This is a genomic window from Stenotrophomonas sp. PvP093 (assembly GCF_017876915.1).
GTDB lineage: Bacteria > Pseudomonadota > Gammaproteobacteria > Xanthomonadales > Xanthomonadaceae > Stenotrophomonas > Stenotrophomonas muris.
Genome location: NZ_JAGIOX010000004.1, coordinates 3223347 through 3338689 on the forward strand (window position 1 = coordinate 3223347; position 115343 = coordinate 3338689).

Here is a 115343-nt window from a genome sequence, read left to right on the forward strand (position 1 = left end):
CTACCGTTCAACGTTCAGGCCCTGCGCCGTTCGATCAGGTTCAGCAGCGGCCCGGTCATCGCCGTGGTCACCAGCGCCATGATCACCAGCACCGCGAACAGGCGGTCACCGAGCAGGCCCAGCTCATACCCCAGGTTGAGCACGATCAGCTCCATCAGGCCGCGGGTGTTCATCAGCGCGCCCAGCCGCCACGCTTCGCGCGTGGGCATGCCGGCACTGCGCGCGGCACTGAAGGTGCCCAGCAGCTTGCCCGTCGTGGCCACCGCGATCACCACCACGCACAGCACGATGTCGCTGGCCTGCAGCGCATCGGCGCGCATGCGCAGCCCGGTCATGGCGAAGAACAACGGCAGCAGCAGCGTGACCGCGAACGGCTCGACACGGGCCATCAGCAGGTCACGCAGCTGCGCGTTGGACGATACCGCGACACCCGCAGCGAACGCGCCGAACAGCGCGTGGATGCCCAGCATCTCGGTGACCAGCGCACTGCCCAGCGACAGCAGCAGGATGCCGAGCAGCCAGCGCCCCTCACGGCCCGGCGCAATCTGCCGGCGCGCGAACCACGGCTTCACCAGCCCCAGCATCAGCGCCACGAACGCGACCACGCACACCAGGTTGAGGCTGGCCGGCAACCAGCCGCTGGCCTGGGCGGCAGCCACGATCAGCGCCAGCAGGCACCACGCGGTGGCATCGCCCAAGGCAGCGCAGGCGATGGCGGTCTGACCCAGCGGCGTCTGCGTGATGCCGCGATCGGCAAGGATGCGCAGCAACACGGGGAAGGCGGTGATGCTCATCGAAATGCCGACGAACAGTGCGAATGCCGTGAAGCCCACCCCCTGTGGGCCATGCTGCGGATACAGCCAGATGGCCAGGGCGACGCCGAGCACGAACGGCACCGCGATGCCGGCATGGCTGACGGTAAAGGCGAAACGCCGGCGTCCACGCAGTGCTGCCAGGTCCAGCTCGGCACCGGCCACCAGCAGGAACATCAGCACGCCCAGCTGGCTGAGCATGCCCAGCGGGCCCAGCGAACTGGCCGGGAACAGCGCACCATGCAGCTGCGGCAGCAGGCTGCCAAGCACCAGCGGCCCCATCATCAGGCCAGCGGCCATTTCGCCGATCACCGCCGGCTGTCCCATGCGCTTGAGCAGCGCCCCCGCGCCCTTGGCCACCAGCAGCAGTACCAGCAGCTGCAGCAGGAACAGGCCCAGCGGAGACGCCAGATGCTGCACCCAGCCGCCTTCGGCGGCGACGGAGGCACGGGCAACCGCCTCGGGCGCCGCCGGCCCGGCATACCGCGCCAGCAGCACGCCAGCCAGCAACGGAACCCCGGCCCACGCCAGGTAGCGCCATCCCCATTTCGTGGGCGGCGCGTTGCCGCCTGCCTGTACGTCCATGAACATTCCCCAATGTGCAGGGGGCGATCATACAAAAAGGGGACGGAGGGGATTAAGGCGTTAATGGCACAAACGACTTAATCCCCTCCGTCCCCTTTTTGGGGTGCTTAGGCCAGTGCCTGCTCGTGCACGCCGGCGATCGCGCGACCGGAGGGATCTGCCGCCGCGGCGAAGCTGGCGTCCCAGGCGATGGCCGCGGGCGACGAACAGGCGATCGACTTGCCTCCCGGCACGGTCTCGGCCGCTGCCCGGCTCGGGAAGAACTGCTCGAACAGGTGGCGGTAGTAGTACGCCTCCTTGGTCTGCGGCGGGTTGTGCGGGAAGCGCTTGTCGGCGGCCGCCAGTACACGGTCGCTCACCTGCGCCTCGGCATGTGCCTTCAGCCCATCGATCCAGCCATAGCCCACGCCATCGCTGAACTGTTCCTTCTGCCGCCACAGGATGCTGTCCGGCAGGTAGCCGTCGAACGCCTCGCGCAACACGGCCTTCTCGATACGGCGGCCGCCAAAACCGGCACCGACCATCTTGTGTGCGGCATCGAAGCGCATCGCCACATCGAGGAACTCACGGTCGAGGAACGGCACGCGCGGCTCCACGCCCCAGGCCATCATCGACTTGTTGGCGCGCAGGCAGTCGTAGTTGTGCAGGGCGTCGAGCTTGCGTACCAGCTCGTCGTGGAATTCACGCGCATCCGGTGCCTTGTGGAAGTACAGGTAGCCACCGAAGATCTCGTCGCTGCCCTCGCCGGAGAGCACCATTTTCACGCCCATCGCCTTGATCCGCCGCGCCAGCAGGAACATCGGCGTCGATGCGCGGATGGTGGTGACGTCGTAGGTCTCGATGTGGCGGATCACCTCCGGCAGCGCATCGAGGCCTTCCTCGAACGTGTACTCGAAACCGTGATGCACGGTGCCCAGCGCTTCGGCGGCGATCGCTGCGGCGGCCAGATCGGGCGAGCCCTTCAAGCCGATCGCGAACGAGTGCAGGCGCGGCCACCAGGCTTCGGTCTGTCCCCCATCCTCGATGCGACGACGTGCATAGCGCGCGGCCACCGCCGCCACCAGCGACGAGTCCAGGCCACCGGACAGCAGCACGCCATAAGGCACATCGCTCATCAGCTGGCGCTCCACCGCATGCTCGAACGCCTGGCGCAGTTCAGCCAGATCGGCCTGGCGGCCCTGCACGTCGGCGTAGTCGCGCCACGGTTGCTGGTAGTAGCGCACCAGCTCACCGCTGGCACTGTCGAAATAGTGGCCCGGCGGGAACTGCGCGACATCGGCACAGGTATCGACCAGCGCCTTCATTTCCGAGGCCACGCGCAAGCGCCCCTGGGCATCGTGGCCCCAGTACAGCGGCACCACGCCCACCGGGTCGCGCGCCACCAGCACGCGTCCACTGTCACGGTCCCACAGCGCGAAGGCGAAGATGCCGTTGAGCTGTTCCAGCCACTGCGCCGGCGCGCCGCCCTGGCGGTAGAGCGCGTTGATCACCTCGCAGTCCGAGCCGGTCTGGAAGTCGTAGGTGGTGGTCAGCGCCGCCTTCAACGCCTGGTGGTTGTAGATCTCGCCGTTCACCGCCAGCGCCAGCTGGCCATCGGCCGACAGCAGCGGCTGCGAACCACCGGCCGGATCGACGATGGCCAGCCGTTCATGGACCAGCAGCGCACCTTCGTCGAGGTACACGCCGCTCCAGTCCGGGCCACGGTGGCGCTGGCGTTGCGACAGTTCCAGCGCGTGCCGGCGCAGGGCGGGAAGATCGTCACCGGCCTGCAGGCCGAAGATTCCGAAGATCGAACACATGGGGGAGCTCCTGTTGGGGATTTCACGGGTGGGAGGGTGTTCGACCGGCCATCCAGGCCCGGGTGGGACTACGCCCGGGCACAAAAAAACCCGCATCGACCGATGCGGGTTTTCTGGTGTCCGGGCGTGTGTTGCTGTCTATCTACCCAGGGCGCAGTCCCGCATCGGCCGCGCACGATTATTCGCGCGCAGATTATTGCGGTTGTTGTTATTGACGGCGGTGGCCAGGCGGATCGACATGGCATTGACCCTACCCCGGTTTCCGGCATGGTGCAACCGTTGCGTTGGCAACCACTCCCCGGCGCGCATAATGGCCGGCCGTGAAACGTGTAATGGAAATGCAACACCGCACTGGACGCAACGCGGCGCTGGCCGCCCTGTTCTGCCTGGGCCTGGCCGCCTGCCAGACCCTGGCCCCACCCTCGCCCCTGCCGCCGGCCCAGCTGCAGGGCCTGGAACAACGCGGCACCGACGGCAGCTTCAAGGGTGCCTTCGATACCGCGGAAACCTTCGAACGCTTCAACGATCCGCGCGCCATCGCCTACTACGAGCGCGCCGCCGCGGTCACACCCTGGACCTTCCACAACACCAAGGCGGAAGAAGCACTGGGCAGGATCTGGATCTCCGGCACGCTGCGGCATGCCGACAGCCCCCACATCAATCCGGCGCCGGTGCTGCGTGCGTCCTGGCGACGCGGAGAACGCGCCTACCTGGCGGCGGCCTACCACGGCAATCCCTATGCGTTCTACGAACTCGCCAAGGCCTATCGTCAGCGAGGCGACGCGCAACAGGCGCTGCGCTGGGACCTGCGCGGAATGATCTACGAGCGCTACCCGAGTTCATCGTCACGGCTACCGGATGCGGTGGCCGCACAGGATGGCACCGTGCATCCACTGGTTGCGCAGATCCAGCGCCGCGCCGAGCGTGGCGATGCCGAAGCGCAGGTAGACCTGGGCGCGCTGCTGGAAAAGGGCATGGGACTGCCGCGCGATCCCGCACGTGCACTGCAGCTGTACCAACGTGCCGGCGAGAAGGGCAATGTGTTCGGCCAGTACTTCGCCGGACTGCTGCTGGGCCGCGGTGCACCGGGCGTGGAGAAGGACACCGACGCAGCCGCACGCTGGTTCGCCCGGGCCGAGGCGCAGCGCTTCTACATGGCAGCGCCGAGCTACTGGGAAAAAGCGGTCGAGCCGCCGTTCTTCATTTTTTCTGAGTAGAGCCGAGCCACGCTCGGCTGGGCATTCCCTGCAGAAGCAGCCGAGCATGGCTCGGCCCTACAGGAAAGCAATGCCGGCGAAAGGCGTGCCGACCAACGGTCGGCACCCAGCGTCGCAGGTTCACGCCAGCAGCCGCTCCACCAGCCGCTGGTACAGCCCCGGCAATGCCTCCAGATCGGCCACGCGCACGTTCTCGTCCACCTGGTGGATGCTGGCGTTGACCGGCCCCACTTCGATGCACTGCGCGCCCAAGGGCGCGATGAAGCGGGCATCGGAGGTGCCGCCGCCGGTGCTTTCTTCCGGTGCACGGCCGATGTGCTCGGCCAGCACCGCACGCGCGGTGGCGCGCAGCGTGCCCTCCGGGGTGTAGAACGGCTCGCCGCTGCGGTGCCACTTCAGCGTGTACTGCAGGCCATGCCGTTCCAGCAGCGCGGTGATCTCCGCTTCCAGCTTCGGTGCGTCCCAGTGCGGGTTGTAGCGGATGTTGAAATCCACCTCGAGCTCGCCGGGAATCACGTTGTTGGCACCGGTACCGGCATGGATGTTGGAGACCTGCAGGCTGGTCGGCGGGAAACTTTCGTAGCCGTCATCCCAGCGCCGCGCACTCAGCTCGGCCAGGGCCGGCGCCGCCTGGTGGATCGGGTTGCGTGCCTTCTCCGGATACGCCACGTGGCCCTGCACGCCCTGCACGCGCAGCTTGGCCGACAGGCTGCCGCGACGCCCCACGCGCAGCAGGTCACCCAGCGTCGCAGTCGAGGACGGCTCGCCGGTGATGCACCAGTCGATGCGCTGGCCGCGTTCGGCGAACAGGCGTGCGACGTGGCGCACGCCATCGATGGCGTCGCCTTCCTCGTCGCTGGTCAGCAGCACCGCCAGCGTGCCGGGATGATCAGGATGCGCGGCAACGAACTGCTCGGCGGCCACCACGAACGCCGCCACGCTGCCCTTCATGTCGGCGGCGCCACGGCCATACAGCACGCCATCGCGGATCTGCGGGCTGAACGGATCGCTGGCCCAGGCCTCGCGAGGGCCCGTCGGCACCACGTCGGTATGGCCCAGCAGCACCAGTACCGGCGCGCCCTGGCCGTGGGTCGCCCACAGGTTGTCGACCTCACCCAGCCGCAGGTGATCGCACTGGAACCCGGCCTGCTTCAGGCGTGCCGCCAGCAGCGCCTGGCAACCGGCATCATCGGGCGTCACCGAGGGCCGCGCGATCAGCTCGCAGGTCAGGTCGAGCACCGCGCTCATGCGTCACCCACGCCGAAGCGGGCCTTGAAGCCGTTGTCGCTGAAGCCCTGGCTGACCGTGCCATCGGCCGTGACCACCAGCGGGCGCTTGATCAGCTGCGGGTACTCGCGCAGCAGCAGCTTCCATTCGGCCTCGGAATCGGCGGCCTTGCGGTTGTCCGGCAGCTGCCGCCAGGTGGTGGAGGACCTGTTGACCATCGCGGCCAGGCCACCCAGCTGCGCGGCCCACGCCAACAGCATTTCCGGGCTGGGTTTGTTGTCGCGGTAGTCGACGAAGGTGTACGGCACGCCGAAGCGGTCCAGCCACCTGGTCGCCTTCTTGCAGGTATCGCAGTTCTTCAAACCGTAGACAGTGGTGCTCATGGCCATCTGTGATGCTGGAAAACAGAGGGCCAGAATCTCACAACAGGCGCTCGGACACGACCCGGAAAGGTACCCTTGGCAGCTGGAAGGCCAGCCCCTCGTGCAGCGCCACGCCCATCGCCTGCAGACGCGGGCACTGCTGTTCGCCTTCCAGCTGCAGCGGTTGCAGCTGCGCGATGTCCACCGGCAGGGCAATGCGGGTGCTGGCCCAGCGCTGGTCGCAGGTGCGGGCGATGGCCTCGTCCTGGCAGGTCAGCAAGCGCAGCAGGGCCTGGTGGCCGCCGAAGGCCGCCGCCCACCCGGCATCGTCCCAGCCCGCAGCGCCCTGCCACTGCAGGTGCAGCGCCGGCGCACTGCCCTGCCCGCCCTCGATCAGGGTGTACCCACCGCCATCGGCGCGCACCACGTGCGCGAAGCGCACCGACAGATGCGGCTGCATGGCATCGCTGAAAGCGCGCGCGCCGGCGACGAAGGCCAGCTGGTCCATCACGTTGCGATCAAACAGCACCACTGGCGTCCCATCCCGATCGTCGTCACGACGCAGGTACCAGCGCCAGTTGCTCTGCCGGGGAGACGGCATCAGCGAGCGCAGCGGCCCGGCCAGCGCGGGCCCGAAGTGGCCGTGCCGGTAGCTGAGGATGGTGTAGGGCGTGCGTCCGGCATGGACCACGTAGTGATGGCCTGGTGGTGGCATCGGCGCTTGGCGTACGTCGACCCACCAGCTCACGTAGACCACGTCGCGCACATCGCTTAGCAGCGCCGGCATCGGCCAGCGCCGCGACAGCGCGCGGCGCAGCCTGGTCCAGCGTGGAGCGTGCAGCAGGCGCGGCAGCATCCGCCCGAACAGGGTGTCGGACGGATGCTGGTAGATCGCGGACTGCGCCAGATCCTCCGGCGCCGTCATCTTCAGTCAGCCAGGCCGCGCAGCAGGTCGTTGACGCTGGTCTTGCTGCGGGTCTTGGCATCAACCTGCTTGACGATCACCGCGCAATACAGCGAATGGGTACCGTCCTTGCTCGGCAGCGAGCCGGACACCACCACGCTGTACGGCGGAATGTAGCCGTAGGTGACCTCGCCGGTGGCACGGTTGTAGATGCGGGTGCTCTGGCTGAGGAACACGCCCATGCCGATCACGCTGTGGTGGCCGACCACCACGCCTTCCACCACTTCCGAACGCGCACCGATGAAGCAGTGGTCCTCGATGATGGTCGGGCTGGCCTGCAGCGGCTCCAGCACGCCACCGATGCCGGCGCCGCCGGACAGATGGCAGTGCTGGCCGATCTGCGCGCAGGAACCGACGGTGGCCCAGGTGTCGACCATGGTGCCTTCGCCGACATGGGCGCCGATGTTGGTGAAGCTCGGCATCAGCACCACGTCCTTGCCGAAGTAGGTACCGCGGCGGGCGATCGCGCCCGGCACCACGCGCACGCCACCACGGCGGAACTTCGCTTCGTCATAGCCGGCGAAGCGCGATTCGACCTTGTCCCAGAACGGCGCCGGGCGTGCATCGACCACCGCCATGTCGTTGACGCGGAAATACAGCAGCACGGCTTTCTTCAGCCACTCATTGACCTTCCAGCCGCCCTGGCCGTCCGGCTCGGCGACGCGGAACTCACCGCTCTCCAGGCCGTCGATCACGCGGTTGACCAGCGGCTTGGTCGACCCTTCCAGCTCGTGCAGGGTCAAGGTGGCGCGGCGCTCGAAGGCGCTCTCGATGCCGAACTTGAGTTCTTCCACGCCTGGTGCCGACGGCTTGCGCAGCGACTTGCGGGCGATGGTTTCGGCGCGGACGGCTTCGGCGCTCCTGGCCGGGGCCGGCTTCTTCACAGCACGCTTCACTGCAGCCGTTTTCTTCGCCGGGGCCTTCACCGCAGCGGCCTTCTTCGGCGCAGGGGTCTTCTTCGCGGCCGGTGCGGCAGCAGCGGGTTTCCGGGCCGCTGCGCTCTTGGGGGTCGCGGCGGTCTTCTTGGCGGGCTTGGTGGCCATCAGGCGGGGTCTCCGGCGTTTCGATCAGGGTCCAGGCAGGCCAGCATCGCGTCATGCAGCTGCTGCCGGGCAGGTTCAGTCAGGGGGAGGTCGTGTTCGTCACTGATCACGAAGGTGTCTTCGGCGCGTTCGCCGAACGTGGCAATGCGCGCATCATGCACGCGCAGGCCCTGGTTGCGCAGCACGAACGCCACATCGGCCAGCAGGCCGGGACGGTCGGGTGCGACCAGGGCAAATCGGGTTGCGCCCGGTTCATCGCGGAACTCGATGCGCGGGGCGAAGCGGAAGTGCCGCAGCTGCCGCGGTACCACCCGGCGCGACGGCCGCAGGCGCGACAGGTCACCGCTGAGTGCCTCGCGCAGCGCCGCTTCCAGGTTGGCACTGCTGCCATCGGCAAAGGTGTCGGCCGGGTTCACTTCGAAGGTATCGAAGATGGTGTCGGCCGGACCGTCCAGCACGCGCGCGCGATGGATGCCGTAGCCCTTGCGGTCCAGGGTCATCACGATCGCGGCAAACAGGCCATCACGGTCGGGCGAGTGCACGAACACTTCCAGCGCCGGGTCGTCGACGCTGATCCGCCGCACCTTCACCAGCGCCTGGCCCTGCTTCACCGGCACCAGTGCGGCGGCCTGCCAGGCCAGCTGCTCGGGGCGCAGGCGGATGAAGCCCTCATCCGGCATCACCGCGAACTGGCGGTCGATGGTGGCATCGTCGTAACCCTGCTCGCGCACCAGTGCGCGCACGCTGTCACGTGCCTCGGCCACGCGCTCGGCGGCCGGTACCGGGTGCTCCAGCCCCTCGCGCAGCGCGCGCCGGGTGGCAAAGTACAGATCGGCCAGCAGGCGGTCCTTCCAGGCATTCCACAGTTTCGGGCTGGTGCCGGCGATGTCGGCACAGGTCAGCAGGTACAGGTAATCCAGGCGGTCGCGGCTGCCGACCAGGGTGGCGAAGCGATGGATCACCACCGGATCGGCGATGTCCTGCTTCTGCGCGGTCACCGACATGCGCAGGTGCTGTTCGACCAGCCATGCCACCAGCTCGGTATCGGTGCCACTGAGCGCATGCGCCTGGCAGAACGCGCGCGCGTCCACCGCACCCAGCTCCGAGTGGTCGCCGCCGCGCCCCTTGGCGATGTCATGGAACAGGCCGGCCAGCAGCAGCAGTTCCGGCTTGCGCAGGCGCGGCCACACTTCGTGCGCGATCGAGAAGCGCTCGTCGGCGCGGCTGCTGGCGAACTGGCCGATGTTGCGCAGGACCATCAGCGTGTGCTGGTCGACCGTATAGACATGGAACAGGTCGAACTGCATGCGCCCGCTGACCTGGGCAAACGCGGGAATCCACTGGCCAAGCACGCCCAGCCGCGCCATGCGCGAAAGCGTATCGACCGGACGCTGGCCGCGCAGCAGGGTCAGGAACTGCTCGCGTGCATCGGCATCGGCCTGGTCATAGGCCGGCAGCAGCGGCAGCGACTCGGCCAGTGCACGCGCAGTGAGCGAATGCAGGCCGCGTACCTGCGGGTTGTTGGCCCAGCTGGAAAACAGGGCGAACACCTGGCCGATGTCGCCGCGCGGCCAGTCGGCCTCGTTGGCGGCCAGGTAACCACGGCGCAGGGAAAAACCCACGGTCAGCGGCTCCGGCTGGGCCTCGCCGTCGAACTGTTCCTCGAAGCGCTGCAGCAGCCGGTCGCTGATCCGGCGCACCACCAGCGCGGCGCGGTAGAAGCCCTGCATCATCTTCTCGACGCCGAGGTTCTCGGCATCGTCTTCGAAGCCCAGCCGCGCGGCCAGGGTCTTCTGGTAATCGAAACGCAGGCGCTCTTCCGGACGGCGCGCGACCAGGTGCAGGCCGAAGCGCAACCGCGCCAGCACTGCACGTTCGCGCTTCAACGCCGCGGCTTCGTCGGCGCCCAGGTGGCCGAGCCCGACCAGGGCCTCCAGGTCGCGCACGCCGAAGGCACGCAACGCCATCCAGCCCAGCGTATTGAGATCACGCAGGCCACCGGGGCCATCCTTCAGGTCCGGCTCCAGGTTGTCGGCGGTATCGCCGAAGCGCTGGTGGCGGTTGCGCAGCTCTTCCAGCTTGGCCAGGAAGAAGGCGCGTGCCGGCCACAGTTCGCGGTCGTCGATCGCCTCGCGCAGCGCGCGGCGCGCAGCATCATCGGCCAGGATCGGGCGCGCCTCGATCAGCGCGGTCAGCACGGTCTGGTCAGCCGCCGCCTCCCGGCACTGCAATGCAGAACGCACCGCATGGCTGACAGCCAATCCGCAGTCCCACAGTAGCGCGAACAGGCGCGCCAATGCCGCCTCGTGCGCCAGTTGTGCCGGCGGATCGCCGAACACCAGCAGGTCGATGTCCGAACGCGGGAACAGTTCACCGCGGCCATAGCCGCCGACCGCGAACAGCGACAGGCCGCTGTCGGCCGGCAGGCAGCGCTGCCAGGCCAGGCGGATCAGATGGTCGGCAGCGCGCGCGCGCAACGCCAGCAGGCGCTCGATGTTGTCGCCCTGGTCGAAGCGGCGGTACAGGCGCGCGTCGGCCTGCTGCAGCGCCTGGCGCGCGGCAGCAGCCCAATCCGGGTCGTTGAGCGACGCGGCCGGCGTGTCCAGCAGCGAACTCGCCGGCAGCATCTTCAGGAAACCTGCGACTCGCCTGGCGACAGGGTCAGCACGTCCACGCCGGTCTCGGTGACCGCGATCATGTGCTCCCACTGCGCCGACAGCTTGCGGTCCTTGGTCACCACGGTCCAGCCATCCGGCAGCACCTTGTTGTAGCGGGTGCCCTCGTTGATCATCGGCTCGATGGTGAAGGTCATGCCGGGCTGCAGCACCAGGCCCTGGCCCGGGCGGCCGTAATGCACCACCTGCGGCTCGTCGTGGTAGACCTTGCCGATGCCGTGGCCGCAGTACTCGCGCACCACGCTGAAACGCTCGCCTTCGGCGTAGCTCTGGATGGCATGGCCGATGTCGCCCAGGGTGGCGCCCGGACGCACCGCACGGATGCCGCGCCACATCGCTTCGTAAGTGGTTTCCACCAGGCGGCGGGCCATCACCGACGGGGTGCCGACGAAGTACATGCGGCTGGTGTCGCCGTGCCAGCCGTCCTTGATGACGGTGACGTCGATATTGATGATGTCGCCATCCTTGAGCACCTTCCCTTCACTGGGGATGCCGTGGCAGATGACATTGTTGACCGAGGTGCACACGGTCTTCGGGAAGCCGCGGTAGCCGACATTGGCCGGAATGGCACCCTGCACGTTCACGATGTGGTCGTGGCAGATGCGGTCCAGTTCCTCGGTGGTGACACCGGGCTTGACGTGGGGGGTGACGATGTCGAGCACTTCGCTGGCCAGGCGGCCGGCGATGCGCATCATCTCGATTTCCTGCGGGGTTTTCAGATTCACGCTCATGGCACCCATTATCGCCGATCCGGCCGCAATCTGAACGAACGCCGCCCAACTGGCGATCCGGGCCATGCACGATTCCGGCAAGGAAAGTGAAAGCGTGATGGCCTCCACTCTTGCGCCTGCCTATTTATCACGGATTACAGACACTTACGCCTCCTAAGCTGGACCCACTGTCGTCAAAGCGGCGCCGAACGTGCCGTCTTCGCCTTGTTCAACGGACCTTCGGGTCAGGGAGGTTGTCCATGCGATCCCCAGTTCGATCCCCGCTGACATGGGTCATGGCCGGGCTGCTGCTTTCCAGCCCGGCGTTGGCCGCCGACACCACCACCTTCAACGTCACCCTGGTGGTCACCAAGGCCTGCACCATCACGGCGGCGGCCGCCACCAACGTCGACTTCGGCACGGCGGCCTCGACCACCGCCACGCCCACCCTGGGCCAGGGTACGGTGACCGCGCAGTGCTCGGCACTGACGCCCTACACGATTGCGCTGAACGCGGGCGCCAACGCCGGCACCGCCAACGACGTCACCACCCGGCGCATGAAGAACACCAATGCCGCGGTGACCGCCAACAACTATGTCGGCTACCAGCTCTACCAGGATGCCGCACATACCCTGGTCTGGGGCGCCACAACCGGCACCAATACCCAGGCCGGCATCGGCACTGGCCTGGCCGTGCCCTACATCGTCTATGGCCAGATCCTGAACCTGAGCACCAACAACCCGGCCACCGGTAACTACCTGGATACGGTTACCGCCACGATCACCTATTGATGGAGCACGCCCGCATGGCCGGACCCCGCCCGTGGCGCGCCACCGGCGTGGCGCTGCTCGCCCTGTACCTGCTGGCCCCCGCCGGTGCCGGCGCCACCAGCCTGCAGGTCGCCCCGACCAGCCTGCAGCTGGAAGCCCGCCAGCGTGCCGGCGAGCTGTGGCTGACCAACAGCGGCACCTCACCGGTGACGCTGCAGGTGCGCGTGTTCCGCTGGGTGCAGCAGGACGGCCAGGAACAGCTGCTGCCCACCGATGAAGTGATGGCACGCCGCCGATGCAGGAACTGGCCGCCGGCCAGCAGCAGCTGGTGCGGGTGATGCGTCCGGACAGCGAGCCACCGCCTGCACAGCGGCACTACCGGCTGATCGTGGACGAGGTACCCGACCTGGCCACCCGTGCCGAGGGCATGCAGTTCGTGCTGCGCTATTCGATCCCGGTGTTCGTGCAGCCTTCGGCCGGCCGCCTGGCCCCACGGCTGCAGGCGCACCTGGTGAAACTGGCGGACGGCCGCAATGGCGTGGAAGTCGCCAATACGGGCGACAGCTACGCACAGATCGCCGATCTTGCGCTGGGCAGCGCCGCGCGCCCGCGCATTGTCCATCCCGGGCTGCTGGGCTACGTGCTGCCGGGCCAAGTGATGCGCTGGCCGATCGAACGCACGGCGATCGACCGCGACAACGACCAGATCACGGCCAAGCTCAATGGCGAGTCGGAACAGACGCCACTGTCGCCCCCACCGGCTCGCTGAGGCGTTGATGGGCGCGCTGTTGGCGGCCCTGGCTCCCGCGGCGACCGAGGCCGCCGATGTGTCCGGCGTGGCGGCCGTTGATGTATCCGGCGTGTCGGCCGATGCCATCCTGCCTCCCCCGACCCCGCTGACCGCCAGCCAGGCGCTGTACCTGGATGTGTCGCTCAACAGCACCCCGCGCGGCCTGCTGCCATTCACCGAGAACCGCGGCCGGCTGCAGGCCAGCCCCGAAGTGCTGCGCCAGCTTGGCTTCAACGCCAGCGGCGATGCGCCGGTCTACCTGGACCAGATCAGCGGTGCGGTGGTGCGCTATGACGCGCACATGCAGACCCTGGCGCTGGATGTACCACTGGACCAGCTGACCCTGCCGACCACGGTGCTCAGCCGGCCGCAGGCGCGTGCGCCGACCGGCAGTGCCTCGCCCGGCGTGCTGCTCAACTACGACGTCTACGGCAGCCGGGTGGACACACTGGGCAATCTCAGCCTGAGCTCGGAGCTGCGCGTGTTCGGCATCGGCAACGGGACTTTTGAGAACACCGCCATCAGCCGTCGCTACCAGCAACCCGGCGATCGCCGTTGGCGCGGCGAAAGCGTGCGGCTGGACACACGCTGGAGCCTGGATTTCCCGGACAGTGCAACCACGCTGGAGGTCGGTGACTTCTACAGCGGCTTCGTCGACTGGACCCGCCCGGTTCGCCTGGGCGGCCTGCAGATCGGCCGCAACTACGGCCTGCAGCCCTACCGCGTGCTCACGCCCACGCCGAGCTTCCTCGGCCAGGCGGTGGTGCCCTCCACGGTCGAGCTGTATGTCGATGGCCTGCGCCAGTACAGCGGCCAGGTGCCGGTCGGGCCCTTCCAGCTGGCGGCGCAGCCCGGCATCAGCGGCACCGGTAACGCGCAGGTGGTGGTGACCGATGCGTTCGGCCGCATGCAGACGCTGGATTTCAGTTTCTATGGCACCCAGCAGCTGCTGGCCAGGGGCCTTTCGGACTGGTCGGCCGGCGTCGGCCACCTGCGCGAGGACTTTGGCCAGCGCTCCTTCGCCTATGACGATCGCACGGTGGCCAGTGCCAGCTGGCGCGGCGGTGTCACCGACACGTTCACCGGCGAGGCGCATGCCGAAGGCGGCGGCGGCCTGGCCCAGGCCGGTGTCGGTGGCTGGTGGCTGCTCGGCGCCGCTGGCGTGTTCAATGCCGCCTATGCGCACAGCGGCTACCACGGCCTGCAGGGTGGGCAATGGGCGCTGGGCTACAGCTGGAACAACCGTCGCTTCAACGTCAATCTGCGCAGCGTACGCAGCCACGGCGACTACCGCGACCTCGGCGCGCTGCAGGGCAACCTGCCGCCGAGCATCAGCGAGCAGGCCACGCTCGGCCTGGACCTGCTGCGGCTGGGCACGCTCAGCGCCAGCTATCTGCGCCTGCGCTACCCGGATGGAGACGACAACCGCTATGCCAGCCTGTTCTGGTCACGTACCTGGAGCCAGCGCTGGTCGGCCTATCTTTCGGTAAACCAGAACCTGGACCGCAGCGACGACCGCAGCATCTACCTGTCGGTGACTGCCAGCCTGGGCAACAACCGCCAGGCCAGCCTTTCGAGCCAGCGCAACGGCGACAGCCAGAGCTGGGTGGCGGACGTGACCCAGCCAGTGCCGGGCGATGGCAGCGCCGGCGGCGTCGGCTGGCGCGCGCAGCTGCGCCACGGCGAGGACGGCAACGGCGGCCTGGCCGAGGTCGGCATCCTCAACGATGTCGGTCGCTACTCGTTCGGCGCCTCGCGCCAGGGTGGACTCAACTATGCCTACGCCAGCGCCAGCGGCAGCCTGGTGTGGATGGGCGGGCACACCTTCGCCACGCGCGAGGTGTCCGATGCGTTCGCGGTGATCAGCACCAATGGGGTGGGCGGCGTCCCGGTGCGGCTGGAGAACCGCCTGATCGGCGTCACCGATGATCGCGGCCTGCTGCTGGTCAGTCCGTTGCTGTCCTGGCAGCGCAACCGGGTCTCGATCGACACCCTGGACCTGCCCGAAGACATGCGCGCCGACCGCATCGAGGACTGGGTGACCCCGCGCCAGCGCGCCGGCACCCGCGTGACCTTCCAGCTGCGCTCGCGGCCGTCACTGAGCCTGACCCTGCTGGCAATGGACGGCCAGCCTCTGGAGGTCGGCAGCGAGGTGCGGTTGCCCGATGGCCGCCAGGCCACGGTCGGCTACGACGGCCTGCTCTATCTGGAAGACGTTGCCGCCGGCAGCGTGCTGTACGTCACCACCAGCCGCGGCCCCTGCCGCGTGAAAGTGCCGGACTTGCCCAAGGTGGTGGCGTCCGGCGCACGGCCGAAGCCGGCGCCGCAGCAGTGCATCCCGGAGGTGGCGCCATGAGGGTGCTGCTGCTCGTCCTGCTGCTCTGGGCCGGCCTGCTGGCAGCGGCGCCCGCCGGTGCCACCGCGGTCTGCACGGCGGTCGCCAATCCGACCCTGCCGTTCGGCAACATCAACAGCAATGCACCCGGCCCGAGTACGGCCAACCTCAACATCACGGTGACCTGCACCACCGCCGCGCTGAGCCTGCTGGCCACCACCGGCGTGCGCGTCTGCGTGGGCATCGGCGCAGGCAGTGGCGGCGGCAGCAGTTCCACCTTCCGCACGATGGTCACCTCCAGCAGTGACACCCTGAATTTCCAGCTGTACAACAACGCCAGCTTCGGCCAGGTCACCGGACTGGTGCCGCGCGGCACGCCACCTGCGCAGGAACTGACCATGACCTACAACGTGCCGCTGGTGACGGGCGGCAGCGGTGCGCAGTCCATACAGCTGTTCGGGCAGATCCCGGCCAACCAGATCCTGGCCTCCGGCGCGTACAGCAGCACCTTCAGCGGGGCCAACGTGGTCCTGACCTGGGCCTGGAACGAAGTCCTGCTCGGTACCGCCACCGTGCCCGCCACCTGCAATGGCGGCGCCACCGGCACCAACAGCGCCAGTGCAGCCTTCAGCTTCACCGCCACCGCCAACGTGCTGCCGCAATGTGGCAGCTACGTCACCACCACCATGGACTTCGGCAACGTCACCGGCGGCATTCCGGCCAACATCGACCGGACCGCCACCCTCACCCTGACCTGCCTGAAGAACACTGCCTTCCAGGTCGGCCTCAACAACGGCCAGAACAATCCCACCGCCACCACCACCCGGCGCATGGCCACCACCCTCGGCGGAAGCACCTATTACCTCGCCTACGAGCTCTACCGGGACTCGGCGCGGAGCCTGCGCTGGGGCAATACCCTGACCGTCGACACGGCCAGCGGCACCGGTACCGGCAGCGCGCAGCAGCTGACCATCCATGGCCGGGTGCCACCGGTCAGCGGCCAGCCGCCGGCCGGCACCTACAACGACCTAGTGACGGTGACGATCACCTACTGACCGGCGTGCCGACCAACGGTCGGCACCCACCGGACGAAGGCCGTGCCGAGCGCCGGCTCGGCGCTACAGTTCCGGCACATCCCGCCGATACCGCGCAGCAAGTCTTTCAGCATGGTGGATGGCAGGTGGTTCGCACATTCCTGATCGGGGCAATGCTGGTCGCCAGCCTGCCGGCGTGGGCCGAACCCAGCAGCCCCCTGCAGATCCGGCTGACCGTGGTTGAATCCTGCAGCGACGATGGCGGCGGCATCCGCTGCCCGGCACCGCACCAGCGCAGTGACGCACCCCAGGCCCCGCGCCAGGTCCGCGAGCTCGCACCACCGGCGACGGACGAGAACGCAACACCCTCCGTGACCCTCATCTACTGATGCGCGCGTTGCTGATCCTGCTGGCACTGCTGCTGGCACTGCCTGCCGCAGCGCTGGAGCTGTTGCCGACCACCCTGCAGCTGCCGGCCCAGGGCGGCAGCGCCGAACTGTGGTTGCACAACCCCGGGCCCGGCCGCTGGCAGGGCCAGGTGCAGGTGCTGGCGTGGGATCAGCAGCTGGACGCCGAACGACTGCACCCCAGCGACCAGATCCGGGTCAGCCCGGCGCGGCTGGACCTGGCCCCCGGCAGCACCCAGCGCGTCTGGCTGTTGCCAGGCGATCCGCCAGCGGCGGCCGCTGAACAGGCCTATCGGGTCGTACTGGCACCGACGTTGCCGGGGTTGCCGCGCTATTCGCTGCCGCTGTTCCGCGGCCCAGCGGGGCCAGCACTGCAGGCCCGGCTGCTGGGCCGCGTCGAGGCCCACGGGTCTCTGGCCGTACTGCGACTCAGCAATGCCGGTACCCTGCACGGCCGCCTGCACGATCTGCGCTTCATCACGGCGGACGGCCAGGCAACGCTGCTGACGGCTGGCCTGGCCGGCTACATTCTGGCGGGCCATGAACGCCGCTGGCCCCTGCCTGCCCGCGCCGATGGCTATGCAGGCGGCCGCTTCCAGGCACGCCTGCAGGACGGCCGCGAGGTCGATCTGGCCGCAACTGACCCTGCAATTGCAGCAAGCGCCCCCAGCGGGCTATAATCGACCGGATTCCTGCCGCCAGCGTGCGCGCGAACCCGTCCACACCGGACGTCACCGGTGAATCCACACCTGCTGCCCCCATCCGTGCCGGGGTGCTCCGCAAGGAGTTCGGCCACGGAGGCAACAGGGAAGCCCAACCCCGGAACCGATCGCGCTTCCACGCGTCCCGCATACCTATCCCCGCGGGCGGAATCGCTGGTTCCATATCAGGAGTATTGCAATGCCCCAGGTCACCATGCGTCAGATGCTGGAAGCCGGCGTCCACTTCGGCCACCAGACCCGCTACTGGAACCCGAAGATGGCTCCGTACATCTTCGGCGCCCGCGGCAAGATCCACATCATCAACCTGGAAAAGACCGTCCCGCTGTTCAACGACGCGATGAACTTCATCTCGTCGGTTGCCCAGAAGCGCGGCACCGTCCTGTTCCTGGGCACCAAGCGCAGCGCCCGCGAAACCATCAAGGAAGAAGCCGAGCGTTGCGGCATGCCGTTCATGAACCAGCGTTGGCTGGGCGGCACCCTGACCAACTTCCGTACCGTCAAGCAGTCGGTTGCCCGCCTGAAGGAACTGGAAGCCGGTGAAACCGACGGCACCTTCGAGAAGCTGGTCAAGCACGAAGTGCTGGGCCTGCGTCGCGAGCGCGACAAGCTGGAAGCCTCGCTGGGCGGCATCAAGGACATGAACCGCCTGCCGGACGCCATCTTCGTGATCGACATCGGCCACGAAGACATCGCGATCAAGGAAGCCAAGAAGCTGGGCATCCCGGTCATCGCCGTGGTCGACACCAACTACAACCCGGAACTGGTTGATTACGCCATCCCGGGCAACGACGACGCCATCCGCGCTGTGCAGCTGTACGCCCGCGCCGCTGCCGACGCCGTGCTGGAAGGCAAGGCGGCTGCCCCGCACGCCGCTTCGGTGCGCGAGGAAGAATTCGCTGAAGCCGCTGCTGAAGGCGAAGAGAAGCCGGCCCGCCGCGCTCCGGCCAAGAAGGCTGCCAAGAAGGGCGACGACGCCCAGGCCTGATCCAGGCCCCGGGTGGACGCCCGGCGTCCACCCTCCCTGCACGCAGCCATCGGCGCGTGACAGGACCGTGTCACACGGGCCGGCCACCATGCCGGCCCAACCCCTTTCTTTCGTGAGGTAATCCCGTGGAAATCACTGCTTCCCTGGTCAAGGAACTGCGCGAGCGCACCGGCGCCGGCATGATGGAATGCAAGAAGGCGCTTACCGAAGCCAACGGCGACATCAACGCCGCTGCTGAAGCCATGCGCAAGTCCGGCGCCGCCAAGGCCGACAAGAAGGCTGACCGCGTGGCCGCCGAAGGCCGCCTGGGCCTGGCCCAGGACGGCGGCAAGGCCGTGCTGGTCGAAGTCAACTCGGAAACCGACTTCGTCGCCAACGATGACAACTTCAAGTCCTTCGTCAACGCCGTCGCCGCTGCTGCCCTGGCATCGGGCGCCAACGACGTCGAAGCCGTGAAGGCCGCCACGCTGGCCGACGGCCGCACCGTCGAGGAAGCCCGCGCCACCGCCGTGCAGACCCTGGGTGAGAACATCCAGATCCGCCGCATGGTCAAGGTCGACACCACCGGCAACATCGGCGCCTACGTCCACACCAACGGCAAGGTCGGCGTGCTGGTCGACCTGATCGGCGGCGACGTCGAGCTGGCCCGTGGCCTGGCCATGCACGTGGCCGCGCTGAAGCCGCCGCACAACAAGGCTGCGGACGTCCCGGCCGAGTTCGTCGAGAAGGAAAAGGAAATCGAGCTGGCCAAGATGACCGATAAGGACAAGGCCAAGCCGGCCGACATCCTGGAAAAGATCATCAGCGGCAAGATCAACAAGATCGTCAGCGACGTGACCCTGTACGGCCAGACCTACGTGCTGGGCGACACCACCGTCGAGCAGGTGGTCAAGGCCGCCGGCGCCGACGTGGCAGGCTTCAAGCTGCTGATCGTCGGCGAAGGCATCGAGAAGGTGGTGGAAGACTACGCCGCCGAAGTTGCCAAGGCGATGCAGGTCTGATTCCAGCCTTCCGGCTGTGAAGCGACCAGAAGGAGCCGCGGGAAACCGCGGCTCTTTTTTTATGCATGGACCCAGGGATCAACCCATGGCCCACCGGTGGGTGCGCACCGTTGGTGCGCACAACCGGCACCTTTGCGTTGCGCGCGAATCAAGCCGATACTCGGCGCAGGGAATCCACAGTCATTTAGCAGGAACGAAAATCGCGGACTGTGATGCATTCCTAGGTATTCTTGTCCTAATGGAATTGAACGACCCGACATGCCTCCCGAGCTGACAGCTGCCCTGGCGCTCTGCCGCAACCTGCCTTCGCCACCCGGTATTGCCCTGCGCATCATCGAACTGGCCCAGGACCCGGAAGCGGACATCGCCACCGCTGCCGACATCATCGCCATCGACATGGCGCTGAGCGCTCGCATGCTGCGCATCGCCAATTCGCCGCTTTACGCCAGCCGCCGCCGGATCGAGAACCTCGGCCAGGCGCTGACCATGCTGGGCCTGAACGCCACGATCAGCCTCGCCCTCGGCTTCACCGTCACCCAGGGCCTGACCGGCGGCCCCGGCGCCGACCACGACCTGCGCCAGCGCGCGTGGAAGCGCAGCATCCTCAGCGCCCTGGCTGCCAGCCAGCTGGGCCAGGCGCGCGGCCTGCGCCGGCTGGAAGAACTGATGCTGGCCGGCCTGCTGCAGGACCTGGGCGTACTGTGCCTGGCCCAGGCCGAGTCGGAGCGCTACCTGCCGCTGCTGCGCGAGGCACGCGACAACATCGACCTGGTCGCCCGCGAACGCGAGGAACTGGGCTGCAGCCATGCCGAAGTCGGCGCGTGGGTGGCCGAGCAATGGGGCCTGCCCCGCTACCTGGTGGAGAGCATCAGCCACAGCGAGGACGAGGACGCCGCCGAATCGCCGTTCCAGGCCTGCGTGCAGCTGTCCGGCGCGGTGGCCGACATCTGGCTGGACAGCGACGCCGACGCCGCGCGTGAGCGCGCCCTGCAGCAGGTGCACGACCGCCTGGAGCTGGACAGCGCGCGCTTCGACCAGGTCCTCGCCCGCATCAGTGAAGCCCTGCCCGACATCGCCAGCCTGTTTGATGCCGGCCTCAATTCCCCGGCGCGGGTGCGCGAGCTGATCGATCACGCGCAGGAGCTGGCCACGCTGCGCAACCTGCGCGAACTGCAGGACGCCGACCAGGCACGACGCCGCGCCGACGAGTTCGAGGCGCGCGCCAAGCGCCTCGCCGACCAGGCCCATCGTGACGCGTTGACCGGCGTGCTCAACCGCCGCCAGCTGGAAGCGGTGCTGGAGCAGGAATTCCTGCGCGCCGGCCGCCAGGGCTGGCCATTGTCGGTGGCCTTCATCGACCTGGACGACTTCAAGAAGATCAACGACGCCCACGGCCACCTGACCGGCGACGAGGTACTGCGCGCCTTCGCCGGCAAGCTGCAGGGCCAGCTGCGCAACAGTGACACCGTCGCCCGCTTCGGCGGCGAGGAATTCGTCGCGCTGCTGCCAAACACCAGCGAAAGCGTGGCCCTGGACGTGATCCGCCGGGTGCTGGCCAACATCGTCGCCACGCCGATGGCCGAGCTGGAGGGCGGGCCGCTGTTCGTCACCTTCTCCGCCGGCGTGGCCACCCAGGGTGGGTACGAGCGCTTCGCCGACGTGCAGGACCTGCTGCGCGCAGCCGACGACGTGCTGTACCGCTCCAAGAACCTGGGCCGCAACCGGGTGATCGCCCGCTCGCCAGGTGCCCTCGGCCACGACGAGCTGTCGGCCACCGCTGGCGCCGAGCTGGGCTGAACGGGAAGCCCCGTTTGACCGGGGCGAACGACCGGATTCTGCGCCGCAGTGCACAAAACACTTTGGCACGACGCCGCATGCGCGTAGAATCGCCCGCGATTTCCACGCACCCGAGGTCCTCATGTCCAAGCTCGCCTATCGCCGCATCCTTCTGAAACTGTCCGGGGAGGCGCTGATGGGAGACGAGGACTACGGCATCGACCCGAAGGTCATCAATCGCCTGGCCCGCGAGGTCATCGAAGCCCAGCAGGCCGGTGCCGAAGTGGCGCTGGTGATCGGCGGCGGCAACATCTTCCGCGGCGCCGGCCTGGCCGCCGGCGGCATGGATCGGGTCACCGGCGACCAGATGGGCATGCTGGCCACGGTCATCAACGCCCTGGCCATGCAGGATGCCCTCGAGAAGCTGGGCGCCAAGGCCCGCGTGATGAGCGCGATCAAGATCAACGACGTGTGCGAGGACTACATCCGCCGCCGCGCCATCCGCCACCTGGAAAAGGGCCGCCTGGTGATCTTCGCCGCCGGCGTCGGCAGCCCGTTCTTCACCACCGATTCCGGCGCCGCCCTGCGCGCGATCGAGATCGGCGCCGATCTGCTGCTGAAGGCCACCAAGGTCGATGGCGTGTACGACAAGGACCCGAACAAGCACAACGATGCGGTCCGCTTCGACAGCCTGAGCTACGACGAAGTGATCCGCCGCGGCCTGGAAGTGATGGACACGGCGGCCTTCGCATTGGCCCGCGACAGCGACCTGCCGATGCGCGTGTTCGACATGGGCCAGCCGGGCGAGCTGCTGAAGATCCTCAACGGCGCGAACATCGGCACCCTGGTCCAGGGCCGCGACCCGGCCTGAGCCTGAGCGCGAGGCGGCGATCGGGCCGATTCAGGCCCGGCAGCGTCCCGTATTCGCCTATAATCGCCCGATTCCAGATACATCCAGGACCGGGCGATGCTCAACGACATCAAGAACAACGCGCAGACGCGCATGGCCAAGAGCATCGACGCTCTGAAGCACACCCTCACCTCCATCCGGACCGGGCGTGCCACGCCTGCCCTGCTGGACCGCGTGACGGTCAGTGCCTATGGCAACGCCAGCACCCCGCTGAACCAGGTTGCCTCGATCTCCAACGCCGACGCGCACTCGCTGCTGGTCACGCCGTTCGACAAGGGCATGATCAAGGAGATCGAAAAGGGGCTCTACAACGCCGAGTTCACCCCGAACACCCTCGGCACCGCGATCCGCATCAACATGCCGCCGCCGACCGAAGAGCGCCGCAAGGAGCTGGCCAAGCAGGTGCAGAAGGAAGGTGAAGGCGCCAAGATCGCGATCCGCAACATCCGTCAGGACGCGAACAAGGAAATCGCCAAGCTGGTCAAGGACAAGGCGATCAGCGAAGACGAGAAGAAGCGCGGCGAAGACGACATCCAGAAGCTGACCGACGCCAACATCAAGGACGTCGACAAGGTCGTCGCCGACAAGGAAAAAGAACTGCTGTCGGTCTGAAGTCGATGCCTTCAGCCCCGCCTCCGTTACCGGCCGCCCTGCCCCGCCACATTGCCATCATCATGGATGGCAATGGGCGCTGGGCACAGCAGCGCCGTCGCCCCCGCGTGATCGGCCACCGTGCCGGCGCGCGCGCGGTCAACCGCACCATCGAGCGCTGCCTTGAACTGGGCATTCCGGCGCTGACCCTGTTCGCCTTCTCCAGCGAGAACTGGGGCCGGCCGCAGGAGGAAGTGGATGCGTTGATGAAGCTGTTCCTCGGCGCGCTCGACCGCGAGGTGGACGAGCTGCACCGGCGCGGCGTGCGCGTACGCTTCATCGGCGAACGCGAGCGCTTCGGTGCCGGGCTGGTCAGCCGCATGCAGCTGGCCGAACAGCGCACCGCCGACAACACCACCCTGACCCTGTCGATCGCGGCCAGCTATGGCGGCCGCCAGGACATCGCCCGCGCCGCGCGCGCCCTGGCCGTCGAAGTGGCGGCCGGTCGCCTGTTGCCCGAGCAGATCGACGAATCGCTGCTGGACAGCCAGGTCGCCCTTGCCGACCTGCCGCCGCCGGACCTGTTCATCCGCACCGGCGGCGACACCCGCATCAGCAACTTCCTGCTGTGGCAGCTGGCCTACACCGAGCTGTGGTTCACCGAGGCCCTGTGGCCGGACTTCGATGCCGGGCAGCTGCAGCAGGCGCTGGACGCCTATGCCGGCCGCGAGCGTCGTTTCGGCCTGACCAGCGCCCAGATTGCCGCACTGGCCACCGAGACTTCCAGCCCATGACCAAGACCCGAGTCCTCGCCGCGCTGATCATGGCGCCGGTTGCCATTGCGGCGATCCTGCTGCTGCCCACGCAATGGCTGGCCGCCGCCGCCGCTGCGGTGCTGCTGATCGGCCTGTGGGAATGGCTGAAGCTGGCCGGTATCGAAGACACCCTGGCACGCACCGTACTTCTGGTGCTGAACCTGCTGCTGATGGTGCTGCTGGTCTGGGCCGATGGCAGTACGCTGGTGCTGTTCCAGATAACCACGCTGGCCGGCGTTGCCTGGTGGCTGGCCGCGCTGGTCTGGCTGCGCTTCTTCAATTTCGGTGCACAGCCGTCGGCGCCCTCGCGCATCCTGAAGATGCTGGCCGGCACGCTTGCCATCGTGCCCGCCTGGGCCGCGCTGGTGCTGATCCATGCCGGTGGCGATCCGCCGGGCAAGCAGGGCCACCTGTGGCTGCTGGCTGCACTGGCACTGGTGTGGGCGGCCGACTCGGGCGCCTACTTCGCCGGCCGCCATTTCGGCAAGCACAAGCTGGCCCCGCGGATCAGCCCCAACAAGACCTGGGAAGGCCTGTTCGGCGGCCTGTTGGCCGGTGTCGCCGTGGCCGTCGGCCTGGGCTGGCTGGCCGGGATCGATACCGCACACCTGCCGGGCCTGCTGATCACCGCGGTCGTGGCCGTGTTCGCCTCGGTGCTGGGTGACCTGTTCGAGAGCCTCATCAAGCGCCACGCGGGCGCCAAGGATTCGGGCCACCTGATCCCGGGCCATGGCGGCGTGCTCGACCGGGTCGACGGCGTCCTCGCCGCCGTCCCGGTGTTCGCGCTGGGCAAGGAAATCTTCGGGTTCTGACCATGAATGCTGCTGCAGACCTGCGCCGGGTCGCCGTATTCGGCGCCACCGGCTCGATCGGTGCCTCCACGCTGGACGTGATCGCCCGCCACCCGCAGCGCTACCAGGCGACCGTGCTCGCCGCCGGACGCCAGGTGCAGGGGCTGCTGGCGTTGTGCCGCCAGCACAAGCCCGCGCACGCGGTGATCGCCGACGAATCGCTGTTCGCCGAACTGCGTGACGGCCTGCGCGACGCCGGACTGGCCACCGAAGCCCATGCCGGCCATGCCGCGCTGGACCAGCTGGCCGCCAGCGACGCCTGCGATACCGTGGTCGCGGCCATCGTCGGCGCTGCCGGCCTGTCCTCGACCCTGGCCGCGGCCGCCGCCGGCAAGCGCATCCTGCTGGCCAACAAGGAATCGCTGGTGCTGGCCGGCGAACTGCTGACCCGTACCGCCGAACGTGCCGGCGCCGAAATCATCCCGATCGACAGCGAACACAGCGCGATCTTCCAGTGCCTGCGCTCGCGCGACGCCAGCGTCGACGGCGCCGGCGTGCGCCGGATCCTGCTGACCGCCTCCGGCGGCCCGTTCCGTGGCCGCAGCCGCGCCGAACTGGCCCAGGTCACCCCGGCCCAGGCCGTTGCCCACCCGAAGTGGTCGATGGGACCGAAGATCTCGGTCGATTCGGCGACGTTGATGAACAAGGGCCTGGAAGTCATCGAGGCCCACCACCTGTTCGGCGTGCCCGGTGAACGCATCGAAGTGCTGGTGCACCCGCAGAGCCTGGTCCATTCGCTGGTCGAGTTCGTCGACGGCTCGACCCTGGCGCAGATGGGCCTGCCGGACATGCGCACCACCCTCGCCGTTGGCCTGGGCTGGCCACAGCGCATCGAATCGGGCGTGGCCGGGCTGGACCTGCTGGCCCAGGGCCGTCTGGATTTCGAGGCCCCGGACACCGACGCCTTCCCCTGCCTGGCCCTGGCCTGGCAGGCCATGCAGGCCGGCGGCACCGCACCGGCGGTGCTGAATGCTGCCAACGAGGAGGCGGTTTCAGCGTTTCTTCAGGGCCGGATCGGTTTCCTGACGATCCCGGCGCTGGTTGCTAACGCTCTTTCAACACTGCCGACGCAAGCAGCCGATACACTGGAGGTCCTGTTGTCCGCCGACCAGCGGGCACGCCAGCTCACCCTGAACGCCATCGACGCCGCCTGAACGACCGCCTCGCCCAGCATGACGCCGCCGCCCCTGCCCGCCACTGTGAGCCTGCATGACTGACTTCATCGGATCGGTCTGGTGGATGATTGTCAGCCTCGGGCTGCTGGTCACGTTCCACGAGTTCGGGCATTACTGGGTCGGGCGCCTGTGCGGGGTCAAGATCCTGCGTTTCTCGGTCGGCTTCGGCCGGCCGCTGTGGTCGCGCCGCGACCGGCATGGTACCGAGTTCGCCATCGCCGCCATTCCGCTGGGTGGCTACGTGAAGTTCCTCGACGAACGCGAGGTCGAAGTCCACCCGCACGAGCGCGGCCAGGCCTTCAACCACAAGACCGTCTGGCAGCGCATCGCGATCGTTGCCGCCGGCCCGATCGCCAACCTGCTGCTGTGCATCCTCCTGCTGTGGGCGATGTTCGTGATCGGCAAGCAGGATTACTCGCCCACCGTCGGCCGCGTCAGCGGCATCGCCGCCAGTGCCGGCCTGGCCAGCGGCGACCGCGTGCTGCGCGTGGACGACCGCCAGGTGGTCACCCTCGGCGAGGCCAGCATGGCACTGACCGCGGCCGCGATGGACCGCCGCGACGTGAAGCTGGAAGTGCTGGATACGGCCGACCAGGTGCGCACGCGCACCCTGCCGCTGTCGCAGCTGCCGGCGGGTTTCGATGAGCGGCGGGTGCCGATCCTGGCTGGCATGTACTGGCAGTCGTGGCTGCAGCCCGCGCTGGTCGAGTCGCTCACCGCGGACTCCGTGGTGGCCGGGCAACTGCAGCCGGGCGACCTGATCGTGGCCATTGACGGCCAGCGCATCGACGGCGCCGACCAGGTGATCGGCGAGATCCAGGCGCTGGGCCGTGCCGGTGGCCCGGGCATGATCGAGGTCCTGCGTGGCGGCGAGCGCCTGGCGCTGGAAGTGACGCCACGCAAGGGCCAGGACGCCAAGGGCGGCCCCACGTGGCAGATCGGCGTTCAGTTCCCGACCAAGTTCAGCCCCCCCTACGACACCCTCCTGCGCTACGGCCCCCTGGACTCGGTCACCGTCGCGGTACGCGAAACCGGCCGCCTGGCGGCCGACTCGCTGGGCATGATGGGCCGCATCGTCACCGGCAAGGCCTCGCTGCAGAACGTTTCCGGGCCGGTCACCATCGCCCGCGTGGCCAATGTCTCGGCCAAGCGCGGCCTCGACTGGTTCCTGCAGTTCCTTGCCCTGCTGTCCCTCAGCCTGTGCATCATCAACCTGCTGCCGATCCCGATCTTGGACGGCGGCCACCTGCTGTATTACCTTATCGAGTTGGTCAAGGGCAGCCCGCTGAGCGAGCGTGCCATCGCCGCCGGCCAATACATCGGCCTGGCGTTGCTGGCCGGGCTGATGGGGTTGGCGTTCTACAACGACATCCTCGGCCTGGTCCCGCGATGAACTTTTCCATGTTGTTGCCGTCTACAGCGTCGGCATCCCGCACCAATGAAATCGACCTTCCTACCGGACGTGACATGACGCGACTCCCCAATCGCCGCCTGCTGGCCCTCGCCCTCGCCGCCGTCACCGGCGCTCCCGCCCTGGCCCAGGCAGCCGAGCCCTTCACTGTCAGCGACATCCGCGTCGATGGCCTGCAGCGCATCAGCTCGGGCACGGTATTCACCTACCTGCCGGTGGAACGTGGCGAGACGGTCACCGACAACAAGGTCGGCGAGACGATCCGCGCCCTGTACAAGACCGGCTTCTTCGAAGACGTGCAGCTGGACCGCCAGGGCACGATCCTGGTGGTGACCGTCAAGGAACGTCCGGCGATCAACAAGCTGACCGTGACCGGCAACAAGGACATCAAGTCCGACCAGCTGCTCAAGGGCCTGTCCGACATCGGCCTGACCGAGGGCGGCACCTTCGATCGCCTGAGCCTGGACCGCGTGACCCAGGAACTGCGCCGCCAGTACAACGACCGTGGCAAATACAACGTCGACATCACCCCGACGGTGAGCCCGCTGGACCGCAACCGCGTGGACATCGCCATCGCCATCAAGGAAGGCAAGGCGGCCAAGATCCGCCACGTCAACCTGGTAGGCACCGAAAAGTTCGAGAGCAAGGACATCCTGGAGACCTGGGAGTCCAAGGAGCACAACTGGGCGTCGTGGTACCGCCGTGACGACCAGTACTCCAAGGAAAAGCTGTCCGGTGACCTGGAAAAGCTCAACTCCTGGTACCTGGACCGCGGCTACGTCGATTTCAGCATCGATTCCACCCAGGTCTCGATCAGCCCCGACAAGCGCGACATGTTCCTGACTGCGGGCGTGACCGAGGGTGCGCAGTACAAGATCTCCGAGATCAAGGTCAGCGGCGACACCATCCTCCCGCAGGAGGACGTCGAGCGCATGGTGATCCAGAAGTCCGGCGACACGTTCTCGCGTGCCCTGCTGGAATTCAGCTCGGACACCATCACCAATTCGCTGTCCAACATCGGCTACGCGTTCGCCAAGGTGAACCCGATCCCGACCACCAACCGCGCCGAGCAGACCGTCGCCATCAACATGCAGGTCGTGCCCGGCCCGCGCGTTTCGGTGCGCCGCATCCTGTTCCGTGGCAATACCCGCACCTCCGATGAGGTGATGCGCCGCGAAATGCGCCAGTTCGAGAACAGCTGGTACTCGCAGGCCGCGATCGACCGCTCCAAGATCCGCCTGCAGCGCCTGGGCTACTTCGAATCGGTGGAAGTGGAGACCCCGGCCGTCAGCGGCAGCAACGACCAGGTCGACGTCGTCTACAACGTCAAGGAAACCACCTCGGGCAGCTTCGTGTTCGGCCTGGGCTACTCGCAGTCCTACGGCATGACCACCTCGGTGCAGCTGTCGCAGAACAACTTCCTTGGCGGCGGCAACCGCGTGTCGGTCGAAGCCTCGCGCAGCAGCTACCTGCAGCGCTACGGCTTCAGCTACACCAACCCGTACTTCACCGATGACGGCGTGTCGCTGGGCTATAACCTGTCCTGGCGCGAACTGGACTACTCCGACTTCAATACCGCGCAGTACAACAGCACCAATGGTTCGGCGCAGGTGGTGTTCGGCGTGCCGCTGACCGAGACCGATACCGTCTCGCTGATGTTCGGCATCGACAGCAACCAGATCACCACCTACCAGGGCTCGACCCCGCAGTCGATCATCGACTACATCAACGCGGTCGGTAAGCGCACCTTCCACGCCTGGCGCACCGAGCTGGGCTGGGCGCGCGACTCGCGCAACGACTACTTCATGCCGACCCGCGGCACCTACCAGCGCATCGGCCTGGAAACCACGCTGCCGGGTTCGACCATCGAGTACTACAAGCTGAACTACCAGATCAGCAAGTACTGGCCGATCATGCCGTCGCTGGTGATCAACACCCGCGCGGAAATCGGCTACGGCGATGCCTACGGCAACGACTACACCCGTACGCTGACCAATCCGGATGGCACCACCCGCACCGTCACCGCCAGCGGCCTGCCGTTCTTCGAGAACTTCTACGCCGGTGGCACCAACTCGGTGCGCGGCTTCGAGGACAACACCCTCGGCCCGCGCGAAGTCACCACCGGTTATCCGGAAGGCCAGCCGCTGGGTGGTTCGCTGAAGACCGTCGGTTCGGTCGAAGCCTACTTCCCGCGCCTGTTCGACAGCCCGTCGGCACGCGTGTCGGCCTTCGTCGACTTCGGCAACGTCTACAACGGCACCCAGAACTTCAAGGCCAACGAGCTGCGCGTGTCCACCGGCGTGGCCCTGCTGTGGCGCGCCCCGGTCGGCCCGATCTCGATCAGCTACGCCTTCCCGCTGAAGAAGGAAGACGATGACAAGATCGAGCGTCTGCAATTCACGTTCGGTGGCCAGTTCTGAGGAACGTTGTTCCCCAGAACTGATCCACCTCCGGTGAATTGCCCGCGCATTTCACCTATCCCCCGCGCCGCTGGCGCGCCCCCCTTAACAAAGGGGGGCTCTCCACCAGACGGGGTGCGAAGCGCCGGGCTCTGCCCGGCGTTTTCGTTTTGCAGATGACACTGCACGGCACGGGCTTTTGGCCGCGCTCGCGGGAAATTGTCCAGAGGCGGCGGGTGGCCCTGGACAGGACCGTTGGCGCCATGGATGGCGCCATCGAGCACCATGGAGGGGGTTTTGCGTGTCCTGGCCAGGGCCACCCGCCGCCTCCCGCCCGTACCAGGCAGGCGCCAAGCCTTGCCCCCGCATGACCGAAATGGCGCCACACGTTAAACTCCCGCCGTGAATACTCCCACCTACACCGCCCAGCAACTCGCCGAGCAGTTCGGCCTGCAGGTCCATGGCGACCCCGCCACCGCCATCCATGGCGTGGCCACCCTCGCCCATGCCGGCCCTGGCCAGCTGACCTTCCTTGCCAACCCGCGCTACCGCGCCCAGCTGGCCGACAGCCAGGCCTCGCTGGTGGTCCTGCGTGCCGACGACGCCGAGGCCGCCCCGGGCACTGCGCTCGTCGCCAAGGACCCGTACACCGCGTTCGCCAAGATCGCCGCGCTGTTCGACATCGCGCCGACCCGCCCGCCGGGCATCCACCCCAGCGCCGTCATCGACCCCAGCGCCCAGGTGGCCGCCAGCGCCCATATCGGCCCGTTCGTTTCGGTCGGTGCGCGCAGCGTGGTCGGCGAGAACTGCATCATCGGCACCGGCAGCGTGATCGGCGAGGACTGCAGCCTGGATGCCGGCTGTGAACTGATCGCCCGCGTGACCCTGGTCACCCGGGTCACGCTGGGCAAGCGCGTGCGCGTGCATCCCGGTGCCGTGCTCGGCGCCGACGGTTTCGGCCTGGCGATGGACGCTGGCAAGTGGATCAAGGTGCCGCAGCTCGGCGGCGTCCGCATCGGCGACGATTGCGAGATCGGCGCCAATACCTGCGTCGACCGCGGCGCGCTGGAAGACACCGTGCTGGACGAGGATGTGCGCCTGGACAACCTGGTGCAGATCGCCCACAACGTGCAGATCGGCGCGCATTCGGCCATCGCCGGCTGCACCGGCATCGCCGGCAGCGCCAAGATCGGCCGCTACTGCCTGCTTGGCGGCCACGTTGGCGTGGTCGGCCACCTCGAAATCTGTGACAAGGTCGTGATCACCGGCAAGTCGGTGGTCCGCAACTCCATCCATGAGCCAGGCGAGTACTCGTCCGGCACCCCGTTGACCGACAACCGCACGTGGCGCAAGAACGCCGCGCGCTTCAAGCAGCTGGACGCATTGGCTCGCCGCGTCCTGGCTGCTGGCAAGGAGAAAGAATGAACGATTCGCTGCAGCTTCCGATCGATGTCTGCCAGATCCAGGAACTGCTTCCGCACCGCTACCCGTTCCTGCTGGTGGACCGGGTGCTTGAACTCGACGTCGAGGCCAAGCGCATCCTGGCGCAGAAGAACGTCAGCATCAACGAGCCGTTCTTCCAGGGCCACTTCCCGGGCCGCCCGATCATGCCCGGCGTGCTGATCATCGAAGCGCTGGCGCAGGCCGGCGGCGTCATGACCCAGCTCACGCTCGGCCGCGATGCGCAGTCCAAGCTGTTCTACATGGTCAAGGTGGAAAACGCCCGCTTCAACAAGCAGGTCGTGCCCGGCGACGTGCTGATGCTGGACGTGCAGATGAAGCGCCTGATCCGCAACATGGGCTGGTACTACGGCGAAGCCAAGGTCAACGGCGAAGTCGTCGCGTCGGCCGAGGTCATGTGCGCCGGCGCCAAGGGCTGATCCACTGGAGGCAGCAATGACTGACAACGCACCGCGGATCCACCCCACCGCCGTCATCGATCCGGCCGCGCGCCTGGCCGACGATGTGCAGGTGGGCGCCTTCACCCTGATCGGCCCCGATGTTGAAATCGGCGCCGGCACGGTGGTGGGCCCCCATTGCAGCATCCACGGCCCGACCCGGATCGGCCGCGACAACCGCTTCGTCGGTCATGCCGCGATCGGTGGCGAGCCGCAGGACAAGAAGTTCGCCGGTGAGCGCACCGAACTGGTGATCGGCGACCGCAACGTGTTCCGCGAGTTCGTCACGCTCAACCGTGGCACCGGCGGCGGCGGCGGCATCACCACCATCGGCAACGACAACTGGATGCTGGCCTACACGCACGTGGCGCACGACTGCCATGTCGGCAATTTCTGCGTGTTCTCCAACAACACCACCCTGGCCGGCCACGTGACCGTGGGCGACTACGTGATCATCAGCGGCTTCGCCGGTGCCCACCAGTTCTGCCGCATCGGTGCGCATGCCTTCCTCGGCATGGGCGCGCTGACCAATGGCGATGTACCGCCGTTCACCATGGTCGGTACCGATTCGCTGGGCCGCCCGCGCGGCATCAACAGCGAAGGCCTGAAGCGCCGCGGCTTCGACGCCGACCGCATCTCGGCCATCAAGCGTGCCTACCGCACGCTGTACGTGGCCGGCCTGCCGTTGGCCGAAGCCAAGCAGCAGCTGACCGAACAGGCGCGTGACAGCAATGACGTGAAGGCCATGCTGGACTTCATCGAGCACGCCGAGAGGCCCTTGCTGCGATGAGCAGCACGACCGGCCAGGCGGCGGCCGGCGCCGCGGTGATTCCGTTGGCCTCGATGGCCGGCAGCGTTCCCGCACAGCGGGTGCTCAGCGAGCGCCCGTTGCGGATCGCGCTGGTTGCCGGCGAAGCGTCCGGCGACCTGCTCGGTGCGGGCCTGGTGCGTGAACTGAAGGCGCGCTTCCCGAATGCCGAGTTCGCCGGCATTGGCGGCGATGCCATGCGCAGCGCCGGCTGCCAGACCTGGCACGATGCCAGCGAGCTGGCGGTGATGGGCCTGACCGAAGTGCTGCGCCACCTGCCGCGGCTGCTCAAGCTGCGCTCGGCGTTCCGCCAGCGCGCCCTGGAATGGCAGCCGGACGTGTTCATCGGCATCGACGCACCCGACTTCAACCTGGGCATCGAGCGCTGGCTGAAGCAACGCGGCGTGCGCACCGTGCATTACGTCAGTCCCTCGGTCTGGGCCTGGCGCGAGAAGCGCGCCGAGAAGATCGGCAGCAGCGCGGACCTGGTGCTGTGCCTGTTCCCGATGGAACCGCCGATCTATGCAAGGCACGGCATCGACGCACGCTTCGTCGGCCACCCGATGGCCGATGACATTCCGCTGCAGGGCAACCGCGAGGAAGCCCGTGCCGCGCTCGGGCTGCCGACCTCGGCCAAGGTGCTGGCGGTGTTGCCGGGCAGCCGCCTGGGCGAGATCTCACGCCTGGGCGAACCCTTCTTCGAAGCCGCCTGGCAGGTCTCTGAACGCATTCCGGGCCTGCATGTGGTGGTGCCTGCCGCCAACCCGGCCTGCCGGCAGCTGATCGAAGAACAGCTGTCGCGCTCGGCGTTGCCGGTGGCCTACTCGCACGTGCTGGATGGCCAGGCGCGCAACGCGATGATCGCCGCCGACGTGGTGGTGCTGGCCTCCGGCACCGCGACCCTGGAAGCCATGCTGGTGAAGCGGCCGATGGTCGTCGGTTACCGCGTCAACGAACTGACCTATCGCCTGGTCAAGGCGCTGGGCCTGATCAAGGTCGACCGCTTCGCCCTGCCCAACATCCTGGCCGGCCAGGACCTGGCGCCGGAGCTGATGCAGCACGACTGCACGCCGGACAGGCTGGCCGCGGCCATCCAGCAATGGTTCGACCACCCGCAGCGGGTGATCGACCTGCAGGACACGTACGTGCGGCTGCACGAGCGCCTGCGCCGCAATGCTTCGGCGCGTGCCGCCGATGCCGTCGGCGAACTGCTGATGCGCGACCAGGCGCAGGCATGAGCCGCCGTCACGCCGCAGCGGCCAGCCTGGCCCTGTTCGACGGCGCGACGGTGGTCGAGCCGGAACGCCTGGTCGCTGGCGTCGACGAGGCCGGACGTGGCCCGCTGGCCGGGCCGGTGGCGGTGGCGGCGGTGGTATTCGATCCGTCACGGCCACGCATCAACGGCCTGGACGATTCCAAGCAGTTGACGGCGGCCCGCCGCGAACAGCTGCATGACCGCATCATCGAGCGTGCCCTGGCCTGGCACGTGGTGCTGGTGGACGTGGACACCATCGACCGCCTGAACATCTACCAGGCCACCCTGCAGGGCATGCGTGACGTCGTTGCAGCGGTTGCCCATGTGGCCGGCTTCGCCCGCATCGATGGCAACGTGGTGCCCAAGGGCCTGGTGCTGCCGGCGCAGGCGCTGGTCGGCGGCGATGGCATCGACCGCGCGATCATGGCCGCCTCGATCCTGGCCAAGGTCTCGCGCGACCGTTACATGCAGGACGTGCATACCCGCCACCCGCAGTACGGCTTCGAACAGCACAAGGGCTATGGCACCCCGGCCCACCTGGCCGCCCTGCGCGAGCACGGCCCCTGCATGGAACACCGGCGCAGCTTCGCCCCGGTGCGTGAGTGCCTGGGCCTGACGCAGGCGGCGGCCATCGCCTGAGCCTGCTGGAGTTGTAGAGCCGAGCCCATGCTCGGCTGCTGTGGACAGCCGAGCATGGGCTCGGCTCTACAGAAGGCGGCCTCCCGCACGCCTGAATCCGGCGCCACGCCGTGCCCCTGTCAAGCCTTGTGGCAACCCCCTGCCCTCGCTACCCTGACCGGGCATTCCAGCGCTTCCCGACCCCGGCGACGATCGTCCGTCAGCACCCGGGGCCCGCGCGCTCCAACCTGGTCCGGCATGTCCAACTCCCGCTTCGTACATCTCCACGTCCACACCGAGTTCTCGCTGGCGGACTCCACCATCCGTGTGCCGGCCAAACCGGACCAGGCGGACCCGAAGAAGGCCAAGCAGGCCAACCTGCTGTCGCGCTCGGTCGAACTCGGCCTGCCCGCGCTGGCGGTGACCGACCTCAACAACCTGTTCGCCCTGGTCAAGTTCTACAAGGCCGCCGAAGGCGTGGGCATCAAGCCGATCGCCGGTGCCGACGTGCTGATCGCCGAGGAAGGCCAGGACCCGTGGCGGATGACCCTGCTGTGCCGCGACCGCGAGGGTTACCTGAGCCTGTCGCGGCTGCTGACCCGCGCCTGGATGGAAGGCCATCGCCCCGAGGGCGGCGTGGCCGTGCACCCGGACTGGCTGAAGGCCGGCAACGCCAACCTGTTCGCATTGGCCGGGCGGCAGAGCCTGGCCGGGCGCCTGGCGCTGGACGGCAAGCATGAACTGGCCGAGCAGCAGCTGGCCGACTGGCAGCGCGTGTTCGGCGATGGCCTGCACCTGGAGCTGACCCGCACCGGCCGCGAGGGCGAGGAAACCTTCAACCAGTTCGCGCTGATGGCCGCCGGCCAGCGTGGCCTGCCGGTGGTGGCCAGCAACGACGTGCGCTTCCTGTCGCCCTCGGACTTCAGCGCGCACGAAGCGCGCGTGTGCATTTCCACCGGCCGCGTGCTGGACGACCCCAAGCGCCCGCGCGAATACAGCGACCAGCAGTACCTGAAGTCGGCCGAGGAGATGTGCGCGCTGTTCGCCGACATCCCCGATGCGATCGACAACACGCTGGCGCTGGCCGAGCGCTGCAACATCGAGATGCGGCTGGGCACCTACTTCCTGCCCAACTACCCGGTGCCGGACGACGAGACGCTGGACACCTGGATCCAGAAGATGTCGCGCGATGGCCTGGAAGAGCGCCTGGAGAAGAATCCGCTGGCGCCGGGCAAGACCCGCGAAGAGTATTTCGAGCGCCTGGAATTCGAGCTCAACACCATCATCAAGATGGGCTTCCCGGGCTACTTCCTGATCGTGGCCGACTTCATCCAGTGGGGCAAGAACCAGGGTATTCCGATCGGCCCCGGCCGTGGTTCGGGTGCCGGTTCGCTGGTGGCGTGGGCGCTGAAGATCACCGATCTGGACCCGCTGCCGTACAACCTGCTGTTCGAGCGCTTCCTGAACCCGGAACGCGTGTCGATGCCCGACTTCGACATCGACTTCTGCATGGACCGCCGCGACGAGGTGATCGACTACGTCGCCCGCAAGTACGGGCGCGAGCGCGTCAGCCAGATCATCACCTACGGCACCATGGCCGCCAAGGCGGTGGTGCGCGACTCCGGCCGCGTGCTCGGCTTCCCGTACGGCCTGGTCGACGGCGTCTCCAAGCTGATCCCGAACATTCTGGGCATCCACCTGAAAGATGCGCTGGGCAAGGGCAAGGAAGGCCCGAGCTCTGAGATGGCGTCGGCCGAACTGATCCAGCGCTACGAGACCGAGGACGATGTCCGCGACCTGATCGACCTGGCGCTGCAGCTGGAAGACCTGACCCGCAACGCCGGCAAGCACGCCGGTGGCGTGGTGATCGGGCCCGAGCCGCTGAGCGAGTTCTGCCCGCTGTACGCCGAACACGACGAGAACGGCCTCGGCAAGAACCCGGTCACCCAGTTCGACAAGAACGACGTGGAAGAAGTGGGCCTGGTGAAGTTCGACTTCCTGGGCCTGCGCACGCTGACCATCATCGACTGGGCGGTGAAGGCGATCAACAAGCGCCATGAGCGCGCCGGCATCCCGCCGGTGGACATCGCCGCGATCCCGCTGGACGACACGCCCACCTACAGGGACATCTTCGCCAACGGCAACACCGGCGCGGTGTTCCAGTTCGAATCCTCCGGCATGCGCCGCCTGCTGAAGGATGCGCGCCCCGACCGTTTCGAAGACCTGATCGCGCTGGTGTCGCTGTATCGCCCCGGCCCGATGGACCTGATTCCCTCCTTCAATGCGCGCAAGCACGGGCAGGAAGAGATCATCTATCCCGATCCGCGCACCGAAGCCATCCTGAAGGACACCTACGGCATCATGGTGTACCAGGAGCAGGTCATGCAGATGGCGCAGATCGTCGGCGGCTACTCGCTGGGCGGCGCCGACCTGCTGCGCCGCGCGATGGGCAAGAAGGTGCCGGCCGAAATGGCCAAGCACCGCGAGATCTTCCGCGAAGGTGCAGCCAAGGGCGGCGTCGATGGCCCCAAGGCCGACGAAATCTTCGACCTGATGGAGAAGTTCGCCGGCTACGGCTTCAACAAGTCGCACGCCGCTGCCTACGCGCTGGTCAGTTACCAGACCGCCTGGCTGAAACGCCATTACCCGGCTGAGTTCATGGCGGCCACGCTGTCGTCCGATCTGGACAACACCGACAAAGTGGTCGGCTTCCTCGACGAGGTGCGCAACCTCGGCCTGACCGTGCTGCCGCCCAAGGTGAACCAGTCGGCCTTCATGTTCGAAGCGGTGACGCCGGACACCATCCAGTACGGCCTCGGGGCGATCAAGGGCGTCGGCCAGGGTGCCTGCGAGGCGGTGGTCGAGGAGCGGCTGAAGGGCGGCCCGTTCAAGGACCTGCTCGACTTCTGCACGCGCGTTGGTTCGGCCAAGCTCAACAGGCGCACGCTGGAAGCGATGATCAACTGTGGTGCGTTGGACGAGCTCGGCCGCAACCGTGCCTCGCTGATGCTGCAGCTGCCGGAGGTGATCAAGGCTACCGACCAGATGGCCCGCGAGCGGGCTTCGGGACAGAACTCGCTGTTCGGTGGCCCGGACCCGAGCGCGACCACGATCCAGCTGGACCTGCCCGAAGCCGAGGAGTGGCCGCTGCTGCAGCGCCTGAACGGCGAGCGCGACACGCTGGGCTTCTATCTCAGTGGCCACCCGTTCGATCCCTGGCGCGACGATGTGCGCGACCTGGTCGGCAATGACCTGGGTTCGGTGGAGAAGATCTGGAGCGCCAACAGCGGTGGTGGCGGCGGCGGCGAGAAACGCTGGCGCCCGGAAGTGCAGACGGTGCTGGCCGGCCAGGTGGTCGGCGTGCGCCGCAAGGGCGAAAGCCAGATCTTCATCCAGCTTGAGGACGGACGTGGCCGCGTCGAGTGCAGCGCGTTCTCCGACGCGATGGCCGAGTTCGGCCACCTGATGACCAAGGACCGCATCCTGGTGGTCAAGGGCGGCCTGCGCGAGGACGAGTTCAACGGCGGCTTCGCGCTGCGCATCCGCCAGTGCTGGGACTTCGATGAGGTCTGCGCCAACTACGCCACGCGGCTGTCGCTGCGCCTGGACCTGCGCCAGCAGCGCCCGGTCTGGGAGCGCATCGATGCGCTGCTCGACCGCCATCGCCCGGGACGGACGCCACTGCGCCTGGACCTGCTGCTGAAGGGGCCGCACGGCGGCGTCGCCGGCATGCTCGATGTGTCCGGGCAGAGCGCGGTACGCATCGATTCCAAGCTGATGGAGGCGCTGCGCGCCGACCCGGCCGTGCGCACGCTGAAGGTGCGCTACAGCCCGCCATGGGCCAGCTGAGGCTGGCTCCCTCGCTGTCCTGTCTCCCCTGTTTCCCCGTTCCAAGTATCAAGGACGATTGCCGATGAAGACCCTGCTGTTCCCGTTCGCTGCCGCACTGGCCCTGGCCGCCTGCTCCCCGTCGAAGATCGAGTTCCAGATCGACAACCCGACCGACACGCCGCTGGCGTTGAGCATCGACGGCCAGGACCTGCCGGTGGCCGCACAGGGCTCGCGCCCGGTCTCGCTCGCTGTCGGCGAGCATCGCCTGCATACCGACAAGTTCGGTGATGTGCGCTTCATCGTCTACGTCGACGGTCGTGGCGGGCTGATCAATCCGACCCTCAGCGAGTACGTGATCGCCCGCGAGATCTACGTCACCGACGAGAGCAAGGTGAAGAACTTCGGCGTCGGCAACAGCGGTATCCAGCTCGGCGGCGTCGACTTCGAAGGCCCGTTCGAGAAGCGCCACGACCTGTTCATCGACAAGACCTGGACCTACGGCGTGCGCGAACCCTTCCCCAAGGAAAAGGTGGTGGCCCACGTTGATTCCAGCGGCGGCCAGATCGTGGCCAAGGTGTTCACCGCTCCCGACTTCATCGCTTACGTGGAAGAAGGCATGGGCGAGCCCGGCGCGTTCAAGCGCGAACAGCCAGGTGGCTACGTGGCCCCGGCCTACAGCCTGGAACCGGCCCCGGCCAGCCTGCCGGCGCTGGTGCCGGCCTTCGAGGCCCACGCCGCGCCCCTGCGCGAGGTCTATGCGCGCTGGCTGAAGGCCACCACCGCCGATGAACAGAAGGCCCTGCGCAAGCAGGATTTCGCCGCGCAGATGGCCTTCACCTCGGCCACTGCCACCCTGGGCAGCGGCCTTGGCCGGGAAGCCAACGAGGCCTACAACGACTTCGTCTCCCAGCGCAGCCAGTTGATGGGCCGCAGCGCCCTGGTGGTGCCCTGAGCTGACTGGCGCCCCCTGCCCGGCTGCGCTACCGTCGCCTTCCAGACGAAGGCGTACGGGTGGTTTGCACGCATTCGGCTAGAATTCCCCCCTTCTTTACACGACGGCTTCCGATGAATCCGAACTACCTCGACTTCGAGCAACCCATCGCCGACCTGGAAGCCAAGATCCAGGAGCTGCGCAACGCCAGTGCCGGGCCGGCGGTCAATGTCGAGGCGGAAGTGCACGCGCTGCAGGACAAGCTGCGCATGCGCACCGCGCAGATCTTCCGCAACCTGACCTCGTGGCAGGTGCTGCAGCTGGCCCGCCACCCGTCGCGCCCGTACACCGCCGACTACCTCCGCGTCATGTTCGATGAGTTCCAGGAGCTGGCCGGTGACCGCGCCTTCGCCGACGACAAGGCGATCATGGGCGGCCTGGCCCGCATCAATGGCCGCGCGGTAATGGTGATCGGCCACCAGAAGGGCCGCGACACCAAGGAAAAGATCAAGCGCAACTTCGGCATGCCCAAGCCGGAGGGTTACCGCAAGGCACTGCGCCTGATGAAGATGGCCGAGCGCTTCGGCCTGCCGGTGCTGACCCTGATCGACACCGCCGGCGCCTGGCCGGGCATCGACGCCGAGTCGCGCGGCCAGTCCGAAGCGATCGCGCGCAACCTGATCGAGATGGCCGAGCTGAAGGTGCCGATCATCTGCACCGTGATCGGTGAAGGCGGCTCCGGCGGTGCGTTGGCACTGGGTGTGGGCGACCGCACCGTGATGCTGGAATACGCGGTGTACTCGACCATCACCCCGGAAGGCTGCGCCTCGATCCTGTGGAAGGACGCGGGCAAGGCCAAGGAAGCGGCCGAACAGCTGGGCCTGACCGCGCCGCGCCTGAAGAGCCTGGGCCTGGTCGACAAGGTCGTGCGCGAGCCGACCGGTGGCGCCCACCGCAACCCGACGCAGATGGCCAAGCGCCTGAAGGCCGTGCTGCTGAACGAACTGGACGCGCTGGACAAGCTGTCCACCGAACAGCTGCTGGAACAGCGCTACACGCGCCTGCGCAGTTACGGCACGTACGAAGCAGCCTAAGCCCGGTAGTGCCGGCCGCTGGCCGGCAACACGAGGTGATTGCAGAAATGAAAGAGCCGGGCATTTGCCCGGCTCCTTCGTTTGCGCCCTGACAGCATCCACGCATGGCGTGGATCTACCGGACGCAGGTGACCCCGCCTCAGAACGGCTTGGCCAGCACCAGCCACACGATCGGAATGAACGCCAGCAGCGGGATCTCGTTGATCCAGCGCAGCGCGCGCGACGACGGCAGCGCCCGGCCCTTGGCCACGCCCTTGAGCAGGCGGCCGGTCCAGCCGAAGTACACCAGCAGCACCACCACCAGCCCCAGCTTGGCGTGCAGCCAGCCGGCAGCTCCCGGCGCCACCATGGTCGGGAAATCGGGGATGACCTTGTAGCCCAGCCACAGCACCAGGCCGAGCAGGAACGCCAGGCCGAACATCGAGTGGCCGAAGCGGTACAGGCGCAGGCCCATCAGCTGCAGGCGCTCGGTCACCGCCGGCTGGCCCGCGGTCTCGGCCAGGTTCACCAGGATGCGCGGCAGGTAGAACACCGTGGCCATCCACGCCACCACGAACACGATGTGGAAGGTCTTGACCCAGTAGTAGCTCTGCATGCGCTCGCTCCGGCGGCTGGCGTAGGTTGGCGGCCATTCTCGCATGCCGTGGCGAAGCCGCCGCAGGCACGCCCGCCGCGACACATCGACGCATGGCGCGCCGCAACACCGTACGATAGGCGCCGTTTTAGCCGATCGCGCACTGCCCCATGGACAAGACCTACGACGCCGCCTACTTCCAACGCTGGTACCGCCGTGCCGACATCGGCGGCAGCGCCCGCCTGGCGCGCAAGGTGGCGTTGGCCGTGGCCAGCGCCGAGTACTACCTGGAGCGGCCGATCCGCAGCGTGCTGGATATCGGCTGCGGTGAAGGCGCCTGGCGCGCGCCGCTGCTGAAGCTGCGTCCGAAGGTCGAATATCTCGGCTTCGACAGCAGCGAGTACGCTGTGCGCCGCTACGGCAGGACCCGCAACCTGCACCTGGCCCGCTTCGGCGACTTCGCCTGGCTGCGGCCCTGTGCCCCGGTTGACCTGCTGGTGTGTTCGGACGTGATGCACTACGTGCCCGACCGCGAGCTGCGTGCAGGACTGGCCGGCGTGGCCGAGCTGACCGGCGGCGTGGCCTTCCTGGAGACCTTCGCCGCCGAGGACGCGTTCGAAGGCGACCACGACGGCTTCCAGGCCCGACCGGCGCGCTGGTACCGCCGCACGCTGGCCCGCCAGGGCCTGCAGCCGGTAGGGTCGCACTGCTGGCTCGGCCCCGCCCTGGCGGGCGATGCGGCCGCGCTGGAACGGATGTGAATCCGGATTCATTATTTTCAGCCGACTTAACCTGCGGGACACCCGGATGGGATATGCTGCGCGGCAACATATGACCATACATATTCGGTCGTCATGCTCTATCAACTGCACGAACTGACCCGCAACCTGCTCGCCCCCTGGGTGCACCAGGCCCAGGCCAACGCCAGGTTCTTCGCCAACCAGGGCCACTGGTGGTCGCAGATGCCCGGCGCTGATCGCCTGGCGGCGGTCAATGAACTCTTCCACCGCATCGGCAAGGATTACGAGAAGCCCGAGTGGGGCATCAACGAAATCGACGTCGATGGCGAGCGCGTGCCGATCGTCGTGCACGAGGAAGTGAGCAAGCCGTTCTGCAAGCTGCTGCGCTTCAAGCGCCACAGCAATGAAGCCGACCAGCTGCACACCATGCTCAACCAGCCGTTCGTGCTGGTGGTGGCGCCGCTGTCCGGCCACCACGCCACGCTGCTGCGCGACACCGTGCGCACGCTGCTGCGCGACCACCGCGTGTACGTCACCGACTGGGTCGACGCGCGCATGGTGCCGGCCAGCGAAGGCGAGTTCGGGCTGGATGACTACATCGCCTACATCCAGGAGTTCATCCGCCACCTCGGCGTCGAACGCCTGCACGTGGTGAGCGTGTGCCAGCCGACCGTACCGGTGCTGGCCGCGGTTTCACTGATGGCCAGCCGTGGTGAACCGACGCCGCGCACGCTGGTGATGATGGGGGGCCCGATCGATGCGCGCTGCAGCCCGACCGCAGTGAACAACCTGGCCACGCAGAACCCGCTGTCGTGGTTCGAGAACAACGTGATCCACACCGTGCCGGCCAGCTATCCGGGTGCCGGCCGTCGCGTGTACCCGGGCTTCCTGCAGCACGCCGGCTTCCTGTCGATGAACCCGAGCCGCCACTTCAGCTCGCACTGGGATTTCTACACCGACCTGGTCAAGGGCGACCTGGAAGACGCCGACGCGCACCGTCGTTTCTACGACGAGTACAACGCGGTGCTGGACATGCCGGCCAAGTACTACCTCGATACCATCCGCGTGGTGTTCCAGGACTTCCTGCTGCCCCGTGGCGAGTGGGTGGTCAACGGCGAGAAGGTCGATCCGTCGGCGATCCGCGATACCGCGCTGCTGAGCATCGAAGGCGAGCTGGACGACATCGCCGGCCTTGGTCAGACCGAAGCCGCGCAGGCGCTGTGCACCGGCATCACTGCGGACCGCCGTGAGCATTTCATCGTCGAAGGTGCCGGCCACTACGGCATCTTCAGCGGCCGTCGCTGGCGCGAGGTGGTGTACCCGAAGGTGCGCGACTTCTTCGCCGCGCATGCCCAAGCCCCGGCGGCGAAGGCCGCGAAGAAGAAGAGCAACGTCACCCCGTTGCGGCGCAAGGCGGGGTAATGCCCCGCCCGGGGTCGGATCCCTTTCCAACGGAAAGGGCTCTGACCCCAGCATGATGGGATCCGGGGTCAGAGCCCTGTTCTGCGAACAGGGATCCGACCCCTGGCCTGTTACAGCCGCACCAGCAGGTTCTTGGCAATCAGCCCATGCAGCTTGCCGATGCCGCGTGCCAGGTGCATCGTCAGCACCAGCAGCAGTGCGCCCGCCGCAGCAACCGCGATCGCCACCAGCGGCGAGGCCGCCATCGGCAGCACATTCACGTCGTTGATGTACACGCCGGGGATGTCACCACTGAAGATCGCCGCGACCGGCGCCCAGATCAGGCTCAGCGACAGCGACAGCAGCGTCACCGCGATGGTGAAGTAGATCACGCCCAGCGGCAGCATCAGCACGAAGTACAACAGCGTCAGCCAGGTACGGCCATCGGTGAACATGTCGCCGATGCGCTGCAGCCAGGTGCGGCTGCGGTCGGTGTAACGCGGGCGGCGCGGCATGCGCTCGCCCAGCAGCGCTTCCACCAGCCGTCCTTCCAGCAGCGCCAGCCCGCGCACCGAGCCGAAGAACAGCACGGTCAGCGGAATGCCGATGATCAGGATCAGCAGGCCCAGCGACAATGACAGGCCGGTCACCACCCAGGTGAAGAAGAAGATGCCGGTGGCCAGCGACAGCAGCATGTAGAACAGCGCACCGTAGGTGTGCGGATCGGTCACCACGCCGAAGAAGCGCGCCAGCAGCGAACGCTGCACCGGCGCCTGCGGCGGTGAGGCCGGCTCGACGCCACTGGCTTCCGCCGCTGCACGCAGCACCGGCGCGGTATCCGCACGCGGCGTACGCAGCGCGCGGTTCACCGTCACTTCGGTCTCGCGGTAGATCTCGGCCACTTCATCCGGCGCGCCATAGCTGCCGGCAACGTCGGCGATCACCTCGGCCTCGCTGCGGCCGGGCTGCGCCGCCAGCTCCGAGCGCAGGTATTCCTCGGCGTCGTACAGCGCGTCCTGCACCATCGCCGGATCGGCACCTTCCAGCGCCGCGCGCAGCTGCGCCAGGTACTGCGGGATGGTCGTAGGCAGGGCGCGGCCTGCCAGGCTCGGGTCGTTCATTGCGGTACCCCCTCCAACACGGAATCGACGGAATCGCGGGTGGCCTGCCAGGCCTGGCGCCACTGCGCCAGCACCTCGCGGCCACGTTCGTTGATGCGGTAGTAGCGCCGCGGCGGCCCGCTGCTGGAAGGTTCCACATGGCTTTCCAGCAGGCCGGCGCCCTCCAGGTTGCGCAGTACCGGGTACAGCGCACTCTGCTTGCCGCTCAGCACGCCCTCGCCCACCCGCTCCAGCTCCTTGGCAATGAGGTAGCCGTACAGCGGCGCCCCGGCCCGGGCCAGCACCGCCAGCAGGGCCAGCGACACCGTTCCGGCGCTGAGCTCCTTCTGGAACTTCTTCAGGTGGACATCGTCCTCGGACATGACCGGCCCTCCACTACGTTGAAGTCCACAGTAGTGCGAAGTTCGGTATAGCGAATGTGTCGTTAGTCACTCTCCCGGTTGGCACCGCTGCGCGGCATGCGCAGAATCGAAGCCTCGTTCATGTTCCGGGGTTCCCATGCCGCACCGCCGTTGCCTTGCCCTGACCGCCCTCGCCCTGGCCTGCCTGCTGCCCGCCCTGGCCAGCGCGGCCACGCCCTACCGCAGCCCTCAGCAGATCCTCGACGCCTCGGCGGCCAGCGACTGGCGCACCCCGGACCCGGCCAACCTGCTGTACATGGACCTGCCGGCCGGTCGGGTCATCATCGAGCTGGCACCGCAGTTCGCCCCGCGCCATGTCGCCAACATCCAGACCTTCGCCCACGAGCATTTCTGGGACGGCACCAGCATCTACCGCTCGCAGGACAACTTCGTGGTGCAGTTCGGCGATGCCGACGCCGATGACGCAGCCAAGGCCAAGCCGTTCGGCAGCGCCGCGCGCAAGTTGCCGGCCGAGTTCGAGCGCGCCAGCGCCGGCCTGAAGGTCACCGTGCTGCCGGACCGCGATGGCTGGGCCGCGCAGACCGGTTTTGTCGACGGCTTCCCGGTCGGCCAGGACCCGCAGGCCGGCAAGGCCTGGCTGGCACATTGCTACGGCATGCTGGGCGCGGGCCGCAGCAACGAGGAAGACAGCAGCATCGGTGCCGAACTGTACGTGGTGACCGGACAGTCGCCGCGCCAACTGGACCGCAACATCACCCTGGTCGGTCGCGTGCTGAAGGGCATGGAGCTGCTCAGCGCGACGCCGCGCGGGCCGGCGCCGATGGGCTTCTACACCGACCCGACACTGCGCACGCCGATCGTGTCGATCCGCCGCGCCAGCGACGTGCCGGCAGCCGAGCGCACGCCGATCCAGGTACTGCGTACCGACTCGAAGACCTTCGCCGATACGGTGGAGGCGCGGCGCAACCGCGTGGATGATTTCTACAAGCGTCCGGCCGGGCATATCGATCTGTGCAATATTCCGGTGCCGGTGCGCTGATGGTTTCCTGCGCGTGACGCGTGCTGAAGGTGCTTCACTGTTCATGGGCGTTACTTTTCTTTGTACGCAAAGAAAAGTAACCAAAAGAAACGCGCCGCCAGGTCGCGAGCCGCCGTGTTTCGCACGTCGGTCCCCTGCGCTTCTCGGTGAATCAGGGGATGGTGTGCACAAGGCTGCCGACTAGCAGTCGGCTCTACAGGACATCGGCACCTCTTCGCCCCTGATTCCCCTGCGATGCTCGGGTCGCTCAAGGCGGACCCAGTTCAAAGGCCACAGCTGCACCCAGAAGATCCACGCAATGCGTGGATGCTTTTGCTGTTGATCTTGACCTTCCAGTCCGCCTTGAGCGAGCCGAGCACCGCAGGTCTGGCGAGGGCGAAGAGGCGCGGGTGTCTGAGCGCAGCGAGTTCCCGCGCCGTCCCTCGACGGGCCGAGGAGCGCAGGGCACCGGTGCGCAACACCGGCTCGCGGCCTGGCGGCGTGTTTCTTTGGTTACTTTCTTTGCACGAGCAAAGAAAGTGACACCTCTCCGCAGGCGCGGAAAAGAGCTGCCGGGCAGCGCCCGGCACTACCAGTGCGTCGGCGCGCTCAGCCCTTCTGACTCACCGCCACGCTCCCCAGAATCAACACACCGGCAATCAACATCTGCAACGTCACCGGCTCACCCAGGAACAACCACGCAAACGCCGCACCGAACAGCGGAATCAGGTAGGTCACCGTCGACGCCCGCGACGGGCCGATACGACCGATCAGGCGGTAGAACATCAGGAACGCCAGCCCGGTGCAGGCCACGCCCAAGGCAATCGCCGCGCCCCACGCCTTCAGTGGAATCGCCGCCTGCGGCCAGTGGGTCACCGCCATCGGCAGCATCCACAGCGAGGCACACGACAGCGTTGCAGCAGCGGCCGCCGCCGAGGGCAGGCCGGTCATGTGCCGCTTCACCAGGTTCACGCCCAGACCGTACAGCAGCGAGGCCGCCGCACCAGCCAGCACTGCAGTGCCGATGCTCAGGCCCGAGACTTTGGCCGTGGCCAGTACCACCACGCCGGCGAAGCCGACCAGCAACGCGCCCGCGCGGCGCATGCCGATCTTCTCGCCGAAGAACAGGAAGGCGATCAGCGCGGCAAACAGCACGGTCATCGCATTGCAGATGGCGCCGATCGCCGCAGGGGCTCGCTCGGCCGCGTAGGCAAACAGCACGAACGGCAGCGCCGAGTTGATCAGCCCGATCGGTGCCAGCCACAGCCAGCGCCGCGGTGGGAACTGCGCGCGGGCACGCCACAGGAACGGCAGCAGCACCAGCGCGCCCAGCACCAGCCGCACCTCGACCAGCGCGAACGGACCGAACGACGGCACCGCCACCCGCATGAACAGGAACGAGCAGCCCCAGATGGCGCCCAGCAGGGTCAACTCCAGCGGTGTGCGCCAGTCGCGCTCGGCTGCCTGTGGGACCGCATTCATGCCTCGCCTCCGTCCATCGTCAATTCCTCGTCAAGGCAGACAGGATCGGGCGCAGACGCCTGCCGCACAAGCGCGTAGTATCGCTGCCAGCCACAAATATGGTTTGAGGCTCGACATGCAGCTACGCCCTTCCCTGCTCCCCGCACTGGCCGTGTTCGCGGTCGCCGCGCGCCACCAGAACTTCGCCCAGGCCGCGCAGGAGCTGCACCTGACCGCCAGCGCGGTCAGCCACCATGTGCGCCGGCTGGAAGAAGTGCTGGAAGTACGCCTGTTCCTGCGCCACGCCCGCGGCGTGCGCCTGACCGCCGAGGGCCGGCAACTGGCCGACGCCGCCAGCGCCGCCTTCACCGATGTCGCGGCCGTCGCCCATCACCTGCAGCCGGATGCCGACAGCGTGCCGTTGCGGATCACCACGCTGCGCTCGCTCTCCTACTGCTGGCTGCTGCCACGGCTGCCGCGCTTCACCCAGGCCCATCCGCACATCCGCATCGAGCTGCACACCGGCAGCGGCCTGGATCGCTACGACGACAATGGGCCGGAAGTCGGCATCCGCTACGGTCTGGGCCAGTGGCCGGGCCTGCGTGCGCAGCACCTGATGGACGACTACCTGTTCCCGGTGGCCTCGCCGGCGCTGGCCGGGGTCGAAGCACTGGTCGATCCGGCGCGCATCGCCGACCTGCCGCTGCTGACCGACCTGTCGCCGCAGGGCTGGCGCGACTGGTTCCGTCATGCCGGCGTGCGCCCGCCCTCGCCGCTGCCGCCGATGCACACCTTCGCCGACAGCACCGATGCGATGCGTGCAGCGGTGTACGGCATGGGCGCGGTGCTGGCACGTACCCACATCGCGCAGCCCTACCTGCAGCGCTACGAGGTGGTACGCCTGCCCGGCCCGGCGCTGAAGGCGCGCTATGCGTATCACGTGGTGCACGCCGAAGGACAACCGCCGAGCCCGGCCGCACGCCTGTTCATCGACTGGTTGCTGGAGCAGGCGCAGGACGAACGCACGCCGATTCCCGCATTGCCGGACAGCCTGCTCGGACGCCCGGCCACACGCGCCTGACTGCGCCCTCACCCGTTCTTTGCCCGGCGCTGGCTAGGCTGCAGGCAACTCCACAACGTACCTACGCCATGGCCATGCTGCGACTGCGCATCACCGGAACCGAAGACGACGCCCGCGCCATCAGCGACCTGCTGCTCGGCCTGGAGGGCATCGAACATGTCGAGGAAACCGACGACCTGATGCCGCACATGGACGACGACGATTCCAGTTCGGCGGGGCTGTCCGATGACATCGGCCCGGGCATCCACGAGCTGGAAGTGGAAGTCGGCAATGAAAGCACCGCGCAGAAGGTGCGCGACGCGGTGCAGGAACTTGCGCTGGAGCTGGATGTGTTCGTCGAGTACGAGACCGACGAGGGCTGACGCCGGCTCCCTGCCGGCATCAGCCGTCACCTCAGCGGGTGGGCGGCAGCGTGCGACGGCGGCGACGCCACCACGCCCGCACACCCCAGGCCACGACCAGGGCCAGCACACCCACCGGCAGCAACGCGGCGACGGCGCGGATCAGGAACGCAATGCTGCCGCTGAGGATGCTGCCCGACTCGCTCAGCGCCTCGCCGATCTCGCTGCGGCTGCGCTGGCCCGAGGTGGTGTCGAAGTGGATCGTCACCAGCTGGGTATCGATGCGCCGACGCTGCTGTGCGGCATCCTTGTTGGCCTGCTCGACGCCTGCTTCGATCTCCGACAGCCGCGTGGTGATCGCCATCAGGTCCTCGATCTTCAGGTCCTTGCGGTCCTGGTAGGACAACAGCCGCGCGTGTTCCTTCTCCAGCCGGGACTTGGTCAGCGCGGTGTCCGCTACTTCCTGCGCGAGGTCCTCCGCGCGCGTGTTACGCGACTGCAGCGTGCCGCCCTCACCGGCCATCGCGATCAGCGGCTCGGTGCCCTTCGGCGCGATGCGCACCTTCACTTCACCGCTGGGCTGCTCGCCGCCGCGCTGGTCGACCTGCAACACTGCACAGTCGCCGAACTTCGCGCTCTGGCAGGCCTGGGCGATCTGCTGGATGCGCGGTGCGATCTGCGCCGCCTCCAGCTGCACCTGCACGTCATGTTCGTAGGCCAGGAATGCGCCTTCCGGCGAAGCAACAGCGGCATCGGCCGCGGTCGCGCCCGCCTCTGCAGCGCGCTCACCGTTCTTGGCGCAGGCTGCCAGTGCCAACAGCAGCACCGGCACTGCCAGCGTGCGCGTCCACGCGCACAGCGGCCTCACAGCGCGGCTCCGTTGTAGGAGGTCACCGAAAGACCGGCCAGATCCACCTGCGGCACGCAGCGAACGTTCACCGCCACCATCGGTGTGCCGGTACGCGGATCGATCGCTTCGCTGTAGGGGGCGATACCGCATTGGCGGCAGTGGTGGTGGTCGATATGCGCCTTGTTGAAGTGGTAGGTGGCAACGTCAGCCGGATCGGTGGCCAGCTGGAACGCCTCGCGCGGGGCGAACCACAGCAGGCTGCCGCGACGGCGGCACATCGAGCAGTTGCAGTCGATGACGTCGCTGATCGGCGCCTCGGCCTGTACGGTGAATGCGATCCTGCCGCAATGGCAGCTTCCCTGGTATTCCATGTCCTGCGCTCCTTTGGAGGGTCCTTGAAACCGCCCATGGTAATCCTATGGCACGGGGACAAAGCAGCGACGGGGCCCTATGCTCAGGGTTTGACCCCGTACAGGAATGCCGATGCGCCCGCATCTTCTTGCCCTCGCCCTGGTCGCTGCGCTGGCCGGTTGCCAGCCTGCCGACGCCCCGACCAACGCTTCCACCCCGGCCACCAGCCAGCAGGCCGGTGACGCGGCGGTCGATGCCGCCTTCGCCGATCTGTCCAAGCGCGCCCTGGACACCTGGATGCAGCTGTCGCCGGTCAGCGCCACCCAGATCGGTGACCACCGCTACGACAGCGAACTGGACGACCTGAGCGCCGCCGGCCAGCAGAAGACCGTGGCCGCCTACAAGGCGCTGCTGGGCGAGCTGGACAAGATCGAGGTGGCCAAGCTGGGCCGCGAGAACCAGGTGGACGCGGCGATCCTGCGCAACCAGCTGCAGTCGGAAATCTGGAACGCCGAAGTGCTCCAGTCCGGCAAGTGGGACCCGCAGCTGTACAACGGCATCGCCGGCAGCGCGATCTATGGCCTGATGGCCCGGGAGTTCGCACCGCTGCCGGAACGCCTGAAGTCGGCGACCGCGCGCATGGAAAAGCTGCCGGCGATCTTCGCCCAGGCACGCGAGAACCTGGATCCGGCCCGCGTTCCGAAGATCCATGCCGAGACGGTGGCCAAGCAGAACAAGGGCATCCTCAGCATCGTCGATACCTTCATCACCCCGCACATCGGCGAACTGCCGCAGGCCGACCAGCAGCGCCTGCAGGCCGCCATCGACGGCCTGAAGAAGGCCGTGGACGAGCAGCAGACCTGGCTGGACAAGACCCTGGTGCCGAACGCCAAGGGCGACTTCCGCATTGGTGCGGAAAAGTACGACCAGAAGCTGAAGTTCGCGCTGAGCTCCTCGCTGTCGCGCCAGGAGATCGGTGAGCGTGCACGCGCCGAACTCAAGCGCGTGCGCGAGGACATGTACGGCATCGCGCAGACCGTACTGAAGGACAAGCCGGGTGCGCCGGAGATGCCGGCCCAGCCGACCGACGAGCAGCAGCAGAAGGCGATCGAGGCCGCACTGGAACTGGCCTACGCCGACAAGCCGGCGCGCGACAAGGTGGTCGATGATGCCAAGGCCGCGCTGGAGCAGTCCACCGCGTTCGTGCGCGAGCACGACCTGGTGACCCTGCCCGATGCGCCGGTGGACATCATCCTGATGCCGGAATTCCAGCGTGGCGTGGCCGTGGCCTACTGCGATTCTCCGGGCCCGCTGGACAAGAACCTGAAGACCTTCTACGCCGTGTCGCCGATTCCGGACGACTGGAACGAGAAGCAGGTCGACTCGTTCCTGCGTGAATACAACTCGCGCATGATCCACCTGCTGAGCATCCACGAAGGCACCCCGGGCCATTACCTGGAGGGCTGGCATTCGGCCAAGTTCCCCTCCACCCTGCGTGCGGTGCTGCGTTCGGGCCTGTTCGCCGAAGGCTGGGCGGTCTACACCGAGCGCATGATGCAGGAGCAGGGCTACCTCGACAACGACCCGCTGTTCCACCTGGTGCAGCTGAAGTTCTACCTGCGCACGATCTCCAACGCGATCCTCGACCAGGGCGTGCACGTGGACAACTGGGATCGCGAGAAGGCGATGCACCTGATGACCCACGACGCGTTCCAGCAGGAAAGCGAAGCGGCCGGCAAGTGGGTGCGCGCGCAGCTGACCTCGGCGCAGCTGCCGACCTACTTCGTGGGTGCGCAGGAACACTTCGACACCCGCAAGGCGGTGCAGGAAAAGCTGGGCGACAAGTTCAACCTGAAGGCGTACCACGACCAGGTACTGTCCTACGGCGCACCGCCGGTGCGTTTCGCCCGCCAGCTGATGCTGGACCAGCCGATCGAGTGATGGATCGGGTGTGAGTTGGAAACGAAACGGCCCGGGACAACCCGGGCCGTTTGCTTAGACGAGAAACGGAAGCGGCACATGACTGAAGCTTGTCCGCATCGCTTTCTCTTCTCCCGTCAGACTGATCATCTTCAGTCCAGGAATCGAGTCTTTATTGATTCCAAAGCGGACAGCAACGCAACTACCAGAAGCGACCGACATCGTGCCACCGATCTCGAAATGGACAGAGAAGGAGCCTGCCTTCGCTTCCTCAACCCCGATCACATTTGCGCTGAACTCTATTTTAAAGCGTACACATCGAGCAACCTTCGCCTCATGTTCATTTTCAACAAGAACGCGATCAATGAGATGGACTAGAAATCGATTCAGTAGATACGCCTTATCAAAAAAATTCTCCCGAACCAACAGAGTTACTGAGGCATCTTTTTCGCCACTACTCTTTCTCAGCGAATTCAAGACAACCTGACGAATATGCGATTGCTCGGCCAGCCTTCCAGCAATTTCCTTACATCTCCCGTCCAATGCAGCCCATACCTTTCCATCCAAGGTCCAGCTTGCCTGCAGTCTCGCTTGTGCCTCGATGGTGCGCAATGCTTCCATCTCCTGCTCCAGACTATCTTTTTCTTGCTGTTCTGCGAATAGTCTTTGCACGAGTGCTAACGGATGGTCATCTGCCGTGAGGGCTCGCAACGCATCCTGCAGAGCTCCATCACCTCCACCGACAATCACGACATCTTCACCGCGCCCAGCGAGCTCCTGAAGATCATCATCCTCCCAAAAGCGCTTACCAGAAAAGTCAGGGGCAGCAATCGGATTCTTGCCATCGTGCCGGGGCAAGCTTACGTTCTCGTCCCCCATTCCAGCGGCAAGAACAATGTAATCCGGAACCACTTCTTTGCAACTAGGCTCATTCTTCCACCAACTAATTCCCTCAAGATTGAGCTTTGGTTTTTCAGAAGAATTGCCATCACTGAATACGGAGGCGGATTCCGCAAATGAAACAATATAATCCTTCAACCCCTCAGAAATCCCCTTGACACTCGTTGCAACGTGAAGGCTGCCTTCTTCACTTACTGCATGATCATTCAGCCACCGCACCATCGCTCTCGCGAATTCGGATGCTTTTAGGGGATGCTTCGCCTCGAATAGCGGGCAATCACCAAAGTTATCGAACGCACCACAAACATTCCCATCCGTTGGCGGGTAGGTCTGATCTCCACTAAATCGCCAAGGCCATTCATACATAAACGGGCCGACGTACCGCTTGTTCACCTTGGACTGTAAAAACATTGGAGCATCCTCCGCCTCCAAGAGGATTACTCTGGCACCGCGGTGGGTGGCTGCGACTGCCGCCGCGATTCCCGCCGCCCCTGCGCCTATGATGAGCAGCGACTTCCCCTTGGAGCCGGCGGGCAATAGTTCTTGGACCAAGAGCCGAGCTCGGACGATCTGGTCACGCAGACTCACGTGAAACTGCCCGCTAGATAGATCGAAAACATGAGGGGCAACCTTACTAGCCAATAGTGAGAGGCAGTTAACTACCGTTGCAGGTACTTTCATTGCGCGGCTCCAACTGCGGCGGCCACCAATTGCTGAAATTCTGACTTGGGCAAGCAGAACAACGTGGGGTGAGCAAGCACTTCGGCAATCCCCCCTTCCAAAAGGGCACCATCATTCATACGCGGCCCTGCTTCATCTCGCCTTAGATCTTCAACGAGCGGTGATAAACCTCGCACCGGAAGCTTCCATCGCCCTTCATCCGATTCAACCAGGCCCAAGCGGCTCAGTATCTCCAACTGCTCGCCAACATGAGCCCTGAAGCCTCCTTCATCAAATCGCTTTTGCCCCAAATGATTTGGACGATAGAGTATCGATCCTCGCATCTGTTGATCGCTTTCCATCAGGCGTTGAAGCCGCTCAGCCAATGTCTGAAGTTCGGCTCCCTCACTTGCGTACTCAGAATTCAACACTGCCATAAGTACCGTGCTGGTACTGCGAACAATTGATCTGGTCACAATTCACCTCATCCTTGATTCACCGTCTTGACCAAGTGCAGCGCTACTAAGCCCCTTCCATTTGGAAGGTCGACCGGTTGCACTTCTATCTCTAAATTGCCGACTAGACTGCTCAATGGAAGGATCCGTCGGCAGCCACAAATCCACCGGTCTGTCGCGCCCACAACCGTGCGTACAGACCACCGGCGGCGATCAGTTCGGCGTGGCTGCCGGTCTCGACGATGCGGCCCTGGTCCATCACCACCAGCCGGTCCATGCGTGCGATGGTCGACAGCCGGTGCGCGATCGCGATCACCGTCTTGCCGCCCATCAGCTCATCCAGGCTGTCCTGGATCGCCGCTTCCACTTCCGAGTCCAGCGCCGAGGTCGCTTCGTCCAGCACCAGGATCGGTGCGTCCTTCAGCAGCACGCGGGCAATGGCGATGCGCTGGCGCTGGCCACCTGACAGCTTCACGCCACGCTCGCCGACATGTGCGTCGTAACCACGACGCCCCTGCCCATCCACCAGCGTGTCGATGAAGGCTTCGGCACGCGCCTTGGCCACCGCAGCGCGCAACTGCTCATCGGTCGCGTCCGGACGGCCGTACAGCAGGTTGTCGCGGATCGAGCGATGCAGCAGTGAGGTGTCCTGGGTGACCACGCCGATCTGCTGGCGCAGGCTTTCCTGAGTGACGTAGGCAATGTCCTGGTCGTCGATCAGGATGCGGCCGCTTTCCAGGTCGTACAGGCGCAGCAGCACGTTGACCAGGGTCGACTTGCCGGCACCGGAAGGACCCACCAGGCCGATCTTCTCGCCCGGCTTCACCACCAGGTCCAGGCCTGCGATCACGCCGCCCTTCTTGCCATAGTGGAAGTGGATGTCCTGGAAGTGCACGCCACCGCGGGTCACCTGCAACGGCACCGCGTCCTCGCGGTCCTGCACGGTCAGCGGCTGGGCGATGGTGGTGATGCCGTCCTGCACCGTACCGATGTCCTCGAAGATGCCATTGATGGTCCACATGATCCAGCCGGACATGTTGTGGATGCGGATCACCAGGCCGGTCGCCAGCGTGATCGCACCGACGGTGATGTGGCCGCCATTCCACAACCACAGCGCGAGCCCGCAGGTACCGGCAATCAGGAAACCGTTGACGATGGCGATGGTCAGGTCCATGCCGGTGGTCACCCGGGTCTGCGCGCGGTGCTTGACCGCCAGTTCCTGGATCGATTCGGCCACATAGGCCTGCTCGCGCCCGCCATGGGCGAACAGCTTCAACGTGGGAATGTTGGTGTAGCCATCGACGATGCGGCCCATCGCCTTGGAACGCGCTTCGGACGCAATCCAGGCCCGTTCCTTCGCGCGCGGCACGAAGTAGACCATGATCACCGCATAGGCCAGCAGCCACAGGATCAGCGGCACCATCAGCCGCCAGTCCGCCTGCGCGAACAGGTACAGCGCGGTGCCGGTGTAGACCACGATGTACCAGAGCGAGTCGACCATCTGCACCGCCGACTCGCGCAGCGAGGTACCGGTCTGCATCACCCGGTTGGCGACGCTGCCGGCGAAGTCATTCTGGAAGAAGCTCAGGCTCTGCCGCACCACGTAGTTGTGCATCAGCCAGCGCGAGCGGTTGCTCAGGCCGGGCACGATCGCCTGGTTGACCAGCAGGTTGTGCAGGCCGACCAGGATCGGCCGCGCGATGACCGTGATGAACAGCATCCAGCCCAGTTCATTGGCATGGCGCTTGAAGAAATCGGCCCCCGGTTGCTCGGCGACCATGTCGACGATGCGGCCCAGGTAATCGAACATCGCCACTTCCACCAGCGCCAGCAGCAGGCCGGCGATCAGGGTCGCCAGCAGCACCGGCCACACCGGGCGCAGGTAGTGCAGGTAGAACGGCAGCACCTTGCGCGGTGGCATGCGCCCATCCACGGGCGGGAACACCGGGATCAGGGATTCAAACCAACGGAACATCGCACTCCCTCGCCTCTTGCAAGCGGCGAAGTATCCCACGCCGGATGTGTACGCCAGCCGATGATCGCCGCCGCTCCGGTAGTGCCGGCCGCTGGCCGGCACCCTTGCGGCATTTCGGAAGATCATGAGGTTGCCGGCCAGCGGCCGGCACTACCTTCATTCGTTGACCGGGGTGAACAGCAGGTCCTGGAAATCGAAGCTGAAATCGGTCAGGTCGGAGATCGACTGCATGCGAACCTCGCGCACCTTGCCGTCCGGGTCCAGGCTGAAGTTCACGAACGCATCGGCGTTGAGCGAGCGGTCATCCCAGCGCACGATGAAGGTGTCGTGCTGCCAGTGCTCCAGGCGGCCGCTCAGCTGCGCGGTCTTCATGAAGCGCAGGCGCAGGCCCTTGCCTGCGGCACTGACCTGCATGTCGCCATACCAGCGGTCGCGGAACGTGCCGGTGTAGCCGGCCAGCGGCAGCGACGGCCTGCTGCCCTTGTCGCGCGCGCTCTGATGCTTGGCCCAGGCCTCGTCGGCCTTGTCCTGGCCCTTGGCCACGGCCTTGGCATAGGCGTCCACCCAGTCGTGCTTGTCGCCGCCCAGATAGGCATCAAGCACGCTCAGGGTGATCGCGTTGAACGCCGCGCCCACTTCCTGGTTGGTCAGCACCACCACGCCCAGCTTCTCGCCCGGCACCAGGGTCAAGCGCGAGACCATGCCCGGCCAGCCACCGGTGTGCCAGACCAGTTTCCGGCCGCGATAGTCACTCAGGCTCCAGCCTTCGCCATAGCCGGCAAAGTTGGCCCGTGCCGGTGCCAGCTCCGGCACGCTCGGCGCCGGGATCGACTGCGGGGTGATCATCCGCCACATCTGCTGCTGGCTCTTTTCGCTGAACAGCGCAGTGCCGTCGGCCAGCTTGCCTTCGGCCAGCTGCACCTGCATCCAGCGCGCCATGTCGTGCGCACTGGAATAAATGCCACCGGCGCCGGCATTGTTCGACCAGGTCAGCGGTGCGACGGTGCGCAGGTCCTTGAAATCGTACTTGGCGTGGCCGACCGCCGCCGTGTCACCCGGCTTCAGGTGGTCGGCGTTGTAGCGCGTGCCGGCCATGCCCACCTTGTCGAAGATGCGGGTCTGCAGGAACTGCTGGTAGCTCACGCCCGAGACGTGCTCGATCACCTGCTGGGCGACCGCGTACAGGATGTTGTCGTAGGCATAGCTTTCGCGGAAGCCGCCCTTCAGCGGCACCTTGCCCAGCCGCTGCACCACTTCGGCGTTGCTGTAGGACGTGGTTGGCCAGAACAGCAGGTCACCGGCGCCCAGGCTCAGGCCGCTGCGATGCGACAGCAGGTCGCGGATCGTCATCTGCCCGGTCACGAACGGGTCGGACATGCGGAACGACGGCAGGTGGTCGATCACCTTGTCGTCCATCTTCAACTTGCCCTCTTCCGCCAGCAGGTTCAGCGAGGTGGCCGTGAACGCCTTGGTGTTGGACGCAATGGCAAACAGCGTATCGGCCTGCACCGGTTCCGGCTTGCCCTGCTCGCGCACGCCCCAGCCGCGCTCCAGCACCACCTCGCCATCCTTGACCACCGCTACGGCAATGCCGGGCACGTCGAACTGCGCGCGCACGCGCTCGACGGTCGCATCCAGGTCCTGCAGCGGCGGCGGGGTCGCCGCGCTCGCCATGGTCGTGCACGCCAGCAGCACGGCTCCTCCGATCCAGGGTTTCATCCAGCACGATCTCCGAACAGGGGTGGCGGCCATGTGCAGGCCGTCACCGGGGTTTCGCGGGATGGTAACGTCCGGCGGCGCATCCTGCCCTGTGCCATAGGAGGGGTGTCATGGGCGAGAACGGCCAACCCAGCAGCGGCTCCACGATCATTCCGTGCCTGCGCTATCGCGACGCGCAGGCCGCCATCGACTGGCTGCAGCGCGCCTTCGGCTTCCATGCCCAGGCCGTCTACGCCGATGGCGATACGGTCTTCCATGCGCAGCTCACCTTCGGCAGCGGCATGATCATGCTGGGCTCGGCCAGCAACCAGAGTGCGTGGAGCAAACACGCTGCCCTGCCTGACGAGGTCGGCGGACGCCAGACCCAGAGCGCCTGCGTGATCGTCACCGATGCCGATGCGCACTACGCGCGGGCCAAGGCCGCCGGTGCCCGCATCGTCATCGACATCGCCGACCAGGACTATGGCGGACGCGGCTACGCCTGCGCCGACCCGGAAGGCTACCTGTGGTGGTTCGGCAGCTACGACCCGTGGCGCACGGACCACGGCCAGTGACCACGGCCGGCCGGCAGGCAGAGATCCGCTGCGGCATCGGCGGCTGGGTGTTTCCCGAATGGCGCGGCGGTGTGTTCTATCCAGCAGGCCTGCCGCAGCGGGAGGAACTGGCCCACGCCAGCCGCACCCTGCGCTGCATCGAGATCAACGGCACGTTCTACCGCACGCCAACTGCGGCCCAGTGCGCGCAATGGGCTGCGCAGACACCCGACGGTTTCCGCTTCTCGATGAAGGCGCCGCGCTACCTGGTGCAGCGACGCGACCTGTCCAGCACCGTGGAAGCGGCCACACCGTTCCTGCAGGCGGCACTGGCGCTCGGTGACCGGCTCGGCCCATTGCTGTGGCAGTTCGATCCGCGCCACCCGGCCGACGCCGATGCACTGGAGGCGCTGATGGCACAGCTGCCTAAGCAGCTGGACGGGGTGCCGCTGCAGCATGCGCTGGAGGTCCGCAACGCCGAGGCACATGGCCCGGCACTGGTCGACGCCGCCCGCCGCCATGGCGTGGCGCTGGTGATCGAGGACAGCGACGAGGCGCCATTGCACGGTGATGTCAGTGCCGGCTTCGTCTATGCGCGGATCAAGCGCAGCCAGGCCCGCTTGAACGAGGGCCTGCCGGCGCCCGTGCAGCAACGCTGGGCCGAACGCGCACGCCGCTGGTCACGCGGTGAACCCGTGGATGACCTGCCCTGCCTGGCCGGGCCCGCTGCGGAGGCCCCGCGCGAGGTCTACCTGCTGTGCATCGGCGCAGGCAAAGCGCGCAACCCGGCGGCAGCGATGGCCCTGCAGCGCCTCATCGACAGCGCCAGCGGTCCAGCCCCCACAGCAGGGTCCACCCCACCACGAACACGCTCGCAACGCGCAGCACGTTGAGCAGGAACGCCGCCAGCCCCAGGCGTTGCAGTTCGAGGAACGGATACGGCGCCTGTCCTGTCACTTCGGCCACCAGCATCGCCCAGCCCAGGTACACCAGCGGTACCAGCAGCACCCCGCCCAGTGCGCGCCAGCGCAGCGCGCCATGCGGCAGCAGCCACCACCACCCCAGCAGGTACAGCGCCGGCACAGCGTAGTGCAGGCCGGCATCGACCCACCATTGCAGCCCGGTGGGTTGCCACAGTCCCTGCAACGCCAGCACGTAGATGCACGCGGTCACCCCGATGCACAACGCGATCACCGCGGCGACAGTCGCGTTCAGCACACCCGCACGGATCAGCCGGACGCATCCCAGGCACACCGCCAGGTTGCTGAGAATCGTGAAGTAACCAACGAAGCGCAGCGTCGCCATGCCGACCCCGGCAGCCGCCCCGGGGCCATGCAGCAGCAACAGGTATTGCAGCAGCAACGAGGTGGCCGCCATCAGTGCAGTCAGCGCTGCCCATGCACGCTGGGCGGAACGGTTGGCAGCCATTGCGGGGTTCCCCTGGGGAGTTTCCGCGAGCATGCCACAGGCATCGCCGGCGGCCGTGCGATTGCCGCACAATAGGCGGATGAGCACACCCGACACCCGCAAAGCGTTGTGGCAGATTCACTTCTGTGTCCTGCTGTGGGGCGTCACCGCCATCCTCGGCAAGCTGATCACCCTGCCCGCACTGCCGCTGGTGTGGTGGCGCATGCTGCTGGTGACGGCGATGCTGGCGCTGCTGCCGCGGGTCTGGCGTGGACTGCGTACGCTGCCAGTGCGGCTGGTGGCCGGTTATGCCGGCATCGGCGCCCTGGTCGCCCTGCACTGGCTGACGTTCTACGGCGCGGTAAAGCTGGCCAATGCGTCGGTGGCCGCCACCTGCATCGCGCTGGCGCCGGTGTTCACCTCGATCATCGAACCGTGGGTGGCCAAGCGGCCATTCCAGCTGCGTGAACTGGCGTTCGGCCTGGCGGTGCTGCCGGGTGTCGCGCTGGTGGTCGGTGGCGTGCCCGACGGCATGCGCCTGGGTGTGCTGATCGGCGCGATCTCGGCGCTGCTGGTGGCAGTGTTCGGCTCGCTCAACAAGCGCATGGTCAGCCACGCCGATCCGCTCACGGTCACCGCGCTGGAGCTGGGTGCGGGCACCCTCACCCTGACCCTGCTGGCGCCGCTGATGCCCTACCTGCTGCCTGCGCTGGCCAGCCCGTTGTGGGTGGTCCCGGACCTGCACGACGGCATCCTGCTGCTGGTGCTGGCCGGGTTCTGCACGCTGCTGCCGTTTGCCCTGGCCCTGGTCGCACTGCGCCACCTGAGCGCCTACACGGTGCAGCTGGTGACCAACCTGGAGCCGGTCTATGCGGTGGTGCTGGCGGTGGTGCTGCTGCGCGAGCAGCACGAAGTCACCCCGTGGTTCTACCTCGGCGTGGCGATCATCGTAGGCGCCGTGTTCCTGCATCCGCTGCTGAACCGCCGCAAGCCGGTGCAGCATCCGGAGATTCTTGGCACGGCCGAGGCGCGCAACATCGCCGATTGAGTGCATCCACGCATGGCGTGGATGCCCGTATCAACGCTGCGGCCAGTGCCATGCAGGTGCATCCAGCAGGCCCTGCCCGCTCAACAGCGTGCGGCCCTGTTCCTTGTACAGATGCAGCGAATGGCACCCTGGCGCCTGTTCCAGCGCCGCGATCAGCCGGCTGGCGTGCGACACCACCCATACCTGGCTGCGCGCACTGGCTGCGATGATCAGCCGCGCCAGCGCCGGCAGCAGGTCCGGATGCAGGCTGGTCTCCGGCTCGTTGAGCACCAGCAGCGGCGGTGGACGCGGCGTGTGCAGCGCAGCGGCCAGCAGCAGGAAGCGCAGCGTGCCGTCGGACAGTTCGGCCATCGACAAGGGCCGCAGCAGCCCAGGCTGGTGGAAACGCAGCGCCAAGCGTCCATCCAGCTCCTCGAAGCCGACCGTGGCGCCCGGGAACGCATCGTCGACGCTGCGTGCCAACGCCACCGGGTCACCGATCTCGAGGACGGTGACCCAGGCCGCCGCCAGATCCCGGCCGTCGTGATGCAGCACCGGCGTGCGCGTGGCCATCGCCGGTTGCCGCGCCGGGGCATCGGCATCACTGCGGAAATGATCGTAGAAGCGCCAACGCCGGATGTACTCGCGCAGGGCGATGGTTTCCGGCAGGCGCTGCGGATCGCCGACCTGGGTGAACAGGCTGTCGAACAGCGACAACCGGTCATCCACGAGATCCCAGCCGCGCGCATGGCGCTGCCGCACCATCGCCCCGCGACGATCGACCAGCAGGTTGGCGCTGCGCAGGAACGGGCCGGCCCAGATCGCCTCGGCCTTGATCTGCGGGTCCAGTGCGAAGGCCGATCGACTGGGCGGCGGGTAGCCCAGATCGATGGCGTAGCCGAATTCGTCAGTGGCGAAGCCCAGCTTCAATCCCACCGATTCCTGGCGTGGGCCGCCCTGCAGGGGGATTTCGCCGGCAGCAACCCGACGGTCCATCTTTTCCGGACCCGCCCACAGCGCCGAGCCCAGCCCGCCTTCGCGGGCCAGCACCGCCGCGACGCCGCCCTGCGCGGTCTCGGCCAGCAGGCGCAGGGCACGGTACAGGCTGGACTTGCCACTGCCGTTGTCACCGGTCACCACATTCAACTGCTGCAACGGCAGTACGAGCCCGTGCAGCGAACGATAGTGGGCGATGGCCAGGGTCTGCAGCATGGTCGGCGTCCGGGGAACCAGGGGGTCATGCTGCCCGGTTCTGATCGCAGGAGCTGCGACGCGATGTGAATCGGTGACAGCATCCACGCGTCGCGTTGATCTACTGGAGCGGCATCCGTTTACCGCGCGGGCGGCAGATGCTTCAGCCGGCCACTTCCACCCGGTTGCGGCCATTGCCCTTGGCCCGGTACAGCGCCTTGTCGGCACGTGCCAGCGTGTCATCCACGCTTTCACCGGGCTGGTGCTGGGCCACTCCAATACTGATCGTGACCGGGAATCCCAGCGGCAGTTCAGCCACGGCCAGGCGCAGGAACTCGCACTGCAGTTCGGCGGTGCGCAGGTCGGTAGCCGGCATCACCGCCACGAATTCCTCGCCGCCATAGCGCGCGGCCATGCCGCGACCGGCGAAATGCGAACGCAGCAGCACGCCCAGTTCGGCCAGCACGCGGTCACCGGTGGCGTGGCCCTGGAAATCATTGATGTGCTTGAAATGGTCGATGTCCAGCAGCGCGACGCAGGCCGCCCCGGGCTGGTCTCCGTTCACCGCCACCGCCTCTTCCAGCGCTGCCGCCATCGCACGGCGGTTCGGCAGGCCGGTCAACGCGTCGGTGCGGCTCTGTTCGGCCAGGTCGGCATTCTGCGCGAGCAGTACGTCCTGGTACTCAGACAGCAGTCGCTCGTAGTCATCGCGCTCCAGCATGTGTTTCTGGATGTCGAGCGCGAAGCGGCGCAGTTCCATCACCAGCATCACCTGCCGCGACAGCGCCGCCAGCGCTTCAGCCTTGTCGCTGGCCAGGTGCTGTGGCTGCGCATCGAATACGCACAGCGTGCCCAGCGGCAGGCCATCGGAGCTGATCAGCGGCGCGCCCGCATAGAAGCGGATGTGCGGATCGCCCACCACCACCGGATTGTCGTGGAAGCGGATGTCCTGCAGCGCGTCCTCGACCACCATGATCTGCTGCGGTTGCAGGATCGCGTGGCCGCACATCGATTCGCTGCGCAGGTTTTCTGCCGCATCGATGCCCTGGATCGACTTGAACCATTGCCGCTCGACGTCGATCAGGGTCACCGCCGCCATCGAGGTGCCGCAGACCGCCTTGGCGATCACCACCAGGTCGTCGAAGGATTTTTCACGCTCCGAATCGAGGATACGGTAGCGGTACAGCGCCTCAAGCCGAAGGGCTTCATTGGCAGGCTTGTCGGGCTTGATCATGCAGCGTCACGTTCCGGCAGGTCACCGCGAAGTCTAGCTGATGTAGAGCCGAGCCCATGCTCGGCTGCACCCGGACAAAAGAGCAGCCGAGCATGGGCTCGGCTCTACAGAAGCCGTTTACCAGTCCAGCTGCCTCGGCAGCAGGCCCTGCAGCTCCTGCTCGGTCAGGTTGCGCCACTGGCCCGGCTTCAGCGCACCGATCTTGATGTTGTCGATGCGCACGCGACGCAACTGGGTCACCCGATAGCCGAACTCGGCCGCCATCAGGCGGATCTGTCGGTTCAGGCCCTGCTGCAGGGTGATGCGGAAACCGAACTTGGCGATGCGCGAGGTCTTGCACGGCAGCGTCATCTGGTCGTGGATGCGAACGCCACGGGCCATGCCACGCAGGAACTCGTCGGTGACCGGCTTGTTCACCGCCACCAGGTACTCCTTCTGGTGGCCATTCTCGGCGCGCAGGATCTGATTGACGATGTCGCCGTTGCTGGTCATCAGGATCAGGCCTTCGGACTCCTTGTCCAGGCGGCCGATCGGGAAGATGCGCTGTTCATGGCCGACGAAGTCGACGATGTTGCCCTTGACCGAGGTCTCGGTCGTGCAGGTGACGCCGACCGGCTTGTTCAGCGCGATGTAGACATGGCGGCGGGCACCGGGCTTGCGGGCCACGCGCGCGCGCAGCGGCTGGCCGTCGACCAGCACCTGGTCTTCCTCGCCCACCACCGCGCCGGTGCCGGCCGGATGGCCGTTGACGGTGACCCGGCGGGCGGCGATCAGGCGATCGGCCTCGCGGCGGGAGCAGAAGCCGGTGTCGGCGATATGTTTGTTGAGTCGGGTGGTCATCGCCCTATTATCCGGCATCCCCGCCCGCTGCGCTTCATGCCGGGGGCGGCGGATCGAGTTCTTCGCCGTCGAATACCCGGTTGCGGCCGGCACGCTTGGCCACGTACATGGCGTGGTCGGCCCGGCGCAGCAGCGCGGCGAGATCGTCCTCGCCCGGCCGCCACTGCGCCAGGCCGATGCTGGCGGTGACCTCCAGACCGGGCACCTGCAGCGCCCGGGCCGCCTCGGTGAGGTGCTGGCGCAGGCGATCCAGGCGCGCCGATGCCGCCTCGCGCGGCATGCCCGGCATCAGCAGTAGGAACTCTTCGCCACCCATCCGCACCACCTGGTCCTGGCTGCGGACCGCGGCACGCAATGCACGTGCCACCGCCACCAGTACCTGGTCACCCACGGCGTGGCCATGGCGGTCATTGATGTCCTTGAACAGGTCGATATCGAGGAAACCGATCACCAGCGGGCCGCGCTCGCGATCGACCCGTTCCAGGTGCCGTGCCAGCTGCTGCAGCCCGGCACGGCGGTTGGGCAGCCCGGTCAGGCCATCGGTCTCGGCCAGCTGGCGAAGTTCATCGCGCTGCTGGCGCAGGCGGCCCAGCCGCTGGTTCAGCGCATAGGCAGCCATCATCAGCAGCCAGGTCACCGACAGTTGCAGTGCCTCCACGCGGTACTCCAGCAACCACGCAGCGCGGCAGGCGTCGGCCAGGATCAACACCAGCATCGGTGCCAGCGCCGCCAACCCCGCCTGCGCCCAGCGGTCGCCGCGCAGCCATGCCCACACCCCGGCCATCAATGCCAGGCCGCAGCCCAGCAGGTAGGACACCTGCAGGCCCTGCGCCACCCAGGCCAGGCTGTCCCGCTGCAGCCAGGGCACCCACGCGGCCAGCGCCAGCAATCCCCACAGCGCCAGCAGCTGCATCGGGCGCGATCGCGGCAGCAGGCGGTCGCCGCCGTTCAGTCGCCACAACGCGGGCAGCACCAGCGCCTGGGATGCAGCGGTCAACGACAGCAGCCACCACGCGCTGCGCTCACCCACCGGCAGCCATGGCTCGGGGTAGCCGCTCAGCCCTCCGAGAATGGCCTGCCACAGCACCAGCACGGTGGTACCGGCGATGTAGACCAGGAAACTGCGGTCGCGGGTGGTAAGGAAGGCCATCAGGGCCGACAACGCCAGTGCGATTGCCACGGCAATGCAGGCCGCGCGCACCAGCAGGCGGGCGGTATCGTTCTGCTGCACGGGACTGGGCGCGCCCAGCCGCAGGGTCGGTACCCAGCGCGCCTTCAGCGGCGTCTGCCATGACACCAGGAACGGTTCATGGCTGCCCGCCGGCGGCACCGCGACCAGGCCGATGCCTGCGCGGAACCGGGAATCACGGGTACGGGCATCGTGCATGTTGCCGCAGATTTCGCGATCCCCATGCTGCACGCGGACTTCGCCCGCGAACACATTGAACACGTCCAGTGCCTGCGGCTGGCCCGACCAGCCGCCCGCTGGCGCGGACACCTGCACCTGTTGCCGTGGCCCCGCCAGCATCTCCGGCGTGCATGCGCGATGCGGGGTGGGTTCATCGGTCGCCGCACCGACCAGCAGGTAGTCACGCCCGGCTTCGGCTACGGCCGCCGACAGCGGCCACGGCATTGCCAACCACACCAGCAGCACGACCAGCACCGCTCCCGTTCCGTACTGCCCCTGCCTGCCGCCCACGCCACGTCCTGTTCCTGCTTACGCCCGCGCCCACTGCGCGTCGCCCCTGCCGGGCATTATCGCAGCCGCGGCTGCAGCCCACGTGTAGACCAAAGTCGCCGACGGGCGTTCAGCCAGCGGCGGGCGGACTTTTCACCGCCACCAGGCGCACCGGCCGCAGGTCGGCCAGGGTCATCCGCTCCAGCGGTTGCGGCCGCTCGACCGCATAACCCTGCAGGCCCTGCACCCCAAGCCGGGTCAGCGCGGCGGCGACGTCGGCAGTCTCCACCCATTCGGCCACCACCTCCATCTGCAGCTCGCGCCCCAGTTCACTGATCACGCGCACGGTGGCATGGCTGACCGGATCGGTATCCATGTCGCGCACGAAGGCCCCGTCGATTTTCAGGATGTCGGCCGGCAGCTGGCGCAGGTAGCCGAACGAGGACAGCCCGGAACCGAAATCGTCCAGCGCCATCCGGCAGCCACGCGCCTTCACTGCATCGATGAAGGCACGCGCCTGGCTGAGGTTGCTGATCGCAGCGGTTTCGGTGATCTCGAAGCACAGCTTGGAGGCCAGCGCGCGGTTGCGCTCCAGCAGGTCGCAGACGAAGGCGAGGAAGCCGGGCTCGGCGATCGACTGCGCCGAGACGTTGACATTGCACAGGCCCAGCTGCCGCACGTGTGCCGGGCACACCTGCAGGTGCCTGAACAGCAGGCCAAGCACGTGCCGGTCCAGCGCCACGGCCATGCCATAGCGCTCCACCGCCGGCATGAACTGGCCCGGCAGGTGCAGGCTGCCATCGCTGCCACGCATGCGCACCAGTACCTCGTAGTGCAGGTAGGAGGGATCGCCGACGCGGGCGATGCGCTGCGCATACAACACCATGCGGTTTTCGGCCATGGCCAGGCTGACGCCCTGCAGCCGCTCGGCTTCCTGGCGCCGTTCCTCCAGCGCCATGCGGTTCTCGTTGAAGCAGTGCACGCGGTTGCGGCCGGCCTGCTTGGCCGCATAGCACGCGCTGTCGGCGGCGCTCATCAGCCAGTTCACATCCGGCGCATCGGCGCTGACCTCGACCACGCCGATGCTGCAGCTCAGCTGCGGGCTGCCTTCGCTGACCGGGAACGTCGCCTGCCCCAGGTCGCGGATTACCCGCTGCAGCACGCGCTTGGCCTCGTCCTGCCCGGCATGGGCCAGGAACACGGCGAACTCGTCCGCGCCCAGCCGGCCCACCCAGTCACCATCGCGCACCGCCGCCACCAGGTAGTCGGCGAAGCTGCGCAGCATCTGGTCGCCAGCGGCGTGACCGAAGCTGTCGTTGACCAGCTTGAAATGGTCCAGGTTGATGTAGCACAGCGCGTGCGTGCCACCTTCGCTGCGCACCTGCAGCAGCGCGCGTTCCAGCAGCCGTTCGATCTCGCGGCGATTGATCAGGCCGGTCAGCGGGTCGTGGCTGGCGTGGTGCTCGATCTCGCGCGCCAGTGCATGGTTCTGGCTGACGTCTTCGATGATGGCGAACACCGACAGGCCACCGCCGGTGCTGCGCACGCCGGTGCCGCTCCAGCGGCCCCAGACAAGGCTGCCATCGCGACGGCGGAAGCGCAGTTCGCTCGGGCGCAGCTGGCGGTCCCAATCGATGCGGCCCACCCCATCGATGACCAGCTCGCCGTCCATCAGCAGGTCGCCCAGCGACAGCTGCAGCAGCATGTCACGACGATGGTCGAGGATATCGGCCATCGCCTGGTTGGCCTCGATCACCTTGCCTTCGGCATCGAGCTTGAGCATGCCGACGTTGGCCTGGTAGAACGCCGCGCGGAAACGGCTCTCGTGTTCGGTCAGGTCCTTGCCGACGCGGCGCGCCAGGGCGACCGCCATCAGGCTGATCGCCAGCACCGAGAGGCCCGCCACCATCAACGTGGCCAGCCTCACCAGCGTCGCCATCCGCAGCAGCGCCTGCGAGAACGCCTGGCTCTGCACCTTCATCCGCTGGTCCAGGTCACGCAGCTGCTGCAGGTAGCGGTCGCGTGCGGCAACGGGCACCAGGTTGCCGTCGTGCCGCAGCTGCAGTTCATCGATCAGTTGCTGCAGCGCCATCAGGTCGCCATCGGTCTGCCGCCACAACGCGCTCGCTTCGCGGAATGCACCGATGTCGCGCGCGTAGCGGAACGAGAACACCAGGCGTGGGATGTCGGCACGCGCATTGCCGCCCTGCAGGAAGCCCTGCCTGGCCTTCTCCTCGTCCGGTTCGGCCTGTTCCAGCGCCAGTCGCGCCTGCAGATCGCCCAACGGCACCTGCAGGGCCTGGCGTGCGTCGTCCAGGTCCTCGGCATCGCCACGCGCCAGGTAGCGACTGAGTGCGGCGGTGGCATCCTGCTGGCCACGCGACCAGTAGCCCTGGCCGGCGATCCAGGCAGTAGAGGCCGCCTGCAGTTCCTGGATCAGGGCGGACAGTGCGACCAGTCCGATCGCCATGCCGGTCAACAGCGCAAATCGCAGTCCCAGCCCCCGGGTCATCGGCACCCGCCGGCTGTGTTGGTCCGTGCCACTCCTACCCATCCCGGATCCCCCTGAATGTGCTGCGGTGACAACCTCCTTAGGAACCGGCCCAGCCTAGGACCGGCAATGTGTGGGCCATGCGAAAAAGGGGACGGAGGGGATTAAGTCGTTCTTGGCACAGGCGCATGGCCAGCCAGATACGACTTAATCCCCTCCGTCCCCTTTTTCTGTCCGCCAGCCCGGGGGCTGGCGGTGGTGTGGACGGCTGCGGGTGCGGCTTAGAGGCTGCGCGGGCCGCGCGGCTTGAAGCCGTCACGACGCGGCGGGCGACTGTCGCGGTCACCGCCGCGGTCGCCGCCATGGCCGCCCGGGCCGCCACGACGCGGGCCACCCGGACCGCCCGGGCCACGCTTGTCGAAGCGCGGCTTGAACGGGCGCGGGGCCGGGTTGGTGTCTTCACCCGGAGCCAGCGCACGCATCTGCAGCTGCTGGCCGGACACCCAGACCTTCTGCAGGTGCGACAGCACGTCCGGCGGCATCTGTGCCGGCAGGTCCAGCAGCGAGAAGTCGTCGTGGATGTCGATGCGGCCGATGAAGCGGCTTTCCAGGCCGGCTTCGTTGGCAATGGCGCCGACGATGTTGGCCGGCTTCACGCCATGCTGGTGACCGACCGAAATACGGTAGGTCTCCATGCCCTGCTCCGGTGCACCACGCGGCGGAACCTCACGGCGCGGACGCTGTTCAAAACCACCTTCGGCGTCGTCACGGCGCGGGCCACGCTCGAAGCGCGGACCCCGTTCGTTGCGGTCGAAGCGATCACCACGTTCCGGGCGGTCACCACGGTCGAAGCGCTCGCGCGGTGCGCGCTCTTCGCGCGGGGCACGCACCGGCGGCTGCAGCAGGAACGGGGTATCGCCCTGCAGCAGCTTGGCCAGCGCGGCAGCGATCTCGATGGCCGGCACGTTCTGCTCGTTCTCGAAGCGCTCCAGCAGCTGGCGGTAGAAGTCCAGGCCACCGGCGCCGAGGGTTTCGCTGATGCGCGAGGTGAACTTGTTGATGCGGGTGTCGTTGACCGCTTCCACGCTCGGCAGCTGCATCTCTTCGATCGGCTGGCGGGTGGCGCGCTCGATCTGGCGCAGCATGCCCTTCTCGCGCGGGGTGGCGAACAGGATCGCCTCGCCGCTGCGGCCGGCACGACCGGTACGGCCGATGCGGTGCACGTAGCTTTCGGTGTCGTACGGGATGTCGTAGTTCAGCACGTGGCTGATGCGCTCCACGTCCAGGCCGCGCGCGGCCACGTCGGTGGCGACCAGGATGTCCAGCTTGCCTTCCTTCAGCATGGCGATGGTCCGCTCACGCTGGGCCTGCTGCATGTCACCGTTGATGGCGGCAGCGGCCAGGCCACGCGCCTGCAGCTTGCTGGCCAGTTCTTCGGTGCCGGCCTTGGTCCGCGCGAAGATGATCATCGCGTCGAACGGCTCGACTTCCAGGATGCGGGTCAGCGCGTCCAGCTTGTGCATGCCGCTCACCCACCAGTAACGCTGGCGGATGTTGGCCGAAGTAGTGGTCTTGGCCGCGATGGTCACTTCCACCGGGTCCTGCAGGTAGGTCTGCGCGATGCGGCGGATCTGCGGCGGCATGGTGGCCGAGAACAGGGCCACCTGGCGCTGCTCCGGCAGCTTCTTCAGCACCGCTTCGACGTCGTCGATGAAGCCCATGCGCAGCATTTCATCGGCTTCGTCCAGCACCAGCGTCTTCAGCTCGGACAGGTCCAGGGTGCTGCGGTCCAGGTGATCGATCACGCGGCCGGGGGTACCGACCACGATATGCACGCCGCGGCGCAGGGCCGACAGCTGCTGGCCGTAGGGCTGGCCGCCGTACACCGGCAGCACGCGGAAGCCGGGGATCTTCGACGAATAGGACTGGAACGCCTCGGCAACCTGGATGGCCAGTTCGCGGGTCGGCGCCAGGATCAGGGCCTGGGGCTTGATCTGCTGCAGGTCGATGTTGGACAGTACCGGCAGTGCAAAGGCAGCGGTCTTGCCGGTACCGGTCTGGGCCTGGCCCAGCACGTCGCGGCCTTCCAGCATCGCCGGGATGGTGGCGGCCTGGATCGGCGACGGGGTTTCGTAGCCGATGGCGGTGACGGCCTGCATCACGGGCTCGGACAGGCCGAGCTGCGCAAACTGCAGCGGCGCTTGGGAATCTTGGGACATGGGGAACTCCGAAGGCACTGCCGTCTTCCTGGCAGTGCGATAAAAAAGGTGATGGTCCGCGCTTTGGGCGCCCTTCTTATCGCGTGCCCTGGCGCTGCTCGGTCGGAGGAGATTTCACTCGCTCAGAGCGGAATGATACCGCATTGATGCTGAACGAGGCATACAGCTTTCCTCACAGATGCCGTCGGGCCCGTGCTGGCGCACAATACGCGCCCTCTTCCCGGCCCGGCCGCTGGCCTGCGCCCTCTTCCCAGGAACCCCGCTCCATGCAGATTCTCGAATTCGACCTCGACGGTGACTACGTCGAACTCAAGCAGCTGCTCAAGCTGGCCGATCTGGTCACCAGTGGCGGCGAGGCCAAGATGGTCATCAGCGAGGGCCAGGTACGGGTCGACGGCGAAGTGGAACTGCGCAAGGCCTGCAAGATCCGCGCAGGCCAGGTGGTCGAATTCGCCGACAGCCAGATCCGGGTGCTGGCTGCAGGCTGATCTGAAGCTGTTCAGGCCACGCGCTGGGTCAGGTGCGAGGCAATCAGCTGCCTGAACGGTGCCACGCCCTGCGCCAGGCGCAGGCCGGCCGCACGCAGCAGGCGCGCCGGGCGACGGTCGTCGGTGTACAGGCTGGCGATCGCATTGGTGGCCTCGTACAGCGGCCGCGACGCCAGCCGATGACCACGCTGGTAACTGGCCAGCATGCCGGCGGCGGCAATGTCGGCACCACGGCGCTGCTGCGCGACGATGCCCTGCGCCAACCGCTGTGCGCTGGCCAGGCCCAGGTTGAAGCCATGCGCGGTGACCGGATGCATGCCCACCGCGGCATCACCGATCAGCGCAGAACGCTCGCCGACGAAGCGATCCGCGTACACACCCACCAGCGGATACGCCTGCGGCGTGGCCACCGGCTGCATCCGGCCCAGGCGGTGTTCGAAGCAGGCACTGATGGCCTCACCGAAGGCTACCTCGTCCATCGCCAGCAGCGCCTCGATCTGCCGCGGCGGCAGCGTGATCACCGCCGATGCCTGGCCCTCGTTGAGCGGCAGCAGCGCCATCGTGCGGCCGTAGCCGAACCACTCCCAGGCGGTGTGGTGATGGTCGCGCTCGACCTGCATGCGGCACACCAGCATCGACTTGCCGAAGTCGCGCATCTGCGCACCGATGCCGAGCATGCGGCGGGTGGCGGAGAAGCGGCTGTCAGCGGCCACCAGCAGCCGCGCATGCAGTTGGCTGCCGTCATCGAGTTTGACCACGTGGCCCTGCGCATCGGCCTGCACGCCCAGCACCTTGCGCCCGTCGAACAGCTCCAGGCCGTCCCGGCCCTGCACGGCATCCCACGCGGCGCGACGGATCAGATGGTTGGGTACCAGCCAGCCCAGCGGCTGGCCGTCGACCTGGCTGCTGGCGAAGGTCAGCGCGAACGGCGAGCCGCCGTTCATCACCCTGGCATCGCGCAGATCAGCAATTTCAGCGTGCGGCAGGCGCTGCCACAGCCCCAGCTGCTCCATGCTCTGCCGCGAGGCATGGGTCAACGCGATCTCACGGCCATCAAAGGCGGCCTCGGCCAGCGCCTGGCGCGGCTGCACTTCGACCAGCCCGACCTGCAGCCCGCTGCCGGCCAGCGCGCGCGCGAAGCACAGACCTGCCGGTCCGGCGCCGACCACCACCACGTCCATCCTGCGCATGCGCGCCTCCTGCCGTTGATCCAGTCCGCGCCAGCATAGCGCCGGGCGCCTGAGCGGCCTTGATCTGGATCAGGCCGACTTATAGAAGTGCGAACACCAGCGCCAGGATCGATAGCAGCGACACCAGCCACACCAGGCTGCGCACGTAGGGCACGCCTGCGGCGTACAGGGGCAGATAGACCACACGCGCCCAGAAGTAGGCCTGCGCCGCCAGTGCAGTGGTGTCGTTGCCGCGACCGGCCACGACCACTGCGATGGCGGCGGCGGCGAAGAACGGGAACGTCTCCAGGAAATTGGCCTGCGCGCGCTGCAGGCGGCCGGCCAGCGGGCTGAGCGGCTTTGCATCGCCATCGCGTGCCGAAGCATTCCACTTCATCCCGCGCTCGCGGGTGACCACCGTGGAGGTGGCGAAGATGTACACGAAGCCCAGCAGTACCGACCAGGCCAGCATCGTCAGTTCAGTTGCCATCATTCACCTCCTCAGGGTGCCGACGCGCGCAGGCTGTAACCGGCCAGGCGCCACACCTGGTCCTCGTCGAAACGGAACGAGACCAGCTCGCGCACCGGCTGTGCGCTGTTGGCGAAACGGGTCGGGAAGCTGACGTTGATGTACAGCCCTTCCGGCACTGCTGCACCGGCGCTGTACTTGACGCGGGTGATGGTCGGCTGGCCACGCCCGGCCAGCGCACCCAGGCGCGTGCGCTCGGCGGCCAACTGGCTGACGAAGGCGGCCTTCGGCACCGCACGACGCGCGACGGCCGAAGCGCCATCCCACAATTCGCCGGCGCGGTTGGCGTCGACCAGCTGCGCTGCCTTCACTGCGGCGGCGCCCATTTCCGCGTCCTGTTTCTGCACCTGCGTCTGTTGAGCAGCGGTCAACGCAGGGGAACCGGCGGTAGCGGGCTTCGCAGCTGCCGGCGAGGCTGGTGCCGGGCGTGCCGGGGCCGGTGCAGGCGTGGCCGGCGCAGGGGCCTGCGCCAACACGGTCAGGGGCAGCAGGGACAGCAGCAGGAACGCGCGCTTCATGGACACCGCCGGTTTTCTGGAGAGAACCGCAGTCTACGCCAGCGCGGTGACTACGCCGTCAGCGTGCCGGAGCGTTGCCCTCCACCGCTGCCGCATCAGCTTGCGCGGCGGGCGCGGCGGTGTTCGCTGGCGGCTGCTCGGCCACCGGCGGCGGCTCCGACGGTGCCGGTGGGAGCGTCGCCACATCGATCTCCGACAGCGGGCTTTCGTCCGGGCATACCGCATCCGGGAAACCGAAGCGCTGCTTCAGGGCCTGGCCGCAGCTGTTGATCGATTCCATGTCGGCGCCGTCGCGCTTGCACTGCTGGTCGAAGGCGATCAGGAACGCGTCCTTGCGCTGCACGAAGTCATCGCCGCAGGCGCGCATCTGCTTGATCCGTTCCAGATCGTCCTGCACCGCGTTGGTGCCATCCAGGCCGTACTGGCGCAGCTCATCCGGCGTCAGCAGGCGAAGGCTGCGATTGGGCACGGTCATCATCAGATCGGCCACGCCCACCGCCACGCCATTGCGCTGCAGGTAATCCTTCACGTTGTCGTAGACCTCGTGCAGCTCGCGGTTGAGCTCGGCGCGCGAGGTGGCCTTGGAGCTGATCCGCATCATGCGGTGGATGCCGACCTTGCCCGACAGCAGGCGGTTGTCACCGGCAGCCAGCACGAACACGCAGGCGCTGTGGCAGATGGAGCCTTCGCGCACCCAGATGGTCCAGCCCGATTCACCGATGCTGTCACCGGCCACGATCGCCGACTCCACCTGGCCACCACTGGAGTCCAGGTCGAGGATGCGCTTGTGGATCTTCAGTTCGTCAGCGACCACCGCCAACCGCCACATCATTTCGGCGAAGCCCGGATTGATCTTGCCGGCGTAACGCACGCGCATCAGCCCACGCTCGGCACACGGCGCCAGGGCCTGGGTGATCTGCTCGCGCTGAAGCCCTTCCAGTTCGGCACCGTCGCCGGCATCGCCCGCATATTCCGTGCTGCAACTGACCCACGCACGCCCATTTTCCAGCTGCGCCTGCGGCCACGGCCGACCCGCCTGGCTGCGCGGTGGTGCCGGTGCCGGTGGCGCGTCGGCGGCATTGATCGAAACCATGTTCTCGCCATCACTGGCCGGCGCCCGCGCTGCCTTGTCGGCAGCGGTCACGTTGCCCGGATTCTCCAGCTGACTGCAGCCCGCCAGGGCCAGGCACAACAGGGGCAACCAGTGGAATTTGGCGGACATCGGGCAACCGGGATTCATGGGACCAAGAGCCACAGTCTACCCGTCCAGGCCGCGCATTCAGCGCGTGGCACTGAACCCCTTCTGACCCTTGGGAAAGCGTGTCGACCAAGGTAGACACCTACCAACGGCCTCAGGAACCTGTCGAAGGCGTGGCGGGTCCGGTGGCAGGGGTGCGAGCGGCATGGATGCCGCGACCAAGTCCCCAGGGGTGAGGGCGCTTTGCTTGCGAAGCACTGCTTCGCAAGCGCCCGAACGCACAGCCGCCAGCGGCTGGGCCGGTCTGGGGGTTCACGGCGTCCCCTGCCACCGGACCCACCACGCCATCCCACAGGAATCCCGCTTCTGCTGTTGCTGTTGCTGTTGCCGGCCAGCGGCCGGCACTACCGCGGGTCCGGGCGCAGCCCGGCGTGACCCCCTTCAGCATCCATGTCCGAATGTGGCGAGTATCCCCGCCCGCACCCGCCTAGACTGCCGCCATGGACACCGCCCTCGCCCTCGACACCGCCGCCTGCGATCGCGCCCGCCTGGCCCGCGACGCACGTTTCGACGGCGTGTTCTTCACCGCCGTGCGCAGCACCGGCATCTATTGCCGCCCGGTCTGCCCCGCACCGCCCCCGAAGCCGCGCAACATCACCTACTACCCGACCGCCGCTGCTGCCGCCGCCGCCGGCTATCGCCCGTGCCTGCGCTGCCGCCCGGAGCTGGCACCACAGGCCCAGCACGCACTGGCCGGGCAGACCGTACAGCGCGCCCTGGCCCTGATCCACGGCGGCTTCCTGCAGGAGCAGCCGGTGGCCGATCTTGCTACGAAGCTCGGCCTCAGCGCGCGCCAGCTGCAGCGCCTGTTCGTCGAACGCCTGGGCGCGACGCCCGGGCAGATCCACGCCACCCATCGCCTGCTGCTGGCCAAGCAACTGCTGACCGAGACCACGCTGGCGGTGACCGACGTCGCACTGGCCGCCGGATACAACAGCCTGCGCCGCTTCAATACCGCATTCCTGCAGGGCTGCGGCATGGCCCCCACCGCACTGCGCCGCCAGCATCAACCGCTGGCCGCCGACGATGGCGGCCTGGTGCTGCGCCTGGGCTACCGTCCGCCGCTGGACTTCCCGCGCATGCTGGCGTTCCTGCGCAAGCGCAGCCTGCCCGGCATCGAACTGATTGGCGAGGACAGCTACCAGCGCGTGCTGGGCACGCCGGAGCGCCCCACCCTGCTGCGCGTCACTGCCGACCCGAAGCGCCCGGAGCTGCGCCTGCAGCTGGGTGCGGTGGATCCGCGCCTGATCCCGGACATCGTGCGCCGCGTGCGTCGCGTGTTTGATCTGGATGCCGACCTGCAGCAGGTGCACGCCGCATTGGGTGAGGAACCCTTGCTGGCGCGCGGCATCGCCGAGCGCCCGGGGCTGCGCGTGCCCGGCGGCTGGGATGGCTTCGAAGTGGGCGTGCGCGCCGTGCTCGGCCAGCAGGTTACTGTTGCCGCCGCCACCACCTTCGCGCGGCGGCTGGTCGATGCCTATGGCGCGCACCTGCCGGGCATGTCGTCCGACTTTGATCGCCAGTTCCCTGCGCCCGAGGTATTGGCCGAGGCGCCTCTGGAATCAATCGGCCTGCCGCGCAGCCGCGCCGCGACCGTGCGTGCACTGGCCACCGCCTGCGCCAGCGGCCAGCTCGACTTCGGGCCCGGCCAGGCGCTGGAAGAGTTTGTTGCCCGCTGCGTGGCACTGCCCGGCATCGGCCCATGGACCGCGCAGTACATCGCTTTGCGTGGCCTCGGCCAGCCCGATGCCTTCCCGGCCGGCGATCTTGTACTGCAGCAGGTCCTCGGCCACGCGCAGGGCCAGCGCCTGAGCGAACGCGCAACCGAAGCGCGCTCGCAACCGTGGCGTCCCTGGCGCGCCTACGCCGTGCTGCACCTGTGGCACCTGTCCGGCACCTTCGTTGGAGAACCGACATGACACTGTTGTTCGATCGTTTCGACAGCCCGATCGGCGTGTTGACCATCGCCGGCGACAAGCGTGGCCTGTCACACGTGCTGTTCCCGGAGAACCGCCACCCCGCGCGCGGGCGTGATGACTGGCATTACGCACCGGATGCCTTGCCGGAAGCACGCGAGCAGCTGCTGCAGTTCCTGCACGGCGAGCGCAACAGCTTCGACCTTGTGCTGGCGCCGCGTGGTACGCCGTTCCAGCTGCGCGTGTGGCAGGCGCTGGCGCTGATTCCGTTCGGCCAGACCTGGAGCTACCTGCAACTGGCGCAACACCTGGGAAAGCCCAGCGCGACCCGCGCGGTGGGCGCGGCCAACGGGCGCAACCCGTTGCCGATCATCCTGCCCTGCCACCGCGTGATCGGCAGCAACGGTGCACTGACCGGTTTCGGCGGTGGCCTGGAAACCAAGGCCGCGCTGCTGCGGCTGGAACAACGCCAGGCCCCGCTGTTCGCCTGAACATCGGGGTCAGATCCCTTTTCCCGTGGAAAAGGGATCTGACCCCGGGCGATCCTGGCGCGCCGTGTCTTGGGCCGGTAATTGCACCGGCTTATCATGCACGGATGACTTCCGTACGCCTGACCTGTTCGCTGGCGCTGCTGCTGCCATTGGCTGCCTGCACCACTGCGCCTGCCCCTACCGCCTCCGTTCCCACGTCCGTCGCATCGGCCGCACCGCCGAAGCTGCTGCTGATCTCCATCGACGGCCTGCGCGCCGATGCGCTGGACCGCGGGCTGACCCCGAACCTGCAGCGGATGATCGACGGCGGCGTGCGCGCCCGCTGGATGACACCGTCCTATCCTTCCCTGACGTTTCCCAACCACTACACCATCGTCACCGGCCTGCGCCCGGACCACCATGGCATCGTCAACAACAGCATGGACGATGAAGCGCTGGGCCGTTTCGAGCTGAGCAACCGCGAGGCCGTCACCACCAGTGCCTGGTGGGGCGGTGAACCGATCTGGGTCGGCGCCGAAAACGCCGGCGTGCGCACCGCCACGACGTCGTGGCCGGGCAGTGAATCGGAAATCCGTGGTGTGCGCCCCAGCCAGTGGCGCATCTACGACGGCAAGGAACTGCTGGAGCAGCGTGCCGGTATCGTGCTCGACTGGCTGGCACAGACCGACGCCGATGCCCCGCGACTGACCACGCTGTACATGGAGCACGTGGACAAGGCCGGGCACAACTACGGCCCCGGGTCGAAGCAGTACGCCGACGCCATCGCACGCGCCGACCTGATCGTCGGGCAGGTGCTCGACGGCCTGCAGCAGCGCGGCCTGGCCGCCACCACCAATGTGATCGTGGTGTCCGACCACGGCATGGCCAGCGTCGCCGACGGCCACGTGATCGCCACCGAATCGATGGCCGACCCGTCCATCGCGCGCAACGTCAGCCAGGGCCAGTCGGTGGGCTTCGCGCCAGTGGCCGGTCGTGAGGCTGAGGCCGAACGCGCCCTGCTCGGCCGCCATGCGCACTACGAGTGCTGGAAGAAGGAGAACCTGCCGGCGCGCTGGCACTACGGCACGCATCCGCGGGTTCCGGCCATCGTCTGTGCGATGGATGAAGGCTGGGATGCGCTGCACCGCGAGAAGATCGCCAAGCGCGCGAAGCAGGACCGTGGCTCGCACGGCTACGACAACGCCCTGCCCTCCATGCGCGCAGTGTTCGTGGCCAGCGGCCCCTCGTTCCGCCAGGGCCTGGTGATCGACGGCTTCGACAATGTCGACGTCTACCCGCTGCTGGCCCACCTGCTGCAGGTGCCGGCCGCGCCGAACGATGGCAATCCGGAAACGCTGAAGCAGACCCTGCGCTGAATTCCCTGTAGAGCGAGCCCATGCTCGACTGCATTACGCCAGCCGCACATGGGCTCGGCCCTGCAGGAACGTGCATAAAAAAACGCGGCGCCAGGCGCCGCGTCTTCCTTGGACCGGTCGGTCGGCCTGATCAGGCCTTGGCGACGGCCTTCTTCGCCACGGCCTTCTTCGCCGGAGCCTTGGCCACGGTCTTCTTGGCAACCGGGGCGGCGGCGCCTACGGCGACCTTGCTCGCGGTGTGCGAACGGGCGTTGCCGTAGCTGGCGTTGTAGCGCTTGCCCTTGGCGGTCTTGCGGTCACCCTTACCCATGTCTTCAACTCCTCAAGTGTGAAATCTGGTTACCCCGTACTGACACGGGTTCGGCGGGGCCGCCTTGCTGGGCGCCCCCGCGCACGATCGGAAATCCTATCACGGCGTGCCTAGTGCGCGCAGCTTGCGTCGTGCACGTGGCCGTGGTTGAGGCGCAGGTTGACCAGGTGGGCAACGCCCACCAGCAGGCCGCCGATGGTCATCACCACCGCATGCGGCACCGCATTGTGGTGCAGCGGGTCGTACAGCACGCCGGCCCACAGCGCGACCAGGCCGGGGATCAGGAAGCCGAGCGCACGCAGGGCACCGTGGCGGCGATAGCCCCAGACCAGGCTGAACAGCCCGAGCAGGGTCACGAACACCACCAGCGCCTGTTCCACGCCATCGCTCAGCCAGAACGACAGGCCCAGCGACGGCGCCGCCGCCAGCAGCACGGGGATCACCGCGCAATGCACTGCGCACAGCATCGAACCAGTGGCACCGAAACGGTCGAGCAGGTGGCGCAGGCGTGAGGACAGGGACATGACTTCCAGCAGGGTCGGCGAATCGTTATGGAATAATATAACATCCCTCTCCGAACCGCACGGTTTCCCCTCCCCCTGTCCCCTCGACGGGATTCGTGCGCCCTGCGATTGATACATTGTAACAAAGGACCTGCCCATGCCCGCCCACACCCCTCGGCTCAAGCCGCATTCCCTGGCCCTGGCCCTCGCCGCCCTGTTGCCGTCCGTCGCCTTTGCAGCCGGCCAGGACACCTCCCACCGTGACCGCCACCTGACCGAACTCTCCTCGGTACAGGTCACCGCGTCGCCGCTGCAGGGCGATGCCGAATCCCTGGCGCGCCCGGTGGACGTGCTGGCCGGCGAGCGCCTGGACGAGCAGAAGGCCGGCACCCTGGGCGATACCGTGGCCAAGCTGCCCGGCGTACAGAGCACCTTCTTCGGCCCCGGCGTCGGCCGCCCGATCATCCGCGGCCAGGAAGGCCCGCGCGTGGCCGTGCTGTCCAATGGCATGGGCAACATGGACGCCTCCACGGTCAGCGCCGACCATGCCACCAGCATCGAGCCGTTCCTGGCCGACCAGATCGAAGTGCTGAAGGGTCCGGCCACGCTGCTGTTCGGCAGCGGCGCCATCGGTGGCGCGGTCAATGTGGTGGATGGCCGCATCGCGCGCGAACTGCCGGAGCGCCCGCTCAGCGGCCGCGCCGAGCTGCGCGGCAACTCGGTGAACAATGAGCGCAGCGGCATGTTCCGCCTCGATGGTGTCAGCGGCAACGTCGTGCTGCACGTGGATGGCCTGGTACGCAATGGCGACGACTACCGCATTCCCGGCTACGCGGTGATCGACAGCCTTGAAGACCACCATGACCACGATCACGACCATGATCACGACGCAGCCGAGGGCGAAGAACCGCGCCGCGGCCGCCTGGACAACAGTTCGATCCGCACCCGCGCCGGCGGCGTCGGCGCAACGTGGCTGGGCGACGGTGGTTACTTCGGTGTGTCGGCCAGCACCTATCGCACCAACTACGGCATTCCCAATGGCGCGCACGTGCATGCCGATGGTGATGACCACGGCCATGACCACGGTCACGACCACGGCGATGAAGAGGAAGGCGGCGACGAGCATGACGTGCGCATCGACATGGTGCAGAACCGCTTCGAGACCAAGGCCGGCATCTACAACCCGGTCTCGTTCCTGAAGAACATCAACGCACGCGTGGCTTACACCGACTACGAGCACGTGGAGCTGGAGGCCGGCACGCCGTCGACGCGCTTCACCAACCGTGGTATCGAAGCGCGCCTGGAAGCCGTGCAGCAGCAGATCGGCGGCTGGGACGGCGCGTTCGGCCTGCAGTTCGGCAACAGCGATTTCGGCGCCAAGGGCGAAGAGGCGTTCGTACCGGATACCGGCACCAGGAACATCGGCCTGTTCGTGCTGCAGGAAAAGCAGTTCGGCCCGTTCAAGCTGGAACTGGGTGGCCGCCACGACCAGGTCAAGCTGGACCCGACCGGTGACTACCGTCGCCGCACGTTCGGTGCCACCAACCTGTCTGCCGCCGGTATCTGGAAGCTCAACGATGCCGTTGACCTGCGCATCGGCGTGGACAGCTCAGAGCGTGCACCCACCAACGAAGAGCTGTACGCCGCCGGCGCGCACATCGCCACCCGCTCGCTGGAGATCGGCGACGCCAACCTGAAAACCGAGCGCGGCCAGCGCGTCGAACTGGGCATCCATACCCACAGCGATCGCCTGGACTTCTCCGCGTCGGTCTACCAGACGAAGTTCAAGGACTTCATCTACCTCGCCGACACCGGTGTTACCGAAGGCCTGCCGGTCCGCGCCTGGACGCAGCAGGACGCGGTGTTCCGCGGCGCCGAGGCCGAAGCGCTGGTGCACCTGTTCGAGGGTGGCGCCGGTGACTGGGATCTGCGCCTGTTCGGTGACTATGTGAAGGCCAAGCTGGATGGCAACGGCAGCCGCAACCTCGACATCGCCGTACCGCACGGCGACCACAACCACAATTACAACGTGGAGCTGGCCAACACCGGCTACCTGCCGCGCATCGCCCCGGCCCGCGTCGGTGCCGACCTGCGCTGGTCGAAGGACGGCTGGCGCGCCTCGGTCGGTGCAGTGCGTTACAGCCGCCAGAAGGACGTCGCCCAGAACGAAGCACCAAGCGACGGCTACACCCTGGTCGACGCGCACCTGGCCTACCGCTGGGATCGCAACGCGGGCAACAGCTACGAGGTGTTCCTGGATGGCAGCAACCTGACCAACCGCGAAGTGCGCCCGCATACCTCGCTGCTGCGCGACTACTCGCCGCTGCCAGGCCGTGGAGTCGCATTCGGGATCCGCGCGTTCTTCTGATCGCGCACGGCGGGGTCGGATCCCTTTCCGAAGGAAAGGGCTCTGGCACCACCGCATTGAACGGGGGCCTTCGGGCCCCCGTTTTCATTCCGTCCCACGCCATCACGCATCCGTCACAAAGGTGTGCGTACGACAACAACCGGACAATCCCGTCACTCAAAGTCTCGCCAATCGGACACTTTTGTCCGAAAATAATTCCATGACCGCTCAACGTGCCGATGCTGCTGCCCGCCGTGCCCTCATCCTCGACGCCGCCGATCATGTCTTCGGCCAACATGGCGTCACCGCCCCGCTGGATCTGGTGGTCGAACGCGCCCAGGTGGGCCGCGCCACCCTGTACCGCAACTTCCCCGACCGCACCGCGCTGATCCAGGCGCTGCTGCAGCGCACGGTCGACCGCATCCGGCGCCAGGTCGAACAGCTCGGTGACCGCGATGACGCCCTGTTCGAGGTGTTCGAGGGCATGGCCCAGCGCATCATCGATTCGCCGGCACTGGCCGATTACTGGCGTGCGGTCGACTCGGACGTGCCGTCCATGCGCGCCGCGCGCGAGACCGTGCGCGACCTGCTGGAGGAACCGATCGCGCGCGCCAAGGCCGCCGGACTGTGCCGTGACGACCTGGAAAAGACGGATATTTCACTGATCTCGGGCATGCTGGGTGCGGCCCTGCGCGGCAAGACCCGCGACGAGCGCGCCCAATTGGCCGGGCGTGCCCTGCAGCTGCTGCGTGGGGGTCTCCAGGGAGCTGCCAGCGAGGCCCGTTGATGGTCCAGCCGTATCTGAAGCCGGTTCCGGATTGGGAGGAGCATGAGAAGCCGACCATGCCCGGCTCGGCGTCGATGCCCTGGCACCCGCCGTACCGGCGCGCGGCCTATGCGCTGGTATCGTTGCTGGTGGCGATCACCGGCGGCCTCGGCAATGCGCTGGTCACCGCCAACCTGCCGTTCCTGCAGGGCCAGCTGGCGCTGACCCCGACCCAGGGCAGCTGGCTGGTGGCCGCATACGCGATGGTGAATGTCACCGCCAACCTGTTGGCCTTCAAGTTCCGCCAGCAGTACGGCATCCGCCTGTTCGCCGAGATCGGGCTGGGCCTGTACGCAGCGCTGGCGGTACTGCACCTGTTCGTCGGCAGCTTCGAGACCACGATGCTGACCCGAGCCGCCAGCGGCTTCGCGGGTGCGGCCTGTTCCACACTGGGCACGCTGTACATGCTGCAGGCGCTGCCGCGGCGATTCACCGGCAACCTGCTGGTGGTCGGTGTCGGCCTGTCGCAGCTGGCGGTGCCGATCGCCTGGATCGTTTCACCAGGCCTGGTCGATACCGGCCAATGGCACCAGCTGTACTCCTTCGAAGCCGGCCTGGCCCTGTGCGCGTTCGCGGCAGTGGTAGTGCTGAAGCTGCCGCCCGGCATCCAGGTGAAGGCGTTCGAGCCATTGGACTTCCTCACTTTCGCCCTGCTCGCGCCGGCGGTCGCGCTGCTGGTGATCGTGCTGGCGCAGGGCTACACCCGCTGGTGGCTCAACACCCCATGGCTGGGCTGGGCGCTGGTCGCCTCGATCGTGCTGTCCACCAACGCCTTCATCATCGAACACTACCGGCGCAATCCGCTGCTGCAGATCCGCTGGCTGTCGAAGCTGCCGGTGCTGCACTTCATCGTCGGCGCGTTCCTGATCCGCTTCCTGACCACCGAGCAGTCCTACGGCGTGGTCAACCTGATGCGCACGCTGGGCATGGGGCCTGACCAGATGCGGCCGTTGTTCGTAGTGATCCTGGCCGGGGTGATCGTCGGCATCGCCGGCGCCTCGCTCACCTTCGGACCGACGCGGCTGATCGCGCAGCTGCTGATGGCGATCCTGCTGCTGGGCGCCGCCGCGTTCTTCGACCAGCACCGCACCAGCCTGGACCGGCCGCACGACTTCTACGCCAGCCAGTTCCTGGCCTCGGTCGGTGCCGGCATGTTCATGGGACCGCTGATCATGCTCGGCATCTCCGCCGCGTTGAAACAGGGCGTCGACCACATGATCACCTTCCTGGTGACGCTGTCGATCACGCAGACCCTGGGTGGCCTGGCAGGTTCGGCGGTGCTGGGGACCTTCCAGCTGCATCGCGAGCAGCTGTATTCCAGCGCGCTGACCAGCCAGCTCGATCCGGCCGATCCGGTGGTCGCGCAACGGCTGCGCATCCAGCAGCAGCTGTACGCTGCGCAGATCACCGACCCGGTGCTGCGCAGTGCGCAGGGCAGCGCGCAGCTGGCGCAGACCACGCGCCGCGAAGCCAACGTGCGTGGCTTCAATGACGTGTTCACGCTGAGCGGCTGGCTGGCGATCGGCTTCCTGTGCTGGTTGCTGCTGCTGTCGCTGCGCACCGCCGTGCTCAAGCAATGGCGCAAGCGCCACCCCGCCCTTTCCACCGCGTCCACGCCGGCCGCGTCCCGTTGAGTCCTCCCATGCCTCCCGTCCCGCCCCGCCCCGACGACACCGACAACGTCGCCCCACCGCCGCCGACCGACGCGGCGCCCGCGGCCACGCCGGTAGAACCTGCGGTCGCGCCGAAGTACCTCAAGCCCAGCGCCCGCAGCGTGGTGGTGATGGTGGTAGTGGCCTTGCTGGGCATTGCGCTGATCCTGCGCGCCTGGCACCTGTGGCCGTTCACCAGCAGCGTGATGGTGACCGACAACGCCTATGTACGCGGCCAGATCACGGTGATGGCGCCGCAGGTGAACGGCTATGTGACCGAAGTGCTGGTGAAGGATTTCCAGCATGTGAAGCAGGGCGAGCCGCTGCTGCGCATCGATGACCGCATCTATGCGCAGCGCGTGGCCCAGGCGCAGGCGACGCTGGACAGCGCGCGCGCGGCGCTGGCCAACTCGGACCAGTCACAGGCGCAGAACCGCGCACAGATTGCCTCCGCCCGCGCCACGCTGTCGGCCGGCCAGGCCGAACTGCAGCGTTCGCGCAATGAATTGAAACGCTACGAAGAACTGGCGGCGCAGCAGCTGGTGTCCATCAACGACCGCGACAAGTTCCGCACCACCCAGGCGTCGGCACAGGCCAGCGTGCAACAGTCGCAGGCGCAGATCCGCATCGCCGAGGAAACGCTGGTGTCGACCCAGGTCGCGCGCAAGAGCCTGGAAGCGCAGGTGGAAAGCGCGCAGGCGCAGCTGGAACTGGCCCGCATCGACCTGGCCAACACGGTGATCCACGCACCACGCGACGGCCAGATCAGCGAAGCCAGCGTACGCGTGGGCCAGTACGTCGCTGCCGGTTCGCAGCTGCTGTTCCTGGTACCTGACACGCTGTGGGTGGTGGCCAACTACAAGGAAGGCCAGACCTGGGGCATGGCGATCGGCCAACCGGCGACGTTCTCGGTGGACGCGTTCCAGGGCCAGGTGCTGCGGGGCCGCGTGCAGGAGATCGCCCCAGCCACCGGGTCGGAATTCAGCGTGCTGCGCCCGGACAATGCCAGCGGCAACTTCACCAAGGTGGTGCAGCGGCTGCCGGTGCGGATATCGATCAACAGGGATCAGAAGCTGGCAAAGCAGCTGCGGCCCGGCATGTCGGTGATCGTGCGGGTGGATACCCGGTCCAAGCCGATGGACTAGGACGCAGGCCCTGCCGCACCGGTATGAAACGGGGTCAGATCCCTTTGCCAGTGGCAAAGGGATCTGACCCCGTTTCCAAAATGCCGGCCAGCGGCCGGCCCTACCGTTGCATTAGCCGGCGCAGCGCGCGCAGAGGCCATGCACTTCCAGCGTCTGTGCCTGCGGCTGGAAGCCCAGCTCCTTGGCGCGCTTCTCCAGCTGGGTGACGATCTCGCGGTCTTCCAGTTCCACCGCGCTGTGGCAGCTGTTGCAGATCAGGAACGGCACCGAATGCGCGGCACTGCTGGGATGGTGGCAGGCCACGAAGGCATTCACCGATTCCAGCTTGTGCACGAAGCCATTGGCCATCAGGAAGTCCAGCGCGCGGTACACGGTGGGCGGGGCATCGGCGCCCACGCCCTTGCCGTTGCGCACCCATTCCAGCAGCTCGTAGGCCTTGACCGGCTTGCCGGCCTCGGCGATCAGCTTCAGCACGTTGGCGCGGATCGGGGTCAGGCGCAGCCCGCGTTCGCGCGAGACACGCTCGACCACCGCCACGAAATCCGATGCGTCGTGGACGTGGTGGTGCGGGGCGGTACAGGCAGTGGCGGTCTTGGCGGGCATGCGTGTTCTCCGGTTCGGGCCTGGCAAGGATGCCTCAGGCCGTTGCTACCTTGGTGATGGCCACATCAATGCGTTTCAAGGCCTGCTCGCGGCCGGCCAGGTACACGGTATGGGAGATGTCAGGACTGACCTGGGTGCCGGTGATCGCCACGCGCAGCGGCTGGGCGACCTTGCCCATGCCGATTTCCAGCGCTGCGGCCGTGTCGTGCAGGGCGACGCCCACCGACTCGGCGGTCCACTCCGGCAGCGCCGCCAGCAGCTCGCGGGCCTTGCCCAGCGCCACCTCGGCACCGGCCTTGAGGTGCTTGGCCACCGCCGCTTCGTCGTACCCGGTCAGCGGCTGGTACCAGACCACGGCCTTCTCGGCCATTTCCTTCAGGGTCTGCACGCGTTCACGCAGGGCGATCACCACATCCTCCGGGGCCGGGCCGGCGGCCACGTCCAGGCCCAGCTTCTGCAGCTGGTAGACCAGGTGCGGCACGATGGCGGCCACGTCCTCGGTCTTCAGGAAGTGCTGGTTGACCCAACCCAGCTTGGCCATGTCCAGACGCGAGGCCTTGGAATTGCAGTCCTTCACGTCGAACAGGTCGATCAGCTCCTGGCGGCTGAACAGCTCCTGGTCACCGTGGGACCAGCCCAGGCGGGCCAGGTAGCTCAGCAGCGCATCGGGCAGGTAGCCGGCGTCCTTGTACTGCATCACGTCGGCCGCACCGGTGCGCTTGGACAGCTTGGCGCCCTGCTCGTCCAGGATCATCGGCATGTGGCCGAACTTCGGCACCGGCGCACCAATGCCCTCGTACAGGTTGATCTGGCGCGGGGTATTGTTGATGTGGTCGTCGCCGCGGATGACCTCGGTGATGCCCATGTCCCAGTCGTCCACCACCACCGCGAAGTTGTAGGTGGGGTAGCCGTCCGGGCGGAAGATGACCATGTCATCCAGCTCGCTGTTGGCGATCTCGATGCGGCCCTTGATCAGGTCGTCGAACACCACCGTACCTTCCAGCGGGTTCTTGAAGCGGATGACGCGGTTCGGGTCGTCCTTGTACGGCAGGCCCAGTTCGCGTGCAGCGCCGTTGTAACGCGGCTTTTCCTGCCTGGCCATGGCGGCCTCGCGCATCGCGTCCAGCTCTTCGCGGGTTTCGTAGGCGTAGTAGGCCTTGCCGTCGGCGATCAGCTGCTCTGCCACTTCCCGGTAGCGGGCGACGCGGTCGGTCTGATAGATCGGGCCTTCGTCGTAGTCCAGGCCCAGCCACTCCATCGCCTCCAGGATGGCGTCGATCGCGCCCTGGGTGCTGCGTTCACGGTCGGTGTCCTCGATGCGCAGCACGAACTCGCCGCCACGGTGGCGGGCCTCCAGCCAGCAGTACAGCGCGGTGCGGGCACCACCGATGTGCAGGTAGCCGGTGGGACTGGGGGCGAAGCGGGTGCGGCAGGTCATGGACGGCTCGAGGAACGGGAATCCCCCGATTTTACCAGCCCGCCGCCCCCGACGGAAAAAGGGGACGGAGGGGATTAAGTCGCGATTGCCCAGCCCGTGGGTACTGCAACCGGGAAACGGAGGGGAGATGCGACTTAATCCCCTCCGTCCCCTTTTACGGTTCCACCTTGCGCGGGAACGGCTGCTCGCGCATCGCGGCGTTGTAGGCGAACGAGGCGACGATGGCTGCGGCCTGCTTCAGGTCTTCCGGTTCGGCGTGGTCCCAGGTGTCCAGGTGGCTGTGGTGGACATTGGTGAAGTAGTCCAGCCGGTCCTGGATGAACTGGAAGCCCGGCAGGCCGATGCGGTCGAAGCTGATGTGGTCGGTGCTGCCGGTGTTGCGGGTCGCCACGGTGGTGGCGCCGACGTCATGGAACGGCGCCAGCCAGGCTTCGAAGATCGGCATCGCCGCCAGGTTTTCCTGGGCGTAGATGCCCCGGAAGCGGCCGGAGCCGTTGTCCATGTTGAAGTAGACCTGGAACTTGCTGTAATCGCGGGTCTTCTGCAGTGCACCGGTCGGCTCGCGCAGCGACGCCGGCAGCGCCTTCTGCGCCGGGTCGGTGGGCTCCGGGAACCGGCCGAAATGCTTGGCCACATAGGCCTGCGAGCCGATCAGGCCCTGCTCCTCGCCGCTCCACAGCGCCACGCGGATGGTGCGCTTGGGCCTGGCGCCGGTGGCCTTGAGGATGCGCATGGCCTCCATCATCACTGCCACGCCGGCGGCGTTGTCGGCCGCGCCGGTGCCGCTGTGCCAGGAATCCAGGTGCGCGCCGATCATCACCACTTCATCGGGCCTGCTGCTGCCGCGGATCTCGGCCAGCGTGTTGTAGCCGGGCTGGTCGGCGTCATCGGTGAAGCGCGCGGCCACATCCACGCGCAGGCGCACGGTCTGCCCGGCCTTCAGCGCGCGCACCAGCGGGTTGAAGTGCTCGCTGATCATCGCCAGCTCGGGGATGCCGACCGGCTCGCCGGCCTTGCGCGAACCACCACCGGCAACGCGGATGATGCCGTTGTCCCAGCTGCTGATGCTGATCGAGGCCAGCGCCCCTTCTTCGACGAAGAACGCATTGACCCTGGTCGCCAGCTGCTGGCGTTCCTGGTACTCCTTGACCCGCTTGGCACGTTCGGCGGTGGCGTCCTGGTCCTTCGGCAGGGTGAACGCCTGCAGGCCTTCCAGCGAGGTCGCGTCATGCCGATGGGAATCCGGCTCGGTGCCGCGCTTGTACTCGCGCGCCTCGCCCAGCAGCAGGATCTTGCCGCGCAGCTTGCCGCGGTACTTCTCGATGTCTTCGGGCTTCTTGATCTCGACCTGCACCAGCTCGCCTTCAACCGGCCCCTTGGTGCCCGGCGTCCAGGCCTTGGGCAGTGCATGCAGCGGCTGCACACGGTCACCCAGCATTTCCACGCTGGCCGAGGTGAACTCCCAGCCACGGCCAAAGTCATCGAACGCTTCGTCGTGGACGTTGTCCAGCTTCCATTCGTTGAACTTGCCGCGGGTCCACGCGTTGGCGCGGCCCATCGCCGGGGAGTTGGTCAGCCGCGGGCCGATGCGTTCGGTGAGATAGCTGAAGGTGTCCATCACCTGCGAACGGTGGAAGGCCTCCTGGCGGATGCGGCTGACCATGTCCAGGTCCACTGATTCGCGCTGCTGCGCCGCTGCATTGCCACCCATCGCCAGCGCTACGGCCAGCACGCCCCACTTCAACACATCGCACCCCTGCCTTCCGGCCTGCTCATCAACCCATCGAGTCTAGCCAGCAGCGGCGCCGCGATACCGTCCCATCGGTCATGGGCGGCGCGGAAGCGTGCGAACCAGGGTTCGCCCCCACAGAAGAGTGGTTGGGTCGCATCTGCCAAACCACCTCACCCACTCCACCCCAGCCACAGCTGCGCCCGCTCCGGCAGCAGCAGCAACCAGTGCCGCCGGTCGATGCTGCTGCAGCCATACACCGCCGCATGCGCGGGCCAGTCATCGGGCAGGCCACCGATGCCGATTTCCGCAAGTGCTTCCGCCCCGGCCTTCCATGGCCGGTAGCGCGGCACCTTCCCCGCCAGCGCACCGCGTCCCTGCCGCGCGCCCTGCAACCAGGCCAGGCCCTTGCCCTGCAATCCCTCGCAGGTCACCGCGGCCAGCTGGAAGCGGACCAGGCCGGGGGCGATCCGTGCCCCCGGCAGGGCCGCCAGCACGCCATGTGCCTGCAGCAGTGCATCCACTTCCAGCAGGGCCGGAATGCCCTGCCGCGCCCGTTGCCGCAATCCCTGGCGCCAGCTCATGGCGTGCTCCTTACTTCAGGTCCGCGCCAAGCGCGTACCAGTCGACCCGGCGGGTCACCCACATCGCCAGCGCCAGGATCACGAACAGCAGCAGCGATCCCATCAGCAGTGCGTTGTTCTCCGACACCAGCAGGCCATACAGCGCGCCGTACAGCACGGTCAGCAGCGCAGCGAAGCCAAGGCCGCGCTTCCAGTGGCCCAGCACGTTGGCCAGGTACACCGCCTGCAGGCCGATGCAGGCCACGGCCGAGACCAGGTAGGCCTTCCAGAACGCGATGTGCTCGGACAGGCTGATCAGCAGCAGGAAGAAGATCGCCAGCGCCAGGCCGACCATCAGGTACTGCAGCGGATGGATGCGCAGCGACTTGATCAGTTCGAACAGGATGAAGCCGACGAAGGTCAGCACCACGAACAGCACGCCGTACTTCGAGGCACGGTCGGCCTGGGTGTAGGTATCGACCGGATCGACCAGCGACACCGTCACGGCCTGCGAATCGATCGTCCCCTCGCTGCGCAGCTGGCGCTGTGCATCGGAGGCCAGCGAGGACACCGCCCAGCGTGCATCGAAGCCCTGTGCATCGACACGGCGTTCGTTGGGCAGGAAGGCGCCGCTGAACGACGGATGCGGCCAGCTCGAACGCAGCGCGATCCGGGTGTCATCGCCCACCGGCACCACCGACAGCATGCGGCTGCCATCCAGGCGCAGCTCCAGTTCAACGGTGCTGGCGGCCAGCGCGCCGCCCTGATCCGCGGCGAAACCGCTCACCGGCGCATGCAGGCCACGTCCGATTTCGCTGGCCACGCCTACACCGGGCAGCAACCGCAGCTGCTTGCCGTCCACCCGCAGGTTCGGCGTGCCCACCAGGCCGCGCACATCGGAAACCCCCAGCGCCACATAGGGCTGGCCATAGGTGCGGCCGTTCTTCACCGGATAGTCGTCTTCGGCGAAAGTCGCCTTCAACCGGCCATTCCAGCTGTACACCGGCACCTTGAACAGGCCGACCTCGCGCTGGCTCGGCAGCATCTCGCCGCCCACCTCCAGCGACGCCGGCATCTGCAGCCAGTGGCCCTCGGTCACCTGGATCTCGGTCTTCTTGACGCCCAGCGGGTCAACCAGTTCAACCTGCTTGCGTTCCACCCACGGCACCACCCGTACCGGGCCCACCAGCTGCTGCGTGCCGGCACGGCTGTCGGCCACCCGGGCAAAGGCCTCGTCGCGGTACTGGCTGCGCTCGGTGATGACCCCGCGGATCATCATCAGCGGCACCAGCAGCAACAGGATCAGCCCGCCGACAATGGCGAACCTCAGCAGCATCTTCAGGGATTTCATGGTCCATCCTCGTTGGAGAGGGCTGCAGGATGGACCGCTGCGGTGAGCAGGGTTTGTGGCGAAGTTGAAGCGAGTGTGAAGTCAGCGGCGCGGACGCTGGCCCGGCACTGACAACGGCAGCCACAGGCTGGCCACGGTGCCACCGCCGTCGCGCGCGTCGAGGCTGGCGCGACCATCGTGCAGGCGCGCGACCTCCTGCACGAACGGCAGGCCCAGGCCGGAACTGCGCCGGCCGCTGCCCGGGCGGGCAAGCGAATAGAAGCGTTCGAACACCCGTTCGCGCGCGTAGTCGGGAATGCCGGTACCGCGATCCGCTACCTGCAGGCGCACGCCCTGCCCGTCCACCTCGGCCTGCAGTGCGATGTCCGCGCCGGGCGGTGAGAAGGCAATGGCGTTGTCGATCAGGTTGTGCAACGCCTGCCGCAGCAGATAGCCATCGCCCTGCACGCGCAGGTCGGGCGCGCTGCCGATGCTGACCTGCACGCCGGCCGCCTGCGCACGCACCTGCGCCGCCGCTGCCGCATCGGCCAGCAACGTTGGCAGCGCGATCGGATCGCGGGTCTGCAGCCAGCCGTGCTGTTCCACTTCGGCCAGCGCCAGCAGCTTGTCGATGGTCTCGGTCAGCCGCTCCTGCTGGTCGACGATGCTGCGCGCGAAATGCACGCGGTCGGCCTCGGGCAGCGGCTCCTGCAGCAGCTCGGCGGCACCGCGGATCGCCGCCAGCGGGCTCTTCATTTCATGCGTCAGTGACTGCACGTACTGTTCGACATAGGCCTTGCCCTCCAGCTTGCGGCGCATGGTTTCCAGCGCCTGGCCCAGGTCGCCGATCTCGTCGCGGCGGCGCCGTGGCGGTGGCACCGGTTCGCCGGCGCTGACCGCGCGTGCATAGCGGCTGAGCTGGCCGAGGCCGGTGGTGAGCCACATCGTCACCAGCACGCCGACCAGCGCCGACAGCCCGATCAACCAGGCGCCGCGCTCGATGATGGCGCGCTGGCTGGCGGCGATGAACGGATCGATGCTGCGGTTGGGCTGGGCCAGGCTGAGCACGCCGATCAGGGTGCGCCCATCGGCCGGGTCGTATACCGGCGCCGCCACGTGCATCACCGTATCGCCTTCTTCGCCTGGTATTTCCGGGCTGGAGCGGGCGCCGTACTCGCCACGCAGGGTGCGGTAGACATCGTTCCAGCGCGAATTGTCACGCCCGAGGTCGCGGCCCAGCGAGTCGTAGATGACGATGCCCCTGGCATCGGTGATGGTCACCCGGTAATCCAGCGATCGCTTGGGAAAACGCCAGACCATCGCCTTCAGGTCGCGCTGCCGCGCCTTGGCCAGGTTGCGGGTGAAGCTGCCGCTGCGGATGGTGCCGTCCTTGACGTCGGCGGCGGCCATCTCGGCCAGCACGTTGGCCGCATCGACCAGGGTCGATTCCATCGCCTGACGCACACCGGGCTTCACCTCGTTGACGAATACGCGCATCACGAAGAACGCGGCGATGCCGGTGATCAGGAAGAAGCCGAGGAACAGCTTCAGTACCAGGCGCATCGGCTAGACCTCCAGCGCGTAGCCAAGGCCACGGTGGGTGCGGATCGGGTCGTCGCTGGCACCAGCCGCACGCAGCTTGGCGCGCAACGTCTTTACATGGGTGTCGACGGTGCGGTCGGCACTGTCGGCGCTGCTGTCCCAGCCCCGGTCCATCAGCTGCGCGCGGCTGAGGATGGCACCGGGGCGCTGCAGCAGCGCTTCCAGCAACGCGTACTCGTATCGGGTCAGGTCCAGCGCATGGCCGCGGAAGCGGATACGCCGGCCTTCGCGGTCGATCGCGAACGCCCCGTGTTCCTGCCAGCCGGCGTCCGCGCGGGGCGCTGCGACGACCGCTGCCGCACGACGCAGGCGCGCGCGCACCCGCGCCACCAGCTCACGCGGCGAGAACGGCTTGGTCATGTAATCGTCGGCGCCCAGTTCCAGGCCGAGCACGCGGTCCACTTCATCGTTGCGGGCGGTCAGGAAGATCACCGGCAGCTGCGCCGCCGGCCCGGGCTGCGCACGCAGCCGCCGGCAGACCTCGAAACCGCCCAGGTCCGGCAGGCCCACGTCCAGCACCACCACGTCGATATCGCCGGCCTGCAGCCGTTGCAGGGCCTCGCCGCCCAGCAGGCAGTGGCTGGCGGCATAGCCTTCGCTGCGCAGCGCATAGAGCACGGTTTCGGCGATGGCGGCTTCGTCCTCGACCACCAGGACATGGGCAACGGGAGCTGTCATGGCGCGCAGCATAGCCGCTGCGGCCGCCGCCCCGTACACTGCCGCCCATGAACTATCGCCACGCCTTCCACGCCGGCAACCACGCCGATGTGCTCAAGCACATCGTGCAGCTGGCCCTGATCGACAGCTTCAAGCGCAAGGACAGCCCGTTCTTCGTGCTCGACACCCACGGCGGTGCCGGCCGCTACCTGCTGGCCAGCGAAGAGAGCCGCAAGACCCTGGAGGCCGAATCCGGGATCATGCGGCTGATGGCCCAGCCCAGGCTGCCGGAGGTGGTCGAGCGCTACCTGAAGGCGGTGCAGGCCGACAATCCGGTGGGCGCGCTGACCAACTACCCGGGCTCGCCGCTGCTGAGCGCACAGGCGATGCGCGCGCAGGACCGCATGGCGGTCTGCGAGCTGCAGGAAGCCGAAACGGCCACGCTGAAGGCCCTGTTCGCCCATGACAGCCGCGTCGATGTGCGCCCCGGCGATGGCTATGCCCTGCTGCGCTCGCTGCTGCCGCCGAAGTTCAACGGCAGCAAGATCGGCCGTGGCCTGGTGCTGATCGACCCGCCGTACGAGGCCCAGGACGCCGAGTACCAGGCCGTTCTGGCCGCCCTGGCCGAGACCCTGGCGCGCTGGCCACAGGCGACCTGCGCGGTGTGGTTCCCGATCAAGCAGCGCCGCACCATCCTGCACTTCCTGCGCAAGGCCACCGCCCTGCCGGTGAAATCGGCGATGACGATCGAGTTCCTGGTGCGCCCGGACGACTCGCCGCTGCGCCTCAACGGCAGCGGCATGCTGCTGCTCAACCCGCCGTGGCAGTTCGACCGGGTGGTCGGCCCGGCCCTGCCGGCGCTGCGCCAGCACCTGGGCGAACCGGGGGCCAGCACCCGCCTGGATTGGCTCAAAGCCCCCGAATGACGGCCTTCACGAGGCTGTACCGCCGTGAGCCTTTCGTTCACGGAATGCAGCCCCGGTGATGCCACAATCGATGGACCACCAAGGAATCACCCGGTATGGCCACTCGCAACCGCATGCCGCCCTGGCATGAGATCTTCAAGGCTCCCAGCGGCCACGAGCTGCTGATCCGCCCCATCCGCCCGGAAGATGGCGCACCGCTGCAAGCGGCGTTCAGCCTGTTCGGGCCGGAAGAAATCCGTGATCGTTTCCTGCAGGCGGTGACCGAGCTTTCGCCGGAAACCACCCAGCGCCTGACCCACCCGAATCCCAAGACCGAGATCACCCTGGTCGCAGCCGAATCCCTGCCTGCTGGCGAAGCGGTGGTCGGCGCGGTCGCCCGGGCCTCTATCATCCCCGGCACCCGTGAAGCCGAGTACGCGATCCTGATCAGCCGCTTCCTCATTGGCCAGGGACTGGGCCGGCAGCTGATGCGCAAGCTGGTGAAGTGGGGCCGCGGCAAGTACCTGGACCGCCTGTACGGCGACGTCGCCGCCGAGAACGAGCCGATGAAACAGCTGGCCGCCTCGCTGGGCTTCAAGCCGGTCCCGCACCCGGCCGGTGCCGAAGGCCTGGTGCGGATGGTGCTGGAGCTGGACAACTGACAGATGCGCCGGGCCCCGCCCGGCGACGCCTGCCGGTAGTGCCGGCCGCTGGCCTGAACTGCGTTACCCCAACGGCACATGAGGCTGCCGGCAATCGGCCGGCACGACCCACCGGGCTTCGATCGGGCTTCTGCTAAAATCCGGGGTCCATGTCGCGTACCTCATACCCCGCCCCGCCGCTGCCGCGCGCCGGCCAGCTCCGCGCCTGGTGGCGCGCCCCCGCCTCGCCGACCGCCCTGGCCTGGTACCTTGCCCAGGCCGCGCGTGCGCACGACGCCCCGCTGCTGGTGATCGCCCGTGACAACCACGGTGCCAACCAGCTCGAAGCCGACCTGCACACCCTGCTCGGCGGCGATCCGGCCCTGCCGGTGGTCGCCTTCCCGGACTGGGAAACCCTGCCCTACGACCGCTTCAGTCCGCATCCGGACATCATTTCGCAGCGCCTGGCCGCCCTGCACCGCCTGCCCGCGCTGAAGCGTGGCCTGGTCATCGTGCCGGTGCAGACCCTGCTGCAGCAGCTGGCCCCGCGCAGCTACGTGATCGGTGGCAGCTTCGACCTGAAGGTCGGCCAGCGCCTGGACCTGGAAGCCGAGAAGCGCCGCCTGGAAAGCGCCGGCTACCGCAACGTGCCGCAGGTGATGGACCCGGGCGACTTCGCTGTGCGCGGCGGCCTGCTCGACGTGTACCCGATGGGTGCCGACGAGCCGCTGCGGGTGGAACTGCTGGACGAGGACATCGACTCGATCCGTGCCTTTGACCCGGAAAGCCAGCGTTCGCTGGACAAGGTCGAGGCGGTGCACATGCTGCCCGGCCGCGAAGTGCCGATGGATGAAGCCAGCATCGCCCGCGTGCTGGCCACGCTGCGCGAGCGGTTCGATGTCGATACCCGGCGCAGTTCGCTGTACCAGGACCTGAAGTCCGGACTGGCGCCGGCCGGCGTCGAGTACTACCTGCCGCTGTTCTTCGAACGCACCGCAACCCTGTTCGACTACCTGCCCAGCGGCAGCCTGCCGGTGGTCTGTGCCGGTGCGTATGAAGCGTCCGTCGCGTTCTGGGCGCAGACTGCGGACCGCTATGAGCAGCGCCGCCATGATGTGGAGCGCCCGCTGCTGCCGCCGTCGGCGTTGTACCTGTCGCCGGAGCTGCTGCGCGAGCGCCTGAACGATGCCCCGCGCATCGAGGTGTGGTCGGCTGACCATGCGCGCATCGCCGACGCGCACGCGCTGGGCGACCAGCCGCTGCCACCGCTGCCGGTGGCCGCGCGCGAAGCCCCCGCTGGCGAGGCGCTGAAATCCTTCCTCGGCCATTATCCGGGCCGGGTACTGATCGCCGCCGATTCACCCGGCCGCCGCGAGGCGCTGCTGGAAGTGCTGCAGGCCGCCGAGCTGAAGCCGCCGGTGGTGGCCGACCTGCCCAGCTTCCTCGCCGACGACGCGCGCTTCGCGATCGCGGTGGCACCGCTGGAGGATGGCTTCGCGCTGGACGATCCGCGCATCGCGGTGCTGACCGAGCGCCAGCTGTTCCCGGAGCGCGCCGGCAGCACCCGGCGCACGCGCCGTGCCGGCCGCGAGCCGGAAGCGATCATCCGCGACCTCGGTGAACTGACCGAGGGCGCGCCGATCGTGCACGAGGATCATGGCGTCGGCCGCTATCGTGGCCTGATCGCGATGGACGTCGGCGGCATGCCCGGCGAGTTCCTCGAAATCGAATATGCCAAGGGCGACCGCCTGTATGTGCCGGTCGCCCAGCTGCACCTGATCAGCCGCTATTCCGGTGCGTCGGCGGAAACCGCGCCGCTGCATTCGCTCGGTGGCGAGCAGTGGAGCAAGGCCAAGCGCAAGGCCGCCGAGAAAGTACGCGACGTCGCCGCCGAACTGCTGGAGATCCAGGCCCGCCGCCAGGCGCGTGCCGGCCTGGCACTGCAGGTCGACCGCGCGATGTACGAGCCGTTCGCGGCCGGTTTCCCGTTCGAGGAGACCCCGGACCAGCTGGCCGCGATCGACGCCACCCTGCGCGACCTGGCCAGCAGCCAGCCGATGGACCGCGTGGTCTGCGGCGACGTCGGCTTCGGCAAGACCGAGGTGGCGGTGCGTGCGGCCTTTGCGGCCGCCAGTGCCGGCAAGCAGGTGGCTGTGCTGGTGCCGACCACGCTGCTGGCCGAACAGCATTACCGCAACTTCCGCGACCGCTTCGCCGATTACCCGCTGAAGGTCGAGGTGCTGTCGCGCTTCAAGACCACCAAGGAAATCAAGGCCGAGCTGGAAAAGGTCGCCGCCGGCACCATCGACGTGATCGTCGGTACCCATCGCCTGCTGCAGCCGGACGTGAAGTTCAAGGACCTGGGCATGGTCATCGTCGACGAGGAGCAGCGTTTCGGCGTACGCCAGAAGGAAGCGCTGAAGGCGCTGCGCGCCAACGTGCACCTGCTGACCCTGACCGCCACACCGATTCCGCGCACGCTCAACATGGCCATGGCCGGCCTGCGCGACCTGTCGATCATCGCCACGCCGCCGCCGAACCGGCTGGCGGTGCAGACCTTCATCACCCAGTGGGACAACGCGCTGCTGCGCGAAGCCTTCCAGCGCGAGCTGGCGCGTGGTGGCCAGCTGTATTTCCTGCACAACGACGTGGAAAGCATCGGCCGCATGCAGCGCGAGCTGTCCGAGCTGGTGCCGGAGGCGCGCATCGGCATCGCCCATGGGCAGATGCCCGAGCGCGAGCTGGAAAAGGTGATGCTGGATTTCCAGAAGCAGCGCTTCAACGTGCTGCTGTCGACCACGATCATCGAGTCGGGCATCGACATCCCCAACGCCAATACCATCATCATCAACCGTGCCGACCGTTTCGGCCTGGCCCAGCTGCACCAGCTGCGTGGCCGCGTCGGACGTTCGCACCACCGCGCCTACGCGTACCTGATCACGCCCGACCGCCGCGCGATCACCCCCGACGCTGAGAAGCGCCTGGAAGCGATCGCCTCGATGGACGAGCTGGGCGCCGGCTTCACCCTGGCCACGCACGATCTGGAAATCCGCGGTGCCGGCGAACTGCTCGGCGAGGACCAGAGCGGGCAGATGGCCGAGGTCGGCTTCAGCCTGTACACCGAGCTGCTGGAGCGCGCGGTGCGCAGCATCAAGCAGGGCAAGCTGCCCGACCTTGATGCCGGCGAGGAAGTGCGTGGTGCCGAGGTCGAACTGCATGTGCCGGCACTGATCCCGGAAGACTACCTGCCGGACGTGCATACCCGCCTGACCCTGTACAAGCGTATTTCCAGCGCGCGCGACAGCGATGCGCTGCGCGAACTGCAGGTGGAGATGATCGATCGCTTCGGCCTGCTGCCGGATGCGGCCAAGCACCTGTTCGCCATCGCCGAGCTGAAGCTGAAGGCCAACACGCTGGGCATCCGCAAGCTGGACCTGGGCGAAAATGGTGGCCGCATCGTGTTCGAATCCAAGCCGAACATCGACCCGATGGCGGTGATCCAGCTGATCCAGAAGCAACCGAACCTGTACGCCATGGAAGGGCCCGACAAGCTGCGCATCAAGCACCCGCTGCCGTTGCCGGAAGACCGCTTCAACGCGGCCCGCGCCCTTCTGACCACCCTCGCCCCGGGTTGATCGCCCCCCGAACACCCCGCACCGGTCCCCACCCGGTGCGGGCGGATGACCATGTTTCCTGACGCCGTACCCGCCCCCGACCTGCTGCACGCGCAGGCCTGCCTGATCGATGCCCTCTCGATGTCGCTGCAGATGCGCGACGCCTACACCCGCCATCACTGCGACCGCGTCGGCCTGTTCGCGCAGCGGCTGGCCGCGCACTGCGATCTCGACGACCAGGCCTGTGCGCAGGTCGGCCTGGCCGCGCGCTTCCACGACATCGGCAAGATCGGCATTCCCGACGACGTACTGCTGGCACCGCGCCGGCATACCGATGAGGAGCGCGCGATCATGCGCGAGCATCCGGTGCGCGGCGAGCACATCTTCCTGGCCACCGGCCGCAGCGACGCCGCGCCCGTGGCGCGGCTGATCCGCGCCCATCACGAAGCCTTCGATGGCAGCGGCTATCCCGATGGGCTGCGCGGCGAATCCATCCCGCTGGGCGCGCGCATCGTCACCATCGCCGATGCCTACGATGCGATGACCAGCGTGCGCCCGTACCGCGACGCGATGGAGCACGAAACCGCGTTGCGGATCATCGATTCGCAGTCTGGAGGGCTGGTGGATCCCTACGTGCTGCAGCGCTTCCATCGCATGCTGGCGCGGGAGCCGGAGCTGGCCTGAGATCTTCCGGAAGGTGAAACGACCCGTCGGTAGAGTCGACTGTCAGTCGACTGCTCTTCGTCCAGATCGCGAAAATCCCGCGCTGCGCGCGATAGTCGACTGACAGTCGACTCTACCAGTCGGCGCTGCGCTACCGACCTGGAAGACAAAAGGCCCGGCATTCGCCGGGCCTTTCGCATCACGCAGTCACGGGTGATCGATTACCAGATCACCACGCGCTTGTCGTCGGCACGCACCATCGCGTCGCCGGCCTTGCACTGGAATGCAGCGGCATAGGACGGCATGTTCGACGGTGCGCCGTTGGCACGGAAGTTGGCCGGGGCGTGCGGATCGGTGTTCAAGCGGACGCGCAGCTCACCATCGGTGAAGTTGCGGCGCCACACGGTGGCCCAGTTCATGAAGAAGCGCTGGTCCTGGCTGTGGCCATCCACTTCGACATTCGCCTTCGGGTCTTCCTTCAGCGCCATCTGCAACGCGTCGTAGGCCACGGTCAGGCCGCCGAGGTCGCCGATGTTCTCGCCCAGGGTCAGCTTGCCCTTCACGAACACGCCCGGCACCGATTCATAGCCGTCGAACTGCGCGACCAGCTGGTCGGTACGCTCGGTGAAGGCCTTGCGGTCGGCGTCGGTCCACCAGTTGTCGAAGTTGCCGTTGGCGGCGAACTGGCTGCCCGAGTCGTCGTAGCCGTGCATCATCTCGTGGCCGATGACCGCACCGATGCCGCCGTAGTTCAGCGCCGGATCGGCCTTGGCGTCGAAGAACGGTGCCTGCAGAATCGCCGCCGGGAACACGATCTCGTTCTTGGTGGCGTTGTAGTACGCGTTGACGGTCTGCGGGGTCATGCCCCACTCGGTCTTGTCCACCGGCTTGCCGATCTTGTCCAGCATGTAGCGGTAGTTGAACGCACGCGCCGCCTGCATGTTGCCCAGGTAGCTGTCGCCGTTGGTCTGCAGGCCCGCCCAGTCACGCCACTTGTCGGGGTAACCGATCTTCGGGGTGAAGCTGGCCCACTTCTCCAGGGCCTTCTTCCTGGTTTCTTCGCCCATCCACGGCAGCTGCTCCAGGCGCGCCTTCAGCGCCTGCGACAGGTTTTCCACCAGGTGCTGCATGGCGACCTTCGACTCGGCCGGGAACACGGCGTCGACGTACAGCTGGCCCAGGGCTTCGCCCATGCCACCGTTGACCGACTCCAGCACGCGCTTCCAGCGCGGCTGCATTTCCTTCTGGCCACGCAGGGTGGTGCCATAGAAATCGAAGTTGGCCTTCTCGAACTGGCTGCTCAGGTACGGCGAGGCGTCGTCGATGGTGTGGAAGCGCAGGTAGGCCTGCCAGGTGCTGGCCGGCACATCGGCCAGCATCTTGTCCATTTCAGCGAAGAAGCCCGGCTGGGCCAGCGAGAACTTCTGCGCGGCCGGCACCTTGAGGGTCTCGAACAGCGCGGTCCAGCTGAAGTTCGGGGTCAGCTTGTCGGCCTCAGCCGCGCTGAGCGGGTTGTAGCGCTTGGCCGGGTCACGCATTTCGATGCGCGACATCGAGGCCTTGGCCAGGCGGGTTTCGAAGGCCATCACGGCCTTCGCCTGCTCGGCGGCCTGCGCCGCGTCCACGCCGGACAGGGTCAGCACCTGTGCGATATAGGCCACGTAGGCGTCGCGGATCTTGGCCTGCGCATCGTCGAAGTAGTAGCCCTTCTCCGGCAGGCCCAGGCCACCCTGGCCGACGTAGGCGATGACGTTGGCCGAATCCTTGTAGTCGGCATTGGCGAACAGCGAGAACAGCACGCCCTTGCCCTCGGCCTGGCTGTCGCGCAGGTACCGGGTGATGGCGGCGGTGTCGTTCAGCGCGGTGATCTTGTCCAGCTGCGGCTGCAGCGGCGCCAGGCCGGCAGCTTCGATCTTCGCTTCATCGTTGCCGGTCTTCCAGATGTCACCGATCTTCGCTTCCACCGAGCCCGCCTTGGCCTGGCTGGCGGCGGCCTGCTGCACCAGCGCGTGCTGCACTTCCAGCGAGCGCTCGCGCAGGATCTCGAAGCTGCCCCAGGTGGTCTGGTCGCCCGGCACCGGGTTGGCCTTCAGCCACTTGCTGTTGACGAAACCATTGAGGTCGGTACAGGCCGGAATGGCCGGATCGAGGTCGGCGCTGTTGAGCGAGATCAGCGGCGTCTTGATCTGCGACAGGTCGAAGGCCGGCTTGGCGTCGGCACTGGCCGCCGGGGCGGTTTCGTTCTTGCCACAGGCCGCCAGTGAGGCAGCGATGGCGATGGTCAGGCCCAGCGGGACCAGGTTGCGGACGTTCATGAGGCTCTCCTGCGGGTAATTTCACAGGGTAGCCGCGGGAGCGACGCTGGGGACCGGCCAAAGGTCACGAGCGCATGGCGCGGCTCCGTCTGCATGCCGCTATGCTCTGGCTTCCGCGATCACTGGACTTCATGACCATGGACGAAGCTGCGCTGCTGCAGGCCATCGACGCTTGTGAGTGTCTGTTCCTGGCGGGCATCGGCGAGCCGGAAGCGAATCGTCTGCGCCTGGTCGTCGAGGAAGGCCTGGTGGTCGGAAAGCCCTCCCGTGTGGAGCTCGCTCATGGACGTTCAATCGATGATGCGCGTGCGATAGAGGTGATGCCCCACTCGCAGCGTTTTGAGCTGATCTGGGACCACTACATCAGCTACGCCGTGCACAACGAGTCCTACCAGAGCTGGGACGACGCCGAAACCTGGAGCGGCAACCTGTTCCGCCGCTACAGCCGTTCGAAGTTCCTCGATTATCTGGACCATGCCACCTTTGCCGATGGCAGTTACCCGGGCCCATTCACGCACTATCAGGTGATATGCCAGGAACACGTCATCGACATTGCCGCGTTGCGGCCGCCGAAGGTGCGCCGCATGGATCCCTCGTAGCTGGCTGATGCAGCCCCCATGGGTTGGCTCTACCGGGTTGCGACAGCGCCGGCCGAGCGTGGGCTCGGCTCGACAAAAGCGAAGGCCGGCTTGCGCCGGCCTTGTGCTTCTTACTTCGCCTTGCCCTGGTTGGCCACGGCTTCGGCGGCCTTGCGCGCTGCTTCCGGGTCGCCCAGGTAGCGGAACGACTGCACGGTCAGGTCGTCGTTCAGTTCGAACAGCAGCGGGATGCCGGTCGGGATGTTCAGCTCGAGGATCTCCTCGCGCGAGACATTGTTGAGGTACTTGTACAGCGCGCGCAGCGAGTTGCCGTGGGCAGTGACCAGCACGGTCTTGCCGTCCTTCAGCTGCGGCGCGATGGCGTCGTGCCAGTACGGCAGCACGCGGTCCAGGGTGGTGGCCAGCGACTCGGTGCCCGGCAGCGCGTTGCGGTCCAGACCGGCGTAGCGGCGGTCATGGATCGGGTGGCCCGGATCTTCCAGGTCCATCGGCGGCGGCGGGATGTCGTACGAACGGCGCCAGACCTTGACCTGCTCTTCGCCGTGCTTGGCCGCGGTCTCGGCCTTGTCCAGCCCCTGCAGGCCGCCGTAGTGCCGCTCGTTGAGGCGCCAGGACTTGTTCACCGGCAGCCAGTCCTGCTCCAGCTCGGCCAGCGCACCCTGCAGGGTGTGGATGGCACGCTTGAGCACGGAGGTGTGGGCGACGTCGAACTGCAGGCCTTCCTCGCGCATCAGGCGACCGGCGGCGGCCGCTTCCCGGCGCCCCTGCTCGGTCAGGTCGACATCGACCCAGCCGGTGAAGCGGTTGTCCAGGTTCCACTGGCTCTGGCCATGGCGCAACAGTACGAGTTTACGGGTCACTGCAGGGTCTCCAACGCGAGGAAAGGCAGGCCGCCATTGTAGCCCGGCCGCCGCTCACCGGGCCGTGGCGCCGCCCGTGCGATGCTGTGACCGATGAATACGGTGATCGATCCCGGATGTTGGGAAGGCAGCGTCTCCGCGGCGCGCGCGCAGCAGCTCCAGCTGGCCGGCCGCGTGGAGCGCCAGGACCGCCTGCCACGCGACGTCCGTTGGCTGGCCGGGCTGGATGTTGGCTTTGAAGACGACGGCGCCATCACCCGCGCCGCGGCGGTACTGCTGGACGTGGAGACGCTGAAGCCCGTGGCGCAGGAGATCGCGCGCATCCCCACGGTGATGCCCTACATCCCCGGCCTGCTCAGCTTCCGCGAGCTGCCGGCACTGCTGGCCGCGCTGGCGCTGCTGCCGCGCACGCCGGACCTGGTGTTCGTCGATGGCCATGGCATCAGCCATCCGCGCCGGCTGGGCGTGGCCGCGCATCTGGGCGTGGTCACCGACCTGCCCAGCATCGGCGTGGCCAAGTCGAAGCTGGTGGGCCGGTTCGTCGAACCGGGCGCCGAGGCCGGTGCACATGCGCCGCTGCAGGATGGCGACGAACAACTGGGCTGGGTGCTGCGCAGCAAGGTGCGCTGCAAGCCGCTGTTCGTGGCCGGCGGCCATCGGGTCAGTGCCGATACCGCGCTGGACTGGGTGCAGCGCACGCTGCGCGGTTACCGGCTGCCGGAACCGACCCGGCTGGCGGATCGGCTGGCCTCGCGACGGGACGAATGACCGCACCGGGCATTCCCCGGTGCGGCTTTCATTTTCATTCAATGATGCACGTGGCCGCGATGGCCCTGCGCGTCCTCACCGTGGTCGTGGCCTTCATGGCCCTGCTGCGCGCCGCCCTTGGCCGACGCCGGTCCAGCGCAGGCTTCACCACAGTGGTCCGCTTCAATCTGCAGCGTCACGTGCTCGATGCCGAAGTCATCGTGCAGGCGCCCGCCCAGCTCACGGCGCAGCGCATCGGCGTCGGTGCCGTCGCGCATCACGATGTGCGCGGTCAGCGCCGGCGTGCTGGAGGCCAGCGCCCACACATGCAGGTCATGCACGTCCAGCACCGCAGCATGACCGGACAGGCTGTCGCGCACCTTGGCCACGTCCATGCCCTTGGGCACGCCTTCCAGCAGCACGTTGATCGCCTCGCGCATCAGCACGTAGGTGCGCGGCAGTACCCACAGGCCGATCAGCACCGCCAGGATCGGGTCGATCGGCTTCCAGCCGGTCCACTTGATCAACAACGCACCGGCGATCACCGCCACCGAGCCAAGCATGTCCGCCCACACTTCCAGGTAGGCGCCCTTCACGTTCAGGCTCTCGCCGCTGCCGGCCTGCAGCAGGCGCATCGAGATCAGGTTGATGACCAGGCCTGCGGCGGCGATCACCAGCATGCCCGAAGATGCGATCTCCTGCGGTTCGCGGAAACGACCGATCGCCTCCCACAGGATGTAGGCGGCGACCACGAACAGCATGGCGCCGTTGATCATCGCGCCCAGCGCTTCCAGGCGTGCATAGCCGTAGGTGCGGCGCGCGTCCGGCGGGCGTCGGCTCAACCGCACCGCGACCAGCGCGATCATCAGTGCCAGTGCATCGGTGGCCATGTGTGCCGCGTCGGACAGCAGCGCCAGGCTGTTGGTCCAGAACGCGCCCACCACCTCGATGACGAGGAAGGTGGAGGTCAGGCCGAGCGCCCACCACAAGGGTTTCTCGTGGCGGATCTGGGATGGCAGGTGATCGTGGTCGTGGCCCATGGCAACAGCTCCTTTGCGATGCGGTGCAGGCTACGCCGTGCTGGCGGGGGAGACTATTACGGTGTTTATAACATTGCAGGCCAGGCGATCCCTCACCGTGCATGGCCCGGCGCTACCGGAGCGTGGCCGGCAGCGCCAGGCCTGGCCTGGCGACCGCAGCGGACCGGCGTCCGCGTGCGGTCAGAACCCGAAGCGCAGGCTGGCCCAGTACGCGCGGCCCGGTTCGTTGTAGGTCGCCGCACCGGCATCGCTGCTGTTGGCCTCGCGGAACAGGCGCTTGTCGGCCAGGTTGTTCACGCCGAAGCCGAAGCTGACGGTCCCGGTCACCCTGTAGCGCGCGCTCACGCCCCAGATGTTGTAGGCACCGCGGTCCTGCAGCGCGATCGAGGGATCGCAGCTGCCGGTGCAGCGCGGATCATTGTTGATGTTGGCGGTGGCCGGCTTCTGCTTGCCGTAGAACGTGCCGGTCAGCAGCACCGACAGCTTGTCGGTGGCCTGCCAGTCCAGCATCGTGTTGACGGTGTACTTCGGGATCACCGACAGCGGCTGGCCGGTGCTCTTGTTCTCGTTTTCCACCATGTAGGTGAAGTTGTTGCTCCATTTCAGGCGGTTGCCCTGCTCGCCCAGCAGCGGGATCACCAGGTTGCCTTCAAGCCCCTGCACGATCGCCTTGGGCGCGTTCTCCCAGCGGAAGATGCGGCCCTTGGTGTCGGCGGTCAGGCCAATCTGGGTGAAGCCGGCCTGGATCTTGTCCTTGTAGTCGTTGTGGAAGTAGGTCAACGAGGCCTGCCAGCCGCTCTGCGGTGCCCACTCGATGCCCAGTTCCTTGTTCAGGCTGGTTTCCGCCTTCAGGTCCGCGTTGCCGCGCATGTAGCAACCGGCACCCAGGCTCGGCAGTGCATTCGGGCAGCCGTTGCCACGGGTGTAGTACAGATAGTCCGGATTGGACTGGTACAGGTTCGGCGCCTTGAACGCGCGGGCGATGCCGCCCTTCACCACCCAGTCGCTGTTGATGCGGAACTGCGCATTGAGGCTGGGGCTGGTGTTGTTGCCGAACTGGCTGTGGTGGTCGAAGCGCAGGCCCGGGGTGACGATCCAGCGCTCACCCAGGTAGATGTTGTCTTCGACGAACACTGCGGTGGTCTGCGCGTCGGCCTTGCCCCGCGCGCGATCGGCCGACAGCCCCGGGATGCCGCCGCCGCTGCTGCTGGACTGGCTCATCGAGTACGGGTCGGTCAGGCGGCTGTCCAGGTATTCAAAGCCCAGCGTCCAGATGTTCTCGGCGCTGCCCAGCGAGGTCGGGAAGCTCACTTCGCCATCCAGCTGGTAGTTGCGCAGGCGCGAGGTCGACCAGTCGGTGCCGTTGAAGCTGCCTTCCGGGCCACCGGCCAGGCCTTCATTGATGCGCGAGTTGTTGACCGCTTCCACCGCGGCGGTCACCCGCGAGGTCACGTCGCCCCAGCGGCCGCGATGGGTGATCGCGCCGGTGTTGCGGTACATGCGGTTGGTTTCCGCTTCGCCTTCGGCCAGCGCCGCCAGGTCAACGCCGGTCGAGGTACCGGTAGTGCTGACCGCGCGGTCACCGGCGTAGATGTTGCCCTGGCGGCTGGTGCCGGCTTCGAACTCCACCACCTGGTCGGTGGTGATGTCCCAGCGCAGCAACGCGTTGACGTCGCGGTTCTTGACACCCTCGCGGCCAGCCGGCGGCACCGCGTTCGGGTTGGTGGCGTACTGGCGGTTGAGGTCCAGTGAGTCGGCGTCGGTCTTGTTGAGGTTGCCGTACAGGCGGAACGACAGGGTGTCGGTCATCGGCCCGCTCAGCCGCAGGCCGACGCGCTCGCTGCCGCCTTCGGCGCTGTGCTCGGGCACCAGGCCATACAGGTCGACCGCTCCGGTCAGGTCGCCGGTCGGGCGCTTGGTGATGATGTTGACCACGCCGCCGGACGCACCGGAGCCATAGCGTGCCGCCGCAGGGCCGCGCAGCACTTCGATGCGCTCGATCATTTCCGCCGGCACCCAGTTGGTATCACCGCGGGTATTGCGCTCACCGCTACGGCCCATGCGCACGGCGTCACGCGCACCGATGCGCTTGCCGTCGACCAGGATCAGGGTGTTTTCCGGCCCCATGCCACGCAGGTCGATCTGGCGGTTGTTGCCGTACTGGCCCGAGGCGCTGTTGCCGGTGAGGTTGACGCCCGGCATGGTGCGCAGCAGCTCGGCGATGTCGTTGGCCGGCGGGCGCTTGGCGATGTCCTCGGCGGTGATGGTCGAGGTACCCAGTGCCTGGCGGGCAATCTGCGAGGCGGTGACATGCACCGTGTCGATATCGGTGGCATCGGTTTCGGCCTGGGCGGTCAGGGCGCTTCCCGCCAGCAGGGCGGCAACGGCGAGCGCCAGCGGGCGCGGCGAAAGGACAACGGCAGGAGACATGATCTGGACCTTCTGGCAGGGCAACGGGGCCTCTGGCAAAGGGCTTGAGGCAACGACGAGGGGGAGGCGGAGCGTCGCTGCAGTCGCCTGCGGGCCGATCCGTGCGCGCATTCTCCCATCAATGCGAGTGATTCTCAAATGCGTTCACTCATTGCCGCCGCGGCGCCGACCTGCTTTGCGCGCCGTGCAACCCTGCATCGCGCATAAACTGACCGGCCAACCCGCCATCAACCGTGCGCCACCGCGGCCGATACCCGTGGTTTGCCGTACGCAGTCAGAGATCGACGTGGAACCACCCCAACTGGACGATGCCAGCCAACCGCTGGCCGAGGCCTGGCAGCACTGCCTGCAACAGGCCGGCCCTGCCGCCACCGCGCTGCTGCACGCCGCCGCCGCCGATGCCCCGCCGGCGCTGGCCCAACGCTTCTACGAGGTACTGCTGCAGGACGGGCGTGCACGCCGCTTCCTGTCCCACGACCAGGTCAAGCAGCGCCTGCAGCCGGCCATGCAGCGCTGGCTGGTGCAGTTGCTGACCACCAATGCCGACGGTATTGCCGGCGCCGTTGCCTCGCAGCGGGTGATCGGCGATGTGCATGCCCGGGTCGGTATTCCGGTCGACCTGGTCACCCGCGGCGCGCGCGTGCTCAAGCACGAACTGTTCGTGCGCCTGCACGACGACGCGCCCGACAGTGCCACTGCGTTCGCCGCCATCGACTGCCTCAGCGCGATCATGGACATCGCCATGGAAGGCATGACCCTGGCCTATACCCATGCACGCGAGCGCTCGACCCGTGCCGATGCGGCGTACCGGCTGTTCTCGCTGGTGCAGAACGTCGGCACCGAACGCGAACGCCAGCGCGCACTGCTGCTGGACTGGGAGAACGCCCTGCTCTACGCGCTCGCTGGCCACGTACAGGCCAGCGACAGCGCCAGCCTGGCCACTTCCGAGTTCGGCCTGTGGTTCACCCACAAGGGCATCCCCAGCTTCGGCGAGAGCAGCGAGACCCGGCAGGTCGGCCAGCTGATGGCCCGCATCGACAGCAACCTGCAGCGGGCGAGCAACGATGCCCCGGCACAACGACTGGCGGTGCTGCCGGCCATCCGCGAGGACCTGGCCGCCATCCGCACCCTGATGACGCTGCTGTTCGAGCGCATCGGCGAGCTGGATGCCGGCAGCGATGCGCTGACCAACCTGCTCAACCGCCGCTTCCTGCCTACCGTGCTGCGCCGGGAGATCGAGCTGGCCACGCGCAACCGCACGCCGTTCTCGCTGCTGCTGCTCGACCTGGATCACTTCAAGGCGATCAACGACGGCCACGGCCACGACGCCGGGGACCGCGCGCTGCAGCACGTCGCCGGCCTGCTCGGCCAGCTGACCCGCGGCAGTGACTACCTGTTCCGCTATGGCGGCGAGGAGTTCGTGGTGGTGCTGGTCGCGGCCAGCGAATCACAGGCCGCGGTGATCGCCGAAAGCCTGCGGCGGCAGATCGCGCAGTCACCGGTGGCATTGGCCAACGGCCAGGTACTGGCACTGACCGCCAGCATCGGCGTAGCCGGCCATGACGGCCACCCGGACTACGAGCGGCTGATGGCACGGGCCGATGCGGCGATGTACGCGGCCAAGCGCAGCGGCCGCAACCGCGTGGTAGTGGCCAGCGCGGACCTTGAGGAAGCCCCGGGGCGGCGCGCACTGCAGCGATGACGACAGGACAGGTAGAGTCGACCGCTGGTCGACTATCGCGCGCAGCGCGGGATTTTTCGCACGCGGGGCGAAGAGCAGTCGACTGACAGTCGACTCTACCGACAGTCGACTCTACCGGTTCGCGCGCCAGCCGATGCATTGGACGCCACCACCCGCCATGCTGCCCACCACAACAGCGCCAGCGCCGCGATGCCTGCACCCAGCAGGCACACCGCAGGCCAGCCATGCCGGGCCTGCATCCAAGGCCCGGCAGCCGCACCGGCACCACTGCCCACTGCATAGAACAGCATGTACAACGCCACCAGGCGTCCATGCTGTTCTGCCGGTGCACGCAGCAGCAGCGCCTGGTTCGATACGTGCAGTGCCTGCCCACCGAGGTCGAGCACGATCACGCCCAGCAGCAGCAACGACAGCGCCTGCGGCAGGCCCAGCAGCGGCCACCACGCGGCCAGCATCAGCAGCAACGCGCCAAGACTGACCCGACCGGCGAAACCGCGGTCCATCCAGTGCCCGACCCGCGCCGCCATCAAGGCGCCCACTACGCCGGCCAGGCCCAGTGCGCCGATGGCCGCGGTGGACCACTGCAACGGCGGCGCCGACAACGGCAGCGGCACCGCCGCCCAGAACACGTTGAGGCCAGCAAACAGCAGCAATGCCAGCGGCCCACGCTCGCGCAGCGCGCGGTCCCGGCGCAGCATGCCCAGCATCGAACCCAGCAGTTCGCGCCAGCGCGGTGGTACCGCCGGCACCGGCACCGCCGGCAGGCGCCGCCACAGCAGCACGGCCAGGGCCGCCATCAGCGCTGCCGACAGCAGATAGACCGCCCGCCAGCCGACGGTGGCCGCGACCGCGCCCGATACAACGCGCGCCAGCAACAGGCCGATGAACACGCCGCCCTGCACCACGCCCACCAGGCGCCCGCGCTGCTCGGGCGGCGCAAGCGTGGCGGTATAGGCGATCAAGCCCTGGGTCAGCGCGGTGCCCAACAGCCCGGCCAGCAGCATGCCCGACAACAGCCAACCGGCCGTGCGTGCCGCTGCCAGCCACAGCAGGGCCAGCACCAGCGCCATCAACTGCATCCGCAGCAGGCGTCGCCGGTCACCGCGATCGGCGAGCGGCAGCAGGCCCAGCAATGCCAGCACACTGCCTGCCTGGGTTGCCGCCAACACTGCGCCCGCCACGGCACGGTCCAGTGCGAAGGCCTGTGCCAGCCGATCCAGCAGCGGTTGCGCGTAATAGACGTTGGCAACGCTGGCGCCGGCAGCGACCGCGAGCAGGGTCAGCAATGGGCGGGACATCGACGCGCTCATGATGTAGTTGCAATTTGAAACTTGATGCAGGCTATCGTCATTGGTTTTAAACTGCAACCACATTCGGAGGCCACAGCATGCACGCCAACAGTCCCTGCCCCGTTGCCCGCAGCGCCGACCTGCTCGGTGATCGCTGGGCACTGCTGGTGATCCGCGATGCCTTCGACGGAGTCACGCGCTTTGGCGACTTCCAGCGCAGCCTCGGCGCGGCGCGCAACATCCTCAGCGATCGCCTGCGCAGGCTGGTCGAGGCCGGCATCCTGCAACTGCAACCGGCCTCCGATGGCTCGGCCTACCAGGAATACGTGCTCACCCACGCCGGCCAGGAACTGTTCCCGCTGCTGGTCGCGCTGCGCCAGTGGGGAGAACGCCATCGCTTCAGCGCCGGTGAAGCCCATTCGCAGTTGATCGAATCCAGCACGCGGCGACCACTGCCCTACATGCAGCCACACGGGCGCGACGGTCAGCCGCTGCAGGCCGCCGCCACCCGCGTGCGCAAGCTCAAGGACGACCGGCGCGGCGCCTGATCCGCCCATTCGCGCACACCACGATCCGGCCGCGCCGGTTAGCATCGGAGGTTTCCGCCGCCGGACGCCGCCGATGCCGCGCTATCGCCCTTTCCTGCTGACCGCCCTGCTGTTGCCGCTGCTGGCCTGCGCCACAGCAACCACGCAGGCCCGCGAGGTTGCCGCGCCCGCCGACCACGTGCAGGCCGATGGCCCCTATGTATTCCGCCAGGGCGACCAGCTGCAGGCCAAGTGGATCTGCGACGACAAGGTCGAGTCGCGCTCGCTGGCCATCAACACGACGGGCACCGATATCGCGCCGCGCTGTGGCTACGAACACACCGTGCACGTGGCCGCGCCGAATGCGGCCTCGGTCTCCGTGCTGCCGGCCGCGCCGCGCATCGTCGCGCTGTCGGACATCCATGGCCAGTACGGGCTGCTGGTGCGCCTGCTGCGCGCCCACCAGGTCATCGACGCGCAGGATCGCTTCGCCCTGGGCAAGGACACGCTGGTCATCGCTGGCGATGTATTCGACCGCGGCCCGCAGGTGACCGAGGCGTTCTGGCTGCTGTACGGCCTGCAGCAGCAGGCCGCCGCCGCCGGTGGCGCAGTGCACTTCGTGCTAGGCAACCACGAAACCATGGTGCTGTACGACGACCTGCGCTACGTCAACCCGAAGTACCTGCGCAGCGCCCAGCTGCTGGGCCGCAGCTACCCGCAACTGTATGGCGCCGACTCGGTGATCGGGCAGTGGCTGCGCACCCGCCCGGTACTGCTGAAGATTGGCGATACCCTGTTCCTGCATGGCGGCATCTCGCCCGAAGCGGTGCAGCTGGCGCTGGACCCGGCACGCACCAATGCGGCCTATCAGGCCTCTCTGGGCCTGCCCAAGGCCGAAGTGAAGGCCGACCCGGCCACCGCACCGCTGTATGACGGCAAGACCAGCCCGATCTGGTACCGCGGCTACTTCGATGGCCGCCTCGACACAGCGGGGGTACAGACCGTGCTCGACCGCCTGCAGCTCACGCGCATCGTGGTTGGCCATACCTCGATGCCACACGTCAGCAGCTTCCACGGCGACCGCGTGATCGCCATCGACAGCAGCATCAAGAACGGCGAGAACGGCGAACTGCTGTTCATCGAGGATGGCAGGCTCAGCCGCGGCCTGCTGGACGGCTCACGGGTGCCGCTGGCACTGGGTGAGCCGGGCCTGCAGGACTGAATGGCGGGACAGCGCGACGGTGCCGGGAGGTGCCGGCGCGCTCCACCTTCACCCGGTTTGCGGCTACCCTCGGCAGCCGAGAGGCCCGCCCCGTCCACCCGCTGGGCCCGACCGTTACAGGAGCTCCCCGCGCATGCGCGTTCTGATTGCTGAAGACGACCCGGACATCGCCTCCGGCCTGTGCGCCTCGCTGCGCCGGCAGGGGCATGTGGTCGACCACGTCGACAACGGCGCGCACGCCGACGCCGCGCTGGGTTCGACCCAATACGCGCTGCTGGTGCTGGACCTGGGCCTGCCGCAGCTGGATGGCCGCGACGTGCTGCAGCGCCTGCGCCAGCGCGGCGATGGCCTGGCGGTACTGGTGGTGACCGCCCGCGATGGCCTGGCCGAACGCGTGCGCGTGCTCGACCTCGGTGCCGACGACTACCTGGTCAAGCCATTCGCACTGGACGAATTCGAAGCCCGCGTGCGCGCACAGCTGCGCCGCGTGACCAGCAATGGCAACCCGGACCTGCGCATCGGCCGCCTGCGCATCGATCTGGCCGGGCATCGGGTGTGGATCGACGACCAGTCGCTGGAACTGACCGCACGCGAGTTCGGCCTGCTGTCGGCACTGGCGGTACGCGCCGAGCGCATCGTCTCGCGCGCACAGCTGGTGGAGGCGCTGTGCGACTGGGGCCAGGACCTGACCGACAACGGCCTGGACATCGCCCTGCACCGCCTGCGCCGCAAGCTGCAGCCCGGCGGCATGGGCATCCGCACCGTGCGCGGACTGGGCTACATGCTGGAAGACGCGCAGGACGACAGCGCCCCGTGATCAGCGGCCCCCCCAGCCTGCGCCGGCGCCTGCTCGCCTTCCTGGCGTTGCCGATGCTGGGCCTGCTTACCTTCAATACGATCCTGGCCTATTACGTTGCGTTGGATTATTCCAACCGCATCCACGACCGTAACCTGATCGACGACACGCACTCGTTCGCGCAGATGCTGAGCACCATGCCGGTGACCAGCGACCTGTCTCCGCAGGCGCGCTTCCTGATCGAGTACGACCCCGACGGCCATCGCTATTTCAACGTCGACAGCAGCCGCAAGGGCACCCTCAGCGGCAATGCGGACTTCAGCCCGTATGCCCCTTCTCAGGACTGCACCGGCGTGCATCCGGCCCTGTACGACGGCAACCTCAATGGCCAGCAGGTGCGCATGGCCACCGTCTGCACGCAGGCGATGAACGATCCGCAGGACGAGCTGGCAGTGACCGTGGCCGAAAGCATGGCCGACCGCCGCCAGCGTGCGCGCGAGATCCTGATGATCATCATCCCGCTGATGACCATGCTGGCGCTGGGCACCGCAGCGCTGGTCTGGTTCGGCGTGACCTACGGCCTGCGCATCCTCACACCGCTGAGGACCCGCCTGGCGCAGCGTCGTGGCGAACTGGCACCGATCTCCGACGCCGACGTGCCGGAGGAGATCCAGCCACTGATCAGCACCATCGACGATCTGTTTGCCCGCCAGGCGGAAATGATCACGCTGCAGAACCGCTTCATCGCCGATGCCGCGCACCAGCTGCGTTCGCCGCTGGCCGGCATGGCCCTGCATGTGGACCAGGCGCTGGCCCATGGTGATCCGGACACGGTGCGCGAGGCATTGCAGCACATCCGCCGGCTCAACCAGCGCACCGCCCGGGTCAGCACCCAGCTGCTCGCACTGAGCCGGGCGCAGACCGTGCCCGATACCGTGGAGGCACTGGACCTGTGCGAGCTGGTGCCGCAGTGGGTCGGCATGCGCGTGCCCGAAGCGATCCGCGATGGCATCGATCTGGGCTACCGCGGCAGCCCCCACCCGCTGCGCGTGCTCGGCAACGGTGCCCAGCTGCAGGAAGCACTGGACAACCTGATCGACAACGCGCTGCGCTATGCCGGCCGCGATGCGACCGTCACGGTCGGCGTGCATGCGCTGGATGACAATGACGTCGAACTGTACGTGGAGGACAACGGCCCCGGCGTGCCCGAGGACGTGATGCCACGGCTGGGCGAGCGCTTCTTCCGAGCGCCTGGCACCGCAGCCAGCGGCACCGGCCTGGGCCTGGCCATCGCGCACGAAGCGGTGGAGCATTCCGGCGGCCGCCTGACCTTCCTCAACCGCGCCGGTGGGGGCCTGAAGGTCGCCATCACACTGCCGCTGCTGAAGGCCCCCTGACCCGTACCGGGGCGCTGAAAGGCTGGCGAAAATCGCGCTTGCGATCCTGACCATCCCCACTGCCGTCCCGGAGCCGCCAGGTGACCGAATCGCACGACTTCTTCCTCCCCGGTGGCCCGCAGGGCGTGCTGCTGGTCCACGGCCTGACCGGCACCCCGGCGGAAATGCGCATGCTGGGCAAGGGCCTGAACAACGCCGGCTTCACCGTACACGGCGTGCAGTTGCCCGGCCATTGCGGCACCGTGGATGACCTGCTGGCGACCACCTGGGAACAGTGGTACCAGGGCGTGGAAGATGCAGCGGCGAGCCTGCGTGGCAAGGTCGACCAGTTGTTCGTCGGCGGCCTGTCGATGGGCGCGGTACTGGCGCTGGCGCTGGCTGCACGCCGCCCCGAATGGGTGTCCGGCGTCGGCGTGTATGGCGCCACCTTCCGCTACGACGGCTGGAACATTCCCGCCGTGGCCCGCCTGTCGTTCCTGCTGCCGTGGTTCAAGCGCTTCAACATCGGCCGCGACCGCATGTTCATGGAAGAACCGCCCTATGGCCTGCGTGACGAGCGCCTGCGTGCGCAGGTCAGTGCCGCCATGCTGTCCGGCGACAGCGCCGCGGCCGGCCTGCCGGGCAACCCCTGGCACGCGCTGGCCGAGATGCGCGCCCTGAGCAACTGGACCCGCCGCCACCTGCACCAGGTCACCGCACCGTGCCTGGTGATGCACGCCCGCGAAGACGACGTGGCCAGCATGGGCAACGCCGAACTGGTGATGTCGAGGGTCAGCGGCCCGAAGGAACTGGTGGTGCTGGAGGACAGCTACCACATGATCACGATCGACCGCGAACGCCGCGAGGTGATCCGCCGCAGCGCGCGTTTCTTCACCGAAATCGGCGAACGCAGCGGCGTGCTCAAGGCGGTGGCCTGAGATGGGGGCACTCGCCACGCTGCTGTGGCTGGCCAATGTGGTGCTCGATACCGGTGGCCAGCTCGCCTTCAAGGCCGCCGCCAGCGACCCGCAGGATGGCGAAGGACTGCAACGCTGGAAACACATGCTCAGCCGCCCCTGGCTGTGGATCGGCATCGCCTGCTACGTGCTTGAGTTCGTTGCCTGGATCGCGTTCCTGTCGCTGGTGCCGTTGTCCAAGGGCGTGCTGCTGGGCTCGATCAACATCGTTGCGCTGATGATCGCCGGCCGCATCCTGTTCCGCGAAAAGCTCACGCCATTGCGGGTGACCGGCATGCTGCTGGTCACGGCGGGCGTGGCGGTGGTGGGGGCCGGCTCATGAGGCGCCTGTATGTGATCGGCTTTCCCCTGCTGATGGCCTTCGACACGCTGGCCCAGCTGTGCTTCAAGTACGCCGGTGACGCCGCGCTGCCGGTCGAGGCCAACACCGCGTGGCTGTTGCGCGTGCTGTCGCAGCCGTGGGTGTACGGCGCGGTCCTCGGCTACATCGGCGCGTTCTTCACCTGGATGAGCCTGCTGCGCCATGCGCCGATCGGCCCGGCGTTCGCGGCCTCGCACCTGGAGGTGATCAGTGTGCTGCTGCTGTCGGCCTGGCTGCTGAAAGAGCCGCTCACCCTGCACCACCTTGTCGGTGCGGTACTGATCGTGGCTGGCATCGTCTGCCTCGGCCGCGCCGAAGCGGACGACCCGCACAGCCCCGCCGACAGCACTTCGTGAGCGGGCTGCGATGAGCCTGTTCGCGCGCGAACTGCCGCCGACCGCTGGCCTGCCGATGCAGGCCAGCGACTTCCTTCCCGGCGGCGGCGACCTGCGCGACATCCTGGCCACCCAGCTCGGCACACCGCCGCTGCAGCTGACCTGTTCCGGCACCCACGCGCTGCTGATCGCGCTGCGCACCCTGCGCAAGCGCGCGCCCAAGCGCGATACCGTGATCCTGCCGGCCTATACCTGTCCGCTGGTGCCGATCGCGGTACACAGCCTCGGCCTGCGCGTGCAGCTGTGCGATACCCGGCGTGGCCATTTCGACTTTGATCCGGCACAGCTCTCGCGCCTGGCCGACGCGCGGACGCTGGCGATCCTGCCCACCCACCTCGGCGGGCGCATCGCCGATGTCGAACGGGCCTGCGAGGTCGCACGCGGCGCCGGCGCCTGGGTGATCGAAGATGCCGCACAGGCGCTGGGTGCACGGGTCGGCAACAGCAGCGTGGGCCTGCGTGGCGACATCGGATTCTTCAGCCTGGCCGCCGGCAAGGGGCTGAGCCTGCATGAAGGCGGCCTGCTGGTCAGCCGCGATGACGAGCTGCGCGCCGCGCTGGCCGAACATGCCGCCGAACAGGTACGTTTCAGCCTGCGCTGGGAGCTGCTTCGCAGCGTGCAGCTGCTGGGTCTTGCCGCCTGTTACCGCCCCTCGCTGCTGTCGCTGGTGTACGGCAATCCGCTGCGCAGCGCCCTGCAACGCGGCGATCTGGAAGACGCGGTCGGAGACGTTTTCCCGCTGGACATCCCCCAGCACCGGGTCAGCCAGTGGCGGCAGAACGTGGGCGCCCACGCTGCACGGCGGCTGCCTGCGTTCCTGCAGGCCGGGCGCCTGCGCGCACTGCAGCTGCGTGTGCAGCTGGCACAGCTGCCGGCGGTGGAGGTGGTCGATGGCCTGGCCGGCACCGGCGGCACCTGGCCGATGCTGATGCTGCTGCTGCCCAGCCAGCGCGCGCGCGATGCCGCACTGGACGAACTGTGGCCGCGCGGCCTCGGTGCCAGCCGCATGTTCATCCATGCCCTGCCCGACTACGCCTACCTGCGTGGCATCGTGCCGCAGGACGACATGCCGAACGCGCGCGACTTCGCCGCACGCATGCTGACC

Annotated in this window: 99 protein-coding genes and 1 pseudogene (1 of these 100 only partly in view); 57 read left to right on the forward strand and 43 right to left on the reverse strand. The window is 67.4% G+C overall.

Going from position 1 to position 115343, the window contains the following annotated elements; translation table 11 throughout:
• Positions 1-14: 14 nt before the first annotated feature.
• Positions 15-1403, reverse strand: a complete 1389-nt coding sequence (locus tag J3A72_RS17605) for a cation:proton antiporter (protein WP_014646517.1) — start codon at positions 1401-1403, stop codon at positions 15-17.
• 101 nt (positions 1404-1504) lie between these two features.
• Positions 1505-3196 (reverse strand): asparagine synthase B, encoded by a 1692-nt coding sequence (asnB, locus tag J3A72_RS17610; protein ID WP_014646516.1) that lies wholly within the window; start codon positions 3194-3196, stop codon positions 1505-1507.
• 338 nt (positions 3197-3534) lie between these two features.
• Between asnB and J3A72_RS17615 the strand changes: the two genes are divergently transcribed.
• The gene (locus J3A72_RS17615; RefSeq protein WP_075075701.1) at positions 3535-4413 is read left to right on the forward strand and encodes a tetratricopeptide repeat protein; all 879 of its coding nucleotides are present in this window, start codon (positions 3535-3537) and stop codon (positions 4411-4413) included.
• 120 nt (positions 4414-4533) lie between these two features.
• Here the strand turns inward: J3A72_RS17615 and dapE are convergent, their stop codons facing one another.
• From dapE to map, 6 genes are read right to left on the reverse strand one after another with little or no spacing between them, the layout of a single operon-like run.
• Positions 4534-5661, reverse strand: coding sequence for a succinyl-diaminopimelate desuccinylase (gene dapE / locus J3A72_RS17620; RefSeq protein WP_049403828.1), 1128 nt, complete (start codon positions 5659-5661; stop codon positions 4534-4536).
• Positions 5658-6029 carry an arsenate reductase gene (locus J3A72_RS17625; RefSeq protein ID WP_014646513.1) on the reverse strand — a complete coding sequence of 124 codons (372 nt, stop codon included), beginning with the start codon at positions 6027-6029 and terminating at the stop codon, positions 5658-5660. Before J3A72_RS17625 ends, dapE begins: the two co-directional genes overlap by 4 nt.
• A 31-nt stretch (positions 6030-6060) precedes the next feature.
• Complete coding sequence (locus tag J3A72_RS17630; RefSeq protein WP_075075666.1) at positions 6061-6927, reverse strand: hypothetical protein; 867 nt, start codon at positions 6925-6927, stop codon at positions 6061-6063.
• 2 nt (positions 6928-6929) lie between these two features.
• Positions 6930-8009, reverse strand: a complete 1080-nt coding sequence (gene dapD / locus J3A72_RS17635; RefSeq protein ID WP_014646511.1) for a 2,3,4,5-tetrahydropyridine-2,6-dicarboxylate N-succinyltransferase — start codon at positions 8007-8009, stop codon at positions 6930-6932.
• A complete protein-coding gene (locus J3A72_RS17640; RefSeq protein ID WP_075075665.1) occupies positions 8009-10636 on the reverse strand; it encodes a [protein-PII] uridylyltransferase in 2628 nt (875 codons plus the stop codon). Before J3A72_RS17640 ends, dapD begins: the two co-directional genes overlap by 1 nt.
• 2 nt (positions 10637-10638) lie before the next feature.
• Positions 10639-11481 carry a type I methionyl aminopeptidase gene (gene map / locus J3A72_RS17645; protein WP_014646509.1) on the reverse strand — a complete coding sequence of 281 codons (843 nt, stop codon included), beginning with the start codon at positions 11479-11481 and terminating at the stop codon, positions 10639-10641.
• 173 nt (positions 11482-11654) lie between these two features.
• On the opposite strand from map, the gene J3A72_RS17650 reads away from it, so the two are divergent.
• The 24 genes and pseudogenes from J3A72_RS17650 to J3A72_RS17765 all read left to right on the forward strand — a co-directional run bounded on the left by J3A72_RS17650 (position 11655) and on the right by J3A72_RS17765 (position 39801).
• The gene (locus tag J3A72_RS17650) at positions 11655-12185 is read left to right on the forward strand and encodes a spore coat U domain-containing protein (RefSeq protein WP_032956855.1); all 531 of its coding nucleotides are present in this window, start codon (positions 11655-11657) and stop codon (positions 12183-12185) included.
• Positions 12185-12933: pseudogene (locus J3A72_RS17655) on the forward strand (molecular chaperone). The gene J3A72_RS17650 and the pseudogene J3A72_RS17655 overlap by 1 nt, the downstream one beginning before the upstream one ends.
• Before the next feature lie 7 nt (positions 12934-12940).
• Positions 12941-15310, forward strand: a complete 2370-nt coding sequence (locus tag J3A72_RS17660; protein ID WP_075075664.1) for a fimbria/pilus outer membrane usher protein — start codon at positions 12941-12943, stop codon at positions 15308-15310.
• Positions 15307-16344: a spore coat U domain-containing protein gene (locus tag J3A72_RS17665; RefSeq protein ID WP_075075663.1), complete on the forward strand. Its 1038-nt coding sequence runs from the start codon at positions 15307-15309 to the stop codon at positions 16342-16344. The genes J3A72_RS17660 and J3A72_RS17665 overlap by 4 nt, the downstream gene beginning before the upstream one ends.
• Positions 16345-16496: 152 nt before the next feature.
• A complete protein-coding gene (locus J3A72_RS17670; protein ID WP_041863203.1) occupies positions 16497-16712 on the forward strand; it encodes a hypothetical protein in 216 nt (71 codons plus the stop codon).
• Positions 16712-17410, forward strand: a complete 699-nt coding sequence (locus tag J3A72_RS17675; protein WP_049403809.1) for a pilus assembly protein — start codon at positions 16712-16714, stop codon at positions 17408-17410. The genes J3A72_RS17670 and J3A72_RS17675 overlap by 1 nt, the downstream gene beginning before the upstream one ends.
• Positions 17411-17630: 220 nt before the next feature.
• The gene (gene rpsB / locus J3A72_RS17680) at positions 17631-18437 is read left to right on the forward strand and encodes a 30S ribosomal protein S2 (RefSeq protein WP_005408748.1); all 807 of its coding nucleotides are present in this window, start codon (positions 17631-17633) and stop codon (positions 18435-18437) included.
• Between the two features lie 125 nt (positions 18438-18562).
• On the forward strand, positions 18563-19438 hold the full coding sequence (tsf, locus tag J3A72_RS17685) for a translation elongation factor Ts (protein WP_032956847.1): 876 nt from the start codon (positions 18563-18565) through the stop codon (positions 19436-19438).
• Between the two features lie 258 nt (positions 19439-19696).
• Positions 19697-21235 carry a GGDEF domain-containing protein gene (locus J3A72_RS17690; protein ID WP_075075662.1) on the forward strand — a complete coding sequence of 513 codons (1539 nt, stop codon included), beginning with the start codon at positions 19697-19699 and terminating at the stop codon, positions 21233-21235.
• A 121-nt stretch (positions 21236-21356) separates the two neighbouring features.
• Entirely contained in the window at positions 21357-22085 is a 729-nt protein-coding gene (gene pyrH / locus J3A72_RS17695; protein WP_075075661.1) for a UMP kinase, read from the forward strand.
• Between the two features lie 96 nt (positions 22086-22181).
• Positions 22182-22736 (forward strand): ribosome recycling factor, encoded by a 555-nt coding sequence (frr, locus tag J3A72_RS17700; protein WP_014646499.1) that lies wholly within the window; start codon positions 22182-22184, stop codon positions 22734-22736.
• Between the two features lie 5 nt (positions 22737-22741).
• Positions 22742-23509, forward strand: a complete 768-nt coding sequence (gene uppS / locus J3A72_RS17705) for a polyprenyl diphosphate synthase (RefSeq protein WP_075075660.1) — start codon at positions 22742-22744, stop codon at positions 23507-23509.
• Positions 23506-24342: a phosphatidate cytidylyltransferase gene (locus J3A72_RS17710; RefSeq protein ID WP_014646497.1), complete on the forward strand. Its 837-nt coding sequence runs from the start codon at positions 23506-23508 to the stop codon at positions 24340-24342. The genes uppS and J3A72_RS17710 overlap by 4 nt, the downstream gene beginning before the upstream one ends.
• 2 nt (positions 24343-24344) lie before the next feature.
• Entirely contained in the window at positions 24345-25535 is a 1191-nt protein-coding gene (locus J3A72_RS17715) for a 1-deoxy-D-xylulose-5-phosphate reductoisomerase (protein WP_049403801.1), read from the forward strand.
• Between the two features lie 55 nt (positions 25536-25590).
• Positions 25591-26949 (forward strand): RIP metalloprotease RseP, encoded by a 1359-nt coding sequence (gene rseP / locus J3A72_RS17720; RefSeq protein ID WP_014646495.1) that lies wholly within the window; start codon positions 25591-25593, stop codon positions 26947-26949.
• Positions 26950-27023: 74 nt separating this feature from the next.
• Positions 27024-29387 (forward strand): outer membrane protein assembly factor BamA, encoded by a 2364-nt coding sequence (bamA, locus tag J3A72_RS17725; protein ID WP_032956838.1) that lies wholly within the window; start codon positions 27024-27026, stop codon positions 29385-29387.
• Between the two features lie 381 nt (positions 29388-29768).
• Positions 29769-30791: a UDP-3-O-(3-hydroxymyristoyl)glucosamine N-acyltransferase gene (gene lpxD / locus J3A72_RS17730; RefSeq protein WP_014646493.1), complete on the forward strand. Its 1023-nt coding sequence runs from the start codon at positions 29769-29771 to the stop codon at positions 30789-30791.
• A complete protein-coding gene (fabZ, locus tag J3A72_RS17735) occupies positions 30788-31246 on the forward strand; it encodes a 3-hydroxyacyl-ACP dehydratase FabZ (RefSeq protein ID WP_005415845.1) in 459 nt (152 codons plus the stop codon). Before lpxD ends, fabZ begins: the two co-directional genes overlap by 4 nt.
• A 16-nt stretch (positions 31247-31262) precedes the next feature.
• The gene (gene lpxA / locus J3A72_RS17740) at positions 31263-32054 is read left to right on the forward strand and encodes an acyl-ACP--UDP-N-acetylglucosamine O-acyltransferase (protein WP_014646492.1); all 792 of its coding nucleotides are present in this window, start codon (positions 31263-31265) and stop codon (positions 32052-32054) included.
• Between the two features lie 53 nt (positions 32055-32107).
• On the forward strand, positions 32108-33310 hold the full coding sequence (gene lpxB, locus J3A72_RS17745) for a lipid-A-disaccharide synthase (RefSeq protein WP_134967132.1): 1203 nt from the start codon (positions 32108-32110) through the stop codon (positions 33308-33310).
• The gene (locus J3A72_RS17750; RefSeq protein ID WP_014646490.1) at positions 33307-33966 is read left to right on the forward strand and encodes a ribonuclease HII; all 660 of its coding nucleotides are present in this window, start codon (positions 33307-33309) and stop codon (positions 33964-33966) included. The genes lpxB and J3A72_RS17750 overlap by 4 nt, the downstream gene beginning before the upstream one ends.
• Before the next feature lie 237 nt (positions 33967-34203).
• Positions 34204-37794 carry a DNA polymerase III subunit alpha gene (gene dnaE, locus J3A72_RS17755; RefSeq protein ID WP_014646489.1) on the forward strand — a complete coding sequence of 1197 codons (3591 nt, stop codon included), beginning with the start codon at positions 34204-34206 and terminating at the stop codon, positions 37792-37794.
• Between the two features lie 64 nt (positions 37795-37858).
• The gene (locus J3A72_RS17760) at positions 37859-38728 is read left to right on the forward strand and encodes a hypothetical protein (RefSeq protein ID WP_075075659.1); all 870 of its coding nucleotides are present in this window, start codon (positions 37859-37861) and stop codon (positions 38726-38728) included.
• 113 nt (positions 38729-38841) lie between these two features.
• A complete protein-coding gene (locus J3A72_RS17765) occupies positions 38842-39801 on the forward strand; it encodes an acetyl-CoA carboxylase carboxyltransferase subunit alpha (RefSeq protein ID WP_014646487.1) in 960 nt (319 codons plus the stop codon).
• 139 nt (positions 39802-39940) lie between these two features.
• Here J3A72_RS17765 and J3A72_RS17770 read toward each other — a convergent pair whose 3' ends face one another.
• Positions 39941-40396, reverse strand: a complete 456-nt coding sequence (locus J3A72_RS17770) for a CopD family protein (RefSeq protein ID WP_014646486.1) — start codon at positions 40394-40396, stop codon at positions 39941-39943.
• 149 nt (positions 40397-40545) lie between these two features.
• On the opposite strand from J3A72_RS17770, the gene J3A72_RS17775 reads away from it, so the two are divergent.
• Both J3A72_RS17775 and phaZ read left to right on the forward strand, forming a co-directional pair.
• On the forward strand, positions 40546-41136 hold the full coding sequence (locus J3A72_RS17775; RefSeq protein ID WP_014646485.1) for a class I SAM-dependent methyltransferase: 591 nt from the start codon (positions 40546-40548) through the stop codon (positions 41134-41136).
• A 93-nt stretch (positions 41137-41229) separates the two neighbouring features.
• Positions 41230-42537 carry a polyhydroxyalkanoate depolymerase gene (gene phaZ, locus J3A72_RS17780; RefSeq protein WP_075075658.1) on the forward strand — a complete coding sequence of 436 codons (1308 nt, stop codon included), beginning with the start codon at positions 41230-41232 and terminating at the stop codon, positions 42535-42537.
• Between the two features lie 110 nt (positions 42538-42647).
• Here phaZ and J3A72_RS17785 read toward each other — a convergent pair whose 3' ends face one another.
• Both J3A72_RS17785 and J3A72_RS17790 read right to left on the reverse strand, forming a co-directional pair.
• Positions 42648-43637, reverse strand: a complete 990-nt coding sequence (locus tag J3A72_RS17785; RefSeq protein ID WP_075075657.1) for a sensor domain-containing protein — start codon at positions 43635-43637, stop codon at positions 42648-42650.
• Positions 43634-43999, reverse strand: coding sequence for a PadR family transcriptional regulator (locus J3A72_RS17790; protein ID WP_046429709.1), 366 nt, complete (start codon positions 43997-43999; stop codon positions 43634-43636). The genes J3A72_RS17785 and J3A72_RS17790 overlap by 4 nt, the downstream gene beginning before the upstream one ends.
• A gap of 136 nt (positions 44000-44135) precedes the next feature.
• Here J3A72_RS17790 and J3A72_RS17795 point away from each other — a divergent pair, with 136 nt between their 5' ends.
• Positions 44136-45038, forward strand: a complete 903-nt coding sequence (locus J3A72_RS17795; protein WP_075075656.1) for a peptidylprolyl isomerase — start codon at positions 44136-44138, stop codon at positions 45036-45038.
• 588 nt (positions 45039-45626) lie between these two features.
• Here the strand turns inward: J3A72_RS17795 and J3A72_RS17800 are convergent.
• The gene (locus J3A72_RS17800) at positions 45627-46499 is read right to left on the reverse strand and encodes a DMT family transporter (protein WP_014646481.1); all 873 of its coding nucleotides are present in this window, start codon (positions 46497-46499) and stop codon (positions 45627-45629) included.
• A 115-nt stretch (positions 46500-46614) separates the two neighbouring features.
• Here J3A72_RS17800 and J3A72_RS17805 point away from each other — a divergent pair, with 115 nt between their 5' ends.
• Complete coding sequence (locus tag J3A72_RS17805) at positions 46615-47559, forward strand: LysR substrate-binding domain-containing protein (protein WP_014646480.1); 945 nt, start codon at positions 46615-46617, stop codon at positions 47557-47559.
• A 68-nt stretch (positions 47560-47627) separates the two neighbouring features.
• Complete coding sequence (locus tag J3A72_RS17810) at positions 47628-47921, forward strand: hypothetical protein (RefSeq protein WP_005408721.1); 294 nt, start codon at positions 47628-47630, stop codon at positions 47919-47921.
• A gap of 31 nt (positions 47922-47952) precedes the next feature.
• On the opposite strand, the gene J3A72_RS17815 is transcribed toward J3A72_RS17810, so the two are convergent.
• Entirely contained in the window at positions 47953-48768 is an 816-nt protein-coding gene (locus tag J3A72_RS17815; RefSeq protein WP_032956827.1) for a DUF4349 domain-containing protein, read from the reverse strand.
• Positions 48765-49121, reverse strand: a complete 357-nt coding sequence (locus J3A72_RS17820; RefSeq protein WP_014646478.1) for a GFA family protein — start codon at positions 49119-49121, stop codon at positions 48765-48767. The genes J3A72_RS17815 and J3A72_RS17820 overlap by 4 nt, the downstream gene beginning before the upstream one ends.
• 112 nt (positions 49122-49233) lie before the next feature.
• Here J3A72_RS17820 and J3A72_RS17825 point away from each other — a divergent pair, with 112 nt between their 5' ends.
• Positions 49234-51042, forward strand: a complete 1809-nt coding sequence (locus J3A72_RS17825; protein ID WP_032956825.1) for a DUF885 domain-containing protein — start codon at positions 49234-49236, stop codon at positions 51040-51042.
• Positions 51043-51096: 54 nt separating this feature from the next.
• Here J3A72_RS17825 and J3A72_RS17830 read toward each other — a convergent pair whose 3' ends face one another.
• From J3A72_RS17830 to J3A72_RS17845, 4 genes are all read right to left on the reverse strand, one after another.
• Complete coding sequence (locus tag J3A72_RS17830; RefSeq protein WP_080469258.1) at positions 51097-52602, reverse strand: FAD-dependent oxidoreductase; 1506 nt, start codon at positions 52600-52602, stop codon at positions 51097-51099.
• Complete coding sequence (locus J3A72_RS17835) at positions 52599-53018, reverse strand: hypothetical protein (protein ID WP_140222672.1); 420 nt, start codon at positions 53016-53018, stop codon at positions 52599-52601. The genes J3A72_RS17830 and J3A72_RS17835 overlap by 4 nt, the downstream gene beginning before the upstream one ends.
• A 151-nt stretch (positions 53019-53169) precedes the next feature.
• Entirely contained in the window at positions 53170-55011 is a 1842-nt protein-coding gene (gene smrA, locus J3A72_RS17840) for a multidrug efflux ABC transporter SmrA (RefSeq protein WP_075075654.1), read from the reverse strand.
• Positions 55012-55167: 156 nt separating this feature from the next.
• Positions 55168-56730 carry a serine hydrolase gene (locus J3A72_RS17845; protein ID WP_041863194.1) on the reverse strand — a complete coding sequence of 521 codons (1563 nt, stop codon included), beginning with the start codon at positions 56728-56730 and terminating at the stop codon, positions 55168-55170.
• Between the two features lie 110 nt (positions 56731-56840).
• Here J3A72_RS17845 and J3A72_RS17850 point away from each other — a divergent pair, with 110 nt between their 5' ends.
• Together J3A72_RS17850 and J3A72_RS17855 are read left to right on the forward strand one after the other, a co-directional pair.
• Positions 56841-57284, forward strand: coding sequence for a VOC family protein (locus J3A72_RS17850; RefSeq protein ID WP_014646472.1), 444 nt, complete (start codon positions 56841-56843; stop codon positions 57282-57284).
• On the forward strand, positions 57281-58156 hold the full coding sequence (locus tag J3A72_RS17855) for a DUF72 domain-containing protein (RefSeq protein WP_075075653.1): 876 nt from the start codon (positions 57281-57283) through the stop codon (positions 58154-58156). The genes J3A72_RS17850 and J3A72_RS17855 overlap by 4 nt, the downstream gene beginning before the upstream one ends.
• Here J3A72_RS17855 and J3A72_RS17860 read toward each other — a convergent pair.
• The gene (locus tag J3A72_RS17860; RefSeq protein WP_075075652.1) at positions 58077-58691 is read right to left on the reverse strand and encodes a Pr6Pr family membrane protein; all 615 of its coding nucleotides are present in this window, start codon (positions 58689-58691) and stop codon (positions 58077-58079) included. The two genes, J3A72_RS17855 and J3A72_RS17860, sit on opposite strands and share 80 nt — an antisense overlap.
• A 79-nt stretch (positions 58692-58770) precedes the next feature.
• On the opposite strand from J3A72_RS17860, the gene J3A72_RS17865 reads away from it, so the two are divergent.
• Complete coding sequence (locus J3A72_RS17865) at positions 58771-59718, forward strand: DMT family transporter (protein ID WP_014646470.1); 948 nt, start codon at positions 58771-58773, stop codon at positions 59716-59718.
• A 30-nt stretch (positions 59719-59748) separates the two neighbouring features.
• Here J3A72_RS17865 and J3A72_RS17870 read toward each other — a convergent pair whose 3' ends face one another.
• From J3A72_RS17870 to J3A72_RS17895, 6 genes are all read right to left on the reverse strand, one after another.
• On the reverse strand, positions 59749-60909 hold the full coding sequence (locus J3A72_RS17870) for an AAA family ATPase (RefSeq protein WP_075075651.1): 1161 nt from the start codon (positions 60907-60909) through the stop codon (positions 59749-59751).
• 142 nt (positions 60910-61051) lie between these two features.
• Positions 61052-62122, reverse strand: coding sequence for a sensor domain-containing diguanylate cyclase (locus J3A72_RS17875; protein WP_075075650.1), 1071 nt, complete (start codon positions 62120-62122; stop codon positions 61052-61054).
• A 117-nt stretch (positions 62123-62239) separates the two neighbouring features.
• Positions 62240-62962, reverse strand: coding sequence for a pseudouridine synthase (locus J3A72_RS17880; protein WP_014646467.1), 723 nt, complete (start codon positions 62960-62962; stop codon positions 62240-62242).
• Positions 62963-62996: 34 nt separating this feature from the next.
• Positions 62997-64661: a diguanylate cyclase gene (locus tag J3A72_RS17885; RefSeq protein ID WP_075075649.1), complete on the reverse strand. Its 1665-nt coding sequence runs from the start codon at positions 64659-64661 to the stop codon at positions 62997-62999.
• A 109-nt stretch (positions 64662-64770) separates the two neighbouring features.
• Complete coding sequence (locus J3A72_RS17890) at positions 64771-67194, reverse strand: EAL domain-containing protein (RefSeq protein WP_075075648.1); 2424 nt, start codon at positions 67192-67194, stop codon at positions 64771-64773.
• Between the two features lie 218 nt (positions 67195-67412).
• On the reverse strand, positions 67413-69350 hold the full coding sequence (locus J3A72_RS17895) for a DEAD/DEAH box helicase (RefSeq protein WP_049441528.1): 1938 nt from the start codon (positions 69348-69350) through the stop codon (positions 67413-67415).
• Positions 69351-69616: 266 nt separating this feature from the next.
• Between J3A72_RS17895 and J3A72_RS17900 the strand changes: the two genes are divergently transcribed.
• The gene (locus tag J3A72_RS17900) at positions 69617-69838 is read left to right on the forward strand and encodes an RNA-binding S4 domain-containing protein (protein WP_014036469.1); all 222 of its coding nucleotides are present in this window, start codon (positions 69617-69619) and stop codon (positions 69836-69838) included.
• 11 nt (positions 69839-69849) lie between these two features.
• Here the strand turns inward: J3A72_RS17900 and ubiM are convergent, their stop codons facing one another.
• The 4 genes from ubiM to J3A72_RS17920 all read right to left on the reverse strand — a co-directional run bounded on the left by ubiM (position 69850) and on the right by J3A72_RS17920 (position 73276).
• The gene (ubiM, locus tag J3A72_RS17905; RefSeq protein ID WP_140222673.1) at positions 69850-71028 is read right to left on the reverse strand and encodes a 5-demethoxyubiquinol-8 5-hydroxylase UbiM; all 1179 of its coding nucleotides are present in this window, start codon (positions 71026-71028) and stop codon (positions 69850-69852) included.
• A 79-nt stretch (positions 71029-71107) separates the two neighbouring features.
• Complete coding sequence (locus J3A72_RS17910) at positions 71108-71497, reverse strand: MAPEG family protein (protein WP_046429692.1); 390 nt, start codon at positions 71495-71497, stop codon at positions 71108-71110.
• Positions 71498-71508: 11 nt separating this feature from the next.
• The gene (locus J3A72_RS17915; protein WP_075076213.1) at positions 71509-72054 is read right to left on the reverse strand and encodes a DUF4019 domain-containing protein; all 546 of its coding nucleotides are present in this window, start codon (positions 72052-72054) and stop codon (positions 71509-71511) included.
• A gap of 58 nt (positions 72055-72112) precedes the next feature.
• Positions 72113-73276 (reverse strand): hypothetical protein, encoded by a 1164-nt coding sequence (locus tag J3A72_RS17920; RefSeq protein ID WP_075076212.1) that lies wholly within the window; start codon positions 73274-73276, stop codon positions 72113-72115.
• A 476-nt stretch (positions 73277-73752) separates the two neighbouring features.
• Here J3A72_RS17920 and J3A72_RS17925 point away from each other — a divergent pair, with 476 nt between their 5' ends.
• The 3 genes from J3A72_RS17925 to J3A72_RS17935 all read left to right on the forward strand — a co-directional run bounded on the left by J3A72_RS17925 (position 73753) and on the right by J3A72_RS17935 (position 77074).
• Entirely contained in the window at positions 73753-75231 is a 1479-nt protein-coding gene (locus tag J3A72_RS17925) for a DNA-3-methyladenine glycosylase 2 (RefSeq protein ID WP_075076211.1), read from the forward strand.
• Positions 75228-75719, forward strand: a complete 492-nt coding sequence (locus J3A72_RS17930) for a methylated-DNA--[protein]-cysteine S-methyltransferase (protein WP_075076210.1) — start codon at positions 75228-75230, stop codon at positions 75717-75719. Before J3A72_RS17925 ends, J3A72_RS17930 begins: the two co-directional genes overlap by 4 nt.
• Positions 75720-75823: 104 nt before the next feature.
• Positions 75824-77074, forward strand: coding sequence for an ectonucleotide pyrophosphatase/phosphodiesterase (locus J3A72_RS17935; protein ID WP_053495644.1), 1251 nt, complete (start codon positions 75824-75826; stop codon positions 77072-77074).
• Positions 77075-77204: 130 nt separating this feature from the next.
• Here the strand turns inward: J3A72_RS17935 and J3A72_RS17940 are convergent, their stop codons facing one another.
• Both J3A72_RS17940 and J3A72_RS17945 read right to left on the reverse strand, forming a co-directional pair.
• A complete protein-coding gene (locus tag J3A72_RS17940; RefSeq protein WP_004150462.1) occupies positions 77205-77384 on the reverse strand; it encodes a 30S ribosomal protein THX in 180 nt (59 codons plus the stop codon).
• 110 nt (positions 77385-77494) lie between these two features.
• Entirely contained in the window at positions 77495-77908 is a 414-nt protein-coding gene (locus tag J3A72_RS17945; protein ID WP_008264835.1) for a MerC domain-containing protein, read from the reverse strand.
• A 136-nt stretch (positions 77909-78044) separates the two neighbouring features.
• On the opposite strand from J3A72_RS17945, the gene J3A72_RS17950 reads away from it, so the two are divergent.
• The 4 genes from J3A72_RS17950 (at position 78045) to J3A72_RS17965 (ending at position 83857) form a co-directional block, all read left to right on the forward strand.
• Entirely contained in the window at positions 78045-80255 is a 2211-nt protein-coding gene (locus J3A72_RS17950; RefSeq protein ID WP_075076209.1) for a TonB-dependent receptor, read from the forward strand.
• Between the two features lie 199 nt (positions 80256-80454).
• Positions 80455-81021: a TetR/AcrR family transcriptional regulator gene (locus J3A72_RS17955; RefSeq protein ID WP_014646454.1), complete on the forward strand. Its 567-nt coding sequence runs from the start codon at positions 80455-80457 to the stop codon at positions 81019-81021.
• Positions 81021-82694, forward strand: a complete 1674-nt coding sequence (locus tag J3A72_RS17960; protein ID WP_075076208.1) for an MFS transporter — start codon at positions 81021-81023, stop codon at positions 82692-82694. The genes J3A72_RS17955 and J3A72_RS17960 overlap by 1 nt, the downstream gene beginning before the upstream one ends.
• 8 nt (positions 82695-82702) lie before the next feature.
• Entirely contained in the window at positions 82703-83857 is a 1155-nt protein-coding gene (locus J3A72_RS17965; protein WP_075076207.1) for an HlyD family secretion protein, read from the forward strand.
• Between the two features lie 111 nt (positions 83858-83968).
• Here J3A72_RS17965 and J3A72_RS17970 read toward each other — a convergent pair whose 3' ends face one another.
• The 7 genes from J3A72_RS17970 to creB all read right to left on the reverse strand — a co-directional run bounded on the left by J3A72_RS17970 (position 83969) and on the right by creB (position 91812).
• Positions 83969-84460 carry a Fur family transcriptional regulator gene (locus tag J3A72_RS17970; protein WP_004150412.1) on the reverse strand — a complete coding sequence of 164 codons (492 nt, stop codon included), beginning with the start codon at positions 84458-84460 and terminating at the stop codon, positions 83969-83971.
• 34 nt (positions 84461-84494) lie between these two features.
• Entirely contained in the window at positions 84495-85898 is a 1404-nt protein-coding gene (gene gltX, locus J3A72_RS17975; RefSeq protein WP_032961970.1) for a glutamate--tRNA ligase, read from the reverse strand.
• Between the two features lie 154 nt (positions 85899-86052).
• Positions 86053-87645 carry a M20/M25/M40 family metallo-hydrolase gene (locus J3A72_RS17980; RefSeq protein WP_014646450.1) on the reverse strand — a complete coding sequence of 531 codons (1593 nt, stop codon included), beginning with the start codon at positions 87643-87645 and terminating at the stop codon, positions 86053-86055.
• Between the two features lie 155 nt (positions 87646-87800).
• A complete protein-coding gene (locus J3A72_RS17985; protein ID WP_014646449.1) occupies positions 87801-88211 on the reverse strand; it encodes a hypothetical protein in 411 nt (136 codons plus the stop codon).
• Between the two features lie 10 nt (positions 88212-88221).
• The gene (gene creD / locus J3A72_RS17990; RefSeq protein WP_075076206.1) at positions 88222-89541 is read right to left on the reverse strand and encodes a cell envelope integrity protein CreD; all 1320 of its coding nucleotides are present in this window, start codon (positions 89539-89541) and stop codon (positions 88222-88224) included.
• A gap of 81 nt (positions 89542-89622) precedes the next feature.
• Positions 89623-91083, reverse strand: a complete 1461-nt coding sequence (gene creC / locus J3A72_RS17995; RefSeq protein ID WP_075076205.1) for a two-component system sensor histidine kinase CreC — start codon at positions 91081-91083, stop codon at positions 89623-89625.
• A gap of 3 nt (positions 91084-91086) precedes the next feature.
• Entirely contained in the window at positions 91087-91812 is a 726-nt protein-coding gene (gene creB / locus J3A72_RS18000) for a two-component system response regulator CreB (protein ID WP_075076204.1), read from the reverse strand.
• A 35-nt stretch (positions 91813-91847) separates the two neighbouring features.
• Here creB and rlmJ point away from each other — a divergent pair, with 35 nt between their 5' ends.
• From rlmJ to J3A72_RS18020, 4 genes are all read left to right on the forward strand, one after another.
• Positions 91848-92705 carry a 23S rRNA (adenine(2030)-N(6))-methyltransferase RlmJ gene (gene rlmJ / locus J3A72_RS18005; protein WP_075076203.1) on the forward strand — a complete coding sequence of 286 codons (858 nt, stop codon included), beginning with the start codon at positions 91848-91850 and terminating at the stop codon, positions 92703-92705.
• A gap of 95 nt (positions 92706-92800) precedes the next feature.
• On the forward strand, positions 92801-93346 hold the full coding sequence (locus J3A72_RS18010) for a GNAT family N-acetyltransferase (RefSeq protein WP_014646444.1): 546 nt from the start codon (positions 92801-92803) through the stop codon (positions 93344-93346).
• A gap of 149 nt (positions 93347-93495) precedes the next feature.
• The gene (mfd, locus tag J3A72_RS18015; protein WP_075076202.1) at positions 93496-96960 is read left to right on the forward strand and encodes a transcription-repair coupling factor; all 3465 of its coding nucleotides are present in this window, start codon (positions 93496-93498) and stop codon (positions 96958-96960) included.
• 45 nt (positions 96961-97005) lie between these two features.
• The gene (locus J3A72_RS18020) at positions 97006-97623 is read left to right on the forward strand and encodes an HD domain-containing phosphohydrolase (RefSeq protein ID WP_053494648.1); all 618 of its coding nucleotides are present in this window, start codon (positions 97006-97008) and stop codon (positions 97621-97623) included.
• Between the two features lie 200 nt (positions 97624-97823).
• Here J3A72_RS18020 and J3A72_RS18025 read toward each other — a convergent pair whose 3' ends face one another.
• Positions 97824-99917 carry a M13 family metallopeptidase gene (locus tag J3A72_RS18025; RefSeq protein ID WP_046429631.1) on the reverse strand — a complete coding sequence of 698 codons (2094 nt, stop codon included), beginning with the start codon at positions 99915-99917 and terminating at the stop codon, positions 97824-97826.
• A 137-nt stretch (positions 99918-100054) separates the two neighbouring features.
• Here J3A72_RS18025 and J3A72_RS18030 point away from each other — a divergent pair, with 137 nt between their 5' ends.
• Complete coding sequence (locus J3A72_RS18030) at positions 100055-100516, forward strand: hypothetical protein (protein ID WP_230374561.1); 462 nt, start codon at positions 100055-100057, stop codon at positions 100514-100516.
• Positions 100517-100626: 110 nt separating this feature from the next.
• Here the strand turns inward: J3A72_RS18030 and gpmA are convergent, their stop codons facing one another.
• On the reverse strand, positions 100627-101376 hold the full coding sequence (gene gpmA / locus J3A72_RS18035) for a 2,3-diphosphoglycerate-dependent phosphoglycerate mutase (RefSeq protein WP_014036448.1): 750 nt from the start codon (positions 101374-101376) through the stop codon (positions 100627-100629).
• 93 nt (positions 101377-101469) lie between these two features.
• Between gpmA and nfi the strand changes: the two genes are divergently transcribed.
• Positions 101470-102144 carry a deoxyribonuclease V gene (nfi, locus tag J3A72_RS18040; protein WP_014646440.1) on the forward strand — a complete coding sequence of 225 codons (675 nt, stop codon included), beginning with the start codon at positions 101470-101472 and terminating at the stop codon, positions 102142-102144.
• 38 nt (positions 102145-102182) lie between these two features.
• On the opposite strand, the gene J3A72_RS18045 is transcribed toward nfi, so the two are convergent.
• Both J3A72_RS18045 and J3A72_RS18050 read right to left on the reverse strand, forming a co-directional pair.
• The gene (locus J3A72_RS18045) at positions 102183-103163 is read right to left on the reverse strand and encodes a cation diffusion facilitator family transporter (RefSeq protein ID WP_032958024.1); all 981 of its coding nucleotides are present in this window, start codon (positions 103161-103163) and stop codon (positions 102183-102185) included.
• A gap of 180 nt (positions 103164-103343) precedes the next feature.
• Positions 103344-105593: a TonB-dependent siderophore receptor gene (locus J3A72_RS18050; protein ID WP_075076217.1), complete on the reverse strand. Its 2250-nt coding sequence runs from the start codon at positions 105591-105593 to the stop codon at positions 103344-103346.
• Positions 105594-105879: 286 nt separating this feature from the next.
• On the opposite strand from J3A72_RS18050, the gene J3A72_RS18055 reads away from it, so the two are divergent.
• The gene (locus tag J3A72_RS18055) at positions 105880-107295 is read left to right on the forward strand and encodes a GGDEF domain-containing protein (protein ID WP_053494650.1); all 1416 of its coding nucleotides are present in this window, start codon (positions 105880-105882) and stop codon (positions 107293-107295) included.
• A gap of 95 nt (positions 107296-107390) precedes the next feature.
• On the opposite strand, the gene J3A72_RS18060 is transcribed toward J3A72_RS18055, so the two are convergent.
• Positions 107391-108668: an MFS transporter gene (locus J3A72_RS18060; RefSeq protein WP_075076201.1), complete on the reverse strand. Its 1278-nt coding sequence runs from the start codon at positions 108666-108668 to the stop codon at positions 107391-107393.
• A gap of 14 nt (positions 108669-108682) precedes the next feature.
• Between J3A72_RS18060 and J3A72_RS18065 the strand changes: the two genes are divergently transcribed.
• From J3A72_RS18065 to J3A72_RS18100, 8 genes are all read left to right on the forward strand, one after another.
• Positions 108683-109132: a helix-turn-helix domain-containing protein gene (locus J3A72_RS18065; RefSeq protein WP_014646435.1), complete on the forward strand. Its 450-nt coding sequence runs from the start codon at positions 108683-108685 to the stop codon at positions 109130-109132.
• A 73-nt stretch (positions 109133-109205) separates the two neighbouring features.
• Positions 109206-110333, forward strand: coding sequence for a metallophosphoesterase (locus J3A72_RS18070; protein ID WP_075076200.1), 1128 nt, complete (start codon positions 109206-109208; stop codon positions 110331-110333).
• A gap of 133 nt (positions 110334-110466) precedes the next feature.
• A complete protein-coding gene (locus J3A72_RS18075; protein WP_014646433.1) occupies positions 110467-111150 on the forward strand; it encodes a response regulator in 684 nt (227 codons plus the stop codon).
• Positions 111147-112526, forward strand: a complete 1380-nt coding sequence (locus tag J3A72_RS18080; protein WP_049419408.1) for a sensor histidine kinase — start codon at positions 111147-111149, stop codon at positions 112524-112526. Before J3A72_RS18075 ends, J3A72_RS18080 begins: the two co-directional genes overlap by 4 nt.
• Before the next feature lie 80 nt (positions 112527-112606).
• A complete protein-coding gene (locus J3A72_RS18085; RefSeq protein ID WP_014646431.1) occupies positions 112607-113443 on the forward strand; it encodes an alpha/beta fold hydrolase in 837 nt (278 codons plus the stop codon).
• A 1-nt stretch (position 113444) separates the two neighbouring features.
• Positions 113445-113804 carry an EamA family transporter gene (locus J3A72_RS18090; protein WP_014646430.1) on the forward strand — a complete coding sequence of 120 codons (360 nt, stop codon included), beginning with the start codon at positions 113445-113447 and terminating at the stop codon, positions 113802-113804.
• Complete coding sequence (locus J3A72_RS18095) at positions 113801-114199, forward strand: DMT family transporter (RefSeq protein WP_032958031.1); 399 nt, start codon at positions 113801-113803, stop codon at positions 114197-114199. The genes J3A72_RS18090 and J3A72_RS18095 overlap by 4 nt, the downstream gene beginning before the upstream one ends.
• Positions 114200-114209: 10 nt before the next feature.
• Positions 114210-115343, forward strand: partial view of a DegT/DnrJ/EryC1/StrS family aminotransferase gene (locus tag J3A72_RS18100; protein WP_075076199.1) — the 5' portion only. Its footprint extends 75 nt past the window's final position; 1134 of the gene's 1209 nt are visible here — the first part of the coding sequence; the start codon lies at positions 114210-114212; its stop codon lies beyond the right edge, outside the window.

Coding starts and splice junctions, on each gene's coding strand:
- J3A72_RS17715 (WP_049403801.1), top strand. CDS start 24,345: ATGAATGCTGCTGCAGACCTGCGCCGGGTCGCCGTATTCGGCGCCACC.
- J3A72_RS17845 (WP_041863194.1), bottom strand. CDS start 56,730: ATGAAACCCTGGATCGGAGGAGCCGTGCTGCTGGCGTGCACGACCATG.
- J3A72_RS17850 (WP_014646472.1), top strand. CDS start 56,841: ATGGGCGAGAACGGCCAACCCAGCAGCGGCTCCACGATCATTCCGTGC.
- ubiM (WP_140222673.1), bottom strand. CDS start 71,028: ATGCGCAGGATGGACGTGGTGGTGGTCGGCGCCGGACCGGCAGGTCTG.
- J3A72_RS17805 (WP_014646480.1), top strand. CDS start 46,615: ATGCAGCTACGCCCTTCCCTGCTCCCCGCACTGGCCGTGTTCGCGGTC.
- J3A72_RS17760 (WP_075075659.1), top strand. CDS start 37,859: ATGAAGACCCTGCTGTTCCCGTTCGCTGCCGCACTGGCCCTGGCCGCC.
- J3A72_RS17985 (WP_014646449.1), bottom strand. CDS start 88,211: ATGAGCTGGCGCCAGGGATTGCGGCAACGGGCGCGGCAGGGCATTCCG.
- rseP (WP_014646495.1), top strand. CDS start 25,591: ATGACTGACTTCATCGGATCGGTCTGGTGGATGATTGTCAGCCTCGGG.
- J3A72_RS17865 (WP_014646470.1), top strand. CDS start 58,771: ATGAGCACACCCGACACCCGCAAAGCGTTGTGGCAGATTCACTTCTGT.
- J3A72_RS17650 (WP_032956855.1), top strand. CDS start 11,655: ATGCGATCCCCAGTTCGATCCCCGCTGACATGGGTCATGGCCGGGCTG.
- J3A72_RS17890 (WP_075075648.1), bottom strand. CDS start 67,194: ATGGGTAGGAGTGGCACGGACCAACACAGCCGGCGGGTGCCGATGACC.
- J3A72_RS18090 (WP_014646430.1), top strand. CDS start 113,445: ATGGGGGCACTCGCCACGCTGCTGTGGCTGGCCAATGTGGTGCTCGAT.
- creC (WP_075076205.1), bottom strand. CDS start 91,083: ATGCGCCTGGTACTGAAGCTGTTCCTCGGCTTCTTCCTGATCACCGGC.
- J3A72_RS17710 (WP_014646497.1), top strand. CDS start 23,506: ATGACCAAGACCCGAGTCCTCGCCGCGCTGATCATGGCGCCGGTTGCC.
- asnB (WP_014646516.1), bottom strand. CDS start 3,196: ATGTGTTCGATCTTCGGAATCTTCGGCCTGCAGGCCGGTGACGATCTT.
- J3A72_RS17810 (WP_005408721.1), top strand. CDS start 47,628: ATGGCCATGCTGCGACTGCGCATCACCGGAACCGAAGACGACGCCCGC.
- J3A72_RS18025 (WP_046429631.1), bottom strand. CDS start 99,917: ATGAACGTCCGCAACCTGGTCCCGCTGGGCCTGACCATCGCCATCGCT.
- J3A72_RS18045 (WP_032958024.1), bottom strand. CDS start 103,163: ATGGGCCACGACCACGATCACCTGCCATCCCAGATCCGCCACGAGAAA.
- lpxA (WP_014646492.1), top strand. CDS start 31,263: ATGACTGACAACGCACCGCGGATCCACCCCACCGCCGTCATCGATCCG.
- fabZ (WP_005415845.1), top strand. CDS start 30,788: ATGAACGATTCGCTGCAGCTTCCGATCGATGTCTGCCAGATCCAGGAA.
- J3A72_RS17665 (WP_075075663.1), top strand. CDS start 15,307: ATGAGGGTGCTGCTGCTCGTCCTGCTGCTCTGGGCCGGCCTGCTGGCA.
- smrA (WP_075075654.1), bottom strand. CDS start 55,011: ATGTTCCGTTGGTTTGAATCCCTGATCCCGGTGTTCCCGCCCGTGGAT.
- J3A72_RS17660 (WP_075075664.1), top strand. CDS start 12,941: ATGGGCGCGCTGTTGGCGGCCCTGGCTCCCGCGGCGACCGAGGCCGCC.
- uppS (WP_075075660.1), top strand. CDS start 22,742: ATGCCTTCAGCCCCGCCTCCGTTACCGGCCGCCCTGCCCCGCCACATT.
- J3A72_RS18010 (WP_014646444.1), top strand. CDS start 92,801: ATGGCCACTCGCAACCGCATGCCGCCCTGGCATGAGATCTTCAAGGCT.
- mfd (WP_075076202.1), top strand. CDS start 93,496: ATGTCGCGTACCTCATACCCCGCCCCGCCGCTGCCGCGCGCCGGCCAG.
- gltX (WP_032961970.1), bottom strand. CDS start 85,898: ATGACCTGCCGCACCCGCTTCGCCCCCAGTCCCACCGGCTACCTGCAC.
- dnaE (WP_014646489.1), top strand. CDS start 34,204: ATGTCCAACTCCCGCTTCGTACATCTCCACGTCCACACCGAGTTCTCG.
- creB (WP_075076204.1), bottom strand. CDS start 91,812: ATGCTGCGCGCCATGACAGCTCCCGTTGCCCATGTCCTGGTGGTCGAG.
- pyrH (WP_075075661.1), top strand. CDS start 21,357: ATGTCCAAGCTCGCCTATCGCCGCATCCTTCTGAAACTGTCCGGGGAG.
- J3A72_RS17895 (WP_049441528.1), bottom strand. CDS start 69,350: ATGTCCCAAGATTCCCAAGCGCCGCTGCAGTTTGCGCAGCTCGGCCTG.
- J3A72_RS17690 (WP_075075662.1), top strand. CDS start 19,697: ATGCCTCCCGAGCTGACAGCTGCCCTGGCGCTCTGCCGCAACCTGCCT.
- J3A72_RS17790 (WP_046429709.1), bottom strand. CDS start 43,999: ATGTCCGAGGACGATGTCCACCTGAAGAAGTTCCAGAAGGAGCTCAGC.
- J3A72_RS17900 (WP_014036469.1), top strand. CDS start 69,617: ATGCAGATTCTCGAATTCGACCTCGACGGTGACTACGTCGAACTCAAG.
- J3A72_RS17765 (WP_014646487.1), top strand. CDS start 38,842: ATGAATCCGAACTACCTCGACTTCGAGCAACCCATCGCCGACCTGGAA.
- J3A72_RS17605 (WP_014646517.1), bottom strand. CDS start 1,403: ATGTTCATGGACGTACAGGCAGGCGGCAACGCGCCGCCCACGAAATGG.
- J3A72_RS17835 (WP_140222672.1), bottom strand. CDS start 53,018: ATGGCAGTGTTGAATTCTGAGTACGCAAGTGAGGGAGCCGAACTTCAG.
- J3A72_RS18060 (WP_075076201.1), bottom strand. CDS start 108,668: ATGTGGTTGCAGTTTAAAACCAATGACGATAGCCTGCATCAAGTTTCA.
- J3A72_RS17795 (WP_075075656.1), top strand. CDS start 44,136: ATGCCGCACCGCCGTTGCCTTGCCCTGACCGCCCTCGCCCTGGCCTGC.
- J3A72_RS17625 (WP_014646513.1), bottom strand. CDS start 6,029: ATGGCCATGAGCACCACTGTCTACGGTTTGAAGAACTGCGATACCTGC.
- J3A72_RS17630 (WP_075075666.1), bottom strand. CDS start 6,927: ATGACGGCGCCGGAGGATCTGGCGCAGTCCGCGATCTACCAGCATCCG.
- J3A72_RS17910 (WP_046429692.1), bottom strand. CDS start 71,497: ATGGCAACTGAACTGACGATGCTGGCCTGGTCGGTACTGCTGGGCTTC.
- creD (WP_075076206.1), bottom strand. CDS start 89,541: ATGAAATCCCTGAAGATGCTGCTGAGGTTCGCCATTGTCGGCGGGCTG.
- J3A72_RS17920 (WP_075076212.1), bottom strand. CDS start 73,276: ATGTCCGCCAAATTCCACTGGTTGCCCCTGTTGTGCCTGGCCCTGGCG.
- J3A72_RS18030 (WP_230374561.1), top strand. CDS start 100,055: ATGGACGAAGCTGCGCTGCTGCAGGCCATCGACGCTTGTGAGTGTCTG.
- J3A72_RS17860 (WP_075075652.1), bottom strand. CDS start 58,691: ATGGCTGCCAACCGTTCCGCCCAGCGTGCATGGGCAGCGCTGACTGCA.
- J3A72_RS17675 (WP_049403809.1), top strand. CDS start 16,712: ATGCGCGCGTTGCTGATCCTGCTGGCACTGCTGCTGGCACTGCCTGCC.
- J3A72_RS17940 (WP_004150462.1), bottom strand. CDS start 77,384: ATGGGTAAGGGTGACCGCAAGACCGCCAAGGGCAAGCGCTACAACGCC.
- dapE (WP_049403828.1), bottom strand. CDS start 5,661: ATGAGCGCGGTGCTCGACCTGACCTGCGAGCTGATCGCGCGGCCCTCG.
- J3A72_RS17915 (WP_075076213.1), bottom strand. CDS start 72,054: ATGAAGCGCGCGTTCCTGCTGCTGTCCCTGCTGCCCCTGACCGTGTTG.
- J3A72_RS17925 (WP_075076211.1), top strand. CDS start 73,753: ATGGACACCGCCCTCGCCCTCGACACCGCCGCCTGCGATCGCGCCCGC.
- rlmJ (WP_075076203.1), top strand. CDS start 91,848: ATGAACTATCGCCACGCCTTCCACGCCGGCAACCACGCCGATGTGCTC.
- J3A72_RS17640 (WP_075075665.1), bottom strand. CDS start 10,636: ATGCTGCCGGCGAGTTCGCTGCTGGACACGCCGGCCGCGTCGCTCAAC.
- J3A72_RS18075 (WP_014646433.1), top strand. CDS start 110,467: ATGCGCGTTCTGATTGCTGAAGACGACCCGGACATCGCCTCCGGCCTG.
- J3A72_RS18095 (WP_032958031.1), top strand. CDS start 113,801: ATGAGGCGCCTGTATGTGATCGGCTTTCCCCTGCTGATGGCCTTCGAC.
- J3A72_RS17870 (WP_075075651.1), bottom strand. CDS start 60,909: ATGCTGCAGACCCTGGCCATCGCCCACTATCGTTCGCTGCACGGGCTC.
- J3A72_RS17800 (WP_014646481.1), bottom strand. CDS start 46,499: ATGAATGCGGTCCCACAGGCAGCCGAGCGCGACTGGCGCACACCGCTG.
- J3A72_RS17770 (WP_014646486.1), bottom strand. CDS start 40,396: ATGCAGAGCTACTACTGGGTCAAGACCTTCCACATCGTGTTCGTGGTG.
- J3A72_RS17615 (WP_075075701.1), top strand. CDS start 3,535: ATGCAACACCGCACTGGACGCAACGCGGCGCTGGCCGCCCTGTTCTGC.
- bamA (WP_032956838.1), top strand. CDS start 27,024: ATGACGCGACTCCCCAATCGCCGCCTGCTGGCCCTCGCCCTCGCCGCC.
- map (WP_014646509.1), bottom strand. CDS start 11,481: ATGGCCCGGATCGCCAGTTGGGCGGCGTTCGTTCAGATTGCGGCCGGA.
- J3A72_RS17935 (WP_053495644.1), top strand. CDS start 75,824: ATGACTTCCGTACGCCTGACCTGTTCGCTGGCGCTGCTGCTGCCATTG.
- J3A72_RS18070 (WP_075076200.1), top strand. CDS start 109,206: ATGCCGCGCTATCGCCCTTTCCTGCTGACCGCCCTGCTGTTGCCGCTG.
- J3A72_RS17970 (WP_004150412.1), bottom strand. CDS start 84,460: ATGCCCGCCAAGACCGCCACTGCCTGTACCGCCCCGCACCACCACGTC.
- dapD (WP_014646511.1), bottom strand. CDS start 8,009: ATGGCCACCAAGCCCGCCAAGAAGACCGCCGCGACCCCCAAGAGCGCA.
- J3A72_RS17775 (WP_014646485.1), top strand. CDS start 40,546: ATGGACAAGACCTACGACGCCGCCTACTTCCAACGCTGGTACCGCCGT.
- J3A72_RS18050 (WP_075076217.1), bottom strand. CDS start 105,593: ATGTCTCCTGCCGTTGTCCTTTCGCCGCGCCCGCTGGCGCTCGCCGTT.
- J3A72_RS17820 (WP_014646478.1), bottom strand. CDS start 49,121: ATGGAATACCAGGGAAGCTGCCATTGCGGCAGGATCGCATTCACCGTA.
- J3A72_RS17965 (WP_075076207.1), top strand. CDS start 82,703: ATGCCTCCCGTCCCGCCCCGCCCCGACGACACCGACAACGTCGCCCCA.
- J3A72_RS17880 (WP_014646467.1), bottom strand. CDS start 62,962: ATGACCACCCGACTCAACAAACATATCGCCGACACCGGCTTCTGCTCC.
- lpxB (WP_134967132.1), top strand. CDS start 32,108: ATGGCCGGCAGCGTTCCCGCACAGCGGGTGCTCAGCGAGCGCCCGTTG.
- J3A72_RS17955 (WP_014646454.1), top strand. CDS start 80,455: ATGACCGCTCAACGTGCCGATGCTGCTGCCCGCCGTGCCCTCATCCTC.
- J3A72_RS17670 (WP_041863203.1), top strand. CDS start 16,497: ATGCTGGTCGCCAGCCTGCCGGCGTGGGCCGAACCCAGCAGCCCCCTG.
- J3A72_RS18065 (WP_014646435.1), top strand. CDS start 108,683: ATGCACGCCAACAGTCCCTGCCCCGTTGCCCGCAGCGCCGACCTGCTC.
- J3A72_RS17785 (WP_075075657.1), bottom strand. CDS start 43,637: ATGAACGACCCGAGCCTGGCAGGCCGCGCCCTGCCTACGACCATCCCG.
- rpsB (WP_005408748.1), top strand. CDS start 17,631: ATGCCCCAGGTCACCATGCGTCAGATGCTGGAAGCCGGCGTCCACTTC.
- J3A72_RS17825 (WP_032956825.1), top strand. CDS start 49,234: ATGCGCCCGCATCTTCTTGCCCTCGCCCTGGTCGCTGCGCTGGCCGGT.
- J3A72_RS17950 (WP_075076209.1), top strand. CDS start 78,045: ATGCCCGCCCACACCCCTCGGCTCAAGCCGCATTCCCTGGCCCTGGCC.
- J3A72_RS17875 (WP_075075650.1), bottom strand. CDS start 62,122: ATGATCAAGCCCGACAAGCCTGCCAATGAAGCCCTTCGGCTTGAGGCG.
- phaZ (WP_075075658.1), top strand. CDS start 41,230: ATGCTCTATCAACTGCACGAACTGACCCGCAACCTGCTCGCCCCCTGG.
- J3A72_RS17930 (WP_075076210.1), top strand. CDS start 75,228: ATGACACTGTTGTTCGATCGTTTCGACAGCCCGATCGGCGTGTTGACC.
- J3A72_RS18020 (WP_053494648.1), top strand. CDS start 97,006: ATGACCATGTTTCCTGACGCCGTACCCGCCCCCGACCTGCTGCACGCG.
- J3A72_RS17960 (WP_075076208.1), top strand. CDS start 81,021: ATGGTCCAGCCGTATCTGAAGCCGGTTCCGGATTGGGAGGAGCATGAG.
- nfi (WP_014646440.1), top strand. CDS start 101,470: ATGAATACGGTGATCGATCCCGGATGTTGGGAAGGCAGCGTCTCCGCG.
- J3A72_RS17830 (WP_080469258.1), bottom strand. CDS start 52,602: ATGAAAGTACCTGCAACGGTAGTTAACTGCCTCTCACTATTGGCTAGT.
- J3A72_RS17750 (WP_014646490.1), top strand. CDS start 33,307: ATGAGCCGCCGTCACGCCGCAGCGGCCAGCCTGGCCCTGTTCGACGGC.
- frr (WP_014646499.1), top strand. CDS start 22,182: ATGCTCAACGACATCAAGAACAACGCGCAGACGCGCATGGCCAAGAGC.
- J3A72_RS17945 (WP_008264835.1), bottom strand. CDS start 77,908: ATGTCCCTGTCCTCACGCCTGCGCCACCTGCTCGACCGTTTCGGTGCC.